Source organism: Komagataeibacter ossonobensis (assembly GCF_057359305.1).
Map to the genome: position 1 here is coordinate 1 of NZ_JBXAYQ010000005.1, position 108,516 is coordinate 108,516.

Genomic DNA, 108,516 nt, shown 5'->3' on the forward strand with positions numbered 1-108,516 from the left:
CTTCAGGGAACGCCGCCTTCTTGAAAAAAGTCGGTGCCCAAAAACCTTCATTTTTTATAATCAGGCATACTCAAACCAGTTGATCACGCTGAAAAAAGGCGCTGCCAACAGGTCCCGCTGGGACAGGACAGCCTGCATGTCCGCCACGGGCCACCCGATCCCCAGTGCTTCATCATTCCAGCGCACGGTCCGTTCATACTGCCGTTGTGGTGGAATGGTGCAGTGGTAACGGATCGCCGTCCGGTCATCCAGCGTGCATGACCCGTGCAGGAATCCCGGCGGAATCCATAACTGTCGGCCATCTCCGGCACTCAGGGTTTCCGCGACCCATTGCCCGAAGGTAGGGGAGCCAGTGCGCACATCCACCACCACGCTCCACACCGCGCCACGTTCACACTGCAAGAGTCTGCCCTGCGGGGCGGGTTCTATCTGACAGGACAGACCCCTGACGTGATTCCTGTGATGCGACAGGAGGCAGGTCTTGTATGAGAAGTCCCCTTCCATACCGATCCGGTGCAAAAGGGTGGCATCGGGATCGGCATGGTGACCTGATCGGGATGTCAGTACATACACTCCGCTAAGCGACAGTGCCGCCAGTTCAGCGTCCTGCCCCCCATACCCGGCGGACGCGACAGGCAGGACGGGATTCCTGTCCATCATCCACGGCGTGCCCGACATATGGACAGGTGGTCATGCCCCGATGCGGGCATGGATGGGTCATCATTTAAAATCTGCATCCGGATCTGCTTTTCATTCGGTCGGACGCATGCCGGACCGGTCACGCGTTTCATTCGTATGAAATGCAGTTTTAACGCAGCACGTGTTACGAACCGATTAAGGCAGCTCGGAAACAGATTTTATGCATTGGCGCAAAAGTCGTTGATAAAAAAGTAATAAAATTTTTTGGGTGCCGCTTTTTTTGAAAAAATCTTATTCAGGACATTTCAGTTCATAGACCTTTTATCAGCCTACTAGGTGACCTGTCGGATTTTGTATTTCAAGGGGGGTTACCAGATAAGGAATCTGGTGGAGCCAAGGGGAGTCGAACCCCTGACCTCCTGAATGCCATTCAGGCGCTCTCCCAACTGAGCTATGGCCCCACTGTCCTGACTGACCGGCCATTTTTCATGGCCCGCCGTGGTCTGGTTCGCGGGGTATAACCGTAAGATCCTGGCAATGCAACCCCCCGCAAACCAATTTATTGCATGATGATACGCTGTGCCCGCAACGCCTGCAGCAATGCCAGCAGGGGCAATCCCATGATGGCGGAATGTTCGCCTTTTATATGGGAAAACAGGTGAATGCCCATACCTTCCAGCCGGTAACACCCGACACAGGACAGAATCGCATCGCCCTCCATCGCCAGGTAATGCTCCAGAAAGGAATCGCTGAAGGCACGCATGTGCAGCACGGGGCAGGCAACGTGCCGCCAGACCTCGGCCCCGTCACGCAGCATCACCACCGCCGTATGCAGCATATGGGGCCTGCCGCGCAGCGTGCGTAACTGCTGTCGGGCGGCGTCCATGCTTTCCGGCTTGTCAAACCATGCCCCATCGCATGACAGCATCTGGTCCGCGCCAATCACGGCCGCGCCATTGTCCACGCTGATGGCGCGCGCCTTGGCCCGGGCCAGTTCAAGGGCTGTCTGGCCTGCTTCCATCCCGCAGGCGCGGGCACGGTCGCGAATGGCATGTTCGTCCACATCCGCCGCACGGTAATCCGCCCGAATCCCCGCTGATTCCAGCAGACTCCGCCGCGCGGCAGAGCGGCTGGCCAGTACTATCGGCGGCGACTCCGCCTGTAATGGCAGCGGCTTTAGTACTAAATTCGAGTCGTCTGGCATCACCCTCTCCGTACTGTCGAAGTGAAACACGAAATTCGGTGCGTTCGAGTACTGGGGTACATGGGGACAGTACTCCAAACAATTCTGCGCCGTACCGAGTACCGTGGACAACGGGTACACCTCCGTTCGCGGTGGGTTGTACACAGGCCCATGTCGGTACAATCTGGATAACTCCCCACGGCCACGGGAATCCTTGGAGTCGGAAACTGTACACTCTGTGGGAAAAGTGGGGTACATTTTCGGAAACGTGGGTACCCCGTCATCCACAGCACTTAAAGCACATCAAAAAATTTCTTTCTCTTTTCTTTTATTGTTTTGAAAGAGGCGCGCGCGTCTCACCTGCCCGCTATCCGTCACGACGAAAGTACGAGATAGTCCGGCCACAACGAAACAGAACGACGGATCGATGACTGAAACACGCAAACCCCTGCTCGCCACCCTGTTGGGAGAGGCGACATGGCCACCTCCGGTATGGCTGATGCGGCAGGCGGGCCGGTTCCTGCCAGAATTCCGGGCACTGCGTGAAAAGGCGGATTTCATAACCCGTTGCATGACACCGGACATGGCAGTGGATATCACGCTGCAGCCCATCCGCCGTTTTGGCATGGATGGCGCGATCCTGTTTTCCGATATCCTCATCCTGCCATGGGCAATGGGGCAGTCACTGGAATTCGTGCCGGGTCGGGGCCCTGTCCTCGGGGCGGTCCGTTCGATGGCCGACCTGGAGCGTCTGGATCCCACGCGGGTGAAAGAGGCAACGCAGCCGGTCATGGAAACGCTGTCCCGGCTGCGCAAAGCTGTTGACGGGCCGGAGGCGATCGGTCCCGCAAAACCGGGACAGGTCACGCTGATCGGCTTTGCCGGCGCCCCGTTCACGGTGGCGTGCTACATGGTGGAAGGCCATGGCTCGCGTGAGTTCGAGGAAACGCGCAGGCTGGCCTATACCGACCCGGCATTCTTTGACCGGCTGATCGACCTGCTGACCACATCCACGGCGGACATGCTGTGCGACCAGATCACGGCCGGGGCGGAAGCGGTCATGCTGTTCGACAGCTGGTCGGGGCTTCTGCCGCCGTCACAGTTCCGCAAGCATGTCATCGAACCCGCGCGCCGGATTACCGAAATCATCAATGCACGCCACCCCGATGTGCCGGTGATCGGCTTTCCGCGCCTAGCCGGGCTTATGGCGATTGAATACGGCCACGTGACGGGCGTGAACGCGATGGCGCTCGATACCGGGGCCGACATGAAGGCCGTGGCGAAAAAGGTGCCGGATACGCTGGTGCTGCAGGGCAACCTGGACCCGATCCGCGTGCTGGCCGGGGGGGAAGGCATGCGCACCGAAGCCCGCGCCATCCGTGATGCGATGAAGGGACGCCCCCACGTGTTCAACCTTGGCCACGGGGTCATTCCGACCACGCCCCCCGAACATGTGGGCGATCTGATCAAGACCATACGGGATGTATGAATGATGCTGCCTGCCGCCCTGCGTCCTGATGGCGCGCTCAAGCTGGTCATTTTTGACTGTGATGGTGTCCTGATCGACAGTGAAGGGCCGTCATGCCGCATGATTGCCCGCAACCTGCGCGAATATGGCCTTGCCATAAGCGATGAGGACGCGGTCCACCGTTTTGCGGGCCATGCCCTGACGGCGCTGAAGCATGAAATCGAGCAGGCGGAGGGCATTGCCCTACCCGATGACTGGCCTGCGCAGATGCAGCGCAATCTTGTCATTCTCATGCGGAGTGAGGCGGAAACCATAGACGGTGCCCCCGCCATGCTGCGTGGCGTGTCGGGCCTTGGGCTACCCTACCGTATCGGTTCCAATTCCTCGGTCATGGAAATGGAAGCGAAATTCGGCCGTACCGGTCTGGATGCCCTGATCGCGCCCGCGCATATCCATTCCGCGCGCGACATGGGCCAGCCCAAGCCGGACCCGGCAGTCTATCTGGCGGCGGCGAAGGCGCAGGGTGTTTCGCCTGAAAACTGCATCGTGCTGGAAGATACCGATACCGATACCGGTGCACGCGCGGCGCAGGCGGCGGGCATGGGATGTGTGCTGCTGCGGCCGGCCGAACTGCCCGCGCCATCATGGCCGGGACTGCTGCGGATCACGCATCTGAATGAATTCGTGCCGCTGCTGCGGCGTATACTGGATAGCCAGAAACAGCAGGGTGCCGCGCATGATTGACGCGCTGGCTTCCATCATGCTGTGGCTGAAGGCATTCCACATCATGTCGTTCATCGCATGGATGGCGGGGCTGTTCTATCTGCCGCGGCTGTTTGTCTACCACTGCCAGGTGGCGGCGGGCACGGCTGAATCCGAACGCTTCAAGGTGATGGAATACAAGCTGCTGCGTTTCATCATGATGCCGGCCATGATCAGCACATTCCTGTTCGGGGGCCTGCTGTCGGCCATTCCCGGGCTGATCGACTGGCATTCGGGCTGGTGGATCACCAAGCTTGCCTGTGTGCTGGCGATGGCGGGATTTAACGGCGCGTGCGGTCGCTGGCGGCGGGATTTTGCCAATGACCGCAATACGCGGCCCGAACGGTTCTATCGCATGGCGAATGAAGTGCCGACCGTTCTCATGATGATCATCGTGATCATGGTGGTTGTCCGCCCGTTTTGAACCGGGCGGACATCCGTTTGCCGGATCAGAGCAGGGACTTGCCCTGCTTCAGCACGGCGTTGCAGACCTTGGTCGTGACCTTCTGCTTCAGGTTGCCGCTGAGCGATGACAGAGAGAACGTATTGCCGTTGCCGGTATCAAGAATACCGTTCTGGCCGTTGGAATACTGGTTGCTGGAGGTATCAAGACCCGCCTTCTGTTTCAGTGATGACAGCAGGGTGGTGGGGCTGTTGCCCTGCAGGTAGTTGTTCTGCACGCAGTAGCTCAGCAGGCCCGTGACGTTGGAAGGGGCCAGCGATGAGACAGACGGCACGTTCAGGCCGCTGCCCGAAAGCAGGCTGCTCGCCTTGCCCAGTCCACCCGAACCACCGGTCAGGTCACCGAAACCCTGTGCATGCGCGGGCGCGCCGGACAGTGCGGCAGCAAGTGGCAGGGCCGCGGCGAGAGCCAGGAAACGGTTCATTTTTTTCATGTGATGATAAACTCCTGAAATCCGGGCCGAAGGAAAACCAAGGCCTGTATGACCTGTTATATCCGTCTACGGCGCACAGGGGATAGCCCGTAGCCCCGGCTTTTATGCAATACCGACCATGAGCATTCCGTAAATCTTGCCCATGACCGGCATCACCACGTACTGCAGCAGCAGCAGCAGGACGAGCGGGCTGAGGTCGATGTTGCCGATATTGGGCATGATGTTCCGGATGGGACGCAGGACCGGTTCGGTCATGCGGAACAGGAAGTTCGAGATATTCCAGACAATCTGGTTGCGCGGATCCAGGATGCCGAACCCAAGCAGGAAGCTGAACAGACAGGCCAGCATCACCACATAGTAATAAAGCTGTATGAGTTCAGCCAGCAGGTTAAAGATAATGGTGATCAACGGGTCAACCTTCATGGATGATGGGAACTGGAATTTAGTGTCCGTCACGCCCGCATACAACTGCCATGAACGCGGCGGGCAGGGAAGGAAAGCGATTGGCATACCAAAAATGGGCCTTGACTTGCGGCCCGCGCACGGTATGTATCGCGCGAGGATTGTGGGGCTGTAGCTCAGATGGGAGAGCGCCTCGTTCGCAATGAGGAGGTCAGGGGTTCGATTCCCCTCAGCTCCACCACCATCCTTCTTCCGATAAAAACCTGATCCGGTTGAACGCCAGTCCATGACTGGCGGCGTTTACGTTTCTCAATCGTCGGCAGGGGGCATGGCCACCAGTTCGATTTCAGCCAGCTGCCCCATATGTTCGAACTGTCTGACCAGTCGCAGCGTCGTTGCAGGACAGGTCCGGCCGAACAGGTCATTCAGCAGGGGAAAGCAGGCGCTGAAGCCATCGGTCTCACGCAGGGTAAAGGTGACGCGGGTCACGTTTTCCGCAGTCATGCCATGCTGGCCCAGCCGGGTCATGCCCGTGGCCAGTGCCTGCCTGATCTGGGGAAACAGCTCGGTCGGGAATTGCCCGGTCGTGGCATCGACGCCGGTCAGGCACCGGATATGTACTTCCGGCGAAGGGTGGAACGGCATGTTTTCTTCCATTGAAGCCAGAATCACAAAATGGTCATGTTTTGTCCATAAAAAATTTTCCATCCCCGAAATGACGACTTTCGGATAAACCTCCTTTCCATGAATGATCCGGTCCAGATCCATGCGTCCTGTGCGGCGCGGGGGGCACAGGGTATCGTGCTGACCGGCCCGTCGGGGGCGGGAAAGTCCGACCTGCTGCTGCGCCTGATTGACGCAGGCTATGACCTGGTGGCCGATGACCGGGTCTGCCTGCACGAAGGCTGGGCCAGCGCGCCCGTAGCCCTGTCCGGATTGCTGGAGGTGCGCGGTATCGGGATCGTGCGCATGCGCTATCGGGCGCGCGTGCGTGTTGTGGCGGTTGCAAGGCTGGTTTCCCCGGCTGACCATCCACCGCGACTCCCCCCGCCGCCACACCGTGATAAGGTCGTGGGGCAGCCGGTGTTTTTCATTGATCCGGCATGGCCTTCCGCCGTTGCCCGGATCGGGCTGGTGCTGGACTGTGTTGCCGGTCGCAGGCAACTGCTTGATGAAAGGCAGATGTGATATCGTCACCACTTTCCATTGTCGCCCGTTCAGGGAACAATGGGTTCATGAAAAGGTTTCGATCCCGCCATGATACAGCGATCTGTCATTGGCCATGGGGCTGACAGAAGTCAGGGTTTTGTGTGACTGACACCATGCATGAAGATACGCCACTTCCCCGTCGTATCCTGCTTGTCACCGGGCTGTCCGGCGCGGGCAAGTCCTCGATTCTGCGCATTCTGGAGGATCTGGGGCACGAAGTGATCGATAATCCGCCGCTGGGCATGCTGGATGAAATCGTGGCCCGTGCCGAACGTCCCGTGGCGGTGGGGGTGGATTCGCGCACGCGCGGGTTCGATGCATCTGCCGTGCTGGCTGCGCTGGCGCGGTTGCGCGTCAACCCGGGCCTGAATGCTGAACTGATTTACGCAACGGCCGAGGAAAGCGTGCTGCTGCGTCGCTATACCGCCACCCGCAGGCGTCATCCGCAGGCCGTCCATGGCACCGTAAAGGAAGGGATCGAGGCCGAAATCGCCCTGACATCCCCCCTGCGTGAAGCGGCGGATGTGGTGATCGATACCTCCGACCTGCCACCACCGGAACTGCGGCAACTGGTCGAGGCCCGTTTCGGGGAATGGACGGCGGGGGGACTCGATGGCCTGACAGTCGCCCTCATGTCATTTGCCTTTCCGGCAGGCCTCCCGCGTGAAGCGGATATGGTGTTCGATGCCCGTTTCCTGACCAATCCCTATTATGATTCCACCCTGTCCGCCATGACCGGACTGGATGCGGACGTGGCGGCCTATGTCGCCCGTGATCCCGATTATCAGGAATTCCTCGACCGTATCGTAGGGCTGCTGGAACTGGTGCTGCCGCGTTTTGTGCGCGAAGGAAAGAAATACGCCACCATCGCCATAGGCTGTTCGGGCGGGCGGCACCGTTCCGTCACATTGGTGGAGGCACTGGCCCGCAGGCTTGCGCAACGTGCGGACAATACCCATCCACATGATGCATGGCCTGTGGTTATCATGCATCGTGAACTGGCCCGTCAGGGCCGCAGCAGCTGGCGGTGGGCCAATCGGCCACGCGGGCTGTCGGAAACAACGGAGCAGACGGACCCGAAATGATCGGTCTTGTGTTCGTGATGCACGGTATCCTTGGTGAGACCCTGAAGGGGGAACTCGAACACGTGGTCGGCCCGCAGGCGCAGACCGCGGTGTTCAACGTGACCGCCACCGCTGTGCCCGGCACATGCCGCGATGCCCTGCAACGGGCCATCGACTCGGTTGATAGCGGGCAGGGCGTCATCCTGCTGACCGACATGTTCGGCAGCACGCCATCGAATGTTGCGGTCTCCGTGCTGGAAAACGACCGGGTGGAAGTGCTGGCGGGGGTAAACATGCCCATGCTGGTCAAGCTGGCGCAGATACGCGGGCAGGCGGATATGCGCGAATGCCTCAACGGCGCGGAAGCGGCGGGCAGGCGTTACATATCCGTGGCGTCCCACCTGCCGGCGGCATGCCTGTCGGGTGTGGGGGAATGCGTGGGTGAGGCGGACAGCGTGGCAGGCCACGGTGGCTGAAACAGCGACACAGCCCGTGCCGCACCGGATGGATGCGGAGATCGTGAACCAGCGCGGGTTGCATGCTAGGGCTGCTGCAAAATTTGTGACGGTCGCGGAAAAATTCGATGCGGGTGTTGATGTAACCCATGCGGGCATGACGGTTTCGGGCCATTCCATCATGGGACTCATGATGCTGGGCGCGGGCAGGGGCGAGACGATCACCATCACCACCACCGGTCCCCAGGGGCCGCAGGCGCTTGCGGCGCTGGTGCGGCTGGTCGGGGCCGGGTTTGATGAAGGCGACTGAACGCCGTCCGCAGCAGCGTCCCCGCGCGGGAGAAATCCGGCTGGAAGGCCAGCCTGTCTCCCCCGGTGTCGCGATCGGTTACGCCGCTGTCGCGCATGAACCGGTTCCCCCGCCAGTGGATATGGCGCGCCGGGACTGTAACCCGGCGCATGAACGTACCCGTCTGCATGATGCCATAAGCCGTTCCGTGGCCCAGCTTGGTCGGCTGCATGACCGTCTGGCCCTGCTGCCGGAAGACGGGCAGGTTGAAATTGGCTCCCTGCTGGAAGTCTATCGGCGCATGCTGGGACCTTCGCGCCTGCGGCGCGGGATCGAGGGGCGGCTGGAACACGGCATGCTGGCCGAAGCCGCCGTCATGCAGGAAACCGAGGCGCTGGCCGCCCACATGCTCGCACCGCCCGACCGTCCCGCGCCACAGGGCGAGGACGCGGTGGCGGCCCGCAGGCGGGCGGGCGAATTCCGTGAAATCGGGCGCAGGCTGGTCCGTAACCTCAGTGGCACGCCCTATCGTTCCTTTTCCGCCCTGCCGGACGGGGCCATTCTGGTCGCCGAGCAGTTGCGCCCCGCCGATGCCGCCCTGATCGATCCCTCCCGCATTGCCGCCGTCGTGACGGAAGAAGGCGGCAGTACCGGGCATACCGCCATCCTGCTGCGTGCGCTGGGCATTCCCGCCGTGCTGGCTGCCCATGGGTTGCTGGCGCAGGTGCGGCGGCGCACGCGCCTGGTGGTGGACGGGACAACGGGGCAGGTCATTATCCGCCCCTCCAGCCGCACGGCGGCGGCGGCACGGGTGGATGTCGCGGCCTATGCGCGTGAACGCCAGATGCTGGGCCGGCTGCGTCGGCTGCCCGCCCGCCTGTCCAGCGGGGAAGTGCTGACGCTGCAGGCCAACCTGGAAATCCCGGCCGAACTGCCGATGGTGGCGCAGTCGGGGGCGGCGGGCATTGGCCTGCTGCGCAGCGAATTCCTGTTTATGAATACCGATACCCTGCCTGATGAAGCGCGGCAGGAAGCCATCTATCTGCCCCTGATCGAGGCCATGGCGGGCGACCCGGTCACGATCCGCGTGGTGGACTGGGGCAGTGAAAAGAACAGCGATGCCCTGTCACGCGTCGTGGGTATTGGCAATGGGGGCGATGTCAATCCGGCGCTGGGCGTGCGGGGCATCCGGTTGCTGCTTCAGCATCGCGCCCTGCTGGAAACGCAGTTCGCCGCCATCCTGCGCGCGGCCCATGCGGGGCCGGTCCGGGTCCTGTTGCCCATGGTGTCCGGGGTGGGGGAAGTACGGGCCGCACGTGACATTTATGCCCGCGTCGGGCGCAGGCTGCGGCGTAAAGGGATGGAAATCCCCGAGCCGTTACCGCCACTTGGCATCATGATTGAAACGCCCGCCGCCGCCCTCATGGCCGATGTGCTGGCGCAGGAAGCCGAATTCCTGGCCATCGGTACCAATGACCTGACCATGTACGCCCTTGCCGCCGACCGGGCGGCAGCGGATGTGGCGGCCCTGTATGACCCGCTGCACCCGGCGGTGCTGCGGCTGGTGCGCATGACGGCGGATGCGGGGCTGCGCCAGCGCAGGCCGGTTTCCGTCTGTGGGGAACTGGCGTCCGACCCGCTGGCGGTGCCGTTGCTGGTGGGGCTGGGGGTGCGGTCCTTTTCCATGCATGCCTCCGCCGTGCCACGGGTGAAGCGGGCGATCCGGGCGGCCGCCATGGATGACTGCCGCCGCATGGCCTGCCGCGCGCTGGAAGCGACGGATGGGGATGAAGTCCGCACCATGCTGGCAACCTACACCCACGACCTGCGACACCCCGGGGATGGCTAGGGACGGCGTAAGCCTGCCCCTGCCCTGGCGGGATGTGGACGCCATACTGGCGGCGTGGGGACACCTGCCATGGCTTGCCTGTCTGGATAGCGGGGGCACGGTTGGTGACCGGGCGCGCTGGGTTATCATCTGCCGTGACCCGGTGCATGTGGTGGTCCAGCGTGCAGGCCGATGCTGGCTGGATGGCGTGGCGGTGGACCGTGACCTGCTGGCGGTGCTGCGGGACGCTCTGCCGGTTGGTGGCTGTCCTGCTGGTCTGCCTTTTGCCGGTGGGGCGATCGGGTTTGCCGGTTACGGCGCAGGGCTGCGCGGGACGGGGATCATGACCCGGCATAAGGATGACCCGACGCAGCCGAAGGCTGCGTTCGGTATTTATGACCATGCCTTTGTCCTTGACCGTCTGCAGGGCCGGGCGTGGCTGGCGGGTCATGACCCTGTGGCCCTGCCTGCTGATCGGGTTGCCCGTCTGGTGGCGCAGTGGGAAGCGGTTGGTCCGGCAGGGGCGATCCCCACATTGCCCGCCCTGCCTTTCAGGCCGGATCAGGATGGCGCGGCCTATCGCGCCGGTGTGGCGCAGGCGGTGGAACGGATCGCGGCGGGCGAGGTGTTTCAGGTCAACATGACCGGGCGCATGTATGCCGCCCGACCCGCCGGGCTTGGGCCGGTGGATGTCTATCGTGCGTTGCGGGCCGGATCCCCCGCGCCGTTCGGGGCTTTCCTGTCATGTGATGGGGCATTTGCCCTGCTCAGTGCCTCGCCCGAGCGGTTCATCGCCCTTGGTCCCGATGGCACGGTGCGCACCCGGCCCATAAAGGGCACCGCCCCGCGCGGCCGGTCGGCGGCGGAAGATGCGCAACTGGCCCGCCACCTGTGCCATGATGCGAAGGAACGGGCCGAAAACCTGATGATCGTGGACCTCATGCGCAATGACATCGGTCGTGTGGCCCGTATCGGCAGCGTCAGCGTGCCCGAACTGTTTGGCGTGGAACGGTTTGCCCATGTCCACCATCTGGTGTCCGAGGTCACGGGGCAACTGCGTACGGGCTGTGATGCCTTCGACCTGCTGGCCGCCACACTGCCGCCGGGTTCGGTTACGGGCGCGCCCAAGCATCGCGCCATGCAGATCATTGATGAACTGGAGGCCTCCGCCCGTGGGGCCTATTGCGGCACGGTGGCATGGATCGGGTGCGATGGGGCCATGGACAGTTCCGTCATCATCCGCGCGCTGTCCATGACGCCGGAGCGCATCATCGCGGCGGCGGGCGGGGGCATCACCTTTGAATCCGACCCGATGCGTGAATATCGTGAAATGCAGCTGAAAATCGCGGCCCTGCTGGATATTTTCCATGACAGCCCGGATGGAGGATCTCCATGACCGCACCCGTTTCCCTGCCCATATGGCTCAATGGCCGGATCCTGCCTGCGGGCGGCGCATGCGTGGACACGGCGGACCGGGGCTTCCTGCTGGGCGATGGCCTGTTCGAGACCATGCGGGTTGCGGACGGACAGGTCCGGCATTTCGATCGCCACATGAACCGTCTGGCGCAGGGGGCGGCGGCCATCAGGCTGCCATCCCCTGACCGGGCGGCCATTGCGGCGGGTATTGCGGCCCTGCTGGATGCCAGCGGGCTGCAAACGGGATCATTGCGCCTGACCTGCACCCGTGGGGTGGGACCACGCGGCCTGCTGCCGCCCGCACAGGTCTCGCCAACAGTGCTGCTGACCGCTTCATCCGGCCTGCCGCCCGCAACCCCGGTGCGTCTGGTCACCGCATCCCACCGGCGTGATGAGGGCAGCATCCTGTCACGGATAAAAAGCCTGAATTACCTGCCATCCATTCTGGCGCGGATGGAGGCGGCGGAACAGGGGGCGGATGATGCCATCCTGCTCAACCATGCGGGTTTCGTGGCTGAAACCAGCGCCAGCACGCTGGTCGCCTGCCTTGACGGGCAGCCTGTCACCCCCCCGGTCAGCGATGGCGCATTGCCCGGAACGGCCCGTGGGGTGCTGGTGGATGCAGGGATCGTGCAGGTGGGGCGTATTTCACCCGCGCGGTTGCGCCAGGCGGCGGCGGTCTTCACCCTCAACAGCCTGTCCGTGCGGGAAGTCTTGGCATGGGACGGGGTTGCATTACCACGCCGCCCCGACCTGCTGGCGACCCTCCGGGCGGCCTGTCAGGGCTGATTTCCGCCCACAATGGAGCAGTTATGGCATTTCGCTTATTGCCCCGCATCACGCGGTTGGACTAATCCACCCGGATTGGCCCATTTCCAGCTTGCGTGAAAGGTCACCTGCTGATGACCCCCCCGAAGACCGTGCCGGTTCGGCGTGCCCTGATTTCCGTTTCCGACAAGAAGGGCCTGCTTGACCTTGCCCGCGCCCTTGTCGCCCATGGCGCGGAGATCCTCTCGACGGGTGGTTCCGCCCGTACCCTGCGCGAAGCCGGCATCCCGGTGCGTGATGTGTCCGAACATACCGGTTTTCCGGAAATCCTTGATGGGCGCGTCAAGACACTAGTGCCGCAGGTGCATGGTGGCATCCTTGGCCGGCGTGACCTGCCCACGCATGTCAGCCAGATGGAAGAACACAAGATCGCCCCGATCGACCTTGTGGCCGTCAATCTGTACCCGTTCGAGGCCACGGTGGCGTCCGGCGCGGGAGCGGAGGACTGCATCGAGAACATCGACATTGGCGGTCCGGCCCTGATCCGTGCGGCGGCCAAGAACCACGCCCATGTCGCCATTGTGACCGATCCGGCGCAGTATGGTGAAATCATCACCGCGCTGGAAAATGGTGGCACCACGCTGGCGCAGCGCAAGAAGCTTGCCGGTGCGGCCTATGCCCGCACGGCCGCCTATGACGCCGCCATTGCCGCATGGTTTGCAAAGCAGGAAGGCGAGGTGCTGCCCCCGCGCATGATCGTGGCGGGTGAGAAGCGCGAAAGCCTGCGCTATGGCGAAAACCCGCACCAGAAGGCGGCTTTCTACACCGATGGCTCCACCCGCCCCGGCGTGGCCACGGCAACGCAGGTGCAGGGCAAATCCCTGTCCTACAACAACATCAATGACACCGACGCGGCATTCGAGGCCGTGGCCGAATTTGACGCCCCGGCCGTCGTGATTGTCAAGCACGCCAACCCCTGTGGCGTGGCCGTGGCGGCGACGCAGGCCGAAGCATGGGACCAGGCGCTGCGATGCGACCCGGTTTCGGCCTTTGGCGGGATCGTGGCACTCAACCGCACGCTGGAAGCCGAGGCGGCATCACGCATCGCCGCGATCTTCACGGAGGTGATCGTCGCCCCCGATGTCAGTGCCGAAGCGCGTGAGATTCTTGCGCGCAAGAAGAACCTGCGCCTGCTGCTGACCGGCGCCCTGCCTGACCCGGCGGCCGGTGGTGTGGTGGTGCGTTCGGTGGCGGGTGGCTTCCTGGCCCAGACACGCGATAACGGCCGCATCATGCCCGATGCGCTGAAGGTGGTGACGAAACGCGCGCCGACTCCGGCGGAAATGGCGGATCTGATCTTTGCCTTCCGTGTGGCCAAGCACGTCAAGTCGAACGCCATTGTCTATGCCAAGGACCAGAGCACAGTGGGAATTGGCGCGGGGCAGATGAGCCGCGTTGATTCCGCGCGCATCGCCGCCACCAAAAGCGCTGACGCCGCGAAGGCCGCGGGCATCGACCATCCGCTGACCCAGGGCAGTGTCGTGGCGTCGGATGCGTTCTTCCCCTTCGCGGACGGTCTGGAAGCCGCAATCGCCGCAGGGGCGACAGCCGTGATCCAGCCCGGTGGCTCCATCCGTGATGATGAGGTGATTGCCGCCGCCGATAAGGCCGGCATCGCCATGGTCTTCACAGGTATGCGCCATTTCCGGCACTGATCCTACAGCAAGGCCCCTTGCCTGTGCGCCGGGGATGGCATGAGATAGCACGCCCGGTGGACGACCGGGGTTAAGACAGACGAAAGACGGGTACCCGCATGGACATTCATCGACGTTCCTCCTGCCGCCTGCTTGCGGGCGTGCTTGTGGCTGGCAGTCTGGCGGCGGGCGGTGTCCATGCCGCCAGCAGGGGTGGCGCACAGCCCGCGCCGGCCGCCCCGGCTGCGGCGCAGGTAACCCCGGTGTTCGACATGACGCCGCTGCCGGTCACCACGGGACAGCTTGTGCAGTATATCCTGACCCCGGCGGGCCAGGTGTCTGGCATGCTGCTGGGGGACGGGACACAGGTTTTCTTTTCCCACGATCTGGGGGAAGAACTGTCCACCATCGCCCGGCCGGGTGAACAGGTCAGCGTCAATGGCCTGAAGGGCATAAGCCAGCCGATCGTACGTGCCTATGCCGTCAGCGGCCCGCGTGGGCGCCGTATCGCCGACGTGCATCCGCCCGCATCCGCCACGGCCCCGGTGGTTGATTCCCCCAGCATCGGCCCCGATGTGCCGGTGGACGGGACCATCCTTGCCCCCCTGTATGACATGCAGGGCAAGGCGCAGGGTGTGATCATGCGTGACCATAGCGTCGTGTATGTGGGTGAAAAGAATGCAACCCGTCTTGTCGCGTGGCTCAAGCCGGGGGCGACGCTGCACGCCATCGGCACCGGTGTGACAGGGGATCATGGAACCGCCATCAACGCACGTGAGATCGGACCTGACGTCAACCAGGCCATCCATGTCGAACCCGCCGACGCCCCGCCGCCCGGCGCGTTTCCCGGCAGCGCCGGTTATGATGTCATTCCCGGTGGTTCTTCCGGCGAATAAGGGCATATTGAACCCCCACCGGGGAAAAAAGATGCAGGGATGGCACGTTTGTTTGCCACCCCTTGCTTGACAGGTTATTGCAGCATCGTTAGCTAGCGCCTGCACCCTTGGGAGGTGCGAGAAGTGGATAAGGATAACGACCCGTCCGACGAGTCCTTTGACCGGCGACTGGAAGCAGCCCGCGAGCGTATGAACCCGCCCGCGCCCGCTGCCCGCGACACCGGTGGGACGCTGTCCGATCTGGGCCTGGTGATCAGGTCGGGAACGGAACTTGTATCGGCGCTGGTGGTCGGGGTTGCGATTGGCTGGGGGCTTGACCACTGGCTGCATACGAAGCCCTGGTTCCTGATCGTCTTTTCGCTTCTGGGTGGTGTGGCAGGTGTGCTTAATGTCTGGCGTCTTGTCAGGCCCGATGCCATAAACACTGAGGCAAAGGGGCCGGACGACGGCTCTGGACGGATATAGGGAAGAACGAAGTTGGCGGCCGGATCATCCATCGACGCGCTCGGTCAGTTCGAGCTCCATCCAGTTTTGGGTGCACTTGGCGAATCCCTGCGGTTCAGCCAGTCCCCCATGATGATGATTGTTGCCGCCATTGTGGTTCTGGCATTCCTGTACGTGGGCATGCGTCCCGCGGCGGTGGTGCCGGGCCGGCTGCAGTCCGCAGCTGAAATGTGCTACGACTTCATCCATAACATGGCGGTTGATACGATTGGTCCGGAAGGCCGTGCCTTCTTCCCGTTCGTGTTCACGCTGTTCTTCTTCATTCTGGCTGGCAACTACCTTGGCCTGCTGCCTTTTTCCTTTGCCTTCACCAGCCATATCGCCGTGACGCTGGCGCTGGCGCTGATGGTGTTCTGCCTCTCGATCATCGTGTCGCTCAAGGTGCAGGGGGCGAAGTTCTTCGCCCATTTCATGCCCGCCGGCGCCCCCAAGGCACTGGCCCCGCTGCTGATCCCGATCGAGATCCTTTCCTTTCTTTCGCGTCCCGTGAGCCTGTCGATCCGTCTGTTTGCCAACATGGTCGCCGGTCACGTGATGTTCGACATGTTTGCCGCCTTCACGATCATGCTGGCCGGTCTGGGCTTCTTCGGTGACATCATCGCCGTTGGTCCCGTGGTCATCAATATCGCGCTGATGGCACTCGAATTGCTGGTCGGTGCCTTGCAGGCCTACGTGTTTGCAATCCTTACCTGCATCTATCTGAGGGAGGCGGTGGCCCACTAAAGGCCCCAACCCCGCTTCCATCTATTTCAATCCAGAACGTCTGAAACAAGGAAAACAAGACATGGATATCGCAGCAGCCCGTGAAATTGGTGCCGGTATCGCCGTTATCGCCCTCGCTGGCGTTGGCATTGGCCTGGGTAACATCTTCTCCACGCTGGTCAGCAGCATCGCGCGCAACCCGTCCGCGCGTCCGCACGTGTTCGGTCTCGGCATGCTGGGCTTCGCCCTGACGGAAGCCGTCGCCCTGTATGCGCTTCTGATCGCGTTCCTGATCCTGTTCGTCTGATACGCTGGAGGCGAACATGGCGCGCGCCGTGATGTATGACAACATCCGAAGGGCGGGGACAGTTCTGGCCTCGTCCGCGCTGGCTCTGCCGCTGATGGCCATGGTTGCCCCTGGCGCGCGCGCCGAGGGCATGCCCCAGCTTGATTTCGGCAATCCCTATGTCATCGGACAGGTGGTATGGGGCGCTGGCATTTTCCTGGTACTTTACCTTCTGCTGAGCCGTTCGGCCCTGCCGAAGGTGGAAAAGGTCCTGTCGCTGCGTCGCCAGACGATCGAGACGGATCTCGGGATTGCGCACAAGGCCAAGACCCGCGCTGATGAAGCAGTGGCCGACCTGCATGAAGCCCGCCGCAAGGCACTGGCTGATGCACAGGCCAATGTGGACAAGGTTGTCGAGGAGGCGCGTCTTGCCGCCGCCCGGCAGACCGAGGAAATGAACGCGCGTCTGGCGACGGAAATCCAGGATGCCGAAACCCGCATTGCCCAGGCACGCGGGCAGGCGCTGGCATCCGTGCGTGAGATTTCGACAACGACGGCGGAAACGCTGATCCATCAGTTATCCGGCATTGCCGCCCCGGCCGATTTCGTGACGGCAAAGGTCGGTTCTGCTGCGGCAGCACGTGGTCTCTGACCCGCTGCCCAAGACAGACAGGTCATAATCATGTTTCATGATCCCCGTTTCTGGTCGGCTGTTGCCTTTGTCCTGTTTTTTGTCCTGTTCGGGCGTTCACTATGGAAACCCCTGGTGAGCGCGCTGGACGGACGGGCGGAGCGCATCCGTGCAGAGCTTGATGAAGCAGCGCGCCTGCGCCGTGAAGCCGAGCAGATGCTTGAGGACGCGACGCGTGACCGCGAAGCGGCATTGGCCGAAGCCAAGGAACTGGTTGAACATTCCCTGCGCGAAGCCGCCAATATCGCACTGAAGGCCCGCAAGGACGCCGAGGAAATCGCCGCACGGCGCGAACAGATGGCAAAGGACCGGATTGCTTCGGCAGAACGTTCCGCCCTGCGCGAAGTGCGTGAGACGGCTGTTGATATCGCCATTCAGGCCACGCGTGAAACGCTGGCTGCAAGCCTGCCCGCAGATACGGACGGCAAGATCATTGACAAGTCCATCGGTGACCTGCCGACGGCCCTGTCCCAGCGTGCTGCCTGATCATCATTGGTGACAACCGGCATGTCAGGTAATGGGGCGGACGACCGTCCCATTGTCTCCATTATCGCGGCAGTACTGAACGAAGGGCCGAATATTCGGCCTGTATGTCAGGAAATTTCCGATGTCCTTGGCCAGTTGCCCGGGGCTGAAGTCATTTTCGTTGATGATGGCAGCACAGACGATACGGTCGCACAGCTTGAAGCCGTAAGGCGTGACGGCATCCTGCCTGACCTGCGTATCCTTGGTCATGATACGGTTTACGGAAAATCCGCTGGCCTGCGCACCGGCATTGAAGCCGCGCGCGGTGAGTGGGTCATCCTGATGGATGGTGACGGACAGGATAATCCTGCTGATTTCGCCGCCATGCTGGAAATGTGCCGCATGGCAAAAGGGCGCGCGCCCCTGGTTGTGGGCGTGCGAACCAGACGGCGTGATACCATGTCGCGCAGGCTGGCCTCACGTTTTGCCAATGGCCTGCGCCGTCGCCTGCTTGATGATGGTTGCCCTGATACCGGGGCGTCGCTGAAGGCATTCCGGCGCGTGGATTTCCTTGGACTGCCCCAGTTTGAGGGGCTGCACCGCTTCCTGCCGTCCCTTATGGGCAGGCGGGGCGTACCGCTGGCCTGTCTTTCGGTCGATCACCGTAACCGGCTGCATGGATCTTCCAAATATACCAATCTCAAACGGGCCATTGTCGGCATCCGGGACATATTGGGTGTAATGTGGCTTAACAACCGCGCCAGGATACCGAAACGCGTTACCGAACGCTGAAGGGACCGTGCCCATGACGCGTCTGACATTGCGTCACTATATCCTTGTGGCGCTGTCCGTATTTTTCCTGTTCCTGCCGGGGCGTGCGTCGCTTCCACCGCTGGACCGTGATGAACCGCGTTACATGGAAGCCACGGCACAGATGCTGCACAGCGGCAACTATGTCGATGTCCGGTTTCTGGATCAGCCCCGCTATCTCCAGCCTGCTGGCATATACTGGCTTGAAGCCACGGCTGTCCGCCTGACGGGCATGCAGGACGCGCATGCGGTCTGGCCCTATCGTATTCCTTCGCTTCTGGCGGTGACCGGTTCCGCAGTGCTGACCGCGTGGATTGGCGCGGCCCTGTTCGGCCCCATGTGTGGCCTGCTGGGGGCGGCACTGCTGGCGGTATCGGTGCTGATGACGGCCGAAGGCCGGATGGCCACCATTGATACGACCCTGCTGCTGTTTGTGCTGCTGGCACAATGCGGGCTGCTGCGAGCATATCTGGACCGTGAACGTGACCTTGCCACCCCGCTTGCCGCGGCCCTGTTGTACTGGACCGCGCTGGGGTGCGGGCTGATGCTCAAGGGACCGGTTATCCTGATTCCGGGTTTTGGCACCCCCCTTGCGCTGGCGCTGGTGGAACGGCGTATTGACTGGTGGAAACGGCTGCGGCCGGCATGGGGCTGGCTGGTCATGCTGGCCATTGTGCTGCCATGGTGCATCGCCATCGGGGTTATCAGTCACGGCGATTTCTTTTCACGGGCGGTCGGGCGCAATTTTCTGGGCAAGGTCGCCAGCGGGCAGGAAACGCATGGCCTGCCACCCGGCTATCATCTGATTGTCTTTGCCATTGCCTTCTGGCCCGGGTCGGTTTTTGCGGCCATGAGCCTGCCTTTTGTATGGGAACGCCGGTTTCAGCCGCATGTGCGTTATCTGCTGTGCTGGATCGTGCCGCACTGGATGGTGTTCGAGGCTATTGCGACCAAGCTGCCGCATTACGTGCTGCCGACCTATCCGGCCATTGCCATCCTGACAGCGGCGGCGATTGTTTCCTTTCCGACAGACTGGGAATGGCCACGGGCGATATGGGGGCGTAGCCTGATTGCGGCTTATGGGCTGATCTGGTTTACGGTTGGGTCGGTGCTTGCGTTTGTGGGGCCGGTGCTGCTGTGGCGCATGGAAGGCATGGTTTCCCCTGCCGCCATGCTGGTGCCTGCCGGTGCGCTGCCGCTGCTAGGCCTGTCGGGTTACCTGATCCTGCACCGTGATGCGCTGCGGGCGGCCATGGCGGCCATAGCGGCTGCCGTCATCATCCATGTCGGGCTGTTCACGACCGTCATTCCCCGGTTGCAGACCATCTGGCTCAGTCCACGCCTTGCGGCGATGGTGGATGCGCACCGTCCCTGCGCGCGGACTATCGTGGCCTCGACATCAGATTCGGAACCCAGCCTTGTATTCCTGCTGGGTCAGGATACGCGCCTGATCAATGCCACGGCCGCCGCAGATTTCCTGCAGCAGAACCCCAGATGCGGCATGGCGCTGGTAGGGGCGCAGGATCTGGGCGCTTTCAGTGCCCGAATCATGGAAAATGGTCTGGATGTGCACGAACTGGGACAGCAGACGGGACTGAATTACTCGACGGGCAAGCATCTGGAAATCGGGCTGTATGCTGTCGTCCCATCGTCCGCGCCATAAGCACTGATAAAAAATAATCATTTTTCAAAAAGATGGTGTTCTTCGAAGCTTTTTGAAAAAAGCTTCACCAAAAACTTTCTGATGATTCTTTCTTTTAGGGCATTATGCCCGGCAATGATGTCCCAAAGCCTGCGGCACAACAGGAACGCTGTATTGCGACTGACGCCGATAATTTCTGGAGTAATTCATGTGTCTGCGACGAAGTACTCCAGAAGGAGATCTTGAGGCAGTAAGGGCCAGCCGGCTGCGATGATGTAATTTCATGCCGCATATCAAGCCGTTATCGGCTTACCTGTGCCAGCCCCCTGTTTCTTTTCAGGATAGGGTCAGGACTTGAACCAGACCTCGACCGGTCCCTTGACCTTCATGGCCATCGGGTTGCCGAAACGGTCAGTGCCGCGACCCACGGCCAGACGCACCCAGCCTTCGCTTATGCAGTATTCCTCGACATTATTTTTCTCGATGCCCTTGAAACGCACGCCAATGCCGCGATCAAGCAGGGACTCGTTGTAAAAGGGGCTGGCGGGATTGACGGACAGACGGTCCGGCGGGGTATCGGTCATGGTTGGTCTTTTTTCCGTATGGTGAACGTGAAACGCTGTCTGACATAGCGGCAATAGCGTTAGTCTCCAACACCCGGTGTCACGTCTTCCTCCACCGCGCGGATGGTGGCCTGCCCACGGGTGATGTCGGTGATGCGGGTACGGACCTCCGCCTCGCGTATCGCGGGCAGGGCGATCTGCATGTCGACCCCTGCGGCCCCGAAGTCTTCGCCTTTTATCTGGCAGTCCATGCTTTCCAGCCGCGCGCGCAGCAGGGCATGGTCGGAAAAACCGCAGCCAAATGTCAGGGACACCATTTCCACGATCGGGACGCGTTCCGCCGTGCGCAGGCATTCCGCAGCCGTGCCACCATAGGCACGCACCAGACCACCCGCCCCCAGCTTGGTGCCACCAAACCACCGCGTGACCACGACCACGGTGCGATCGAAACCCTGCCCCTCGATCACCTGCAGGATGGGGCGACCCGCCGTGCCACCGGGTTCACCCGCGTCATCACTGCGATAGGTCTGGCCGATCAGATAGGCCCAGCAGTTATGGGTGGCGTCAGGGTCACTGACGGATGCGATGAATTCCATGGCTTGCGCAGGGGTTGAAACGGGAGCGGCCTGTGCAAGGAAAATGCTTTTCTTTACCTCCCGCTCCAGCATCGCGGGTTCGCGCAGCATGAAGCGTTCGGGCGCACTCACGCCTCCGCCTCCTCCATTGCCCCGGTAAACAGGCTGACCAGATCGCCCAGATGGCCGATCTCCTGTATGCCCAGCCCATCGGGGGCCGTGGGCTTACGGTTGCCGCGTGCGATGCGGCGCGGCAGGAATGCATGCTCGAAACCCAGCTTATGGGCTTCCTTCAGCCGTGTGTCGGGTTGCGAGACCTGACGGATCTCGCCCGACAGGCCAACTTCGCCGAAATAGACCGAACCGGCACTGGTGGGCTGCCCGGTGGCGGCGGATACAAGGGCTGCGGCCACCGCCATGTCGGCCGCCGGTTCCCCCACCCGCAGGCCACCTGCGATATTGAGGTGTACATCCATGGCGTTGAGCTTGATGCCGCATCGCGCTTCCAGCACCGCCAGCAGCATGTTCAGCCGTCCGGTATCCCACCCCACGACCGCGCGCCGCGCGCCGCCATCACCCGCCTTGGGCGACAGCAAGGCCTGTACCTCCAGCAGGACGGGGCGCGTACCTTCCATGCCCGCGAACACGGCGGACCCCGCGATATGTCCCCGCCGTTCAGCCAGAAACAGGGCAGAGGGATTGGGCACTTCCTCCAGTCCCTGATCGGTCATGGCGAACACGCCGATTTCGTCCGTCGCGCCAAAGCGGTTCTTGGCCGCGCGCAAAATCCGGAACTGATGGCCGCGATCGCCTTCGAAATACATGACCGCATCAACCATGTGTTCCAGCACACGGGGACCGGCCAGTGCTCCTTCCTTCGTCACGTGTCCCACCAGGATCAGGCTGAAGCCACGCTGCTTGGCCAGACGGATCAGTTCAAACGCGCAGGCGCGCACCTGGCTTACGGTGCCGGGTGCGCTTTCCACCGTTTCCATCCACATGGTCTGGATCGAATCGATCACGACCAGCGCCAGGTCCTTTTCCGCCTCCAGCGTTGCGACGATATCAGCCACGTTTATGGCGGCGGCCAGTTCCAGCGTGGGCGCTTCCAGCCCCAGCCTACGCGCGCGCAGGCGGATCTGGTCCACCGCTTCCTCGCCCGATATGTACATGACCTTGCGTCCCGCCCGCGCCAGCGCACAGGCCCCCTGCAGCAGCAGCGTCGATTTGCCGATACCCGGATCACCACCAACCAGCACGACGGATGCCGGAACCAGTCCGCCCCCCAGCACGCGGTCCAGTTCACCGATCCGGGTTTCAATGCGGGGTGGCGGTGGTGTGTCGCCCGCAAGACCGACAAGGTTGATGCGGGCACCCGTGCGCCTGCGGGCGTTGGTGCCGCCGGTTGCCGTGGGTTCGACCGTTTCCTCGACAATGCTGTTCCATGCACCACAGGCGTCGCACCGGCCCGACCATTTGGGAAACACCGCCCCGCAGGACTGACAGACAAAACGGTTAGCGGGCCGACGCGCCATGATGGCTCCTTGGACAAGAACAGATCGTGTATATCATATATGGAACGACCGGCCGCGAAAGTCAGAGGGCGTGTGAAAACCCCTTTGGAAAACATGAAAAAAGTTTTTGGTGAAGCTTTTTCAGAAAGGCGACATCCAAAAACTTTTATGTTTTTTATCAATCAGTTACGAACGTCTACCTTGATCGGCCCCTCGCGGCGGCCATGGGTAAATTGGTCCACCACCGGGTTGCCACTGCTGAACAACGTTGATGGCGCCCCCTGCCAGATCAGCCTGCCTTCATACAGCATGCCCACCCGGTCCCCGATCCGCTGGGCGGACGCCATGTCATGCGTAATGGCGATGGCGGTCGATCCCAGCTTGCGCACGCAATCGGCAATCAGCCCGTCAATCACCGCGCCCATGATGGGATCAAGCCCGGTTGTCGGTTCATCAAAGAACAGGATTTCAGGGCGGGCCGCAATGGCGCGTGCCAGCCCCACACGTTTCTGCATGCCGCCCGACAGTTCGGATGGCGACAGCGCGCCCACGGCAGGGTCCATGCCCACCTGTTCCAGCAGGGCGCCCGCGCGCGTGCGGGCCTGTGCGCGGGTAATGCGCGGCCCATGGCCCGCGCGGGCGGCGGCAACAAGGCCGAAGGTCACGTTTTCCCACACGCTCAGGCTGTCAAACAGCGCGCCGTTCTGAAACAGCATGCCGATCCGCGCCATGTAGGGTTCGCGCTGCCGGGGCGAAAGGGTGGTGACATCGACGCCATCAATCTCGATGGACCCGGCGTCAGGCGTAATCAGGCCCAGGATGCAGCGCAGCAGCACCGACTTGCCGGTGCCCGAACCACCAATGACCACGAATGATGTGCCACCCATAACATCAAGGTCCACCCCATCCAGCACCACCTTGGGACCGAATGCCTTTTTCAGGCCGCGAATGCGGATCTTGGGGGTTGCGTCACTCATTGGGAAAAGAACACATCCGTCAGAAGGTAATCAAACGTCAGCAGCAGGATCGAGGCCGCGACCACGGCGGCCGTGGTGGCCGCCCCCACGCCTTCGGCCCCGCCACGGCTGTGATAGCCATGGTAGCAGCCCATGAGCGCGATCAGGAACCCGAATATGGCCGCCTTCACCAGTCCCACCGTCACGTCCATGACCTTGAGCGAGGCAATCGTGGCCGTGATATAGGCGGAAGCCGAAAAATCCAGCTTCATCACGCACACGGTAAACCCGCCCAGTACACCCAGTATGTCAGCCACCAGCACAAGGAACGGCAGCGCCAGCGTGCCCGCCACCAGCCGTGGCGTGACCAGGTACTTGATGGGGTTGGTGGACAGGGTGGACAGCGCGTCGATCTGGTCGGTCACGCGCATGGTGCCGATTTCGGCCGACATGGCGGCCCCGACCCGGCCCGCCACCATCAGTCCCGCCAGCACCGGCCCCAGTTCACGCGTGACCGCCAGGATGACAATCCCGGCAATGGCGTTCTGGGCATGGTACTGGGCAAAACCGGTATAGGACTGGAGTGCGATCACGCCGCCCGAAAACAGTGCGGTCAGCGCCACGACCGGCAGGGAGAAATAGCCGATTTCCACCAGCGTGCCCCACAGCGTGCGCCAGTAGAAGGGGGGGCGGACCACATGCGACAGGGCAACGGCGGCAAACAGCGCCACCCGCCCCGCCATGCGGACGATATCCAGAACGGCCCTGCCCAGCCCGGCAATGAAATCGAGAATGCCGTTCACAACGCCTCCCGCGCATGTGGGTGATCGCCATGCCGGACAACAGGTTCAGCAGACATGTTCCTGCCGTAGCGCGGCATGTCCCCCACGTCAAAGCGAAAGCGCGTACCCCCTGCCGTGCGTGCTGCACGATCAGGGCACGTGGGATGCATCTACCCGCCGGTTGCAGGCATGGCGCCACATGTTGCACGCCACCATGCAGCCCACGCCCCCCATGACCACCACCGCCAGCGGCGCGGGGGAATGGAAGGGCACATGCCCGAGGATGAAACCGCTGCCCGCCGCAAGGGAAAACTGGATGGTGCCCATCAACGCCGACGCACTGCCCGCCTGGTGGCCATGATGGGTAAAGGCCAGCACCGTGGCGTTTGGCCCCACAAACCCCAGACAGCCGGTAATACAGCTGATCAGCACGCATACCAGGACAGGATGCGCGGGACCGGCAATGCCCGCAAGCGACAGCACCAGGCAGGCTACTGCCGCCACCACGCTGCACGCGATGCCGCCATCCAGCAGCCGTGACAGGTCGATCCGGTGGACCAGACTGCCGTTCAGCTGCGCGCAGGCAATGAATATCCCCGCATTCATGCCGAAAAATACCCCGAACTGGGTAGGCGTGAACCCAAGCAGGTGTTCAAACACCACGGGCGCAGAGGTGATGTAGGCGAACATGACGAACGAGGAAAAACTGTTGATCAGCGCGCTGGACATGAACACCGGTTCACGCACCAGACCGGCATAGCGGGTGATCGTGCCGGTCAGCGAAAAGGCGATGCGTTTTTCCACCGGCATGGTGTCGGGCATGGTCGCCAGCACCGTCAGCAGTCCCAGCACGCCATAAATGACCGCGATCAGGAAAATCCACCGCCAGTGCCCCATCATCAGCACCAGGCTGCCCAGTGAGGGTGCAAGGATGGGCATGACCCCGAACACCAGCATGAGCTGCGACATGATGCGCGCGCCTACGGCCCCTGTCGCCACGTCGCGCACGATGGCGCGCGGCAGGACCGCGCACGCCGCCCCACCCAGCGCCGAGACGAAACGGCACAGGCAGAACAGGTCGAAGCCCGTGGCCATGGCGCATCCGGCCGATCCCACCGTAAACAGCACCAGCCCCCCCAGCAGCGGCAGCCTGCGGCCCAGCCGGTCGGAAATCGGGCCAAGGCTGAACTGTCCCACCGCCAGTCCCGCGAACCATGCCGCCAGAGTGACCTGGCTGGTGCCTGCGTGTCCCCCCGCCAGTTCCGCGTCCATGATGGGAAAGGCGGGCAGATACATGTCGGTCGCCAGCGGACCGATGGCCGTAAGCAGCCCCAGCAGGGCAATCATCCAGAATGGCAGGACGGGGGCGGGCATACGGCGCGTGGGCATGGGAATCCGGGCGGTCAGGGCGGGGCGCGGCGGATGCCGCGCTAACCCGCATATCAATTCCCGGCGGCTTGTCCATCATCCATGGCGCATGAAACACATGCATCGCCCGATGGATGGCTGAGCGCCGGAGGTGACTTCAGACCCCGAAGCTGGCCACCAGGTCCGCCAGCCCCACCTGACGGTGGCGTTCCAGCCTGGCCGCCACCAGCACGGCACGGGCTTCGGCTATGGCCTGGTCAAGGTCGGAATTGATGATGACGTGATCGAATTCATTCCAGTGCGAGATTTCGTCGCGCGCGGCCTGCATGCGGCGTGCGATCTCGTCCGCCTCATCCGACGCGCGGCCATGCAGCCTGCGTTCCAGTTCCGCGATCGAAGGCGGCAGGACGAACAGGCTGATCACATCCCCCGGCAGGGCGGCGCGGATCTGGCGGTGTCCCTGCCAGTCGATATCGAACACCATGTCGCGCCCCTCCGCCAGTGCCTGCTCCACCGGTGCGCGCGGGGTGCCGTACCCACGACCGAATACGGTCGCCCATTCCAGCATCTCACCCGCTTCGGCCATGCGGGTAAATTCTTCCATGCTCCGGAAATGATAATGAATTCCATCACTTTCGCCCGGGCGGGGCTGGCGGGTGGTAACGGACACGGAATGCAGCAGTTGGGGCTCCGACGCACGTAACGCATTCGCAATGGTTGACTTCCCCGCCCCTGATGGCGCTGAAATGACCAGACATACCCCACGGCGCCGGACCGGGGCGACTGCGGGTGTGCGGGTGGGGGTGGTTGTCTGGGTCATGCGGTTCTCCTTGGCGGTGTAAATGCGCGCCGGATGCGTAAACGGGGTAGCGCTGTTCTAACAGGGTGTATGTATTCTGCGAATATGAAACAGGATTCGATACTGATTACAGGTGCCTCGTCCGGAATTGGACGCGGGCTTGCTCTTGCCCTTGCACGACCGGGACGTACGTTGCATCTGGGTGGACGCAATGCCGGCAACCTGCGCGCCGTGGCGACAGACTGCATCGCACGCGGCGCGGATGCCCGCATACGGGTGCAGGATGTCCGTGAACAGGCGGGCATGGAAGAATGGATCACGACCGCAGGCCCGCTGGACCTGGTCTTTGCCTGCGCGGGGATTACCGCCTCCACCAGGGGTGGAGACGAAGCACCGCATGAACCCGATGCACAGGTCCGCCGCATGTTCGCGACCAACATGGATGGCGTGCTGAACACGGTGCTGCCCGCCATCCATGTCATGCGCGCGCAACCCCGTGCATGTGACGGGGTGCGGGGGCGCATCTGCGCCATGTCGTCGGTGGCGGGGCTTGTCTCCTTCCCCGGTACGCCGTCCTATTGCGCGTCAAAGGCGGCTGTGGACCGTTTCATGGTGGCGACAGGGGCCAACATGAAACGCGCGGGCATTGTCATGTCCAGCGTATGCTGTGGCTTCGTCGCCACCCCCATGACCACGCAGAACAGTTTCCACATGCCCGGCCTGACCCAGACGGGTGATGCCGTGCGCGCCATCCTGTCGGGTGTTGCGGCAGGCAGGCGGCGTATTTCGTTCCCACGGTGGCTGGTGGCGGGATCACGGTTCATGGACCTGCTGCCGATGCGGGTCGCGGAATACTATTATTATCGCCAGCCTGCGGGACAGGCGGGCACCATGGCGGAAACCGGGCTGGAAACAGACAGCCCCGCCGTTCGCAACAATCAGGAATAGCATGCATCCAGAACCCGGGAACAGGCAGTGAACCTGTGCCGTATTTTCATCCTACGCCCGGTTGCGACCACCCTGCTGGCGGCGGCCATCGTCCTTTCCGGACTTTTTGCCTACCGGATCCTTCCGGTGGGCGACCTGCCGGATATCGCGGTACCCGTCATTTACGTCGTGGCCAGCCAGCCGGGGGCATCACCGCAGCAGATGGCCAGTTCCGTCACCACCCCGCTGGAACGCAGGCTGGGGCAGATCGCGGGTATCAGCGAGATCGAATCCGATTCCAGCCAGGACAGCGCCTTCATCCTGCTGACATTCGATGATTCGACCAATATAGATTCCGCCGCCAATGACGTGGAAGCCGCCCTGCGTGCGGCCCGCGCCGACATGCCTGCAACGCTGGAATCACAGCCGGAATACTGGAAGGCCAACCCTTCCGAAAACCCGATCATGATCCTTGCCCTGACATCGGACACGCAGCCGATGTCGGAACTGTATGATATCGCCAAGACACGCCTGCAGCCCCTGCTGTCACAGGTGCAGGGTGTGGGCTGGGTCGAACTCATGGGCAGTTCCGCGCCCGCGGTCAGGGTGGAAATCAATCCGTGGCCGCTGTTCAAATACGGGCTGGGGTTCGAGGACATCCGTTCCGCCCTGGCGTCGGCCAACGCCAATACCCCCAAGGGCGTGATCGAGAACGACACCACGCGCTACACCCTGGCCACCAATGACCAGGCCCGCAGTGCGGCGCAGTACCGTGACCTTGTCATCGGCTACCGTGACAGCCGCCCCGTGCGGCTGCAGGACGTGGCCTACGTGCATAACGGGGTGGAAAACGAACGCAAGGTCGGCTTCCTGAACGGGCGCAGGGCCGCCATGGCCATTATCCTCCCGCGGGCGGGCGCCAACGTCATTCGCGTAACGGATGAAATCAAGGACCGTCTTCCCGCATTGCGTGCCGCCCTGCCGGCCGAGGTGACGCTGACCCCGGCCATGGACCGTTCCATCACCATCCGCGCGTCACTGGCCGATACGAAGTGGACGCTGCTGGCATCGGTGCTGCTGGTGGTGGCTGTCGTGCTGGTGTTCCTGCGCACGCCACGGTCCACGCTGATCCCGGCCATTACGGTGCCCATTTCGCTGGCAGGCACGCTGGCGATCATGTCGCTGTTCCATTTCTCGCTCGATATCCTGTCCCTCATGGCGCTGACCATTGCGACCGGATTCGTGGTGGATGATGCCATCGTGGTGCTGGAAAACATCGCCCGCCACATGGAAGCGGGCATGGGACGGATGGAGGCGTCGCTTAAGGGATCGCGTGAAATCGGGTTTACCGTCATGTCGATCACCATATCACTGGTGGCGGTGTTCCTGCCGCTGCTGCTGCTGGGGGGAACGCCGGGCAAGGTCTTTTTCGAATTTTCCATGACGCTGGCCATTACCGTCACCGTCTCGCTGGTGCTTGCCCTCAGCCTGACGCCGATGATGTGCAGCCTTCTGCTGGAAGTCAGCCATGACACGCCCCTGCCCCCTGGCGCGCCGTGGTGGCGGCGCTGGCCGCGGGCCGTGGGTGACTGGCTGGAAGCGGGGTACCAGCACCTGCTGCGGTTTTACGAACGCACGCTGGATGTGGCGCTGCGCCACCACGTGCTGACCGCCGTGTCCCTGCCGCTGAGCCTTGCGATCATGATCGGGGTGATCGTGCTCATGCCCAAGGGGATCCTGCCCAAGGAAGACGTGGCCATGGTCATGAGCTTCTTCCGCGCCGACCAGACCACGTCGTTTCCCGCCATGACACAAAAGATCCGCGCCATAAGCGATGCGATGACCGTCGACAGGGATGCGCAGGAAGTCATCGCCTTTTCCGGTGACACCAATATCGAAGGGCAGGCCTTTGCCCAGATGGTGGACCGCACGAAGCGCGATGATGGCCCCGATGAGATGATCGAACGCATCCATAAACGCCTGGCCAACATTCCGGGGCTTGATGTGTCCCTGTTTTCGGCTGGCGACATAAGTGGCGGTGGCGGACGGCAGAAGGAAGGCGCCTATCGCTATCTTCTGACCAGTGATGATGCGGACGCCCTTTATACATGGGTGCCAACCCTGACGGCGGCGCTGCGCACGGCCCCCGCCCTGCGCGATGTCACGACGGATGTGATGAACAATGGCGCTGCCATCCATGCCGACATCATCCGCGACCTTGCGGCGCGGTACCTGATTACGCCACAACTGGTCAGCAACACGCTGTATGACGCGTTTGGCCAGCGCATTGCCTCCAACATCTCCACATCGCTTGCCACCTACCATGTGGTGATGGAAGTGGCGGACCAGTACCGCACATCGCCCGACATCCTGCAGTCATTCCGCATTTCCACCGCCGGTGGCAGCCCCGGTGGCGGGACGGTGTCCAATACGGTCCGCGCCCGCATGGCCACCACCACGCAGGCCAGTACCAGCACGCAGTTGAGCCAGCAGTCCTTCCGCAACGAAATCGCCAACAGGCTGGCGGGCGGCACGGGTGCGTCAAACGGGTCCGCCGTGTCATCCAGCACCGAAACCATGCTGCCCCTTTCAAACGTGGCGCGGCTTGAACCACGCCCCACCGCCATTACCGTTTCGCACAAGGGCGGGTTCGTATCGGCGGCCATTTCCTTCAACCTTGCCCCCGGCATGGCGCTGAGTGACGCGGCGGCCACCATTGCCGACACCATGGTCCGGCTGCATATGCCACAGACCATCCATGGCGGCTTTACCGGGCAGGCGGCACAGTTCCAGTCCGCCATCATCAACGAAGTGCTGATCTTCATCGCGGCCCTTGTCACGATCTATGTGACGCTGGGCATCCTGTATGAAAGCTACATCCATCCGCTGACCATCATGTCCACCCTGCCTTCGGCCGGGGTGGGAGCGGTGCTGGCGCTGTGGGCGCTGGGGCAGGAGTTTTCGCTGATCACCATGATCGGGATGATCCTGCTGGTGGGAATCGTGAAGAAAAACGCCATCCTGATCGTGGATTTCGCGCTGCATGCCGAACGCGACCGGGGACTGGACGCCCGCCATGCCATTCGCGATGCGTGCATCCAGCGCTTTCGTCCCATCCTCATGACCACGCTGGCAGCGGCCCTTGGGGCCGTGCCGCTGATTACCAACGGTGGTTACGGCATGGAAATGCGCCGCCCGCTGGGCATTACGGTGGTGGGGGGCCTTATGATGAGCCAGTTGCTCACGCTTTACACCACGCCGGTCATCTACCTTTACATGGAACGTATCCGCATCTGGACCCGGCGGACCGTGGGCCGGCTGCTGTCGCGCACGAAGGAATGAAAAATTTTCGATAATTGAAAATAAGGGGTTGCGGGGTCCGGCAGGGTCAGTTAAAAGCCGCCTCACAGCGCACCCGTAGCTCAACTGGATAGAGCACCAGACTACGAATCTGGGGGTTAGAGGTTCGAGTCCTTTCGGGTGCGCCACTTTTCCTTAAAATCAGGATTACTGTTGTGGCGCAGCCCTTTCTGGTCTGTGCCCGCAGGCGTTTCCGGCGACATGGCGAAACGTGTCGCTGCATGGCGACGCCATGGTATGAAATCGTTCCTGATTCAAAAAGATGAGGTGCCTGCCGTCCGTGTGGCTGCTACACCGTTACCTGATTTTTCTTTCGTCTGAATTCAGGAAACAAGAATGAGCGGGTCCAGCCTCCCCGAAAACATTCCCCCACATGCGCCATCCGAACGCTCTGGCGGCATCCTGTCCTGGATCGACCGCAGGCTTCCAATCGTAAGCGGCTTCCGGCAGGAATATATCGACTTCCGCATGCCCCGGAACCTGAATGCGCTGTGGAATTTCGGGGCGATCCTGACGGCGGTGCTGGTGCTGATGCTGGCCACGGGCATTTTCCTGGCCATGAACTATACCCCCACCTCCGCCGGGGCCTTCATGTCGGTGGAGATGATCGAACGCCAGCTGCCGGGTGGCTGGATGCTGCGCGCGATGCACATGACCGGGGCCAGCCTGTTCATGGCGGCCCTGTACATTCACCTGTTCCGGGGGCTGTATTACGGGTCATACAAGCAGCCGCGCGAAATTCTGTGGCTGACCGGTCTGGGGCTGCTGCTGATGGTCATGGTCACGGCATTCGCGGGCTATGTACTGCCATGGGGACAGATGTCGTACTGGGGGGCCGATGTTGCCGGCAAGGCGGTGGGCGCCGTGCCGGTCATTGGCGCAACACTTGAACACATCATGGAAGGCAGCGATCAGTTGGGGGATATCTTCATCCACCGCTTTTTCGTGCTGCACTTCCTCATGGCGTTCGCCATTGTGGCTGTCGTGGCCTTCCATGTGGCGGCGCTGCATGTCAGCGGGCCGAACAACCCCGATGGCAGGCCGGTGCCCGAACGCCAGACCGTGTCCTTTCATCCCTATTACACGACCAAGGACCTGACGGGTCTTGTGCTGTTCGCGCTGGTGTTCGTGGCGCTTGCGTTCCTGTGGCCCGATCTTTTGTCCGAGCCGGAAAACTACCGCCCCGCCAACCCCATGCACACGCCTGCCGATATCGAGCCGGAATGGTATTTCCTGCCCTTTTACGGCCTGCTGCAGTCCGTGCCGTCCAAATTTGGCGGCCTGCTGGCGGCGGCGGGGTCGATCCTGATCCTGTTTGCGGTGCCATGGCTGGACCGTTCGCCCGTCCGTTCGGCGCGTTTTCGCCCGGCCTGCAGGATCGGCATGGTGGGACTGGTCATCTCGTTCGTGCTGATGGGGCTGGTGGGCCGCCACCATGCCGAAGGCGGCTGGATGATCGCGGGCCGGATCGCGGCACTGTATTATTTCGGTTATTTCCTTGTGCTGCTGCCACTATGCGCACGCCGTGAACGCCAGCAGCCCGACGCCTGATACGTCATCGGGCATGGTCCTGTATCCGTGACTTGACGGATGCAGGCCGTGCCCACACTCTTCCTGCCTGACCGGGGTGCCCATGATCCGTGGGCTGAGATCATACCCGTTGAACCTGATCTGGGTCATGCCAGCGAAGGGAGGCTGTCCCGACCGGGACATACGCACCCGTTCCCTGCCTGCCGTGGATCACGGATGTCAGGGAAAGGGAGCCTATCATCCATGCGAACCCTCATGTGCGCCCTCCGGGCAGCAGGTTTTCTGGCCTGCATGGTAATGGCCCCGCCTGCCCATGCCGCCAGCCAGCGGGTCACGGTCGTGCTGGACTGGTTCCTCAACGCCGATCACGCCGCCCTTCTGGCTGCCCAGTACAGCGGCGCGTTCGCCCGGCACGGACTGGATGTGAAGCTGGTCGCCCCGGCCGACCCCGGATCGCCCGCACGTCTGGTTGCGGCGGGGCAGGCGGACCTTGCTGTATCCTACCAGACGCAGCTTGGCATGCTGGCGGACCAGAATATTCCGCTGGTACGGGTGGGTACCCTGATTGATACCCCGCTGAATGTCCTGATCATGGGGGAAGGGGTTCACACCATCGCCGACCTGAAGGGCAGGACCATTGGCGTGTCCATGCCGGGTGTGGATGACGCGGCACTGGACGCCATGCTGCATTCGGCAGGGCTGGCAATGGGGGACGTGCATCAGGTCAATGTCAATTTCCAGCTGGAACAGGCGATCATAAGCCATGCCGTGGATGGCGTGATCGGGGCGGTGCGCACATATGAACTGATCGACCTGCAGCAGAAGGGTATAAAAGTTTCCGCGTTTTTCCCCGAGGAACACGGCGTGCCGATGTCGGATGAATTGATCTTTCTGGCCGGTCGCGACCATGCGCATGATGCGTGGATACGCCAGTTCATGGATGCGCTGGCGGAGGGGGCGAATACCCTCATCAACCATCCCGACACCATGCTGGCGCAGACGATCCATGACCACCCGGAATTCGATACGCCGCTGAACCGGGCGGCGTGGCAGGCCACCCTGCCGCGCATCTGCAAGCAGCCAGCGCTGCTGAACGTACCCCGCTATACCGCTTTTGCCACGTTCCTGCATGCCCATGGCATGATGACGCATGACATCCCGCTGGGACAATACGCCATCGATCCGTTCAACCAGACTGCGGCACCCTGACCGCCATATCAGTCAACGATATTGTTCAGCATGTCCTGCTTGTGCGGCAGGAAGGTCGTGACCCGCAGGCCATGCCACGCAACAAGGCTGTCACCAAGGAACATGGCCAGCGCGATGACAGTGCAGACCAGCGCATTGCCGAACATCAGCACCAGCCACCACGCAATGGATGCATCACGCACGCTGCCCATGAACAGCGCAAAGGCCGAACCACAGGCCGATGCCCCACCCACGCCCGCGAACAGGATGGACGCATCCAGCAGCAGGGTGCGGTAATGCAGATGCGTCAACCGGCGTAACAGCAACACGGAATCCGTGCTGTTTTTGTCATCAGCATTTTCCAGCTTGTCGCGTACCGTCTCGATATGGTCACTGACACGGGCCAGACGTGTATTGAACATGTTCAGCAATGTGCCGATACCCGACAGCATGAAAACCGGTGTCAGTGCGGTCTGGATCAGGTGGGCGACACCATCAACGGATGCATCGGGAACAAGGCCGGGGAAGGCAGACACGAAAGGCATATCCTTGGCTACGGGCAAAGCCTGCGTTTTTTGGGCTTATCACCGCCCACGTCAAGGACAGAGTCGATATTGCGAGAACGTAAGGAGATTCCATGTCACATAATTACGCAACACCGCTGACACCGGAAAAACGGCTGGCCCGCGTCCTGGCACGCATTCCGGCAGACTGGACGCTCAACCTTGACCGCCAGCCCTCATCCACCGGTACCGGGCAGTGGCGTGCGCGCCTGGGCATGCCGGGACAGGATGCGCCGGAATGGACCACACCCCACGACACGATGATCGATGCACTGGAAGCCGCATGGCGGCAGGCCCGCACGACCCTGAATGCGGGATAGGGCATAAGGGATACAGTCAATAATTAACCAGTAGAATACAAACACAGCTTTGTGATGATATATTCTGTATTCCTGAATGCGCATAACGTACTTGTGTTGGTTTTTACTGGTCACGGGTCAGAAAAAACATAAGCACACGATTGTTTGATGCATCTTTAAAAATGTTACGGTATCGATTTTTTATCCGTCCGGCTGTCCCTGCCGTACTGTGATATCGTACGCTTTCGGTCGGGAAACGCACATGTGTTCCCTACTGACCATATTTTGAACATTGTATGAAAAAGAAGGAAGGTTTGCCAACGAATCCATCCGGATACGGGAATGCATGTCCTGCTTTTATCCCTCATGGGGGGAAGAGTCCCTGTGTTATTACAGGCATTTCATGTAGCTGGACGGCACCTGTTGCGCCTGAAGGGGGCCATTGACCCGCAGGGTTTTATACAACAGGAATGCTGGCAGGGAGTTTAATACTATGTCGGCAGGAAAATTGGCGCGTATTGGCGCGGTAGTTGTTATGGCAAGCGGGAGCGCATCCCTTGCCTGCCCCGAAGATGCGTGGGCTGACGATTATAGTGAACTCCTCGACATCCTGAAGGCAAAGGGCAGCCTGACGCAGGGCGAGTACAAGGGGCTTCTGGCCCATCACATGCAGCATGTGCGCGAAGCGGCATCCGCCAGCCGCACGACGCAGTATATGCCTGCACAGCGCCATATGGCCGTCCCCACATCCGCCCACGAGCAGGTGCGCACTGCCATGGGGCACCCGATCCAGCCCCCCGGCCAGATTGATATTGGCGGTGGTGGCATGGACCCCGACTACGTTCTGGCGCAGGCGCAGCAGGCGGCAGCCAGCGCACAGGCCAGTGCGGCATCGGCTGAATCCACCTGGCTGGCGGCCCAGCATTCCATGGGCCTTGGCGGCGGCCTGTCATTCGTGCGCATGGAAAAATATCAGCCCGGCAAGGGACTGACCTTCAAGGCGGGTCCGGTCGATATCAACCTGTCGGGCTTCATCAACGGATTCTATACCTATAACAGCCCGGCGGGCGGCATGCCGGTGGCCGGTGGCGTCTCGACCGGGGCAAGCGGGTTCGATTCCTCGGCGTTGCGTAACGGCCTGCTGCCTGCGGGCCTGATCCTCAAGCTCTCGACAACGCAGAACGGCATCGACCTTGCCGCCGTCATGGGCATGTATCCCGGCATCAACAATGCCAAGAACGGCGCCTTCAATGCCAATACCGGCGGTAGCCCGGTAGGCCTTGGCACCGCCGGCATCGATTTTCGTCAGGTTTACGTGACGGCGGGCAACAAGAAATGGGGCACGTTCAAGATCGGTCGTGATCTTGGCATCTTTGGCGGTGACGCCATCCTTGATGACGCGACCCTGCTGAGTGTCGGTTCCACCGGCAGCAACTCGGCCCCGGGCAATACCTCGCTGGGCCGTATCGGCGTCGGTTACGTGTATGCCGACTGGATCCCGCAGATTTCGTATCAGTCGCCCACCATCAAGGGCTTCCAGGGCACGATCGGCATCCTGCAGCCGCTGGATGAGTTCGATTTCTCTGGCGATGACGCCAATGGCAATGCCTATTCGGCCGGATCCACCCAGCACAGTTCGCCCATGATCCAGGGAAAGGTGACATACGACTTCAAGATCGGTGGCCTGAGCGCACGCATCTGGGCCAGTTTCCTGACCCAGCACCAGCAGAACCTGACCGTCAGCAAGACGACAACGGTTTCCACCCAACTGCTTGAAGAAAATGGTGGCATTTACAACATGACCACCAGCAATACTGCAGATGTCGCCGTCATTCCGGGCCAGAAGCATGGTGTCACGGCGGAAGCGGGCGAAATTGGCACGAAGCTGACCTATGGCCCGGCACAGTTCGTGGGTTATTACTACCGTGGCAGCGGGCTGGGCACGACCGGCCTGTTCTTTGATGGCGTGGCCAGTAACGGGCGCAAGCGGTCGTCGGAAGGCTACTATGTCCAGATGATGTATAACTTCACCAAGAAGTTCAAACTGGTCGGAAGCTATGGTGTCAGTAACCTCTATCTTGCCCCGGGTGAAAGCAATCCCGACCTTGTCCGCCGCAATGAATCCGAAGTGGGCGCCGCCTACTACAAGATGACGGACTGGCTGAACCTTGTGGCCGAATACGCCCATACCAGTTCGGCTGCCCACGGCCCTTACAAGGAAAGTGACAACAGCGCATCGGGCGGTATGATCCTGCTGTTCTGATGCTACGGGCGGCATGGAGCAAAAGCTGCCTATGAAGCATATGACTGATTTTAAAAAAGTTTTTGGTGAAGCTTTTTTCAAAAAGCTTTAAAGAACACCACCTTTTTGAAAAAAGGCGGCACCCAAAAACTTTTATCAGCAGGCTGTTTTGATACTCTGCCCTTCATGTGCTGGTTTCCAGCATCATGGGAAACCATAGGGAAGGCAGACGCATGTCCACACCACCACGCTGGCCCTTACGGGTCGGCCTTGTCGGCTATGGCTTTGCCGGGCGTATTTTTCACGCTCCCCTGATCAATGCTACACCGGGGCTTGAACTGGTCGCTGTCTGTTCGCGGCAACGCGACGCGGTGCTGCATGACTGGCCCGAGGTGACGGTCACGCCAGCCCCCGATGCCCTGTTCGCCCTGCCTGATCTGGACATGGTGGTTATCGCCACGCCGAATGCGACCCATGCCGACCTTGCCATCAGGGCGTTACGCGCCGGACTGCATGTGGTGGTGGACAAGCCGTTCACCATAACGCTGGAACAGGCGCGCAGGGTCGCACAGGTTGCCCGTGAACAGGGGCGGTTCCTGTCCGTTTTCCAGAACCGGCGCTGGGACAGCGATTTCCTTGGCATCCGCAACCTGATCGCGACCGGGCAGGTCGGACGGGTAACCGAACTGGAATCGCGCATGGACCGCTTCCGTCCGCAGGTGCGTGACCGCTGGCGCGAAACGGATGCAGTGGGCGGTGGTCTGTGGTTTGACCTTGGCCCGCATCTGGCCGATCAGGCCCTGCAACTGTTTGGCCTGCCGGATCATGTGCAGGCCAGTCTGGCCCATCAGCGCGACAATGCCTGCGGCGATGACTGGGCGCAGGTACTGCTGACCTATGGGGAAAGACGGGTCAGCCTGCATTGCAGCCTGCTGTCGGCATGGGCCGGTCCACGTTTTGTCGTGCATGGGACAGGTGGCACGGTCGTGAAACGTCAGCCCGACCAGCAGGAAAACCAGCTTCGGGCCGGAATGCGTCCCGGTGATCCGGGCTGGGGCGATGACCCTGACGACATGCTTGTGTTTGACGGTGCCGCTGCACCCCGTGCGCTACCTGCACCGCCCGGTGACCAGCGGATCTATTATGCCATGCTGCGCGATGCGATCATGGGCCGGGGCCATAATCCCGTGCCCCCCATACAGGCCGTGGCGTTGATGGCGGTCCTGGAAACCTGCGTCCTGTCCAGCCATCGCCGGATGGCCCTTCCCCTGCCCCTGACGGAACAGGAAAGACAGGACTGGCTACAGGCAGGGCTGTAGGAAACTGTGCCTGGAACTGTTCATGATCCGTAGGGTGCCGGAACCCGCCCTGATCGGGGTATGTATAAAAAAAGGCCGCATCCTTTCGGGTGCGGCCTTTTTTGTTTTCCCGGCAGGATGGGATCATTCCTCGTCGATCGGGCGCTTGGGCAGGAGCGCTGGCACGAAGATCAGCGTCGCCACCAGCGTGCACGCCAGCGACAGCAGCAGTAGCCGGCCCATGCTGGCCGTGCCCGGATGGTGGGATGCCGCCAGCGAACCGAAGGCTGTGCCGGTCGTCAGCGCGGAAAACAGCACCGCGCGTGCCGTCGGGCTGGACAGGGGCAGCTTGATCCCCGCGCGCCAGTTCATGACGAAATAGATGTTGAACGACACGCCAACCCCCAGCAGCAGGGGCAGGGCGATGATGTTGGCGAAGTTCAGCTGTTCGGGCACCACGATGATCAGGATGACCGTCATCAGCGCCGAAAGCAGCAGCGGCGCCAGCACCAGCGCCGTATCCAGCAGCTTGCGCAGGGCGACGGCAAGGATAATGGCAATCATCACGATGGCGGCGGCAGCCGCCGTGACAAAGGCATGCACCATGGTCGCCGCACTCTGCACGATGTCGATGGCGGAACCCGCCGCCATGGGGGCGACTTTCTGGATTTCATCCACATAGACGTGCAGCGCCCGGTTGCCCTTCATCTCCTTGGTCGGATGAACTTCGACCAGTGCGCGACCATCAGGCAGCAGATAGTCATGCGCCAGCTGCGCGGGCACATCGGAAATCGCAACCGGCTTCACCTGCAGCATGTCGCGCAGCATGTTCAGCTGCATGGGCAAGAAGCGCACCAGTGCCTCATTGGTGGCCAGCACGCGCTGGTCGTCCGCCTGTGACAGATGGGCCAGTGCGGATTGGATGCGGCGCAGCGGGTCATTGGCGGGCAGTTTGTCCATCACGCCGCCAAGGGCCGCCGCCGTCTTGGCTGCCGCCGTCCGCAGGTCGTCCGCATTCGGCGCGGGTTTGGGGTTGGGGACCAGCAGGGTCGGCAGCATGATGTTCGCGGCATCCTGGATCAGGGGCAGCTTGGTCTTCTGGTCCGTAGGCACAAGTGACCCAAGCCATAGTGCGTCATGCACCATCGGCAGGTCCGACAGCTTGTCGGACATGGCGGCCGCCTGATCCAGGTTCGGCATCAGCACATCCACCGTATAGGGCGAATACTGCGGTTCCGACATCAGCATGCCCAGCGTGACCATGCCTTCCGATTTGGGGTTCTTGGTATGCAGCGGGTCGGCGTCGAATGTCAGGCGGGGCACAAGGGCTACGCCCACCAGCGCGATCACCACGAAGGCGCCCAGGATCGGCTTGCGGTGATGGCGGATTGCAACGTCAATCGGGCGGGCGAAGGCGAACCCGATCTTGCCATGGCCCGAAGTCGGGCGGAACAGCCGCAGCAGCGCCGGCAGTAGCGTCAGCGTGCAGATGAAGGCGAACAGCATGCCGAAACCGGCAATCAGGCCAAGCTGGGCCACGCCGACAAAGGCGGTGGGGGTAAAGGCAAGGAACCCGGCCGAGGTTGCCATGGCGGCCACAAGGATCTGGTGCCCGGTTTCATTGCCGGTCTGCTCAAGCGCGTCCAGCAGTCCCGGTGACGTGCCATCAGGCAGCGCCTGCGCACGGAACCGGACCGAGAACTGGATGGCGAAATCCACCGCGATGCCAACGAACAGAATGGCGAACGCGACCGAAATCAGGTTCAGCTTGCCTACCACGAGTGCTGCGAACCCGGTGGTCAGCAGCAGCCCGGACACCAGTGTTATGATGATCGGCACGATGATGCGCCACGTATGCACCGCCAGGATCAGCCACAGCGTGACCAGTACCAGCGACCCCAGCAATCCGGCAACCATGCCTTCGGCCACGGTGGCGAATTCCTCATCCGCGATCTGGGTATCGCCGGTAATGTGGACATGCGCCCGGCCGCTCTTGACGAAGGGCAGGGCATTGGCGGCATCACGGATGGCGTCCGACGCGGCGCCACCGGGCTGGAAGGAATCATAATCCAGCTTGGGCTGGGTCACGACAAACTGGTACTTGCCACCAAGATCAGCCAGGTCACCCGCCAGCAGGCGTTCCCATGACAGGGGTTCGGGCGTGTCCGATACCGAATGCTGCAGCGTCGTGGCAAAACCGTCCAGCGCCGCATGGAAGGGACCAAGATCGGCCTGCCCTTGGCTTATGCCCAGCGCAATCAGGTTCAGCGCGTTGAACAGGCCGCGTCCCGACGGGTCGGCGGCCAGTTCGCTCAGGAACGGCTGCGCGGTGATGGTGGTGTTGAGCACCCGCTCCAGCGCCTTGGGGTCAAGGAACATGAGGCCGTTGCGCACCAGATAGGGATCGGTCTGGGGCGTGGTGACGTAATTGAAATGGGTATGGTCGTCGCGCAGCCTGGCCGCCAGCGCCAGCGCGGTCTGTTGTGCCTCTTCAGGCAGGGCCGCGTCGATCACGGCGACAAGCTGGTCCTGTTTTTGTGGAAACAGCCGTCCCATCTCGTCCGAGCGCTTTTTCCAGTCCAGCGAGGACGAGAACATTGTCCCCGTATCCGTGGTCACGCCCAACAGCGCGTAACTGGCATAGGTCGCCCCCGCGATCAGGCAGGCAAATGCCAGTACCACCGCAATGGCACGACGGGAACAGAAAGCGACAAGGCGCCCAAGCGGTACCGATAGCATGACGAGTATTCAGCCCTTCAGAAACCTACGTCGTGCCGCATGAAGCGCGGCAGTCGGTGAAGAGGCCCGGTTTGGCCCATGATGTGGTCCCGATGCAAGGTGGTTCTTTGTCACACGATGTACCGCGCCATACCCGGACATCATGACTGACCGGGCAGGTGCATCTCCCGCGGGGGGGACGGGGTGGGGCGGATCCAGCGTATTTCCATTACCTGCCATGCCATGAGCGATGGCAGACCCCATGCAATCTCCCGCAGGCGCTTGATGAGCGACAGCGCGATCCCGACCTGTGGCGACAGCCCGAACAGGCTGCCGATGATGATATATCCCCCCTCCGACACGCCCAGCGCACCGGGTACGGCAAAACCGGCCGACTTCGCGGCCTGCCCCACGCTTTCGATCACAAAGCTGTCAGCCAGTGAAAGGGGGTGTCCCATGGCGGCCAGGACAAGAAACACCTCGAACGTGCCAAGCGACCAGCCAAGCAGTTGCAGGCCCCCCGCGCGCAGCGAATTTTCATGTGTGCGGTACAGGGCGATGATTTCGGCATGCAGCCCACGGATGTCGTCCACCCCGTCCCATCCCAGATGGGCGGCGATGCGCACCAGCAGCTTTTCCACAAGGGAAATGGCGCCCAGGTACTGGCTGCCGAAGAACACCGCACCCAGTGCTACGGCCGCCCCGGCACTTTCCATCAGTTCGTCCGTCACATGCGAACGGTTGACCAGGCAGAACAGCACCCCAAGCCCGATCAGCGTGAAGGTGACCTGACTGAGCAGTTCAATGGTCAGGTCACAGATCGTGGCAGCGGCGGCGCGCCTGATGCCAAGGTTTTCCCGCCGGGCCATGAGGCGGGTGGTAATGACCTCGCCGCCAACCTGCGCCACCGGCAGCAGGTTGTTGATCCCTTCACGCGCGCAGCGCAGGGCGAAAAAATCGGTAAAGGACAGGCGGGGGCGGCCGCTCTGGGCCAGCAGGCGCCATGCCTGCGCCGAAACACAGACCTGGCTTGCATGGAAAATGATGATGGCAGGAATGCTCCACCCCCCGGCCGCGATCAGCCGGAGGATGTCATGCAGGCCAAAACGCCCCAGCATCCATATCGTCAGACCGATACCGAATGCCCCGGCAATGAAGGTAAGCTGCCGCATTCGCCATCCCTGTCCATGTTCCCTCAAACAGGACCATTAAAAGGCTGTTTTTAGCCATTTAATGGACTGCCAGCGTATCTTAGCAGCCTCTGATTTTCTGAAGCAATGCGATACTTTCAACACAGGCGGCCACGGCTTCGCGACCCTTGTTGTGCACATCGTCACGCGAACGGACCACCGCCTGTTCGTCCGTGTAGGTGGTCAGTACGCCAAACGCGATTGGCACTTCCGTGTTCAGCGCCGCCTGCTGCAGGCCCACGGCAGTGCCCAGGCTTATGAATTCGAAATGCGCCGTATCGCCCTTGATCACGCAGCCAAGGCAGACCACGCCATCGTACCGGCCGGTGCGTGCCAGCGTCTGTGCCAGCAGCGGCAGTTCGTACGCCCCCGGCGCATACATGACATCTTCATTACGCATGGAAATGTCATGTTCCCCCAGCCATGCCAGCGCGCCATCACGCAGGCCATGGGTCACGTTTTCATTGAAGCGGCTGACCACAATGGCGACGCGCGGCGGGCGGGCGAATTCAAGCGTGGCGGGGGCGGAGGGGATGTTGGTGCTCATATCCGGGAGTTTTCCGTTTTTTGTTGTAGAAGGGGATCTGGAAACAACGTTTTGATAAAAAATGACAAAAGTTTCTGGGTGCCGCCTTTTTTCAAAAAGGCGGCATTCTTCGAAGCTTTTTGGAAAAAGCTTCACCAAAGACTTTTGTCAGTGGGCGTCCGCTGTTGCGGGTTCGCACAGGGCATGCCCCATCCGGGTACGCTTGGCTTCCAGATAGGCCCGGTTGAAGGGATTGGGTTCCACCGCAAGGGGAATGCGTTCACGCACGTCAAAGCCATGACGTTCCAGCGCACGTACCTTGTCAGGATTGTTGGTCAGCAGGTCGAGCCGGTTCACCCCCAGCGCGCGCAGGATGTCGGATGCCGCCTGCCAGTCACGCGCATCGGTCTGGAATCCCAGCCGGTGGTTGGCGTCCACCGTATCCAGTCCTTCATCCTGTAGTGCATAGGCGCGGATCTTGTTGGCCAGGCCGATGCCGCGCCCTTCATGACCACGCACATAGACCAGCACACCGGATTCCGCGCGCCCGATCTGTTCCAGCGCGCCCTGCAGCTGCGCGCCGCAGTCGCACCGCAACGATCCCAGCGCATCGCCCGTCACGCATTCCGAATGCAGGCGCACCAGTGGTACGGTGCCCGCGCGGTCAGGCTGGCCCTTGACCATGGCGACATGCTCGGTGCCATCGGGCGCGCGAAAGGCGTGGATCATCATGTCCGGCCCGCCAAAGCGGCTGGGCAGATGGGCGCGGGCGACCTGCTCGATGGCGGGTTTTGCTTCTGGCGTGGCGCCGATCGGGTTGGCTTCCAGCCATTTCGCCAGTTCAGCGATGGACAGGATCTGCAGCCCATGGCGCTTGGCATACGGACGCAGGTCGTCCATGCGGGCCATGGTGCCGTCCTCGTTCATGATCTCGCAGATCACGGCAGCCGGGATCAGCCCCGCCATGCGGGCGAGGTCGACCGAGGCCTCGGTATGGCCGGGGCGTGCCACCGTGCCGCCGGGCACCGCGCGCAGCGGGAAGATATGACCGGGTGAGACCAGATCCCCGGGCTTCGCATCGGGCGCTGCCGCCACCAGCACGGTTTCGGCGCGGTCGGCGGCCGAAATGCCGGTGGTGACACCCTCACGCGCCTCGATGGACACGGTAAACGCCGTGCCGCGCGGACAGGTGTTTACCTGCGTCATCATCGGCAGGTTCAGCTGCGCAATGCGTTCGGGCGACATGGGCATGCACACCAGTCCGCGCGCATGGGTGACCATGAAGTTCATGGCCTGTGGCGTGACCAGTTCGGCGGCCATGACCAGGTCGCCTTCGTTCTCGCGGTCCTCATCATCCACAAGGATGATCATCCCGCCCCGGCGGATGGTGGCAACGGCCTGTGCCAGTGCCGGGGGCATCAACGATACTGACATACGCTCTCCACATATTTTGCGATGACATCGACTTCGATATTCACGGGGTCCCCGGCCTTCAGGGTGCCAAGGGTGGTGTGGTCCCATGTGTGGGGGATGATCATCAGGGCGATGCGGAATTCATCCGCACCACAGCCATCTTCCCCCGGTGCGCCGACTTCGTTCAGCGTCAGGCTGATGCCGTCGATCGTGATCGACCCCTTTTCCACCAGGTAACGGCGCAGGCGGGCAGGCACGATAAAGGTGATGTGCCGGGCCTCGCCTGCCTGTTTTACCGCCGCAAGCCGTCCGGTTCCGTCCACATGCCCCTGCACGATATGACCCGACAGGCGGGTGGTGGGCGTGACGGCGCGTTCAAGGTTGACGGTATGCCCGGAGGTAAGCCGTCCCAGCGCCGTGCGGTCCAGCGATTCCGAACTGATGAAGAATGTGGCCGTTCCCGCCACATCAAATGATGTGACCGTCAGGCACACGCCATTGACGGCAATGCTTTCACCCAGTGTCAGGTCGGGAATGCCGGTGGCCACGGTTATGTCCAGGTCCCGGTCCAGCCGACGCGCGGCGGTGATGCGGCCCTGGTGTTCAATAATGCCGGAAAACATGATTACTCCTTCACGGCGGCCAGTTCGGGGAACAGGCGTAGCGGTGTCACATCCCCCTCCCGCACGCGTATGCTGTACTGGTCCGTGCCATCAGGGCGGGCGGTAATGGCCAGCCAGTCGTGCCACAGGTCACGGGTCTCGATTTCCGCCAACAGCCGGGGGCCGGCTTCCACCATCGCCCATGTCACGCCCGCCATGCCCAGCATGTCGGGCAGGGCGTTGATGTCGGTGCACACCTGCACCGCAAAGCCGCGTGCGCGCGCGGCCTGCAGGTATGCCTCGTCCACTTCCCCCGTCCGGGTGCAGATGGCCAGGACACGTGGCGCGCGACCGGGGTGATCGGCCACCCGGCGCACGTTCAGGCCCGGCCTGTCGGCGCGGATGGTGTCCCCTGTGGTAATCACCGCATCCGTGGCGCGGCGCAGGTGGTGGGCAAGGTCAAGCGACGCAGCGGAGGTAAAGGTGGTGCGCCCTGCCGGCGGCAGCATGGACCCCGTGGCGTCCAGCGCCTGCTTGACCGTGATCCACGGCTGTCCCGTGCGCATGAAATGGGCGAAGGGGGCCAGAAGGCTGCGGCACATGGCCTGTATTTCGGCCTGCGGCCCGGTGGGGTGGAGAACATGCACGCGGCAGTCATGCTGGCGCAGGTAGTCCGCCCCGCCGCCTTCGACATGGGGGTTGGGATCGCGCACGCCGATCCAGACATCACGCACCGGCGTCGCCAGCAGCGCCTGTGAACACGGGCCGGTGCGGCCGGTATGGTTGCATGGTTCAAGTGTCACGACCGCCGTGTGGGCGCGATCCAGCAACCCGCGTTCGCGGCACTGGTTTATGGCCTGTATTTCGGCATGGGGGGTGCCAGCGCGGTGGTGGCCGCCAACGGCCAGGATCGTGCCGGCAGCGTCCAGCAGGGCGCAGCCCACCGGCGGGTTGGGGGCGGTCGCCCCTACATGGCGCGCGGCTTCATCCACCGCCGCACGAAAGGCGTGCGCGATCGTGGCTGGCATGTCGGGGCCTGAAGGGGGTGTGACACCCTGTGGCAACGCGTCCAAAATACAGTACTCCATCCATCCGGACGGACCCAGGGCGCGTAAAACCATCCACCTGCCTTCACGGATGGAAGGCAGGACCATAGTTTCCGTTCTCTCTCATCCGGACTGTAACCGTCGGTTCCGGAATTGCACCGGATCTGCTTGACCCCGTCCGCATGTGCTGCGACCGGGCGCTCGCGGACTTATGTGCCCCTGTTACAGGGAACAAACACCGCCGGTGGGGAATTTCGCCCCGCCCTGAGAACGCCTGCGGACCGGGCTTGCCGCCCGATTCGCCATTCAGTGGAATGATCTTGGGAATGATTTTAACGAATTGCAAGTACCACGTTGGCTAACCACTATAATTTGTCGTGATTTCAGTCCTTCTCCCCGGCATGGCGACCGGGATGCAGAAGGGAGGGAATGCGGCCATGATGGCCGAAATTGACCAGCCGTGCTTCCTCCACCTCGATCCGGCCCAGCAGGCGGGATCGGATCAGCCATATCGCCAGCGCAGCCCCCATGAAGGGTCCCAGCGCATAGATCCAGAACGACTCCCACTGTCCCGCGACCATGGCCGGGCCGAAGCTGCGTGCAAGATTGGAACTGTTGCCCGACAGCCATGCGGACACCGGGTTGCACACAAGGAAGAACAGTCCCCCCGCCCACGGCGTCACCCATTTCAGCACGGGATGGCCCGCAAGGTAGCACAGCATCAGCACCAGCAGTGCCGTCAGTACGATTTCGGTCACCAGCGGCCACATGATGGCGACCCCTGAAAAGGGCACGGTCGCGGCATAGGCGGAAGCCTGCACCATCCGCCCCCATACGGGCAGGACATGCCCCAGGGCCGCAAGCAGCAGGGTCGCGACGTATGCCCCCGTCATCTGGGCCGCCACATACCCGCACAGGTCCACAATCCCCAGCCGTCCCGCAAGGCTGAACGCCAGCGAGACGGAGGGACTGACATGCGCCCCGCTGACCCGCCCGAACGGGGTGAACGCCGCAACCGTGCCCGACAGCCCGAAGAACAGCCCGCACAGCGCCGTCTGCACGATCGGGTGGGGGGCAAGCATTTGGCCAATGGCGGTATAGGGTGTGGTCAGTACCGTGACGGACACGATCCCGCAGATCATAAGCGCTACTGTCGCCACCAGTTCGCAGCCATACAGTTTCCAGTGAAAGGGATGATCGGGGTGCGGCGCCCCGGCGAGTGGCCGGTCCTCAATGGGGTGGGAACCGGGCAGCCGGGCTGCGGTCATGTCCATTACTCCTTCATTCAAGCATGTAGAGGTCTTGAGTTAAGGGGAGGAATGGTGTGAAATAAACGAAATCATGCGAATATATGCCGTGCATGAGAATAGTTAATGCATAGCAGTTGAACGTTTTTTCTATATAGGGTGTCGAGCCATTCCTCTATTCCATCCGGCATGTGGCGGATAAGGAAGGGATCGGTTTTTATCTGCCGTGTCCGTTTGTTACTGTATTCATCATCAGTACATGCAGCGGGTGCGTACAGGTTTTTTTATTAACCGCATGTTCAGGGGCAGACGCGCCAGACTGATGGATTACTGTTGGAAAGTGGATCGTTTTTCCTGTCATCCTGACGGAATGCGGCGCCCGCGCCTGTTGCTCGGCGGGTTGATGGTCATGCTGGGTGGCATGGCCGTGGCCGATGATGCGCGTGCGGACGACATGGCGGAAATCCGTGCCCTTCATGCCGAAATGCGGCGGCTGGAAGCCAAGGTCGAACAGCTGGAATCCCGTCATGGCATGACGCATGGCAGCCAGCATGTCCTGGCCGGGCGCACGCTGCGGTCCGGCGGCCACCCGTCGGGCGGGGGGGCATCGGGCGGCAGCACGATGGGACAGATCACGGCCATGCCCGACCTGTCGCGCCTGACCATTGGTGGCCCGACCCTGTCGGATGACGCGCAGGCGCAGGCTGCGGCTGAAAACACCATGACGGAATCCATCGTCCCCGCGCAGCCCAGGCTTGACCTTGATTCCTCCAGCCCGCTGGCCATTACCCAGACGGGCGTGGACAGCCTGCCGCCCATTTTCCGCATTGGCGGGGTGTCGGTGCGTCTGGGTGGCTTCATTGATTTTTCGAACATCTACCGCAGCAAGAACCTGACCAGCGGTCCCGCCACAAGCTGGGGCAGCTTCCCCTATGCCAACAGCCCCAATGCGCATACGGGGGAATATCGTCCCTCCGCGCAGCTGACACGTCTGAGCGTGTTGCTGCAGGGATCTCCCACCAAGGACGAGACCCTGTCAGGCTATATCGAAACCGATTTCGGGGGGGCCGCAGGCACGGCCAACAGTTACCAGACCAACAGCTACACGCCGCGAATCCGTCAGGCGTACATGACCTACAGCAACACGAAATGGGGCTTCCACGTGCTGGCGGGGCAGGCATGGAGCCTGACCACCGGCTATACGCAGGGCCTGCTGTCGCGTCATGAACAGCTGCCGCCCGTGGTCGATAACAACCAGATACCGGGTATCGTGTTCACCCGCGTGCCACAGATCCGCTTCATCAAGGATTTCGGGCGCAAATGGTGGCTGGGGCTGTCGCTGGAAGCGCCGCAGGTGGCCTATGCCGCCAATGGCGGCAGCCACGCCATGCTGACGGGGGCAAGCGATGATACGATCGCATCATCCGGCACGACCCTGCTGTACAGCAACGCAGGCTCCGGCATGCTCAACCCCAATGCCAAATACAGTATGGATGTCGCCCCTGATATCGTGCTGAAAGGCGCGCTGGACACCAAGCCCGCCCATTACGAAATCTATGGCCTTGCGCGCTGGTTCAAGGCCATGGCGCAGGCCCCGAATGGCCCGATCCGTGAACGGGTGTCCTTCGCCGGTGGCGTTGGTGGTGACGTGACGGTGCATGTCATTCCCCGCTACCTGCAGTTTACCGGTAACGTGCTGGCGGGCGAGGGGATCGGCCGCTATGGCCCCGGCATGCTGCCTGATGCCACGTTCAAGGCCAATGGCACGCCCGCGCCAATTCCCGAAATCATCGGCAGCATGGGGCTGATCGGCCATCCGACCCCCAACCTGCTGGTCTATCTGTATGGTGGCGTGGAAAGTGCCGGGCGGCGCACCTATAACGCGAATGGCTACCAGTATGGCTATGGGGTGAATGACCTCGCGCTGAGCAGCTGCAACGTGGAACAGATCAGCGGTGGCAGATGTGACGCCCAGACCCATACCCTGGCCGACCTGACGGTGGGCGGCTGGTGGCATGTGCTGCAGGGTGGCTATGGCGCGGTGATGAGCGGCGTGCAGTACACCTATCTGCGCAAACTGGCCTATAAGGGCGGTGACGGGGCATCCCCCACCACCGGGGGCAATACCATTTACGTTACGTTCCGCTATTTGCCTTTCCAGTAACCGCCGTACTGGCTGACAGCGCCGCAAGGCAGTCATTGACCTGATGGGTCAGGTGAATGTCATGTTCGGCGCTGATGGCGCGCATGCTGTCATGGGCCCAGCGTGCGGGCATGCCATGGGGCGTGCACAGCGCTCCCGCGCCCAGCAGTGGTCCATTGCCGGGGTCCAGCACCGACAGGACAGCATGCGGATTACGTGGCAGCGCCTGCCGCAGGGCCGTGCGCAGCTGGCGGGCTGTCGCGTCATCCGTATGGGCGATCAGGTCGGGCACAAGTTCAATCCATCCATCCCACCCCGCTGCCACGGCCCGGCGCAGGCGGGGCCATGCCCGGTGCGTGTCCAGTGTCCTGACGGTGGCTTCCGCGCCATCTTCATGGATCTGGCGTGACAGGGTGCGCGCGTTCAGGTCCATGCCGGTTTCGGTTGCGGAGGGACCGGACTGCGGCAGGCTGGCTGCAAGCGCTGTCAGCCCGATGGGGGGAGCAAGCAGGGCCACAAGCAGCATCAGCCGGGGAAAAGATCGTAGGCACATGGTCTTTGTTCTCCCTTCTTACTGGTGTTGCGCTATGGTCAGGAAACAGGGGAATCGTGGCGGGGACGCGGCGATGCCGGGGAAAATCATGGGCATGCGGTTGCAGGGGCGGACACATATGCCTATAGCCTGCGGCGATGCCCGCACATGTCACGGGGCAGCCGCGCGATCCTGACCGGACCTGCCACGCGCGTTGACTACCGGGCCATATCCGGCCCCGATCCTGTTTCTGGCGGGTCCTGCCATTTTGGAGAACATACGTTTCATGGCTGCCATGTCCTCTTCCGAAATTTCGCGTCTTCAGGTCTGCCTGCGTCGTCTGCTGGGTTCACCGGGGCTGACGGTCAATGCGCCGCCGCGTGCCGGTCTGTCCGTTGAACTGGCGGTCAATGGTGAAGTGGTGGGTACCGTCCACCGTGACGAGGACGAAGGTGAAGTGTCCTATGCTGTCCACATGACCGTGCTGGAAGAAGACCTGCCCGCGCCGAAGTAATCCTGTTTCTGGCCACATGGCGGGCGGGAACGCCCGCCCGTTACAGCCGTATCAGGGCTGTGTGACCGGCTGGGGCACGGGCCCGGCCGAAGCTTCGACCAGTGGCGCGTGCCGGGGGGCAGGCAGGTCTATGTGATGGATCTTCCACTGGAAGGCATGGATGCGCATCTGCAGGCGCAGTGGCGTTTCATTTTCATGCCCGGGCATGATGACGCTTGCCTCGAACACGCCCGGATGGGTGAAATGCATATGCACATGCCGCATCAGGCCAAACAGTGTCTGTGGCGTACTGGGCTGTTCCTGCGGCATCAGGTGATCCACCAGCATGCCCAGCTTGTCAGGGCGCACTTCCTCATCAATGGCGTTCGACACGGCGGAGGACGCGAAGGATGCGCCGAATTCCGGCAGTTCGTCGTCCGCATGCGGGGGGCCAATCAGGCTATCGACCGCCTGTGTCTTCAGCCCGTTGCGCACCGATTCCCATTTGAGACAGGTGTTCAGGCTGCCCATGTCATGCGTTCGGATGGCCGAGGTGATGGACCACAGCGTGAAAAATGGCGACGCCGCATAGAGTGAAGTCGCTGCCGCCAGCGTGCCGGCGCAGACCCATCGCGCCTGCTGGCGGCGCAGGGCGGCAACGCTGTCGGGAATTTCCATGCGGGAAAGATAAGACATTGATTTATACTCCCCCCATATGGTTTCGCGGCTTTCCTAGACTATACTGGAAACATATCCGGCATGCATTGGTTTCATGATTGGCTGAAGAAATTATCACGTAATCGTGATCGTATGCCCGTCGCTTCCGGCTGCATCACGCAACGGACGCGGTATATCGGCCATGGTTGCGTGACAGACCAGGCCAGGAGGCAGGGATGAATTTTTCAGAGGACGAGATCCAGCGCTACGCGCGCCACATCCTGCTGCCCGAAGTTGGCGGAACGGGGCAGGAAGCCCTGAAAAAGGCCAGTGTTCTGATTGTTGGCGCGGGCGGACTCGGTTCACCCGTTGCCCTGTATCTTGCGGCGGCGGGGGTGGGACGCATCGGGCTGGTTGATGATGACGTGGTCGAACTGTCCAACCTGCAGCGGCAGGTCGCGCATGTGACCGACCGGATCGGTCAGCCGAAAGTCGAGTCGGCCGCCCACGCCATGCATGCGATCAATCCGGGAACACAAGTGGATTGTCATAACGTCCGGCTGACCGCCGCCAATGCGCGCACGCTGGTGCGTGACTATGACCTTGTCTGTGATGGCTGCGACAATTTCGCCACCCGCTACCTGGTGGCCGATGCCTGCGCGCTGGAGGGACGGACCCTGATTTCCGCCGCCGTGCTGCGGTTTGAGGGGCAGTTGTCCACCTTCCGCCCCGGTGGCCCGTGCTATCGCTGCCTGTATCCCGAAGCACCACCCGTGGGCACGGTGCCATCCTGCGCCGAAGCGGGTGTGTTCGGCGCGGTGACGGGCGTGATGGGCACGTTGCAGGCGACCGAGGCGCTGAAGGAAATCCTCGGTATCGGTGAAAGTCTTGCCGGGCGGCTGCTGGTATGGGACGCGCTGGCCATGCGCTTCCACACCATTACCCTGCCGACTGATCCCGACTGCGCATTATGTGGCGCACACCCCACCATCCATGATCTGTCCGCCCATCGTGACGCCGCCCCCATGGCCTGTGGCGTGCCCGAAGGAGCGGCATCATGATGGGGGACGATGGAGCCATGGCCATCCTGTTATATGATGGGGCGTACGCCCGTGCGCATTATGCCTTCGTGCTGGCGGCGGGGGCGCTGGCCATTGGCCGGCCCGTCATCGTGTTTGCGGCGGGACGTGGGGTGCATGCGCTGGCGCGTGACTGGAGCGGGCTGCATGATGCGGGTGACGACGCATTGGTGCGCGCGCGTGGGGTCGCGGGCATGGATACGTTACGTGACGCGGCGATTGAACTGGATGCGACATTTATGGCCTGTGAAGCGGCGCTGAAACTGTGCGATCTTCCTGCGGACCGTCTGCTGCCCTGCGTGCAGGTGGCGGGTGTCCCGACTTTCCTTGAAGCCGCCCGGGGGCGGCAGATCATAACCCTGTAAGGACAAGAGAACACGATGGCGCAGTGCGTGCGGCATGAATTCCTTGCGCGACCGGCCAGCGTGCCGTCCCGCACCCCCGTGCGGTGGGGATATCTGGCAGCCTGTGCGGCCGTGCTGGTCATGGGTGGGGGGCATATGGACCGTGCCGTGGCACAGGCCACGACGCACCATCATGCCCACCATGCCAAAACCGCCGAGGCCACGTCCGCCCATGCCCATGCGGGCAAGGAGAAGAAAGCCCATGCGGCCGGGGCGCATCACCATCATCACGCAGCCGCTGCCGCCGGTGCGGCGGCGGGGGTTGCGGCCGGGACAGCAGGGGCTGCCGCGGTTGCCGGTAGCGCCCCGCCGCCGCCCGCGCATGCGGCCACGCCGCCGGATGCGCCCGCGGCCCTTGCCCCGGTGGACAATACGAAGGGCAGCGTGACCGGCCTGCCGCTGCCGCGCTTTGCCGCCTTCCGCGCGGATGAGGTTAACCTGCGCACCGGGCCGGGCCAGCGCTATCCCATTGACTGGGTGTACCATCGCCGTGGCCTGCCGGTGAAGATCGAGCGCGAATTCGATGTCTGGCGCCTGGTGGAGGATTCGGATGGCCAGAAGGGCTGGGTCCATCAGGCAACCCTGGTGGGAACGCGCACGTTTGTCATTCCGGGACTGCCCCCACAGGGCGATGCCCAGCAGGCAGGACAGCCTGCCGCCAAGGAAACCGACGTGATCGGCCGGGCGGATACCCGTATTGTCGGTCATGTGGCGGACGCGGCTGACGCAGCGGATATCAGGGGGGCTGTCATGCTGCGTTCGGACGCCAGCACGACATCGCCCGTCGTGGCCGTGCTGCGTCCCGGCGTGGTGGGCACGCTGCGGCAGTGCCAGGCGGGTACGTCATGGTGCAAGGTATCGGTCAAGCAGTACAGCGGATGGCTGGAACGCAGCGCCGTGTGGGGGCTGTTGCCGCAGGAGGTCATATCCCCTTCCTGACGGTTGATCGTAAACGGGCTGGAGAAGAAAATGCCGGATAAACCCTATCGCGCCATGCGCCGGACCAAGATTGTCTCGACACTGGGTCCGGCCACCACGGACCACGCGACCATTCGCGCGCTGGCGGTGGCGGGGGTTGATGTGTTCCGGCTGAATTTTTCCCATGGCACCCATGCCGACCACGCCGCCCGTCATGCCGTGATCCGCAATGTGGAGGCCGAACTGGGGCGCCCGATTGGCATTCTGGCCGATGTGCAGGGGCCAAAACTGCGCGTGGGCAATTTTTCCAATGGAAAGGTGCAGTTGAGCGCGGGCGCACGCTTCCGGCTGGATCTTGATCCCACGCCGGGGAACGAGACACGGGTCTGCCTGCCGCATCCCGAAATCATCACTGCCGCCGCCGTGGGCAGCACGCTGCTGCTGGATGATGGCAGGCTGGCGCTGCGGATATTTGACCGTGGCGATGACTTCCTTTTTACCGAGGTGGTGCTTGGTGGTCCGTTGTCGGATCACAAGGGGGTCAATGTGCCCGATGTGGTCCTGCCCATCCCCGCGCTGACAGACAAGGACCGGGCTGACATGGCCTTCGCGCTGGACCTTGGCATCGAATATGTCGGCCTGTCCTTCGTGCAGCGTCCCGAGGACGTGCGTGAGGCCCGGCAACTGGCGGCGGGCCGGGCATGGATCATGACCAAGCTGGAAAAGCCGCAGGCGATGGACAACCTGCATGAAATCGTCGCCCTGTCGGACGCGGTGATGGTGGCGCGTGGCGACCTGGGGGTCGAACTGCCGCCCGAACGCGTGCCGCTGGCGCAGAAACGCATCATCCGCATTGCCCGGCAGCTTGGTCGCCCGGTCGTGGTGGCGACCCAGATGCTGGAAAGCATGGTCCATGCCCCGACGCCCACCCGGGCGGAGGCATCGGACGTGGCGACGGCGGTGTTTGACGGGGCGGACGCCGTCATGCTGTCGGCTGAAACGGCGGTAGGGTCATACCCGCGTGAAGCGGTCGCCATCATGGACCGGATCGTGCGCCGGGTGGAGGAGGACGAGGTCTGGCGTCGCCAGATGGAAACATCCAGCCCTGATCCGGAACATGACGTGCCCGGCGCCATTGCCGCCGCCGCGCGCCAGATTTCATCCACCCTTGATGCCGCAGCCGTGGTGGCCTTTACCCTGTCGGGTCGCACCGCGCTGCGTATTGCGCGTGAACGGCCCACCTGCACCATCCTTGGCCTGACCCCGACCGATGACATTGCCCGCAGGCTGGCGGTTGCATGGGGCGTGCAGGCGGTATCCGTGGGACAGGAAACGCCGGTCCATAATATCGAAAGCGTGGTGGACCAGGCGCTGTCAGTGACAAAGGGTGATGGCTATGGCGCGGTGGGGGATGCGGTGGTGATCGTCGCGGGCCTGCCGTTCGGGGTGGCGGGCAGCACCAACACGCTGCGGATCGCCACGGTTACCTGATCAGGCATTATCAGAAGTCTTTGGATGCCGCCTTTTTCAAAAAGGCGGCGTTTCCTGAAGCTTTTTGAAAAAAGCTTCACCAAAAACTTCTGTTTTTATAAATCAGTTCTTTAAAATAATCGTTTATTCAGGCCTGCCGGTTTTCGATCAGGCTGCGCCGGATGGCGCGGCTGCGCTGGATACGGCTGACGATCACGTCCTCATTGCCCGTGCGGATGGCGTCGCCCATGGCCTGCGCATCCGCGATGAAGCGGTCGAGCATGTCCAGCAGCGCCTCGCGATTGTTCAGGAAGATGTCGCGCCACATGGTCGGATCGGACGCCGCAATGCGCGTGAAGTCGCGAAAGCCCGACGCCGCGAAATCCAGCACTTCCGACCGTGTTTCATCCGCCAGGTCATCCGCCGTGCCGCATATGGTGAAGGCCAGCAGGTGCGGCAGGTGGCTGACAATGGCGCAGACACGGTCATGATGGTCAACGGTCATGCTGCGCACGCGCGCGCCCATCATTTCCCATAATGCCGTGATGCGGGCAATGGCGGCTTCCGGTGTGTGCGTGGGCGGGGTCAGCAGGCACCAACGGTCCTCGAACAGGGTGGCGAAGCCTGCATCCGGGCCTGAAAATTCGGTGCCCGCCATGGGGTGCGCGGGCACGAAGGCAATATCGGGATACCGGGTCAGCAGCGGCTGCATCGCCTCCATCACCGTGACCTTGACCGATCCCACTTCGCTCAGGATCGCCCCCTTTTTCATGACGGGCATGACCTGGGCCGCCACCATGGCGATCGCGCCCACGGGCACGCATATGATGACACAGTCCGCATCCCGCGCGGCCGTGGCCGGATCGGATTCCACGACATCGGCAATGCCCAACTCGGCCACGCGGGCGCGGACTTCAGGGCTTATGTCACAGGCCACCAGCCGGCGCGCGATGCGTCGGTCTTCCATCCCCCGGCGCAGGATGGATGATCCGATCAGGCCAGGGCCGATAATGACCAGCGTATCGAACAGGGGTACGGTTTGGTCCGTCATGATGGGAAATGTCTGTCTGTCTGAAGGGGCACGGGACGCATGCGGGATCAATCCCGCGTGATGTCCGTGGGTGGGGTGGAATCGTGAATGGAGACGGGGGCGGCGGCCGGTGCGGTTTCCCCTTGTGTGGAGCGGCGGCGCAAGGCACGCATTTCCATCGCCTGCCACAGCAGAAGCATGGGAATCCCGATCACCAGTTCACGCCCGCGCCGCAGCAGCGACAGCCCCAGCGAGACGGAAGGCGCGATGCCAAAGGCGGAACCAAGGGCCATGTAGGCGGCTTCCTGCACACCCAGTCCCGCCGGCACCAGGAACGAGACGGACATGATGCCGCAGGCCACGCCCTCGATCGCGATGGCGCCACCGAAGCCGAGATGCGCGCCAAGGAAGTAATAGGCCACCCAGATCGTCGCCGCACTGCCCAGCCAGCCCACGTAATGCAGCAGCGCGCCCTGCACGATGCGGCTGGGATGGGACCAGATGGCGTCAAAGCGTTCCTGTATGCTGTCCGCACTGCTCAGCATCGCGTCCTGCCACTGGGCAGCCATGTTGTTGCCCAGCATCTTGCCCGCGCGCTTGAGCAGGTCACCCCCGCGGCGCTGGGTATAGATGAAGCCCGCGATGCCCATGCTCAGAAGCACGAGGCCGATCATGACCGGACGGGCAAAGGGGCTGGACTGCTGGTGGGCCACCAGGCACGCCACGGCGGTCAGGATGAACAGGATCTGGCCCATGACTTCGGTGGTGATGTCCACCAGGTTGGCGCAGGCGGCCTCGCTCCCATCCACATGGCGGCCCTTCGCCCCGGCGAACAGGTCGCTCGAACACGTGGCCCTGATCCCCAGCACCATGCCGCCCAGCTGTGAAAACGGCAGGCAGGACGCGGCGGCGTCACGAATCATGCGCGAAACCAGCAGCTGCACGAACGGAATATCCCGGCAAGCTGCGTGCCACGCAAGACCCAGTATTGCATCGACTGCAAGCTGGGCCATGACGGTCGCCATGAAACCGGTGAACCCGATGGAGACGATGGCCTTCATGACCGAACCCGCGCCAAGCCACGCAGTGCAGCCTGTAAGCAGGGCCAGGCCAAGGATGGCCAGCAGGATGGTGAGCTTTCTCAAAAAAGATCCGTCTTGGTCTGTTGGCGTGGGAACACCGGGTAAAATTCGTGCCGCACTGGCCGGTTGTGCCTGACTTACACTACAGCAGGGTCTGGCGCCACCGGGAGGTGTCGGGATAAATGGAACGCCCCCTGGTTGCGAGTCCGTAATCGCAATCGTGATTTCTGTCCCCTGACGGAGCGATCGTTCAGACCATGACTGCCCCAACCCTTGTAACCGGTGCGACCGGTTTTGTCGGCTCCGCCGTTGCCCGTAATCTGGTGGAGCGTGGCCATACACTCCGGCTCATGGTGCGCAAGGGAAGCGACCTGACCAACCTGCGTGACCTTCCCGCCGAACTGGTGGAAGGGGACCTGTCCACCCCCGACAGCTTTGACGCGGCGGTAAAGGGCTGCCGCTACGTGTTCCACGTGGCGGCGGATTACCGGCTGTGGGTGCCTGACCCGGTGCCGATGATGATCGCCAACGTCGAAGGCACGCGCGCGTTGATGCTGGCCGCACAGAAGGCCGGGGTGGAGCGGATCGTGTACTGTTCATCCGTCGCCGCCCTTGGCCTGATCGGGGATGGTACGATTTCCGATGAGGAAACGCCGGTCCATGAACATGGCGTGATCGGCATCTACAAGCGGTCCAAATACCGCGCCGAGCAGGAAGTCCTGCGCCTGGTGCATGAACGCGCGCTGCCTGCCGTGATCGTGAACCCGTCCACCCCCGTGGGCCCCCGTGACATCAAGCCCACGCCCACGGGGCAGATGATCCTGGACTGCGCGGCGGGCCGTATGCCGGCCTATGTCGATACCGGCGTGAACATCGTGCATGTGGATGACGTGGCCGAAGGGCACGCGCTGGCGCTGGAACGGGGTCGGATCGGGGAAAAATACATCCTTGGCGGCCAGAATTACCTGCTGCGCGACCTGTTTGCCATGACGGCGGAAATCGCGGGCGTGGCCCCGCCGCGCATAAGCCTGCCGCAGGCCGTGATCTGGCCCGTGGCCGTGGCCAGCGAATGGCTGTCGCGCGCCTTTGGCATCGCGCCAAGGGTCACGACCGAAATGTTGGCCATGTCACACAAGAAGATGTTCTTTTCCTCTGACAAGGCGATCCGGGAACTGGGCTATGCCCCCCGTCCCGCGCGTGAGGCGGTGAAGGACGCGATTGACTGGTTCCGACAGCATGGAATGCTGGATTGAGGACCCTGTCATGTTACTGCTTCCCCTATCCATTCTGGTGTTCGTTATCTGGATCGGGCTGATTTTCTGTCATGGCTGGTTCTGGCAGGCCGGGCCGGTCCTCTCCCCCGTGCGGGGCGCGCAGCTTGAACGCGCGGACTGCCCCGAAGTCTGCATCGTGGTGCCCGCGCGGGACGAGGCCCCGTCGGTCAAACAGTGCATCGCGTCGCTGCTGGCGCAGGATTATCCCGGCCTGCTGCACGTCATTCTGGTTGACGACAACAGCACCGATGGTACGGGGCGGCTGGCGCGATCCGTGCCCGACCCCCGGCGCCGGCTGACAGTGGTCAGCGGAAAGGCGCGGCCGGCCGGCTGGAGCGGCAAGCTGTGGGCCGTGGCGCAGGGTGTTGCCCGGGCGCGCGAGATGGTGCCCGATTCCAGTGGTTTCGTGCTGCTGACCGATGCGGACATCACCCATGACCCGCGCCATGTCTCGACACTGGTGGCCAAGGCGCAGGCGGGGAAGCTGGATCAGGTTTCGGAAATGGTGGAACTGAACTGCGCAAGCCCAGCCGAGCGCATGCTGGTCCCGGCGTTCGTGTTCTTTTTCGCGCTGCTCTATCCCTTCGCCAGCGTGAACAACCCGCGCAGCAGGGTTGCGGGGGCGGCAGGAGGCACGGTGCTGGTGCGCTGGAGCGCGCTTGCCCGCATTGGCGGGATCGAAAGCCTGCGCGGCGCGCTGATCGATGACTGCACGCTGGCCGCCCATATCAAGCACAGTGGCGGCCGGATCTATCTGGGACATAGCTGCCTGGCCCGTTCCATCAGGCCCTATCCCCATCCGTCGGATATCTGGCGCATGGTGGCGCGCACGGCCTATGTGCAGCTTGGGTATTCGCCGCTCATGCTGGTGGGGACCGTGATCGGCATGGTGCTGGTGTGGATCGTGCCGCTGCAGCTTGCGCTGTTCAGCCATGGCCTGCCGTGCCTGCTGGGGGCGGGGGCATGGGTCATGTCCATGGCGTCGTACACCCCCACCCTGCGGCGTTTCAACCAGTCGCCGTCATGGGCGCTGTTGCTGCCGGTCATTGCCGGGTTCTATACGCTGGCGACGGTGGGTTCGGCGCTGGACCACCATCGGGGGCGGGGCACGGTATGGAAAAACCGAGCCTATACCGAACCGGATGGTGCGATTTCGACACATATGCGCGGTGAGGGCACCGCAGCCGTAATGAACCGCAGCATGGGGGATGATGTAGGGTGAACACTGATGAGCGGAACGTGTGGGGCAGCGAGGATGTCTCGTCGGGCAAGGATGCCGGGGACGAGAATTTTCCCGTAGGCTCCCTGCTGATCAGCCGCAGGCTGCGTCCGCATGTCCATGCCTATTATGATTTTGCCCGCGTGATTGATGATATCGTCGATACCGACCGGCTGGATGCGGATGCCAAGATCACCCGCCTCAACGCCATGGAGGACGTGGTGCTGGGCAAACGCACCGCGCCGCAGCGGCCGGACGCACAGACGGCGGTGCGCGTGGGCCGCACGCTGGCGCAGACCGGGGTTTCCACCGATACCGCCACCGACCTGATCGTGGCCTTCCGGCAGGATGCGGTGAAGAACCGTTACGATACGTGGGAGGATCTGGAGGAATACTGCCGTTATTCCGCCAATCCCGTCGGCCGTTTCCTGCTGGAACTGCATGGGGAGAGTGCTGGCACGTTTGCTGCGTCCGACGCGCTGTGCACCGCGCTGCAGATCATCAACCACCTGCAGGACTGTGCCGATGACCTGCGTGATCTTGACCGCTGCTACCTGCCGCGCCCGTGGCTGGCGCGCGAAGGGGTCACGGTGGATGACCTGCGCCACGGCTATGCGCTGCCGGGCATGCGCCGGGTGTTCAATGCGCTGCTGGACCGGGTGGATGAACTGAACCGTCATGCATCGCTGCTGCCCGGCCTGATCCGTGACCGGCGCATGCGCATGGAGGCGGCGGTGATCGTGGGCCTGTCAAAGCGTCTGGCGCAGCGTCTACGGGTGGAAGACCCCATCGCAAGCCGGGTAAAGCTGTCGCGCATGGATGTGGTGCGCGCGGTGGCGGGGGCCGTGCGCACGCTGGTCTGAGGGGACGGGATTTTGTCCTTGGTCGTGATTGCCGCTAAGAACAGGCGGAACTGAAATTCGTAAAGTGAACGGAACACGCGGGAATGGGTTTTTTGCGCGCGCGGCATGATGAGGCACCGGTACTGGGCTGCGATCCCGCCGATCTGGCCGAGGTGGAGCAGATCGTGGTGCGGTCTGGCACCTCCTTTGGCAAGGGAATGCGTATCCTGCCGCCCGACCGGCGGTATGGCATGTATGCGGTCTATGCCTTCTGCCGCCTTGTCGATGACGTGGCCGATGATGAAGGCGAGCAGGACGACAAGTGCCGCAGGCTGGAAGAATGGCGCGCGCGCATTACCCGGCTGTATGCGGGCGAGGCGCGTGATGGCATCGACCGCGTGCTGCTGGCGACCATCCGCCGTTTCGATCTGCGCCAGCAGGACTTCAATGACGTGATCGACGGGATGGAAATGGATGCCCGTGGTCCCATCGTCGCACCGGATGAGGCGACATTCGACCTGTACTGTGACCGCGTGGCGTCTGCCGTGGGGCGGCTGTCGGTGCGGGTATTTGGCGATTCCTCGGTCCATGCGGATCAGGTTGCCTATCATCTGGGGCGTGCGCTGCAGATCACCAACATCCTGCGTGACGTGGCGGAGGATGCACGGCTGGGCCGGCTGTATCTGCCGCGCGAACTGCTGGAACGCTTTGGCATTGTGCCCGAACCCGACGCGGTGGTGCGCGCGCCCCGGCTGGAACAGGTGGGGCGTATCCTTGCCGGTCGGGCGCATGACCATTTCCGGGCGGCTTCGCGTGCCATGCGACTGTGCGACCGTACGGCCATGCGGCCCGCGCGTGTCATGGGCGCGACCTACGCCGCCATCCTGGCCGCGCAGGAACGGCAGGGATGGGGCACGCCCGAAAAGCGCGTTTCCCTTTCCCGCCCGCGCAAGGTGCTGGTCGCGCTGCGCGCACTGGTGGCCTGATCCATGTCGGGACATGTCCATATTGTTGGTGGCGGGCTGGCCGGTCTGTCGGCGGCGGTTGAACTGGCGGGCGGCAGCGAGCGTGTCAGCGTATACGAGGCCGGTCCCGCCTGTGGCGGCCGGGCACGGTCCTATCTCGACCGGCAACTGGGCTGCCGGATCGACAATGGCAACCATCTGCTGCTGTCGGGCAACCCGGCGGTATACCGCTATCTTGGCCTGATCGGGGCGCAGGATACGCTGGTGGGGCCGAAGCGACCGGTTTTCCCGTTCGTGGACCTTGCCGACCGGCTGCGCTGGACGCTGGACCTGTCACGTGGGCGGGTGCCGCTTTGGGTGCTGTCGAAGCGCAGGCGCGTGCCGGGCATGCGTCTGGCCGAACTGCGCGGCCTGCTGGCGCTGATGGAGGCAACGCCGGACATGGTGGTGTCCGACTGCCTGCAGCCCGGCAGCCTTGCGCGCCGCCTGCTTGAACCCTTTGCCATATCCGTCCTCAACACCATGCCCGACACCGGCAGCGCCGCCCTGCTGGGTGCGGTGGTGAAGGAAAGCCTTGCGCGCGGCGGACGCAACTGCCTGCCGCGCTTTCCGGCAGAAGGCCTGTCCGAAAGCTTCGTGGACCCGGCCCTTGACCACCTGTCGGTACTGAAGGCCGAAGTGCGGACCGGCAGCCGCGTCAGCGCGGTCGAGATGGCCGATGGCAGCGTCACGGCCCTGCATCTGGGGAATGAGCGGATTGCGCTGGGGCCGGAAGATACGGTCATCATGGCGGTGCCTGCCCCCGTGGCGACCAGCCTGCTTGCGGCCGACCTGCCGGGGTTCAGCGCCCCGGACCAGTTCGAGTCGATCCTGAACGCGCATTTCCTGCTGCCGCAGGCCCCTGTGCTGACCGGCGGACTGGCGCAGGCCCGCTTCATCGGGGTTGTGGGCGGCATCAGCGAATGGGTGTTCGTCAAGGACAGGATCCTGTCGGTCACGGTCAGCGCCGCCAACCGCTACGCTACGCGCGATCTGGATGAACTGGCGGCCATCATCTGGAACGAAGTCCGCGCCGCGATCGACCCGGCAGCGACAGTACCCCTTCCGGTGGCCATGCCGCCGCTGCGTATCGTGCGTGAAAAACGCGCGACCTTTGCCGCAACCGTGCCGCAGGACCGCCTGCGGCCCGGCATGCGGACCATGGCGCCCAACCTGCTGCTGGCCGGTGACTGGACGGCAACGGGATTGCCCGCCACAATCGAGGGCGCGATCAGGTCAGGCCATGCCGCGGCACAGGCTGTCCAGGCCCGTCGGGGTGCGCCCGGCCGACCGAAATGATGATGTACGGATCTGCAACAGGCCCCCGTGATGACACGGGGAACATGGAATAATGGCAAAGACAACCGAGACCCCGACCGTTACCCGTCCCCGCAGGACGACCACATCCACCCGCAGGGCGGCCACGCCCAGGGTGACGCCAGACGCGCCGCTGGATCAGGCCGAACTGGATCAGGCCGTGACCCGTGCGCATGCGGCGCTGGGCAGGCGGCAGGCGGATGACGGGCACTGGGTCTTTGATCTTGAAGCCGATGCCACCATTCCGGCGGAATACGTGCTGCTGGAACATTATCTGAACCGCATCGACCCGGACCTGGAACAGCGGATCGGCATATACCTGCGCCGTATCCAGGGGGACCATGGCGGCTGGCCGCTGTATCAGGACGGTAAGTTCGACCTGTCGGCTTCGGTCAAGGCGTATTTTGCCCTCAAGGCGATTGGCGACAGCGTGCATGCGCCGCACATGGTGCGCGCACGGCAGGCCATCCTTGACCATGGCGGGGCGGAACGGACCAATGTGTTCACCCGCATCCAGCTTGCCCTGTTTGGCGATGTGCCGTGGGAAGCCGCCCCCGTCATGCCGGTCGAGATCATGCTGCTGCCACGCCGGGCGCTGTTTTCGATGTGGAACATGTCGTACTGGTCGCGCACGGTCATAGCACCCCTGCTGGTGCTGGCGGCACTTCGTCCCACCGCAGTCAATCCGCGCCGGGTGCATGTGCACGAACTGTTCGTGACATCGCCCAAAAAGGTACGGGACTGGATTCGTGGGCCATACCGCTCCGTCTGGGGACATGTGTTCCGGTATGCGGATGCGGTGCTGCGGCCTGCTGAACGCCTGATCCCCGAAAAGACCCGCCGTCGGGCCATAAAGGCGGCGGTCGATTTCATTGAACCCCGCCTGAACGGGCTGGACGGGCTTGGGGCCATCTATCCCGCCATGGCCAATACGGTCATGATGTTCCGCGCGCTGGGGATATCGGACGAAGACCCGCGTGCGCAGACCGCGTGGGAGGCCGTAAGGCGCCTGCTGGTCAATCAGGGCAGGGAAACCTATTGCCAGCCCTGCGTCTCCCCCGTCTGGGATACCGGCCTCGCCGGTCATGCCATGATCGAGGCCGCATCCGGCCCCGGCGGCATTGCACCGGAGGAAACGAAGCAGAAGCTGGCAACCGCGGGCAAATGGCTGCGTGAACGCCAGATCCTGAACGTCAGGGGTGACTGGGCCATCAACCGTCCCGATGTCCGGCCCGGCGGGTGGGCATTCCAGTACGCCAACGACTATTACCCCGATGTGGATGACACTGCCGTTGTCGGCATGCTGCTGCACCGCGATGGTGACCCTGCCAATGCGGATGCGGTTGCCCGCGCGCGGGAATGGGTCATCGGCATGCAGAGCAGCAATGGCGGCTGGGGTGCGTTCGATGTTGATAACAGCCGCGACGTGCTCAACCACATTCCCTTTGCCGACCATGGCGCGCTGCTCGACCCGCCCACGGCGGATGTGACGGCGCGCTGCATTTCCTTTCTGGCGCAGTTGCGTCAGGTCCAGGACCATGCCGCGATCGAACGCGGTATCGCCTGTCTGCGCCGGGAGCAGGAAAAGGACGGATCGTGGTTCGGGCGCTGGGGCACCAACTACATCTATGGCACGTGGTCCGTGCTGTGTGCGCTCAATGCCGCCGGGATGCCGCATGACGATCCCATGATCATCCGCGCGGTTGACTGGCTGCGCCGCCACCAGCGCGCCGATGGTGGCTGGGGCGAGGGCTGCGACAGTTACGAAGGCGGGGTGCATGGCGATTATAAACAGAGCCTGCCATCCCAGACCGCATGGGCCGTTCTGGGCCTGATGGCGGCTGGCCTGCGTGATGATCCCGCCGTGGCGCGTGGCATTGCCTGGCTGGGCCGCACGCAGGGAAAAAATGGCGAATGGAAGGAAGAACCGTATAACGCCGTAGGTTTCCCCAGGGTGTTTTACCTGCGGTACCATGGCTACCGTCAGTTCTTCCCGCTGCTGGCCCTGTCACGGTACCGGAACATGCAGATTGGCAATACCGGCCGCGTTGGCTACGGCTTCTGATAACGGGGGAAATGCCTGCAATGTCCAACAGTGTATCTGCCGCCCCATTTTCCCGACTGGGTATTGTGGTGGGGATGGAGGCGGAAGCCGCCCTGATCCGTCCCTTCCTGCCGACGGCCCGTTTCGGGCTGAGTGGGGCGACCCTGTCCGGTGCGCGTCAGGCGGTACTTGACCTGCTGGAAGGCGGGGTGGACGCGCTGCTGTCGTTCGGGCTGGCGGCGGGGCTGGACCCGGCGCTGCAGCCTGGGGCGGTCGTCATGCCGCGTCATGTCGTGGTCAATGGGGAACGTCTGGCCGCGGCCCCCACCCTGCTGGACTGGCTGGGGGCGGACCGGGCGGATGTCATTGATGGCGACCTGCTGCATAGTGACGTGATCGTCACCGCGGCTGCACGCAAGATGGCGCTGTTCCGGCAGACCGGCTGCGTGGCGCTAGATATGGAAAGTGGCGTGGTGGCGGAAATGGCCGCGGCCCGGCAGGTGCCCTTTGCGGTCATGCGCGTGGTGTGCGATCCGGCGGACCGGACCCTGCCGCCTGCCGCGGTTGTGGCGCTGCGGCCCGATGGCAGTCTGGCGGTGGGTGCGCTGGCGCGCAGCATCCTGTGCAACTCGTTCCAGATTCCGGCGCTGATCCGGGTGGGGCGTGATGCGGGGCAGGCGCGCATGGCGGCAAAGGCCGCGCTGGAACGGCGTTTTTCCTGATGGGGCCATGCGCTTATCTGCCGGTGGCACCCATCCCATACGCGGATGTGATATGCGCTGACGTGACAATAGGCTACGCGTGTCTGGTGCGGGGCGCAAAATATTGATCGTAACTAATTGATTTAAAATGAACTTTTAGGGCGGTGCCGCGATAGGATCCTGTCTGGCGGGGACATGGCATGCGGGTCGTTATCTGTGATTGTGCTTCCCTGACTGTTATCTGTGATGCAACCAATTGATTCGCATCAATGTCAGGCACTGCAGATCGGCGTGACATACGACCGGTTGTAAAAAAACAGGGGGAAACAGGCATGACACGCGCTGTGCTGGCACTGAACGCAGGATCATCCAGCCTGAAGTTCGCCCTGTTTGCCATTGAACCGGGGGAAACCGCCGCGTCCCCCAGCCACCGCATTGCGTCGGGGGAACTGGAGGGAATCGGCATCCATCCCCATTTCGTCGCCCAGGATGCGTCGGGGCGGGTGCTGGTTGATGAAAAATGGGCTCCCGTGGCCGAGGGGGCCGGGGATACGGCGCATCACGGCCCCATGGCGACCCTTATGGAATGGGTTGGCAAACAGCTGGGCGACGTTGATCTCATGGCGGTTGGCCACCGTGTGGTGCATGGCGGCCCGGAATTCATCGCCCCCGTGCGGGTGACGCCTGACATACTGGCCCGCCTTGCGGCCCTGACCCCCTTTGCCCCCCTGCACCAGCCCGGTAGCCTTGCCCCCATCCGCGCATTGCTGGCCCAGCATCCCGACCTGCCGCAGGTCGCATGTTTCGATACCGGCTTTCACCATACCATGCCGCAGGTCGCGCAGGCGCAGGCCCTGCCGCGTGATTATGCCGCCCGTGGCGTACGCCGGTACGGGTTCCATGGGCTGTCGTATGAATACATTGCCTCCGTCCTGCGCGTGCGTGCGCCGCATCTGGGGCAGGGGCGCACCATTGTTGCGCATATCGGCAGCGGGGGCAGCCTGTGTGCCCTGCAGGCTGGCCGCAGCATTGACACCACCATGGGGTTTTCGGTGCTGGATGGCCTGGTGATGGGAACACGGTGCGGGCATCTGGACCCCGGCGTGATCCTGTACATGCTCAAGGAAGAAGGGCTGGGCGCGGCGGAGATCGAAAATATCCTCTACCACCGTTCCGGCCTGCTTGGGGTATCGGGGGTTTCGGCCGACATGCGCGACCTGCATGCCCGTGCCGTGATAAGCCCGGAGGTGACGCAGGCGCTTGACCTGTTCGTCTACCGTTTCGCCCAGCAGGCGGGGGCCATGATGGCGGCCCTGCAGGGGCTGGACGGGCTGGTGTTCACCGCGGGGATCGGCGAACATGACGCCCTGATCCGCGCTGCGATCTGCAAGCGGCTGGAATGGGCGGGTGTCCGTCTTGATGCGCAGGCGAATGCCGCGCATCGCGAAATCATAAGCATGCCGGATAGTGCCGTGGAAGTGCGGGTCATCCCCACCGATGAGGAAACAACAATCCGTCGGCATGTGCTGATGTGTCTGTCCTGAATGCAGGCCGGACAGGGATAGAATGTCTCGGAAGGAACGGAAATGAGTGAAACCGCATCCGCAACACCGCTGTCCGCAGCGGATGTCGCGCTGTTCAACAAGTGGTGGCATGCAGCAAACTACCTGTCGATTGCCCAGATCTATCTGCTGGCCAATCCGTTGCTGCGTGAACCGCTGAAGCTGGAACACACCAAGCCGCGCCTGCTGGGCCACTGGGGCACCACGCCGGGGCTGAACTTCCTGTACCTGCACCTCAACCGCATCATTCGTGAACAGGACCGCAGCATCCTGTTCGTCGCGGGGCCGGGCCACGGGGCGCCAGGTGTTGTCGCCAGCACCTATCTGGAAGGCACGTACAGCGAATATTTCCCTGCCGTGACGCAGGATGCGGACGGGCTGGCCAGGCTGGTCAAGCAGTTCTCCTTTCCCGGCGGCATTCCCAGCCATGCAGCGCCGACCACGCCGGGTTCCATCAACGAAGGTGGTGAACTGGGCTATTCGCTGTCGCATTCCTATGGCTCGGTGTTCGACAACCCTGACCTGATCGTGGCCTGCGTGGTGGGTGATGGCGAGTCTGAAACCGGCCCGCTGGCGACATCGTGGCACAGCAACAAGTTTCTGGATCCGAAAACCGATGGCGCGGTCCTGCCGATCCTGCATCTGAACGGCTACAAGATCGCGAATCCGACCGTCCTCGCCCGTATTTCGCCTGAGGAACTGCTGAGCCTGTTCCGTGGTTACGGCTACAATCCCATCGTGGTGGCAGGGGATGACCCGGACACCATGCACCAGAAAATGGCCGTGGCGATGGATACGGCCTTTGCCGCGATATCGAAGATCCAGCAGGCCGCGCGCGAACACAATGACACCACGCGCCCCATGTGGCCGATGATCATCATGCGCACGCCCAAGGGCTGGACCTGTCCCAAGACGGTTGATGGCCTGCGCACGGAAGGCTACTGGCGCGCCCATCAGGTGCCCATTACCGACCTGACCAAGCCCGAGCACCTGAAGCTGCTGGATACGTGGCTGCACAGCTACAAGCCTGAGGAGCTGTTTGACGAAAACGGCACCCTGATGCCGGAAATCGCGGCGCTGGCGCCAAAGGGCGACCGCCGGATGAGCGCAAACCCGCACGCCAATGGCGGCCTGCTGCGCCGTGACCTGCGCCTGCCGGATGTGACGGAATATGCCGTGCCCGTCTCGTCCCCGGGGCATGAACTGGGTGAGGCCACGCGCGTGCTGGGATCGTGGCTGCGCGACGTGATGAAGGAAAACCTGTCGTCACGCAATTTCCGTGTGCTGGCGCCGGACGAGAACAATTCCAACCGCCTGAACGCGGTGCTGGATGTGACCAACCGCGCATGGAATGCCGAGACGTTCGATTACGATGACCATCTGGCGGTTGATGGCCATGTGATGGAAATCCTGAGCGAACACACCTGTCAGGGCTGGCTGGAAGGTTACCTGCTGACGGGTCGCCATGGTTTCCTGTCGTGCTACGAGGCGTTCATCCACATCGTGGATTCGATGGTCAACCAGCATGCCAAATGGATCAAGCAGGCGGATGAGGTATCGTGGCGCGCGCCGATCGCATCGCTGAACTACCTGCTGACATCGCATGTATGGCGTCAGGACCATAACGGGTTCAGCCATCAGGATCCCGGCTTTATCGACCATGTGCTGAACAAGAAGGCCAAGACGGTGCGGGTGTATCTGCCGCCCGATGCCAATACCCTGCTGTGCACGGCGAAGACCTGCCTTGAAAGCCGTGACCGTGTGAACGTGATCGTGGCGGGCAAGCAGCCCGAACCGCAGTGGCTGGACATGGATTCCGCCATCGCGCATTGCGCCAAGGGCATCGGGATCTGGGAATGGGCCAGCAATGACAAGGGTGGTGAACCCGATGTGGTCATGGCCTGCGCCGGTGACGTGCCGACCATGGAAACGCTGGCAGCGGTGCAGTTGCTGAACAAGCATCTGCCAGACCTGAAGATCCGCGTGATCAATGTGGTTGACCTGCTGACCCTGGAATCGAAGTCGCAGCATCCGGACGGTCTGGAGGATTATGTATTCGACAGCCTGTTTACCACCGACAAGCCGGTGATCTTCGCATTCCATGGCTATCCCGCGCTGATTCACAAGCTGATCTACAAGCGGACCAACTGCCGCAACTTCCATGTGCACGGTTATCGTGAGGAAGGATCCACCACCACGCCGTTCGACATGACGGTGCGCAATCACCTTGACCGCTTCCACCTGATGCAGAATGTCATCCGGCGTGTGCCGGGACTGGCGAACAAGGCGGCTTACGCCAATCAGGCCATTGCTGACAAACTGGTCGAACACACGCGTTACGTGGCCCAGTATGGCAAGGACATGCCGGAAATCGAGAACTGGCGCTGGTCATAAGGCGTCGGAACCCAAGGGGTTATTAAAGGGGGGAGCATTTTTGCTTCCCCTTTTTTTTATGTCCGTATCGGGTCTGGTTGTCCTGTCCGCATATGGATGGAATTCAAAGGCTGTTTGAAAAGTCAGATCAGGCAATATCCAGCAATCATAAGAAAGTTTTTGGTGAAGCTTTTTTCAAAAAGCTTCAAAGACCGCCGATTTTTGGAAAATTCGGTAGTAAAAAATTTTGTTTTATCAATTTTTAAAATATATTACTGGTATATTTTTAAATAAATAAAATATTGCAAAATCGAATATTTTTATTTGCATGAGTATAATCAGTTGGGCCAGTCCTCAGGAGCAGGAGCAGGAGCAGGAGCAGGAGCAGGAGCAGGAGCAGGAGCAGGAGCAGGAGCAGGAGCAGGAGCAGGAGCAGGAGCAGGAGCAGGAGCAGGAGCAGGCAGCTGCACGGGCTGCGCCGGGGGTGTTGCTGCGGCAATTGCGGTTGGTGCGGATGGGCTGGATGCCTGCGCCGGGCTTGCGGGCTGCGGGGCGGTTGCGGCCAGGAACTGCGCGAAACTGTCCTGCATTTTCTGCGCCATCGCCGGATCGGACATCTGCACCCCGGGGTTGGATGAATCCACGACAATGACCCTGTCGCCTGCCAGCGCGGTGGAAATGTGGTTGCCCCCCAGCAGCGCGCGTACGGCGCGTGCTTTCTGCGGGTCATCCTGCTGGACGATCAGGTCAAGCTGCCGGTCCAGCAAACCATGACGGTCAATGAAACTGTTGACCCGTGCGGGAATGCGGATGCAGCCTTCGGAATCCGCCCGTCCAAGCCGGGATTCCAGGAACGTGGGGTCGGTTGCGTGCATCTCCAGCCGTACCACGGCCACAGCGCCCTTGCGTCGCCAGTCCTCGGTCGTCTGCCAGCCGAAATCCCATACCCGCATGCCTTTTTCGCCATTGCCACGGATACCATGTTCGTTTTTCGTGCCCTGGGCGCGGTAGCCGTATATCTGTCCGTTATTGATGAATATGCCCGCAGGTGTACGGAAATGTTCCTTGCGTCCCGGCAGTCCCGTGCTGACAGGTACCATGCCCAGTGGCGTCAGCCGGTGCGTTGCGGGTGTGGCCAGAACGATCCACATCAACTGGGCCATGGGTGCGCGGTCCACGATCAGCATGACCTGCTCATCCTGTGGCCATGCGCTGGCATGGTCCAGCATGTCATCTGCCAGTGCCATGGCACGTGCGGTCTGTTTCGGGCGTGTCAGGGCGGATTGCGCGCCCAGTTCCTGCTGCATGTCGTGCTGCAGCATGATCGCGGCATCGGGCAGGGGGGCGGCATGGGCCTGTACGGCAGCATCTGTCATGAACACGGTGATCAGGGGCAGGGTGCATAACCAGATCAGGCGTATGGGGAGCATCATGCAGGCGGCATACCTTGGTCGAAAAAATACAGGCCTGGCCTGTATATCGCATTTGGACATGCCTGCGCAGCGTAGCGGCAGTTCATCCACGGCATATCCTTTCCGCGCATCATACCGGAATCCTGATGGGGCGGCAAAAGGGGCGGGCAGGCAGGTAATGTTGGCCGGATATTAACATTTTTCCTGTCTGGTACCCTTTTTGACGTAACGGATTATCATGCGCATTCTGGTAACCGGCGGATGTGGTTTTATCGGGTCAGCGGTCATACGCCACCTGATCGCACAGACCCGCCACGAGATCCTGAATCTTGACTGCCTGACCTACGCGGCCAGTCCACATGCGGTGGGTGTTGCGGCAGCCAGTGACCGCTATACGTTCAGCCAGGTCAATATCTGCGATACCGTGGCCCTGGGCGTCGTGTTCGCGGCCTTTCGCCCCGATGCGGTGATGCATCTGGCGGCAGAAAGCCACGTTGACCGGTCCATCGACAATGCCGGTGCCTTTGTGCAGACCAACGTGACCGGCACGTTTGCCATGCTGGAGGCCGCCCGCGCGTACTGGCAGGCCCTGCCCGCAACGCGGCGCGCGGCCTTCCGCTTCCATCATATTTCGACCGATGAGGTCTTTGGTGCGCTTGGCCCGCATGATCCCCCCTTTACCGAGGTCACGCCCTATGACCCGCGTAGCCCCTATTCCGCCAGCAAGGCCGCATCCGACCATCTGGTACGGGCATGGTGGCATACCTATGGCCTGCCGACCTTCGTTACGAATACGACCAACAATTACGGAATCTGGCATTTCCCCGAAAAGCTGGTGCCGCTCATGATCATCAATGCGATCGAGGGATGCGAGCTGCCGGTCTATGGTACGGGTGAGAACATCCGCGACTGGCTGTTTGTCAGCGACCATGCCGAGGCCCTGGTCCGCGCGGTGGAACGGGGCCAGCCGGGCGAGACATACGCCATTGGCGCCCGACAGCCGCGCACCAACCTTGAAGTGGTCCATGCCATCTGCCGTATCCTTGACCGGCTGCGTCCCGATCCGGCAGGGCCACATGCACGGCTGATCCGGCACGTGCCTGACAGGCCGGGCCATGATTTCCGTTATGAAATCGACCCTTCCCATGCCGAACAGGCATTGGGGTGGAAGGCACGACATGATTTTGAAACCGGCATGGACATGACCGTTCGCTGGTACCTTGACCATGCCAGATGGTGGCAGGCCATACGGGAACGGCGCTATGACGGGCAACGACTGGGGCAGGTGGCATGACCGGCGCGCCGGGACTGAAGGGGATCGTGCTGGCGGGCGGGTCTGGCACACGGCTGTATCCCATGACGCTGGCGGCCAGCAAACAGCTGTTGCCGGTGTATGACAAACCGATGATCTATTACCCGATCTCGACACTGATGATGGCGGGTATCCGCGACATCATGATCATTGCAACACCGCAGGACATGCCCCGGTTCCAGCGCCTGCTGGGGGATGGGTCATCACTGGGCGTGTCCTTTACCTATCGTATCCAGCCCGCGCCCGAGGGGATCGCGCAGGCCTTCCGGATTGCGGGTGACTGGCTGGCGGATGCACCATGCGCGCTGATACTGGGCGATAACCTGCTTTTTGCCGATCATCTGCCCGCCATGCTGCGGGCCGCGGCACAGCGGACACATGGGGCCACGATCTTCGCCTATCAGGTGCGTGCCCCCGAACGCTACGGCGTGGTGACATTCGATGCGGACGGCAATGCGCTGGATATTCTGGAAAAGCCGGAACACGCACCGTCAAACTGGGCGGTGACAGGGCTTTATTTCTATGACGGGCGCGTGGGAGAACTGGCGGCCGGGCTGCACCCTTCCCCGCGCGGGGAACTGGAGATCACCGATCTCAACCGGATTTACCTTGAGGAAGGCAGCCTGAATGTCGAACGCCTCGGGCGTGGGTGCGCATGGCTGGATGCCGGGCTGCCCGACAGCCTGATGCTGGCGTCCTCGTTCGTGCAGACGGTGCAGTCGCGGCAGGGGATGCTGGTTGGCTCCCCCGAGGAGGCGGCCTTCCGCATGGGGTATATTGACGGAACCCAACTACGTGCCCTGGCCCAGCGCATGATAAAGACCGAACTGGGACGCACCCTTATGGCCATTGCCGGGCGGGCACCCGCGTAAATTGTGGAATCAGAAAGAAGTTTTTGGCGAAGCTTTTTTCAAAAAGCTTCAGGGAACGTCGCCTTTTTAAAAAAAGGCGACACCCAAAAACTTTTATTAATATGCTGTTCTGCATCTTTCGAATGGAATTACTTTCCAAACTTGTAATGCAGTTCATACCCGATCCGGCGTGGCGTCTGTATGTATTGCGCACGGCTGTCCTCATGCACCGTGCCGCCAGGATAGGCGCGTCCATCATGGGAAAAGCAGCCTGATGCGATGAAAACGAGCTATCTTGACGATAGTCGTATCAGTGTTGACGTAAACGCCGGTCGAAACATTCTGCTGTTCAAAATGCTGGGCGCCTATTGTGGGCGGCGTATCGGACGGGTTTGCGCCGGAATGGAAATCGACATCCTGCTGGCACCTGACGATTACAGGCAGTCATGCCAGCCTGGAAACGGGGGAAGTCCCGTCTCCAGAATATACAGGCAATTCAGGATATATAGATACTTCTCCGATAACCGACAGGTATTTCAGAAGTTGTAATGCAGTTCACAGCCGACCCAGCGCGGTGTCTGGATGTACTGGGCACGGTTGTTATCACTTCCGGTAAAGGAATAGGTCGTGCCTTTGTTGTTCTGCAGGTTGTCAACATACACGGCGGCAGTCCATTTGCCTGTCTTGGGGCCAACTTCCATGCGCAGGCCAAGGGAACTGATCTTGCTGGTCTGGGCATTAGGGTCACCCAATGCCGCCCACATGTTGTCTTTCCATGTGTAACTGGCCTGCAGGGTAACGCGATAACGGTCTATATCGATATTGTAGCGTGCAACGCCACTCCACGAAAAGCGGGGGGAAAAGGGTAGCGGGGAGTTGTGCGCGACTGCCGGGTCAAGGGAAAGTCCGTTGATATAGTTGACCGGGCTTTTGACCTGCGCATCAAGATAGGCAAAGGAACCACGGATATCGAGGTTGGGCACCAGGTTATGCAGTGTGGCGGACAGTTCACCACCACGGGTGCGCGCACGCGGGATCGTGCCAAGCGTAAGCGAGTTCTCGGTTGTCGTTATCGGTGCGAAGAACAGGGTCTGACGATTGTGATATTCATAGTCGAACAGGGAGCCTTCCACCTCAATCTTGTTATGCAGGAGGGAAGACTTGATGCCGACTTCATATGCAATCAGGTTTTCCGGCTTGACATAATCAAGCGCCCCGGCCGCCAGCACGGGTGCGGCAAAATATGAACCCGCCTTATAGCCATTTGAAATCGTGCCGTATGCGTAAGTGCCCGGCACAATCTGGTAGCGCAGGCCCACACGCCCGGTAAAGCGATGATAGTCATGGCGCTGGTTGATGCCAGTTAACGCATCGCCTACCTGGGCATTATACGGGGGTAAAAGCCGCGGGCTATTGGCGCCAATTTCCGAATATCTTGACCCCCCGTCAAAACCACGTTCGTCATATGAAAAACGGCCCGATGCAATGAAATCCAGTTTTTTTGTAATATTGGTAACCGTGTTTACATAAATCCCCGTGGACAGGTTCTGCTGGGAAAAGTGGTTGTCCAGGGAGAGCGCGCTGCTGGACTGCATGCGGTCACTGGTGTAGTCGCCATCGATCTTGTCATATGATTCGAAAACGCCAACCGTCAGGTGGAAGATTTTTGCCGGGTTCATACGCAGGTGCATGTCATGCGACTGCGCTATGGCCGTATCATTCCATCTGTAGTCAGCAACATGAACGGCGGAGCCGTCATAGTTGTCGGTATCATCGCGACGATAGAAATCGATCGCTGTCGTGGATGAGAAGTCACCAAAGTCAAACGCCTTGGTATAATTGACGGACAGGCCCCCGCCATTCTCGTTTCGCTGAGGGACGGCGTTGCCCACGCTGACCGCATTGGCTGAAGGGTTCATGCCAGTGTCACCGCCGGAAACCGGCCCGATATCCTGTGGTGAAGTGGAGGTGCCCTTGTCGCGTGTGTAATGGAGGTTCAGCAGCAGGGAAGACGTATCATCAATCGTAAACCTGGTCAGGTTACGAATAGCCAGCAGGTCCTGCGAACCATAGCGCGCGCCCGTTGATATGTCCTTCTGCCAGCCATCGCCCTTGACATAATTGAAGGCAAGACGGTTGGAGATCCGGCTGGTGATGGGTGTATTGATGGCAAAGCGGCCACGGTTGGTATTGTAACTGCTGTAACCCCATTCCGCATAACCACCGAATTTGTCGGATGGTTTTACAGACTGGATATTGATGCTGCCACCGGTGGTGCTGCGGCCCATGTCAAAGCCCTGCGGACCTTTTTCCGTGGCGACGCTTTCGATATCAAGCATCTGGCCGGTGTAGAAGACGGGGAAGGGGGCGAACACGCCATCGAGGTAAATACCAATTCCGCCCATGTTGGTGCCGACATAGTCATCCAGACCAACACCACGGATGGAGAAAATGGGTGCCGAACCAGACACGGCGTTCGTTGCCGTCACACCTGGCGTAAACGCTGCAATATCCTTCGGGCTTTCAAGGTGAAGCGAGCGCAGTTCCTTCCCGCTGATCGTGTTGACCGTACCGGGCGTGGCCAGATAACGCTGCGCATGTGACCGGGTTACTGTTATCTGCTCGGGCGATGCCTTGGGCATCGCCGCACCCTGATGGCGTGGCGTGGAATGGTGTGCGGCGGCATGTTTCGTATCAACCGACTGGGCGCTGGCAGGTGCCGTTGCGGCAACTGCCAGTGGTGATGTCGATGCCAGTAGCAGGCAGGGCAGGGCCGGCAGGCTGACATATGCGGGAACTGCAGCCAGAAGACGGAAGGAATGACGTAAAAAATATAGTTTCATGCCGATATTCCTGTTTCATTCCCGTTAGAACCGATCTCTAGGGCGCAAAAAAACCCGTTTATCTTGCTTTGATTCTTACAATAAGGCGTCTTGTGTATTGGTTTATAAGAAGCCAAATCATACTTTCATTATCTGTAGCCAATGGATCGAAAGCCCAATAATCTGGCGCTTTCAAACGTAAAAATTTTCATAACGCATTGATAATTATAAGAATTTAATTTCACATCATGCGCCGGATGCTGCTGTGCGAAGGGGCGGAAAACGGCTTGGTTTTTTTTTGATGTTGCTTGGCTACAACATCTTGTGAGACGCGAAGACATATCTGGTGTTTAGATCCTGTTATGGTCTGATCCAGTCTGCTGCCGTGATGTGGATGATGACGAGGAACGAAGTGGCTGCTTTCTCGTATCTGGTGGCGATAGCGCACCATTCTATCTATCTATCGTGCGCCGCAGATCATGTTCATGTGGCGGTGTCTTGCCCCGAGGACGAACCGCCTCAATCAGGGGAGGGGCCGGAACGTCCATGTCTCTCATCAGTGAAAGTGTTTGTTCCATTTCCGTCTCTCTACAGGACGGATTTCAGGTCATGACAGACCTTGTCCTGCAAGATGTGAGGCGTGCCCCTCAGTAGGAAATCATCTGGTCAAGGAAATCCCGCGCGCGCTGTGTCTTGGGGGTTGTAAAGAATTCGGCCGGTGGCGTGATTTCCAGGATACGGCCCTTGTCCATGAAGATGATGCGGTCGGCGATATGCCGCGCAAATCCCATTTCATGGGTGACACACAGCGTCGTAATCCCCTGCTGCGCCAGGTCATTCATGATCCCGACCACGCCCGAAATCGCTTCGGGGTCCAGGGCTGCGGTCGGTTCGTCAAACAGCATGACCTCGGGCTGCATGCACAATGCGCGCGCGATCGCCACGCGCTGCTGCTGCCCGCCCGATAGCTGGATGGGGTATTTGTTGGCCTGCTCGGCAATATTGACCTGCTGCAGGAAGCGCATGGCCATTTCCGCCGCATCGGCGCGCGGGGTTTTCTTTACCAGGCGGGGGGCCAGCGTGCAGTTGTCCAGCACGCTCAGATGCGGGAACAGGTTGTAATTCTGGAACACCAGACCAACTGTTGCACGCAGTTGCGTAAGGTCGGTCTGCGCATTGATGATCTTGCCATCAATGCTCAGAATGCCGCTGTCATGGGGTTCGATGCGGTTGAAGCAGCGGATCAGCGTTGACTTGCCTGAACCTGACGGGCCCAGCACGACAATCTTTTCCCCACGCTGCACATCGAAGCTGATCCGGTCGAGTGCTATGAAGTCCTTGTACAGCTTGCTCAGGTTACGCACCGAAATCATGGCCGACGGGTCCGGCATGGTCTTGGGATCAGGATTCATTTGCGGTTGCCTTGTGACGGTCAGCCCATGCAAAGCGTCGTTCAACGCGTTTTTGCAGGAACAGGAAGAAGAAAACCATGGCGAGGTAATAGACCAGTGCGGCGGCGTAATATTCCGTGAATTCGAACGTACGCGCCACCTGGATCTGGGTCACCGCCAGCAGTTCCTGAAGCGAGATGACGGATGCCAGCGACGTGGTTTTCAGCAGGCTTATGAATTCATTGATCGTGGGCGGCAGCGCAATGCGCAGCGCCTGCGGGAAGATGACATGGCGGTACACCTGCCGCCGGGACATGGCCAGCGCGTCGCCCGCCAGTTCCTGCCCCTTGTCCACCGCGCCCAGCGCGGCGCGGTTGATTTCGACCTGATAGGCGGATTCGTTGATCGACAGCGACAGCCATGTGGCCAGGAAGGGGGTAAACCATGCCTCGCGGAAGATCGGCAGGAACTGCGGCAGCGCATTCCATATGAACAGCAGCTGCAGCAGCGTCGGCGCGCCACGGAATACCGATACATATCCCTTCAGCGCCATCTTGAGCAGCGAATCCCGCCCGTTCAGCGCCAGTGCCATCGGGATCGAGATCATGATGGCGGTAAAATGCGACAGGACGGCCACCGCCAGCGTGATGAAGGCACCGCGCATGAAGGCGGTCGATGTCAGCGCGGAAAAGAACGTGTCCCACCGGAACATCGGGGCCGGGGACGTGTTGGCCAGCGCCTTTGCCACATCGGGGGAAATGGCCCATTTTTTCTGGATCGCGGCCATCTGCCCGTTCTGGCCCATGGTGGCGATAGCCTGGTCCAGCAGTTCGCGGTCATGCGCGTTCTTGCGGATATACAGCGCGAAATGCCCGTATTCGGGATAGGGCGGTACAAGGATGACGCTGACCTTCCCGTGCAGCTGTTCCTGCCGGTAGTACAGTTCCACATCCTGGCTGGCGAAGGCGAAAACGCGGCCGATCAGCACCTGCTGCACCACCTGGTCCTCGGTCGGGTACTGCTGGATGATGATGGGCGCGCGACCGGCCTGGACCAGTGTTTCATTTTCCTTTGCCAGCCGTGCGCTGTAGCTGGTGCCCGACTGTACAGCCACTGTCTTGCCCGACAGGTCGGCCATGCTGGATAGGGGCGGGGTACCGGCGCGCGCCACGACCACCAGCGCTGTATCCTGATAGGAGACGGCATCGAAATTCTTCTCGCGCTCCGGCAGCTTGATGATGCCACTGGCCACCATCGAACACCGCTGCGCCGCAAGGCTGGGGAACAGGCCGGTAAAGTCCATGGTCGTGACAACCATGGACACATGCCAGTAATCCGCCAGCCGGTGGGCGATGTCCATGTCGATCCCGTCCACGGCGTTGACGTCGTTACCGTTCACGAATGTCATCGGTGGCAGGGTGGGATTGGTACAGATGGTCAGCGTACCGTCATGGATGAAGCCGGGCAGATCGGGTTCTGCGGCCTGTGCGCTTCCCGCAATGGCCAGCACCCCGGCAAGGGCGGCTGCCAGCACACGGGGGCGGAAGCGGGAAGAACAGCGGCGCATGAACTGCGCCATGGAATGGGTCATACGGTGTGCTCCACGGGGGTATGGGGCAGGTGTCGGGGGTGGAAAACCATCTGTGTGGCGCCCGCGCTAGCAGGCTTCTTCCAGAATGCGGCGGAATATATCGACCATCAGCCCGGTTTCGGGTGAAGGCCGGGCAATGAAGTGGAAACCCGTAACCAGTTGCAGCCCCCCCAGCATGATGCGGCGCAGCAGGCCAGCACGCAGCAGGGGCTGGGCAAAGGGTTCAGGCAGGAAACCAACATAACTGCCCGACAGGATCAGCAGCGCGCGCGAATCAACGTTTTCGGCCGCGGCCGAAAAGGTCAGGCGCGGGCGTATCCCTTCCCACATGGACGACGACGCGGCGCCCGATACCTCGATCATGCGATGCCGGGACAGTATTTCGGGGGTGATCGTATCTTCGGGCATGGTGAACAGTGGATGGCGCATGCCGCAGAACAGGTGCAGTTCCTCCTGGAACAGGGGGATCGCCTCCATGTTGGGCAGGTGGCGCGGGTTCAGCGTGATCCCGGCGGAAGCCTGTCCGTTCAGCACCGCGAATTCCACCTCCCGCGGGGACGCGGAACGGATGTCGAGGAACACCCCCGGATGACGGGTGGTGAAGATTTCAATCGCGCGTACCAGCGCCGTTTCGCCATGGATCTGGATATTGTCGGGTACATACAGGCAGAACCGCCCCGACAGGGTGCCGCTGGCTTCGTTGATGCGCTGCTGGAAGCGTGCGATGTCGGAAAACAGGGTGTTGGTGGCTTCCATCACCATCCGGCCTTCCGCTGTCAGCGCAAACCCGCTGCGCCCGCGCATGCACAGACGCAGGCCAAGCCGGTTTTCCAGCGCCGAGATGTCGATGCTGATGGAAGACTTGCTTTTGCCCAGCGCCACTTCGGCGGCGGCGAAACCGCCATGTTCGGCCACCGTGCGGAACACGCGCAGCAGGCGCAGGTCCACCTCGGCGATCTGGCCGTGAAAACCGGCAGCCTTGCGGTGTGACGCCTTGCGGCGCGAGGGCGCGCTGTTGCCCGGACTTGATGTATGTTCTCGCGTCATGCAGGACCGATCCACCAGGTATCAGACATGGAACATGCCGTGCCGCCATGCTGGCAACCGGAATTATTCCTGTATGGGAACATAGGCGGGCATCTGTCGCTTCTCATTGTCGGAAATGGCCAATTCGTTGACAGGATTATCCATAAACCGCAACGAAGGGCAGGGGGAATGATTATGTGTGGCTGCCGGGTGGAAAAGCGTAAAAATACCGATCCGGGAATGAAAAAACGTCCGGCCAGCGCGCGGTTGCCGCATCCGTGCATGCCTGAGGGTCGCGCACTGGTAACGGAGGTGGGCATTGCATATGTCAAGATTAATGAAAATACAAAGTAAACTATGAACCATTGATATTTGAACGTCCGCACCCCCCGTTATCTTTCGGGAAATACCCTAGTGTATTCAGTTATGTGACAAGGATTAAGGCAATGGTCGCAAACCGCTGGTTTATTGACAGTGAAACCGGGGATCTGGCGGATGTGCTGCTATGTCCCCCTGACTATTATTCCTGGATTCCCAGTAATGATATCGCCATCCAGAGCATGGCCAACGGTGCGAAGATCGACCGTGCCGCGCTGAATGCGCAGTTCCGGGAACTTGTCGCCACGCTGGAAGGTGAGCAGGTCAGCTGCCATTTCCTGACCCCGCACAAGGACATGCCGTACGAGGTGTACACCCGCGACAGTTCCCAGACCACGCCGTTCGGCACTGTCGTCACCAACCTTGCCCGTCCCGAGCGCACGGCGGAAATCACGCCGATCCATGAATTCTATGGCAAGGACGAAATCTGGAAGACCTGCACGAAGGGCCATATCGAAGGCGGTGACATCCACATCATCCGTCCCGGCCTGCTGGCGGTTGGCGTCAGTGGTGGCCGCACGGACGAGGCGGGCGCCGCCGAGTTCATCAGCTGGTTCGAGGAAGCAGGCTGGACCTGCCGCATGATCCGCTTCCCCGAGCATTTCCTGCACCTGGACGTGATCTTCACCATGGTGGCGGAAGACCTGGCCATCGCTGCCGTGGACGTGATCGCCGATGAGGATCTGGACTGGTTCCGCGCACAGGGCATCCGCCTGCTGCCGGTCAGCTACAAGGAAGCCATGCGGGACATGGGCTGCAACGTCCTGTCGCTGGGCCGCGAACGCGTGGTCAGCCCCCATCACTGCACGCGCATCAACCAGATGCTGCGCGCGGAAGGCCTGACGGTGCTGGACCCGGAACTCAACCAGTTCTCGCAGGGTGGCGGCAGCATCCACTGCATGACCATGCCGCTGCGCCGCAAATCCCTGAAAAAGGACTGAACAACCGTGTAAGGGCAGGCATGGCGTGACCGTGCCTGCCCGTGCCATGCGGCATTGCCCGCATGGCCCCGTCGCGCGGTAAGGCATGGCACACCCTGGCGACCTGATGCATCCTTTGTCAATTCCGCATCGTCCGGCGTCATTCAACGGAGAGACAGAGACCCATGGGTATGGAAAACAGCATTTCGATCGATGGTTCGCAGCTATGGTCCGACCTGATGGAAACGGCCCGTTTTGGCGCGACCGCGCGTGGCGGGCTGCATCGTCTGGCGCTTGGCGCGGACGACCTGAAGGTGCGTGAATGGTTTGCCAGTACATGCCGGGCGCTGGGGTGTGAAGTCATCCATGATTCCATGGGCAACCAGTTCGCGCGCCGTCCCGGCACGCAGCCCGGCCTGAAGCCGATCATGATTGGCAGCCATCTGGACACGCAGCCGACCGGTGGCCGTTTTGACGGTATCCTGGGCGTGCTGGGTGGTGTCGCGGTGCTGCGTGCGCTGGAAAATGGCAAGGTCCAGACCCGTCACCCGATCGAGGTCGTCAACTGGACGAATGAGGAAGGCGCGCGCTTTACCCCTCCCATGCTGGCATCCGGTGTATTTGCCGGTGTCTTTACCGAAGAATATGCCCGCAGCCGTCCCGACCGTGACAACATCACCCTGGGTGACGCCCTGACACAGGGCGGGCAGGCAGGTACGCAGCCCTGTGGCGAGCATCCCGCCGCCGCGTATTTTGAACTGCATATCGAACAGGGTCCCGTGCTGGAGGCCGAAGAAAAGACGATCGGCGTGGTGCAGGGCATCCAGGGCATGCGCTGGTACGAAGTGCGCGTCATGGGGCGTGATTCCCACGCGGGCACAACCCCCATGACCATGCGCGCTGATGCCATGTGGGCCGCTGCCCGCATGATCGATGCGGTGCATGGCGTGGCGATGTCCCATAAGGACGGCCTGGGCACGGTCGGTATTGTCGACTGCCAGCCCGCCAGCAGCAATGTCATTCCCGGCAATGTCATGTTTACCGTTGACCTGCGCAATCCGTCCGACACGGTTCTGGAGGCGATGGAGCAGGATTTCCGCGCCCGGATCGCGGCCCTGGCCGAGGATTGCGGGGTTGAAGCCGTAGTGTCGCCGGTATGGAATTCAGCCGCCGTGCATTTTGATCCCACCTGCATCGCCTGCGTGCGGGAGGCGGCGGAGGAGGAACGCTATTCCATGCGCGATATCGTCTCCGGCGCCGGGCATGACGCCGCCTACATGGCGCAGGTGGCGCCGACAGCCATGGTGTTCGTCCCCTGCCTGAATGGTATCAGCCATAATGAGGCCGAAAGCGCCGAGCCGACGGATGCAACGGCGGGCGCCAATGTCCTGCTGCATGCCGTAATGCTGGCCGATACGCGGATTGACGCGGCATAGGATTCAAGGTGCGGCGGGATTATTTCTTCAGCCGCACCATGACCACCTTGGGGTGGTGGCCGACCCATTCGACATCGACAATGCCGGAATCGGTTATCAGGTCGCTCAGGCGCGCGTAGCCGAAGTTGCGGGCGTTGAAATCCGATGCCTGCTTGGCCAGATGGGCACCGACCGAGGCGAGGTTGGCCCATCCGTCCTCGTTCGAGGACGCGTTGATGGCGTTGCGCAGCTTGTCCAGATCCTGTTCATCAAGGGTCTGCACCGGCTGGCCGAAGGGTAGGCCACGGGACGTGGTCCGGTCTGTCCGGTGCCTGTGTGTTTCCACATCATGCGCGGCGTGGTGATTGAGGACATCGAAATAGACGAATTTGTCGCATGCCGTAATGAAGGGGCGTGGCGTCTTGCGTTCCCCGAACCCATAGACCGTCACCCCCTGTTCACGGATGCGGGCGGCAAGACGGGCGAAATCGCTGTCACTCGATACAATGCAGAACCCTGCGAACCGCCCGGTATACAGCAGGTCCATCGCATCAATGATCATCGCGCCATCGGTGGCGTTCTTCCCGGTTGTATAGGCAAATTGCTGCACGGGCTGGATTGCGTGTTCCAGCAGGCATTCCTTCCAGCCATTCAGGTTGGGCTTTGTCCAGTCGCCATAGATGCGCTTGACGCTGGCGACCCCGTAACTGGCGATTTCTTCCAGCAGGCCAATGATGATCCTGGGGGATGCATTATCCCCATCAATCAGTAAAGCGAGCGCCTTGTCAGCATTTGCCTGCATCATGTCCTCCATGGAATGCCGTGTCCCGTCGCTGGTCAGATACAGGCTGCCGGGCGATCGGACAAATGACGCAATCCCGCTTTTTGCCAGTCCTGTCTTTGGTGCCGTGCGTGCCTAAGTGTACTTTGGAAAATTCCTATTTACACATATGACCGCAACGGTTGATCGTCGTTGCATAAATACATCGTTCCGCGTCTATCGAAGGGGTAGCTGCATTATATGGTCCGTGCCCTGATCCCGTTCGGTTTTCCCATCCGTTCCACGCTGGAGGACGCCAACTGATGCAACTGGACATATTCAAGACGTTGTGGGGCGATACCCGTCCATGGGACCAGCCTGTTGCCGATATGCGGGCAGCGGGTTTTGACGGGATCGAGGCACGCATTCCACCCACCGTGGCGCAGGCGAGCGAATGCGCGCGGATCCTGCACGGCGAAGGCGTGCCCTATATCGGCATCGCCATGACCGGTGGTGGCGTATTACCCCGCCAGGCGGCCAGCGTGGATGATCATGTCACCGATCTGCGCGCCATACTGGAACGCGCAGTACCCATGTCACCACGTTTCATAAACGTACTGGGCGGCAATGATCGGTGGAATGCGGCCCAGCAGGTCGAATTCATTGCGCGGGCACAGGACGTGGCACGCGATACCGGGTTGCTGTGCAGTTTCGAAACCCATCGCGCGCGCATCCTGTCCAGCCCGTGGATGACGCTGGATGTCATCCGCCAGCATCCTGACGTGCTGTTCACGACTGATATCAGCCACTGGGTCGTGACCTGTGAACGGCTGCTGGATGACCCGCTGGATGATTTCAGCGCCTTTATCAGCCGGGTCCATCATGTACAGGCCCGCGTGGGGTATGACCAGGGACCGCAGGTACCCCATCCGGCCGCCCCTGAATACCAGCCTGCCCTGCGGTTTCATCAGCAGTTCTGGGAAAAGGTCTGGCTGTCCCAGATGGCGCGGGGCTACGCCACCACCACCCTGACCCCCGAATGCGGGCCAGATGGCTATCTGCACACGCTTCCATTCACCAATGCGCCGGTGGCCGACCTATGGGGGCTGAATGTGTGGATGGGACAGACGGAACGCCACCATTTTCTGGATTTCATCGCGACCAAGCAACAGGATCATGCGTCATGACGTCTACCAAACAGGATACGGTAATGCCCGGTCACGTCGAGACCTTTACTTCCATTCCCGTTGTCAATATCGCGGGGCTGTACAGTCCTGATCTTGCCGCGCGTCAGGCCGTGGCGGAGGAACTCGGGGCTGCGGCGCGCAATGTCGGCTTCCTTTATATTTCCGGCCATCAGGTGCCGGATGCCGAGATCGCGGGCGTGCGCAAGGCGGCGCGGGATTTCTTCGCGCTGCCTTACGAAGAAAAGATGAAATACTACATCGGCACGTCCGCCACGCATAAGGGCTACGTGCCGGAAGGCGAGGAAGTGTACAGCAAGGGCCGTCCCGATCATAAGGAAGCCTTTGACATCGGTTTCGAGGTCCCTGCCGATAATCCGCTGGTCAAGGCGGGCACGCCGCTGCTGGGGCCGAACAACTGGCCCACGGTGCCCGGCTTCCGTGCGGAGGCCGAAGCGTATTACAAATCCGTTTTCGCGCTGGGGCGCACGCTGTTCCGTGGCTTTGCCCTCGCCCTTGGGCTGCCGGAAACGTATTTTGATGACCACGCCAATTTTCCGCCATCCAAACTGCGCATGATCCATTATCCGTACGATGCGGATGTAAAGGATGCGCCCGGTATTGGCGCGCATACCGATTATGAATGCTTTACCATCCTGCTGGCGGACCAGCCGGGGCTGGAAGTCATGAATGGTAATGGCGACTGGATTGACGCGCCGCCGGTACCGGGCGCCTTTGTGGTCAACATTGGTGACATGCTGGAAGTCATGACCGCAGGGGCCTTTGTCGCGACCGCGCATCGCGTCCGCAGCGTCCCGGCAGAACGATATTCCTTTCCCCTGTTCTATGCCTGTGACTATCATACCAAGATCCAGCCGCTGCCAGCCTTTGCCAATGGCGCGCAGGATTATGAGACCATTACCATCGGGGAACACATGTGGGCGCAGGCGCTGCAGACCTATCAGTACCTTGTCCGTCGCGTGGCGGACGGGACGCTGTCGCTGCCCACCGGCGCGCGCAAGGTGGCCACATTTGGGCACTTCAAGCGTGCAAAAAACGATAAGGCCTGATTCCGCCACGGCGGCCAGGCATTTGCTACAGGATGGGATTTTCCAACATCATGTCTACTGCACCGGCTACATCATCTGCCATGACAGAGCAGGCCCTGCGTGAGGATCTGGCAGCAGCCTATCGCCTGATCGCGCATTTCGGCATGACCGACCTTGTCTATACGCATCTGTCCGTGCGTCTGCCGGGGCCAAGTCATGCCTATCTGGTCAATCCCTACGGCCTTCTGTTCGAGGAAATTACCGCCAGTTCCCTGGTCGTGGTGGATGCGGACGGCCTGCCCAGACAGGAAACGTCGTGGCCGATCAACCCGGCGGGGTTTGTCATCCATTCTGCCATCCACCGCAGCAGGCCCGATGCCGCCTGCGTCATGCATACCCATACCATTCCCGGCATGGTGGTGGCGGCACAGGACCAGAACGTCCTGCCGCTGAACCAGATCAATATGGAATTCTACGGCAGCGTCGCCTTTCACCCCTACGAGGGGATTGCAGCGGATGATAACCTGAGCGAGCGCGAACGTCTGGTGCGCGACCTTGGTGACCGCAATGCGCTGATTCTGCAGAACCATGGACTGCTGACCGTTGGTACGACCGTCGCGCATACATTCTATCGCATGTATTACCTGAATCAGGCCTGCAGCATCCAGATCGCGGCGCAGGCGACGGGGGTGCCGCTGCACATTCCGTCCGAGGCGCAGATCCTGCGCGCGAAAAAGCAGTTTGATGATGATCCCGATCAGGGCCGCCTGATCTGGCAGGCCCTGCGCCGCAAGCTTGATCGTGAACAGCCGGATTACAAGGACTGATACGGCCTGAGGTTGTGCGTTCTGACAGGCCTGCAGGTATTCATGCCTGCGGGCCTGTTTGCATGATGTCCGTTTTCAGGAGGAATGAATAAGGCGATTAGGTCGCACCTTTTCAAAAGCCGCCAGGCCAGTCTGCGGAACGAACGTTCCTGCACATGGTCATAATGTCCGTAGGATCTGCGAGCTGCGGGACTCGAACCCGCACGCCCTGTTGCGGGCGCAAGATTTTAAGTCTCGTGCGTCTACCATTCCGCCAAGCTCGCATATACGGACCTGTTTAGCATATGCAGGGCGCAGGACAATCATTGGCCATGATTTTATTGAATTAAATTGTCAGTACCCTATTCGTAAATCGCGGCAGCCTGGATCAGTTTATAAAGATCGGACCATGTAATATGATGGGGATCAGGCTGATAAAACAGGGTATCGCGGCCTTCGAATGCAGTCAGCCACGCCTGTATTGCTTTCAGAAAATTTCTGGTACGTTCATTTTCTTCGGGGAAATGGGATCTTTCAGCAAAATATCCCGTAATCATAAGAAAGTTTTTGATAAAGCTTTTTTCAAAAAGCTTTGAAGAACGTCGCGTTTTTGAAAAAAGGCGACACTCAAAAACCTTTACTGTTTTTCATCAATGAGTTGTTTTTAAATAACCTCTTAATCCACACCATAGGCGGATTCCTTCGCAGGCAGACCATCTGCCCTGCTGGCCCACCATTGCGGCGGCGGTCAGCGGGGCAGCGGCTGTATTACTGCTGGAAAGCGCGGGCCAGAATATTCTGTTTTTCCAGTGATACCGGCAGGGTGGTATTGGTCAGGGCAATCCCCTGCCAGCCTGCGCCCAGCGCCGTGTAAAGGTTGATCGCGTCCTGCAGGCGTTCCAGCCGTGCCATGGCCTCGGCATTCTGGGCGTTCAGGGTCGTGCGTTCGGTTGTCAGCACTTCCAGGAACCCGACCAGACCGGCGGCATACAGCTTGCGTGCGCGCTCACTGGCCAGTGCGCTGTCTTCCGCGGCCTTGGACAGCAGTTCGGTGTGTTCTTCATCATCATGCCACGCGGCCATCGCGTCTTCGACTTCCTTGAAGCCGTTGAGGACGGACTGGCGATAGGCAAGCCTGCTGGCTTCGGCCGCAGCCTGCGCCATACGGATCTGGGAAGTATATTTCCCGCCATGCATCAGCGGCAGGGACGCCATCATCAGGAACTGCCAGCTCATGCCGCCCATCTGGAACACCTGATACAGGGCCGATGCATTGGGGTTGAAGTTCAGCGGAATGGTGAAGTTCGGGTAAAGCTGGGCAACGGCCACGCCAATGCGTGCTGTCGCTTCGGCATAGGTGCGTTCCGCCTTGCGGATATCGGGACGGTTGGCGATCACCATGGACGGCAGGGTGGACGGGAATTCCGGAACTGGTGGCAGCGGCTTGGCCACCTTCAGTTCCAGTTCCGATGTGCCGGGCATTTGCCCCATAAGCACGTCAATCGCATGCGTGATCTGGGAAATATGGGTTTTCAGCGGTTCACGTGCCGCCGTCTGCGAATCCAGTTCCGCCTTGGCCTGCGCGATCTGCATGGTGTTACCCACGCCTTCCAGATACAGGCGGTTGGTCAGGTCATAGGCATCCTGTGCGACATGGATATTGTTGTTGGCGATTTCCAGCCGCAACTGCTGGTCGCGCAGCATCATGTAGTCACCGGCCAGTTCGGACAGCATCATGACCATGACGGCGCGACGGTCCTCGATCGATTCCTCGACCGCGCGGTTTTCGGCTTCCACGCTGCGGCGGATGCGACCGAACACGTCAATCTGCCAGCTGGCGCTGAACCCATAGCCCAAATACGATGCCTGCGGGTGGTTGACCGGGTTGCCGGGCCGCAGCGGCCAGTTATCGATATTGATCGAATACCGCACATCACCCGCGGATGCCTGCGTATCCACCTGCGGATACCACTGCGATGCCTGCACGTCACGGATGGCGCGTTCGGACATGATACGCTGGCCCGCGACCTGCAGGTTATAGTTCCCCGCAATCGCCTTATCGACCAGCTTGTCGAGTTCAGGATCCTTGAACAGGTGCCACCACTGTTTCAGTTCCTTGTTGGTTTCCTCGATTTCCTCAGGGGTGGCGGCGTGGTCATCCTCGGTAAACTTGGCCGGGGGTTTCATCCGGTCGGGCTGGTAACGGGGGCCTACCGTACAACCGGCCAGGAAAATGGCCGATGTCAGGAACAGGCCGGTCCGGCGGGTAACTGCGTTGATGTTCATGATCGTGCCCGGCGCCTTACAGATGGTCTTGCAGCCATGTCGTCAGACGGCCGCGTTGGGTACGGGACTGGGGACCGACGCTGATCGTGGCGGTCATGCCGGCCGCCAGTGTCACGCTGTCAGGCACATGGTCCAGATGGATACGGACCGGGATACGCTGCGCCAGCCGCACCCATGTGAAGATCGGGCTGACATCCTGCAGCCCCAGGCCGTCGGGCCTGCCGTTCTGGTCATTGATACCGCGGGCGATACTGACCACATGACCGGGCAGGATGTCCTTGTAACCCATCAGCTTGACACGCGCATCGTCACCCACATGCACGCCCCACATCTTCGTTTCCTCGAAATAGCCGTTGACCCAGTAGGAATCGGCGTCAATCACCGCCAGCCGCGCATGGCCCGCCGTGACATAATCACCCACCCGCAGGTTAAGGTTGGTGATGTTGCCGTTAACCGGGGAATACAGGATGGAGCGCTGCAGGTTCAGCTTGGCCAGGTCAAGGGCCGCGCGCGCCGCATCAACCGACGCGATCTGCGTTGCCACGTTCGAGTTGAAGACTTCCTGTTCTTCCGCCGACACGATACCGCCCAGTCCCATACGGCGGCGCGCATCATTCTGCTTGAGCTTCAGGTCTTCCAGCGCACCGTCCAGCCGGGCCTGTGCTTCGCGTATGGCAAGGCGGAAACGTACGGGGTCAAGCACGAACAGGGGGTCGCCCCGGTGCACGAACTGGTTGTCGACCACGGGCAGTTGCACCACGGTTCCCGACACTTCCGGCGCCACGTCCACGACATAGACGCGAACACGTCCGTCACGTGTCCAGGGGGCAATCATGTAGGTGTCCCATAAGGTGACGCCCATGACGATGGCCATCGTCACGACCGCCAGGGTCAGGACCACACGGATCAGGGTGCGCAGGAGGGGCATGGGGATTTCTCGAACCTTCTTGGGACAGTCAGATGTACAGGATCATCAGGCAGAGGACGCAAGTGTATAGCGCAACCTCGAACAGGGCGAGATGCCAGAACCATTTCATTATGCCGCACCACCATAACAGCGATCGCAGCAGCATGGTGACAGGCAGGGCAGCCACGGCATAGACGACAATCGGTGCCATGAAGACACCGAATAGGTTGAATTCGCTCAGCATCAGGCGGTTCTCATTCCGAACGGTCCCGTTGAAGGAGGAGCAGGCACGGACAAGCCATGACGGACTGTATCCCTGCCCGTCGCTATCTGTAGCCGACCAGACGCATGGAAGAAACCGGCAATGGAGACAAACTGCATGGATGGGACATTCCGTCGTGGCATCGGGTGCCGCCATGCAGGCAGTGCCGGGGCATGGGCACGCAATGGGACGGACAGCAAAACGGGGGTCATGCCTGTCCGCCGCCCGGGGCGCCGGTCCGGGTGCACAGATTGGCCTCGATCCGTTCAAAGACGGAATAGCAGGCCTGCAGTTCAGGGGTGGAAATGCCATGCAGCAGGCGGTTGGACACGGCTTCCACCGCATGGCGGACCTGGCGTGCGGTGCGTTCGCCCTTTTCCGTCAGGCTGACCAGTTTGGAGCGTTTATCGTCACGGTCGGGGGAACGGAACACCAGATCACGGCGTTCCAGTACATCAAGCAGGCGGGCAACGGACGGGGCTTCGATTTCAAGGGCGCGCACAAGGTCGGTCTGGCGCACGGGGGGCGGCAGCAGGCCAAGGTACAGCACTGGCCGCCATGTCGCTTCCGTCAGGCCGTATTCCTGCAGGTCGCGGTCAACCTGCCTGCGCCATGCGGCACCAAGCCGGGCGAGACGGCGACCAAACGACAGTTCCTTCTCGTTGCGCTCCAGATCGGGCATTCTGTTCCGCCAGCTTGGACATACAATTATTAAGCATGCAAACCATTTGCGTGCTTAGTATATCCAGAAGCTGCACGTTTCCAGAAAACGACAAAGTGAGCCAATGCAATTTCAGCATGGATACTATCTGGCAATGACGTGGATCATTGCCAGACTGTGCGGGCCGGTGGCCTGGGGGGTTATTTTCCGCGCCCCGTCATGACCTTGAACAGGTTCCATACCGCCCGGCCGGTATGGCGGGTCAGCGGACCGGCAACCGTCGTGGCCACGGCGGACAGGGCAACGGTCTGCCGCAGTTCGTTCAGGGCGTGTTCACGCGCGAATCGTACACGGATTTCTTCCGGTGTCATGTAGGAACGCCGGCCCATGACCAGCCCCATGACAACCACCAGAAGATCGGCCCCGAATACGGCCGCAGCCGAACCAAGGGCGCTGAAGCCCAGTGTCTGGTAACAGAAGGCCCACAGCAGCCCATGGCCCGAAATGACTGCGAAAAAAGCAAAGATAGCCGCCACAACCAGGAATGCAGCCTGACGACCAAGACGGATCGCCATCAGCTTGCGTAGGGTCAGTTCCCCTTCAATGATGGTTTTACCGATTTCGCCTATTCTCATGATGCTCGCGTATCCTCTGGTTGCAGCAGGCTAGAAAGCCTTATTTCGTTGCGCGGCCAAGAAAATAGCCGATCACCGAGAAAATGGCGATAGCAACAAGCGAACGAGCGCGTGAGCCACCCTTCTTGGGTGCGTGTTCCGCCAGGTTTTCGCGTGCCTGGCCCGCCAGATGTTCCGCCTTGCTGGCAACATCATGCAGGGCCTGCTTGCCGTGCGTGTGCAGCAGGTTCTCGATGTGGCCCTTCAGGGCCTGCAGGTCTTCGTGTGTGACGTGCTTGATGGTTTCGGTCTTGCTCATGATCGTTTCCTTTGTGACGAGTGAAGCCAACAATCCTCTGGTAAGGAGGTAACCATTGCTTATAACGCGTTATCTCCCCAGTCAGGTTTCTGTTATCGCATGTCTCCTTTCTCCATTCGGCTGGTTGTCAACGCGCTCCGGGCCTTTTCCGGTGCGCCGGGCCTGTCTTTTTCTGCCGCGGCGGGCCAGTGCCTGACGGTTGTCAATGACAGGACCGACTGCCTGTGCGTGCTGGCGGACCTGCTGGCGGGCCATGTGTCCACCTGCGCGGGACAGGTCATGGTTGACGGGGTTGACGTGACCGGCCTGCCACCCGACCGGCGGCCATGCGCGCTGGTGGGATGGCGCGATCCGCTGTTCGCCCACATGACGGTTCAGGCCAACCTGGCCTTCGCGTTGCGGGCACGCGGGGAGGAATCGCATGCCGTGGCGGCACGGGTGCGCGCCGTGCTGGCGCTGCTGGGGCTGGATGGGCTGGAACATGCCCGTCCCGCCACCTTTTCACCCGAACAGGCGCTGCGTGTCATGATTGGCCGCGCCCTGGTGTTCGAACCCCCCGTTCTGGTGCTGGATGATCCCTTTACGCCGCTGCCGCCTGCGGCCCGCGTGGCCATGCGGCGTCTGGTCGGCCGGCTGGTGCGCGCGCGTGGCCTGTGTGTGGTGCTGCTGACGCGGGAGCGCGAGGATGCGCTGCTGCTGGGGGATACGATTGCCTATATGGATGGCATGGAGATCGTGCAGCTTGGCACGGCGCTGGACCTGTTCGACCGCCCCGCGTGTGACCGGGTGGCGACCGGGTTCGGCCATGCCAACAGCCTGACGGTCCGCGTGGCCAGTGTCGAGGATGATGTGGCCCTTGCGCACCTGCCCGGTGGCCTGCCGGTCGAAGCCATGGCCGCCCCGGGCGTGGAGGCGGATCAACTGGCCATGCTGTGCATCCGGCCGGACCGGATCGCGGTCATGTTCCCCTCGCGCCCCGGCATGGCGGGGGGCGCTGACCCCGACGGGCCGCCGGTGCTGGAGGCGACCCTGACGGACATGCGGCAGATGGGCGATCATGTGCTGCTGCGCTTCAGGCTGGCGAATGGGGAGGAACTGCTGGCGCGCCGTCCGCCCACCCTCGCCCTGCAGCGTGTGGCGGCGGGGCAGGTGGCCATACTGGCGTGGCAGCCGGGGCAGGCAATTGCCTTTCCGTTCCGGGGTGAAATGGGGTAGCGTCCGGCATTCTTCGCCCCTGCCTGAAAGATTGTTTCCTGTCCGTGTTCCAGTTTGCGTCCCGTCCCCGCGTCCGTATCGGCCTGTTGAGCCTGCTGGTGGCGTCCTTCGCCCCGTCCGTCCGGTCTGTTTCGGCTGTTGCTGCGACCCCCGTACGGCATAAGGCCGCCCTTGTGGTCGCCAGCACGGAGTCGCAAATGACACAGGCGCAGAATGCCGCCTTCCTCCAGCCTTTCGCGCGGGCGTCCCACCAGCCGGTGGCGCAGCAGGCATGGAACGGCACCCTGACGGAACTGGAAAGGCATGGCCTGCATGCGGGACGCGCGGGTACATGGTCACTGGTCTTTGCCGAGGACAGCACCATCCGCGCCGCCTGCGTGCGTGAACTGGTCATTCACCTGGCCGGTAGCGCCACCAACCCCGACGGGTGCGGTGTGCCGGGCATGACAACCCAGATCGTGGTGGCATGGGACCAGACACGGCGCAGACTTGCGCCACGCTGGGTTGATTTCTGGGATATCGTGCGTTTTCCCGGCAAGCGTGGCCTGCGGCGTGACCCGCGTACCACGCTGGAAATCGCGCTCATGGCCGATGGCGTGGCGCCGGGCGATGTGTATGGCCAGCTTGCCACACCGCAGGGTGTTGATCGCGCCTTTCGCAAGCTGAGCCAGCTTCGCCCCTATATCACGTGGTGGTCCACCCCGGCGGATGCCACCAGTATTCTTGAACATGGACAGGTGCTGATGGGCAGCGCGCCCGGTGACGCGGTGCGCAGCATTGCTACGCGCTACAGGGACAGGATCGGCATCAATACGGACATGGCGCTGTCCTATGGCCTGTCATGGGGCGTGGTGGCCGGGCAGTCGGCCTTCCGGCTGGGGCAGGCGCGCAACCTGCTGCACTTTATCATCCAACCTGACCAGCAGGCCGCGTTCCTTGCCCGCTATCCTGCCGCGACGACACCCGATACGGCGCATGCGCCCGTGGCGTTGCCGGTGGATGTGCAGTTCTGGCAGGCACATTACCCCGACCTGTCACGCCGCTTTGAGACATGGTTGCGGGATGCGGGCTGATGCTGCCTGACCTTGCTGCCCGTCCGGCCGGGCTACTGGGGCTGGATGGGACCTGTATCGCGCTGGGTCTTGTGGTGGCGTGCGGGCTGGTGCTGGCGGTGCATGTCGTGCTGTACCGGGCATGGCCCGCGTGGTGCGTGCTGCTGCGCGGCATGCTGCTTTGTCTTGTGCTGCCGGGACTGGGTCTGGCGGTATGGTGGCCGGACCTTGCGCATGGGAACGGAATGGCCAGATGTATCGTGCAGGGGCTGTGCCTTGCCCCTGCCGCGATGTGGCCCCTGCTGCGGGTGCTGGACCGGATTCCGCCGGGCCTGTCGCGCACTGCCTGTGGGTTGGGAGCGGATGCGAAAATGCGTTTCCGGCTGCTCTGGCTGCCGCTGCTGGGCCTGCCGGTGGCGGGGGTGGTGGCGTTTTCGTTCGGTATGATCGTGCTATGCGCCATGGCGGCGGTGGCCGGGCATTGAAGATTTTATGGATTTGATACGGCAGGACCACGACCATGACAGATGACACCCCGCCATTCTGGGAAACGACACCCCTTGAGCAGATGTCTTCCACGCAGTGGGAGTCGCTGTGTGACGGGTGTGGCCGGTGCTGCCTGCACAAGCTGCGTGAGGACGAGACGGATGAAGTCCTGTTTACCGATGTCGCCTGTCGCCTGCTGGATACCACGTCGTGCCTGTGTACCGATTATGAACACCGTCAGCGCCGGGTACAGGACTGTATCAGCCTGACGCCAGAAATGCTGGCGGATATCGACTGGCTGCCGCCAACCTGTGGGTATGTGCTGGTACGTGACGGGGAACCGTTGCCATGGTGGCACCCACTGGTGTCCGGCACCCGTGATACGGTGCATGAGGCAGGCATATCCGTAAGTGGCAGGGTCATCAGTGAACGCAAGGCGGGCATGCTGGAGGACCATGTGGTTGACTGGCCCGGCGAAGCCCCACGGAATGCATTCTGCCGCACGCGCCCATCCCGGCCGCTGATAAAAGGGTAATAAAAGTTTTTGGCTGCTGCCTTTTTTCAAAAAGACGATGTCTTGTCGAAGCTTTTTGAAAAAAGCTTCACCAAAAACGCCTTCATGAATTTACAGGATGTTTCATGGCAGGAATACTGTGACGACCGGGACGGAGGTCGTGCCCATCGCGTCCGGTCAGGTCACGGTATGCTGGCGGGCATCGCGTCAGGCGCGGCGTATTTCCATGCGGATCGATCCCCGTAGCGGGCATGTCGTCATTACCCTGCCGCGTGGCGCGCGCAAATCGGATGGGCTGGCGCTGCTGCGCGCGCATTCCGCATGGGTGGCGGCGGGGCTGTCACGCCTGCCACCGCCTGTTGACCTGTGCCATGGCGGCCATGTCGTGCTGGATGGGCGGCGCCATGAAATCCGCCACTGTCCCGACGCACGGCGTGGCGTATGGCTGGAAGACGGGGTGCTGCATGTCAGCGGTGCGGAAGAATTCGTCCCCCGCCGTGTCAGCGCCTATCTACGCGCACAGGCGCAGGTCCGTCTGCCCGCCCGCCTGCGCGCGCAGGCTGAAGCCTGCGGCCTGAAACCGATACAGGTCAGGCTGCGCGATACGAAAAGCCGGTGGGGCAGCTGTTCATCCGATGGGTCGATCATGCTGTGCTGGCGGCTGGTCATGGCGCCGCTGGAGGTTCAGCATTACATCATTGCCCATGAACTCGCGCATCTGCGGCACATGAATCACGGGCCGGATTTCTGGTTATTGGTGGACAGCCTGACCCCGCACCGGCGTCAGGCCGAAAAATGGCTGCATGACCATGGCGCCAGCCTGCACCGGATCGCCCCGGTCTGAGCGTGTCTGATAAAAGAGCAGCAAAAGTTCCTGGTGAAGCTTTTTCCCAAAAAGCTTTTAAAAGACACCACCTTTTTGAAAAAAGGCGTCAGCCAAAAACTTTTATTACCTTTCGAGGGATATCTTATGCAGTGAACTGTTCGGTTATAATCCGTTCCGACAGGCTCTGCCCCGGATCGAACAGCACGGTAGTCTGCAATTCCCGCGCCTCGCTGATTTCGACGGAAATGACATCGCGCACTTCGGTAAAGTCGGCCACGGCGGCCACGGGGCGCTTGTCGGTTTCCAGAATGTCGAAACGCACCTGCGCCGTGGAAGGCAGCAGCGCGCCGCGCCACCGGCGCGGGCGAAACGCACTGATGGGCGTAAGCGGCAGCAGGTTGGCCGATAGCGGCACGATTGGCCCGTGTGCGGACAGGTTGTAGGCGGTTGACCCTGCCGGTGTTGAAATCAGCACCCCATCACATATCAGTTCGGGCATGCGCACGCGTCCGTCCACCCCGATGCGGATTTTCGCCGCCTGCCGTGTCTGGCGGAACAGGAATACATCATTCAGCGCAAGGGCATGGATGCATTTGCCCTCGACCGTCGTGGCCTTCATGCGTAGCGGGTGCAGGATGGCAGCCTGTGCCGTGGCAAGGCGGGCGGGCAGGTCATCGGGCACGGCGGGGTTCATCAGGAACCCCACCGTCCCGCAATTGACGCCATATACCGGCAGTTTGCGCCCCAGCGTCGTATGCAGCATTTCCAGCATGAAGCCGTCGCCACCAAGGCAGACCAGTGCGTCCGCTTCATCCGGGGGGCATTGCCCGTACTGCCCGACCAGACGTTCCAGCCACAGCTGCGCGCTTTCGTTCGGGGCCGCGGCAAAGCTCAGTTTCGTGGGAAGGTACCCATCGGTCCAGCCGGGGTACGACATGTCATTCATGGGGTGTGGATGGACAGGCGGTGATGCGCCATGACCGGCATGCGTTCGCGTATGCTGTCGGTTACCGTGCGGTCCAGGCGCGCGGTACTCCACCCCGGTCCGTCCGAAACCTGGGCCACGACGGTGCCCCATGGGTCGATGATCATGGAATGGCCGTACGTGCGGCGCTTCTGGCCATTTTCGTCCGTATGGGTGCCGGTGGTGCCACAGGCGACCATCCAGCACTGCGTTTCGATCGCGCGGGCACGCAGCAGCGTTTCCCAATGCGCCAGCCCCGTTTCCACCGTAAAGGCGGCAGGCACCAGCAGCACGTTCGCCCCCCGCGCCCGCAGCGCGTGGAACAGCGCGGGAAAGCGGATATCGTAACAGATGGCCAGTCCCGCCGTAAGGCCAGCAGAAAGCGGCGCGGTCACAATGTCCGAACCGGGTTCGTACGTATCGCTTTCGCGGTAGCCTTCGCCGCCGGGGGTGGTGACGTCAAACAGGTGGATCTTGCGATAGCGCGCGCGCTCACGCCCCTTTGCATCAAACAGCACGGACGTATTGAACAGCCTGTCACCATGCCGTTCCCCGATGGACCCGCCATGGATGATGACGCCATGTTCGCGCGCCATGTCCGACAGGAACCGGTACAGCGGCCCGGCTTCCCCCGTGCCATCGGGGGCGGGCAGGGTCTCGGCCGCCGCGAACTTCATGTCCCGGGTGCCACCAAGGCAGCTCCACATTTCCGGCAGCATGACAAGGTCGGGCTTGTCCGCCGTGATGGCGGCGGTAATCAGTGCGCGGGCGTGTTCGATATTATCGGGCGCGGATGCGCCGGGCGCCATCTGGATGACAGTGGTGCGCATCAGGATACGTACTCCGTGGGCATTGGCCCCCGACCATAGGACAGGCAGCCCCGCGCCCGCAACCGGTATGGCCTGATCGTGCGCCCTGTTAAAAGCCGTGGCGGCGCGATAGGATGTGGCCGTACTTCATATTGAAAAATCAATGGCGCATTCCTCATCTTCCCGAACTGTCATCTTCGCCGCCCTTGGTGGCAACCTGCTGGTGGCGGCAACCAAGTTTGCCGCCGCTTTCATGACCGGCAGCGCCTCCATGCTGAGCGAGGCCATCCATTCCCTGATCGATACCGGCAACCAGGGACTGCTGCTGGTCGGCATGCGGCGTGCGACGCGGCCGGCTACGGCCATGCATCCGTTCGGCTACGGGCTGGAACTGTATTTCTGGACCTTTGTTGTGGCGCTGCTGATCTTCGGGCTGGGGGCCGGTGTGTCCCTGTATGAAGGGATCATCCACATCATCCATCCGCAGCCCGTCGCGCATGTGCTGGTCAATTACGTCGTGCTGCTGGCCAGCATCGTGTTTGAAGGCTCGGTCTGGCTGATGGCGCTGCGGACTTTCCGCAAGGAAGGCAAGGGCCGTCGCGGCTGGGTCGAGGCCGTGCAGATGAGCAAGGACCCCACCGTATTCACCGTCCTGTTCGAGGATACGGCAGCACTCAGCGGTCTTGGTGTCGCGCTTCTGGGCAATATCCTGGCCGAGTGGCTGGACATGCCGGTGCTGGATGGCGTGGCGTCCATCATCATCGCGTGCATTCTTGCGGTGACGGCGGCGTTCCTTGCGCGGGAATCGCAGTCACTGCTGACCGGCGAAGGCGTGGCGCCGGAGGTGCTGGTGGCCCTGCGCCGCATGGCGCTGGCGGCCAGCGGGGTGGAGCGGCTGAATGAAATCCGCTCCCTGCATTTTGGCCCACGTGACGTGCTGGTGGTGATCAGCCTTGATTTCCGCAACGACATGACGGCAGGGCAAGTGGAAATCGTGGTCAGCGCGCTGGAACACCAGATCAAGCAGGCCTACCCCGAGGTGACCCGTGTTTTCATCGAGGCACAGGACAGCCGCACCCAGCCCCCGGGCACGGCCGCCAGCGGCAGCGTGCCTACGCCGTAACGAATTCGGTCGCCCGGTAACCCTGCGCGAACAGCAGGGTGCGCAGGGTGGTATGATTGACCTGGCTGGTGATTTCGCGCCGGACAGCGGGCTTGGCATGGAAGGCGATGCCCGCACCGGCCACGCGCAGCATGGCAAGGTCGTTCGCGCCATCGCCCGTCGCCATGGCGTCACGCATGTCCAGACCGCCCGCCGCCACCAGGCGGCGCAGGTGCGCAAGCTTCGCATCCGGGCCAAGGATGGGCTGCCCCACCGTGCCCGTCAGCGTGCCGTCCGCATCCAGCAGGGTATTGGCGTGGTTTTCATCAAAACCGCATAGCGCCGCCACCTTGCTGGTAAAGAAGGTGAACCCGCCCGACACCAGCGCCGTGCGTGCGCCGTTCGCGCGCATGGTGCGTACCAGTTCCACGGCACCGGTATTGAGCTTCACATCCTGCCATGCCCGTTCCAGCAGGCTGACCGGCAGGCCGCGCAGCAGGGCGACACGTTCACGCAGGGCGGATTCGAATTCGATTTCCCCATTCATGGACCGCCGGGTGATGTCGGCAATCTTTTCCCCGATCCCGGCATGGGTCGCGATGTCATCCAGCGTTTCGCAACTGACGATGGTGCTGTCCATGTCGGCCACCAGCAACCGCTTGCGGCGGTTGTCGCGCGGCGTTACCAGCACGTCCATCCCGCGCCCGGCAAACACATCCCGCATGGCCCCGATATCCGGCTGTTCCCATGTCGCGGGGGCATTGCAGTCGATTTCAACCGCTTCCCCTTCCGACAGGGTGACGGGAGCATTGCCGCGCACCAGGTCACGCGCGGTCTGGATATCAACCGGCGTGAGGGATGTGGCGCCACGGTTGGCCACCAGTACAAGGGTATGGGAAAAAGAAGAGGAATCAGCCATGGGGTCCGGGTATATGACAGGTGAGAGACAATGACACGCCCCCCTGCCGGGCGGGCGCGCGTGGCGGTGATCGTGGCGGGTCCGACCTGTTCGGGCAAGTCCGCACTTGCGCTGGCCCTTGCACGGCAGGTGAACGGTACCATCATCAATGCCGATTCGATGCAGGTATATCGTGACCTGCGTGTCCTGACAGCCCGGCCTGACGCCGCCGATGAAGCCAGCGTGCCCCATGCATTGTACGGTGTGTTGCCAGCAGCGGAATCCGGCAGTGTTGCATGGTGGCGCACGCAGGCTATCGCTGCGGCCCGTACCGCATGGGATGCCGGCCGGGTGCCGGTGTTCTGTGGCGGCACGGGCATGTATTTCCGCGCGCTGACTGATGGGCTGGCGGATATACCCCAGCCGCCCGACGCCATCCGTGCGCAGGCACGCGACATGGTGGACCGCCTTGGGCCAGCGGCAGTGCATGACATGTTGCGCCAGCGCGACCCTGAAACCGCCGCAACCCTGCGCCCGACCGATGGACAACGCATTGCCCGTGCATGGGAAGTGCATGCGGCCACCGGCCATGGGCTGGCCTGGTGGCGGCGTGAAGCCATGCTGCCCCCGCTGCCCGCGCGTTTTGTCGCCATACGTCTGCATCCCCCGCGTGACGTGCTGCGCGCGGCCATAGCCCGCCGGTTCCATGCCATGCTCGACCTTGGCGCGATGGATGAGGTCGCCCGCCTGCTGGCGCAGGACCTGTCCCCGGCCCTGCCAGCCATGCGCGCCCATGGCGTGCCCGAACTGGCCGCTGTGCTGCGGGGCGAAATGGATATGGCGGCAGCGACCCAGCAGGCCATCCGCCTGACCGGGCAATACACGAAACGACAGGCGACATGGTTCGCCCATCACGCGCTGGCGGCGGAGATGGACACATTTTTATATGAAAAACGGTTTGAAAAATGCGAAACCGCGCAACAAATGGAAAGGTGGAGCAATAAAATCATTTCTTTTGTTATTAACCGCATTGACGCGGGCCAAGGGTTTCCGTAAACCCGGCCCCGGGATTTCGCCCCCGAGGGCTGGCCGGATTGTTCCGGTGGCTTTGGGCGAAGGAGCAGGAACATGAACGCAGCATCGCACCAGACAGACCTGAAGCCTCAAACCGCTGGCACGGATACGACCGTACTCAGCGGTGCGGAAGTGCTTCTGCGCGTATTGGTCGAACAGGGGGTCGAAGTCATTTTCGGCTATCCCGGCGGCGCGGTCCTGCCGATTTATGATGCCATTTTCCGTCAGAACGCGATTCGCCACGTGCTGGTCCGTCATGAACAGGCGGCGGTGCATGCGGCCGAAGCCTATGCCCGGTCCACCGGCAAGGTCGGCGTGGTGCTGGTGACCAGCGGCCCCGGTGCGACCAACACCGTGACCGGCCTGCTGGATGCCATGCTGGATTCGATTCCGGTTGTGTGTTTTTCTGGTCAGGTGGGCGTGCCGCTGATCGGCACCGACGCCTTTCAGGAAGCCGACACCACGGGCATCACCCGCCCTGCCACCAAGTACAATTACCTTGTGCGCCGCGCGGACGAGATTGCGCCCAGCGTGCATGAAGCCTTCCATATCGCGCGCAGTGGCCGCCCCGGACCGGTGCTGGTTGATCTGCCGAAAAACCTCATGGTTGGTCCCGCGCCCTACGTGGCGCCGCCGCGCACGCCGCACCCGTCCTACCGCCCGCAAACCGAACCGGGGCGGGATGTGATCGCTCGCGCCGTGGCTGCCATGAAAGGCGCGCGCCGCCCGCTGTTCTATACCGGTGGTGGCATCATCAATGCCGGACCCGGGGCCTCCACGGCCCTGCGCCGTCTGGTGGAAAAGACGGGGTTCCCCTGCACGTCCACGCTTATGGGGCTGGGGGCGATGCCTGCGGGGGACCGTCGCTTCCTGGGCATGCTTGGCATGCACGGCACGTACGAAGCCAACATGGCCACCCATGACTGTGACGTGCTGATTGCACTCGGTTCGCGCTTTGATGACCGCGTGACCGGGCGGCTGGATGCGTTCTCGCCCGGTTCGTTCAAGATCCATGCGGATATCGACCCCAGCCAGATCAACAAGATCGTGCGGGTGGATGTTGGCGTTGTGGGGGACGCACGGCGCGTGATCGAAATGATGCTGGAGGAATGGGACTGCACCCCCGCCAATACCCGCCAGCCGATCGATGTCGCGCAGTGGTGGCACCAGATCAATGAATGGCGGAAGATCGACAGTCTCGGCTTTTCGCAGGACATGGCGCCCGATGCGATCATCCGCCCGCAATACGCCATCCGTCGCCTGCATGAGATGGCGACTGCCACGGGGCGCGATACATATGTCTCGACCGAGGTGGGGCAGCACCAGATGTGGGCGGCCCAGCATTTCGGTTTTGACAAGCCCAACCGCTGGCTGACCTCGGGCGGGCTTGGCACCATGGGCTATGGCCTGCCGGCCGCTGTTGGCGCGCAGGTCGCCCACCCCGATGCGCTGGTGATCGACATTGCGGGGGAAGCGTCCACGCTCATGAATATTCAGGAACTGTCCACCATCGCGCAGTATCGCCTGCCGGTTAAGGTGTTCATTCTGAACAACCAGTATATGGGCATGGTGCGGCAGTGGCAGGAACTGCTGCATGAATCGCGGTATTCCGAAAGCTACAGCGCGGCGCTGCCCGATTTCGTGCGGCTTGCGGAAAGCTTCCACGGGCGCGGTCTGCGGGCGACATGCGTGGGTGAACTGGATGGCGTGATTGCCGAAATGCTGGCCCATCCGGGTCCGGTGGTGGCCGATATCTGTGTTGCACAGGATGAAAACTGCTACCCCATGATCCCGTCGGGCGCGGCGCATAACCAGATGCTGCTCGGTCCCGATCAGGATGACGAGATCAGCGCCGAAGGCCGCATGCTGGTCTGATCGCCCGTCAGTCCCGGCGGCCTTTCCCGCCGGGTGCTTTTCGTCCTTATCCTGCTGGCATGCAGCCTGCGTGCCAGCACCTTCAGCAGTCAGGAAACACCATCATGACCACGCAGCAGGAGAGCCCGGTCTCCGCGGTCATTTCCATTCAGGTCGAAAACGAAAGCGGCGCGCTGGCACGTGTCATCGGCCTGTTTTCCGGTCGTGGATACAATATCGAAAGCCTGACCGTGGCCCCGGTTGATGAAACCGGCCGCCAGTCGCGCATCAATATCGTTACCACCGCCACCCCGCGCGTGCTGGAACAGATCCGCGCGCAGGTGGAACGCCTGGTGCCGGTGTACCGCGTGTCGGTCATGACGGCGGCGGACCCCCACGTCGCGCGTGAAATGGCGCTGGTCAAGGTGATCGCCAGTGGCGAACGCCGCGCCGACGCCCTGCGCATCGCGCAGGCGTTCCGCGCCCATCCTGTTGATGCCTCGGCCACTTCGTTCGTCTTTGAGCTGACGGGTGCGACCGACAAGCTCGATGCCTTTATCGACCTCATGCGTCCCCTTGGCCTGGCCGAGGTGTCGCGCACGGGTGTCGCCGCCATCGCCCGTGGCGCGGCAATCCTGTAAGGGTCGCGTTTTTACCTGATCGATTCGTTTTTCATTCCCAAGGAGTAAGATCATGCGCGTCTATTACGATCGCGATGCCGATGTGAACCTGATCAAGAGCAAGAAGGTCGCCATCATCGGTTACGGCAGCCAGGGCCATGCCCATGCCAACAACCTCAAGGATTCGGGCGTGACCGACATCGTTGTCGGCCTGCGTCCCGAATCCAAGGCCGTCGCCAAGGCCGAAGCCGCAGGCTTCAAGGTCATGACCCCCGCCGATGCCGCCAAGTGGGCCGACGTGGTGATGGTGCTGACCCCCGATGAAGGTCAGGGCGCGCTGTACAAGGAATCGCTGGAAAAGAACCTCAAGCAGGGTGCGGCGCTGGCCTTCGCCCATGGTCTGGCGATCCACTTCCGCATCATCGAAGCCCGTCCCGACCTGGACGTGTTCCTGATCGCGCCGAAGGGTCCGGGCCACACCGTGCGTTCCGAATACCAGAAGGGTGGTGGCGTGCCGTCGCTGGTGGCCGTGGCACAGAATGCTTCGGGCAATGCGCTTGAAATCGCGCTGTCCTATGCTTCCGCCAATGGCGGTGGCCGTGCGGGCATCATCGAGACGACCTTCAAGGAAGAGGTCGAAACCGATCTGTTCGGTGAGCAGGCCGTGCTGTGTGGTGGCCTGGTTGAACTGATCCGCGCCGGGTTCGAGACGCTGGTCGAAGCAGGCTACGCGCCGGAAATGGCATATTTCGAGTGTCTGCATGAAATGAAGCTGATCGTGGACCTGATCTACGAAGGCGGCATTGCGAACATGAACTACTCCATCTCCAACACGGCGGAGTATGGTGAATACGTGTCCGGCCCGCGCGTGATCACGCCGGAAACCAAGGTCGAGATGAAGAAGATCCTGACCGACATTCAGGACGGCACCTTCGTGCGCAACTTTATCCTGGAAAACCAGTCCGGCAACATCGGCTTCAAGGCTACCCGTGCCCGCAACAACGAACACCAGATCGAAAAGGTGGGCGAGAAGCTGCGCGCCATGATGTCGTGGATCGGCAAGAACAAGCTGGTCGACAAGGCCCGCAACTGATTATTGCACGACCGGGATCGGGGATGGTGCGCCATCCCTTTTTCCAGACGCCAGCCGGGCTGTCCCGGCTGGCGTTTTTTTTATGTCGGCTTTTCCAGTTGTTGCCAGCATTTGCCGTGACACGGACCGGGGCGCGGTGCCACCATGCGCGCCGGATATGAACAGCAGGAGCACCGTACCGTGACGGATTACGTGATTCCCCCCTACACCCTTCCCGTTGTGCCAGTGGAGGGGCGTGCGGGTGTCTTTCCCGTCCGGCGGATATGGTGCGTGGGGCAGAACTACGCTGCCCACGCGCGTGAAATGGGCAGCAATCCCGAACGTTCCGAACCCTTCTTCTTTTCCAAGCCGGGTGACGCGGTGGTGCCGGGTGGCGGCCTGCTACCGTTTCCGGTCAGTACGTCCGACCTGCATCATGAGGTGGAACTGGTAGCGGCCATCGCGCGTGAGGGGGAGAACATCCCCGTGGAAAAGGCGCTGTCGCATATCTATGGCTATGCCGTAGGGCTGGACATGACCCGGCGTGACCTGCAGGCCGCCGCCAAGAAGGCGGGACGGCCATGGTCGCTGGCCAAGGGGTTTGACCAGTCCTGTCCCATTTCATCCATTGTTCCCGCATCGGTCTGTGGCCACCCCGCAGGGGGCGCCATTACGCTGAGCGTGAATGGTGAATCCCGGCAGAAGGGCGATCTGGTGGAAATGATCTGGTCCGTGGCCGAGATCATCTCCTCCCTCAGCCGTTTTGTCGCCCTTGCCCCCGGTGACCTGATCATGACCGGCACCCCGTCGGGCGTGGGGCCGGTCCGGCGTGGCGATGTGCTGCATGCCACCTGCGCCGGTGTGGGGGAACTGAACGTGACCTATACCGCCTGAATACATGCGGTGCGGGCTGTCATGCCGTGCGCCAGTCATTGAGAGGCTGTTTGGAAACAGAAATTTTTTGGGTGCTGCTTTTTCAGCAAGGACGGCGTTCTTTGAAGCTTTTTTCAAAAAGCTTCACCAAAAACTCTTAACAATTTTCACGATGTTTCACGGACAGTCTCCAAATCTCTTCATGCAGAAGGATTGAAAAGACATGCAATACCGTCAGTTGGGCCGTTCCGGCCTGCGGATTTCCGCCTTTACGCTGGGTACGATGACATTTGGCGGCAAGGGTGACTTTGCCAAGACAGGTGATACCGACCTTGCCGGTGCGCGTCGGCAGATCGATCTGTGCATTGATGCCGGGGTCAACATGTTCGACACGGCCGATATCTATTCCACCGGCGTGTCGGAAGAAATCCTTGGCGCAGCACTCAGGGGCCGCAGCGACGATATCATGGTGACCACCAAGGCCCGTTTCCGCATGGGCAAGGGGGCGAATGATGCGGGCCTGTCACGCTATCACCTGGTCAGCGCATGCGAGGCCAGCCTGAAGCGGCTGGGACGTGACCATATCGACCTGTATTACCTGCACGAATGGGATGGTCAGACCCCGCTGGATGAAACGCTGGAGGCGCTGGATACCCTGACCCGGTCAGGCAAGATCCGCTATGCGGGGGTTTCCAATTTCTCGGCGTGGCACATCATGAAGGCGCTGGCTACGGCGGAACGCAACCGCCTGATCGCGCCAGTGTCACAGCAGATCTATTATTCCCTGCAGGCGCGGGATGCGGAATACGAACTCCTGCCCGTGGCGGTGGATCAGGGGATCGGTGTGCAGGTCTGGAGTCCCATGGCGGGTGGCCTGCTGTCGGGCAAATACCGGCGCGGCAAGCCCCAGCCACAGGGCACGCGGCAGATCGAGAACTGGGGCGAGCCACCGGTCCATGATATCGAGAAGCTGTATGATGTGGTGGAAGTGCTGGTCAGCATTGCCGAATCTCGTGACATTTCGGCGGCACAGGTGGCGCTGGCATGGGTGGCGCAGCGTCCGGCGGTGACCTCCATCGTGATCGGCGCGCGGACGGAGGCACAACTGATCGATAACCTCAAGGCCGCTGATCTCAGCCTGACGGCTCAGGAAATCAGCCGTCTGGATGACGCCAGCGCGCCGCCGCTGCTCTATCCCTTCTGGCATCAGGCCAGCACGGCATCGGACCGGCTTTCACCCGCCGACCTGCTGCTGCTTGGCCCGACGGTTGCCAGAAAAGGCAAGTAAGACAGATGTTTCCTTCCCCGCCCTGTCAGGGTGGGGAACCCTGTCGGTTTCATGCGGTGTTGCCGCTGGGTGAATGGCCGTTACGTTGATAAGGCACGGCAATCTTGACATGGATCAAGGTTGCAGGGGCGGCGGCAATGGTCAGCTATCCCCCATGGAAATCCGGGCTGCCCGATGCGGTATGACAGGAAACAGGGGAAGGAAATCCACGCCCGATATCTTGTAATAACATCCAGTTGATCCCATCTGGAATCCAGCGCCATGCCGTTGCCTGTTGAGGGACGGCGCAGTGGCACAACCTGTTATGTCGCCTGATTGAAAGGGACGAGGGAATAAATGAACATCGAGAAGTTTACAGAACGGTCGCGCGGCTTCCTGCAGGCGGCACAGACCATTGCCATGCGGGATTACAACCAGCAGCTGACGCCGGAGCACCTGCTCAAGGCCCTGCTGGATGACGATCAGGGGGCGGCGGCCGCCCTGATCCGCGCAGCCGGCGGGCAGGTTCCAGCCATTACGGCGGCGAATGAAGCCGCCCTTGCCAAACTGCCGAAAGTACAGGGCGGCGGCGCGGGCCAGCCCAGTGCAACGGGCGAACTGGTGCGCGTGCTGGATGCGGCCGAACAGGCCGCGCAGAAGGCGGGCGATGAATACGTGGCCCAAGACCGCCTGCTGGCTGCCATCGCCGCATCCGAGACCCCGGCCGGTCAGGCCCTGCGCGGAGGGGGTGCGACGCCACAGGCGCTGGAAAAAGCCATTGCCACCATCCGCAAGGGACGCACCGTGGATAGCGAAAACGCAGAAGCCAATTTTGACGCGCTGAAGAAATATGCCCGCGACGTGACCGAGGTTGCGCTGCAGGGCAAGCTGGACCCCGTGATCGGTCGTGACGAGGAAATCCGCCGCGCCATTCAGGTCCTTGCACGCCGCAGCAAGAACAACCCCGTCCTGATCGGTGAGCCGGGCGTGGGCAAGACCGCCATCGTCGAAGGACTGGCGCAGCGTATCGTCAATGGTGATGTGCCCGAGGCGCTGAAGAACAAGAAGCTGCTCTCGCTCGACATGGGCGCGCTGGTCGCCGGTGCGAAGTTCCGTGGTGAGTTCGAGGAACGCCTGAAGGCGGTCCTGAAGGAAATCGAGTCGGCTGAAGGCCAGATCATCCTGTTCATCGACGAAATGCATACCCTGGTGGGTGCAGGTCGCAGCGATGGCGCGATGGATGCCTCCAACCTGATCAAGCCGGAACTGGCCCGTGGCGTGCTGCACTGTATTGGTGCGACGACGCTGGATGAATATCGCAAGTATATTGAAAAAGACGCGGCCCTCGCCCGCCGGTTCCAGCCGGTCTATGTGGGTGAGCCGACGGTGGCCGACACAATTTCCATCCTGCGCGGGATCAAGGAAAAATACGAACTCCATCACGGGATCCGTATCTCCGATGGTGCGCTGGTGGCGGCGGCAACGTTGTCCAACCGCTACATCACCGACCGCTTCCTGCCCGATAAGGCCATCGACCTTGTGGATGAGGCCGCCAGTCGCCTGCGCATGCAGATCGACAGCAAGCCCGAGGAACTTGATGAACTCGATCGTCGTCTGATCCAGCTCAAGATCGAACGCGAAGCCATTCGCAAGGAAGATGACGCAGCCAGCAAGGAACGTCTGGTCAAGCTGGAAGCCGAACTGTCGGAACTGCAGGAAAAGTCTGATGCCCTGACCGCCGCCTGGCATGCTGAAAAGGATCGCGTTAACGCGGTGCAGAAGCTGCAGGAGGAAATGGATCAGGTCCGTTCGGACATCGAGATCGCCCAGCGCAAGGGGGATCTGGGGCGTGCGTCGGAACTGATGTACAGCCGCCTGCCGCAGCTTCAGGCCCAGATTGCCAAGGCGCAGGAAGAAGCTGACCAGATCAGCAAGGGCGACGGCATGGTCAGCGATACCGTGACCGATCAGGGCATTGCCGCTGTCGTATCGCGCTGGACCGGCGTGCCGGTGGACCGGATGCTGGAAGGCGAGCGCGCCAAGCTGCTGCGCATGGAAGATGAACTGCGCAAAAGCGTGGTGGGTCAGGAACCGGCCCTCAAGGCGGTGTCGAACGCGGTGCGCCGTGCCCGTGCCGGTCTGCAGGATCCCAACCGTCCCATCGGTTCGTTCCTGTTCCTTGGCCCGACGGGTGTGGGCAAGACGGAACTGTGCAAGGCGCTGGCCCGCTTCCTGTTCGATGACGAGAAGGCCCTGCTGCGTATCGACATGAGTGAGTTCATGGAGAAGCATGCAGTCGCCCGTCTGGTTGGTGCCCCTCCCGGTTATGTCGGGTATGAGGAAGGTGGCGTGCTGACCGAGGCCGTCCGTCGCCGTCCCTATCAGGTCATCTTGTTCGATGAAGTCGAAAAAGCGCATGAGGATGTGTTCAACATCCTGCTGCAGGTGCTTGATGATGGCCGCCTGACCGATGGGCAGGGCCGCACGGTTGATTTCCGCAACACCCTGATCGTGCTGACCAGTAACCTTGGTTCCGAAGTGCTGGCCCATCTGCCGGATGGGGAATCGGTCGAAAGCGTGCGGCCGGAAGTCATGCAGGTCGTGCGCAACCACTTCCGGCCCGAGTTCCTCAACCGTCTGGATGAAATCATCCTGTTCTCCCGTCTGCAGAAGGCGGATATGGGCAAGATCGTGGAAATCCAGATCGGTCGCCTGCGCAAGCTGCTGGATGAGCGCAACATTCAGTTGCGTCTGGACAAGCGCGGTGAGGCATGGCTGGCGAACGAAGGCTATGACCCCGTGTATGGTGCGCGTCCGCTCAAGCGCGTGATCCAGCGTGCATTGCAGAACCCGCTGGCGGGCCTGCTGCTGGAAGGCACCATCCATGATGGTGAAACCGTCACCGTTGATGCAAAGGATGACCACCTGACCATCAATGGGAACGAGGTGGATGCCGACTGATATCGGCACGCCACACCGGACTTGGAGAAAGGAGGGGCTTGCCT

The 108,516-nt window shown here is 61.8% G+C and carries 101 protein-coding genes, 4 tRNA genes and 2 riboswitches; of the genes, 64 read left to right on the top strand and 41 right to left on the bottom strand.

Annotated features, from left to right (window positions below):
- Positions 1–60: 60 nt before the first annotated feature.
- The 3 genes from AC1RQ9_RS05745 to AC1RQ9_RS05755 form a co-directional block, all read right to left on the bottom strand.
- Complete coding sequence (locus AC1RQ9_RS05745) at positions 61–678, bottom strand: dTDP-4-dehydrorhamnose 3,5-epimerase family protein (protein ID WP_485985965.1); 618 nt, start codon at positions 676–678, stop codon at positions 61–63.
- 346 nt (positions 679–1,024) lie between these two features.
- Positions 1,025–1,100 (bottom strand) — tRNA-Ala (locus tag AC1RQ9_RS05750).
- Positions 1,101–1,198: 98 nt separating this feature from the next.
- Complete coding sequence (locus AC1RQ9_RS05755) at positions 1,199–1,843, bottom strand: Maf family protein (RefSeq protein ID WP_485985966.1); 645 nt, start codon at positions 1,841–1,843, stop codon at positions 1,199–1,201.
- A 406-nt stretch (positions 1,844–2,249) separates the two neighbouring features.
- Here AC1RQ9_RS05755 and hemE point away from each other — a divergent pair, with 406 nt between their 5' ends.
- From hemE to hemJ, 3 genes are read left to right on the top strand one after another with little or no spacing between them, the layout of a single operon-like run.
- Positions 2,250–3,311, top strand: coding sequence for a uroporphyrinogen decarboxylase (hemE, locus tag AC1RQ9_RS05760; protein WP_485985967.1), 1,062 nt, complete (start codon positions 2,250–2,252; stop codon positions 3,309–3,311).
- A gap of 3 nt (positions 3,312–3,314) precedes the next feature.
- Positions 3,315–4,034 (top strand): HAD family hydrolase, encoded by a 720-nt coding sequence (locus tag AC1RQ9_RS05765; RefSeq protein WP_485986031.1) that lies wholly within the window; start codon positions 3,315–3,317, stop codon positions 4,032–4,034.
- A complete protein-coding gene (gene hemJ / locus AC1RQ9_RS05770) occupies positions 4,027–4,476 on the top strand; it encodes a protoporphyrinogen oxidase HemJ (protein WP_193733104.1) in 450 nt (149 codons plus the stop codon). The genes AC1RQ9_RS05765 and hemJ overlap by 8 nt, the downstream gene beginning before the upstream one ends.
- A gap of 25 nt (positions 4,477–4,501) precedes the next feature.
- On the opposite strand, the gene AC1RQ9_RS05775 is transcribed toward hemJ, so the two are convergent.
- Complete coding sequence (locus AC1RQ9_RS05775; protein WP_485985968.1) at positions 4,502–4,948, bottom strand: YjjA family protein; 447 nt, start codon at positions 4,946–4,948, stop codon at positions 4,502–4,504.
- A 102-nt stretch (positions 4,949–5,050) separates the two neighbouring features.
- Positions 5,051–5,458, bottom strand: a complete 408-nt coding sequence (locus AC1RQ9_RS05780) for a YggT family protein (protein ID WP_485985969.1) — start codon at positions 5,456–5,458, stop codon at positions 5,051–5,053.
- Between the two features lie 57 nt (positions 5,459–5,515).
- Between AC1RQ9_RS05780 and AC1RQ9_RS05785 the strand changes: the two genes are divergently transcribed.
- A tRNA-Ala gene (locus AC1RQ9_RS05785) sits at positions 5,516–5,591 on the top strand.
- A gap of 68 nt (positions 5,592–5,659) precedes the next feature.
- On the opposite strand, the gene AC1RQ9_RS05790 is transcribed toward AC1RQ9_RS05785, so the two are convergent.
- Positions 5,660–5,995, bottom strand: a complete 336-nt coding sequence (locus AC1RQ9_RS05790; protein WP_227672678.1) for a RidA family protein — start codon at positions 5,993–5,995, stop codon at positions 5,660–5,662.
- A 99-nt stretch (positions 5,996–6,094) separates the two neighbouring features.
- Between AC1RQ9_RS05790 and AC1RQ9_RS05795 the strand changes: the two genes are divergently transcribed.
- From AC1RQ9_RS05795 to AC1RQ9_RS05870, 16 genes are all read left to right on the top strand, one after another.
- Complete coding sequence (locus tag AC1RQ9_RS05795) at positions 6,095–6,538, top strand: HPr kinase/phosphorylase (protein ID WP_485985970.1); 444 nt, start codon at positions 6,095–6,097, stop codon at positions 6,536–6,538.
- A 134-nt stretch (positions 6,539–6,672) separates the two neighbouring features.
- Positions 6,673–7,644 (top strand): RNase adapter RapZ, encoded by a 972-nt coding sequence (rapZ, locus tag AC1RQ9_RS05800; RefSeq protein WP_193733159.1) that lies wholly within the window; start codon positions 6,673–6,675, stop codon positions 7,642–7,644.
- Positions 7,641–8,099: a PTS sugar transporter subunit IIA gene (locus AC1RQ9_RS05805; RefSeq protein WP_485985971.1), complete on the top strand. Its 459-nt coding sequence runs from the start codon at positions 7,641–7,643 to the stop codon at positions 8,097–8,099. Before rapZ ends, AC1RQ9_RS05805 begins: the two co-directional genes overlap by 4 nt.
- A complete protein-coding gene (locus AC1RQ9_RS05810) occupies positions 8,092–8,388 on the top strand; it encodes an HPr family phosphocarrier protein (protein ID WP_408886253.1) in 297 nt (98 codons plus the stop codon). Before AC1RQ9_RS05805 ends, AC1RQ9_RS05810 begins: the two co-directional genes overlap by 8 nt.
- Entirely contained in the window at positions 8,375–10,216 is a 1,842-nt protein-coding gene (ptsP, locus tag AC1RQ9_RS05815) for a phosphoenolpyruvate--protein phosphotransferase (protein WP_485985972.1), read from the top strand. Before AC1RQ9_RS05810 ends, ptsP begins: the two co-directional genes overlap by 14 nt.
- A complete protein-coding gene (locus tag AC1RQ9_RS05820; protein ID WP_485985973.1) occupies positions 10,209–11,591 on the top strand; it encodes an anthranilate synthase component I family protein in 1,383 nt (460 codons plus the stop codon). The genes ptsP and AC1RQ9_RS05820 overlap by 8 nt, the downstream gene beginning before the upstream one ends.
- Positions 11,588–12,400, top strand: coding sequence for an aminotransferase class IV (locus AC1RQ9_RS05825; RefSeq protein WP_485985974.1), 813 nt, complete (start codon positions 11,588–11,590; stop codon positions 12,398–12,400). The genes AC1RQ9_RS05820 and AC1RQ9_RS05825 overlap by 4 nt, the downstream gene beginning before the upstream one ends.
- Positions 12,401–12,513: 113 nt before the next feature.
- Entirely contained in the window at positions 12,514–14,094 is a 1,581-nt protein-coding gene (gene purH / locus AC1RQ9_RS05830; protein WP_485985976.1) for a bifunctional phosphoribosylaminoimidazolecarboxamide formyltransferase/IMP cyclohydrolase, read from the top strand.
- A gap of 98 nt (positions 14,095–14,192) precedes the next feature.
- A complete protein-coding gene (locus AC1RQ9_RS05835; protein ID WP_485985977.1) occupies positions 14,193–14,969 on the top strand; it encodes a hypothetical protein in 777 nt (258 codons plus the stop codon).
- Between the two features lie 123 nt (positions 14,970–15,092).
- The gene (locus AC1RQ9_RS05840; RefSeq protein WP_193733093.1) at positions 15,093–15,434 is read left to right on the top strand and encodes an AtpZ/AtpI family protein; all 342 of its coding nucleotides are present in this window, start codon (positions 15,093–15,095) and stop codon (positions 15,432–15,434) included.
- Between the two features lie 12 nt (positions 15,435–15,446).
- Entirely contained in the window at positions 15,447–16,196 is a 750-nt protein-coding gene (locus tag AC1RQ9_RS05845; RefSeq protein WP_019090713.1) for a F0F1 ATP synthase subunit A, read from the top strand.
- A 61-nt stretch (positions 16,197–16,257) separates the two neighbouring features.
- On the top strand, positions 16,258–16,482 hold the full coding sequence (locus AC1RQ9_RS05850) for an ATP synthase subunit C family protein (RefSeq protein ID WP_003616715.1): 225 nt from the start codon (positions 16,258–16,260) through the stop codon (positions 16,480–16,482).
- A 16-nt stretch (positions 16,483–16,498) separates the two neighbouring features.
- Entirely contained in the window at positions 16,499–17,113 is a 615-nt protein-coding gene (locus AC1RQ9_RS05855) for a F0F1 ATP synthase subunit B (protein WP_010509507.1), read from the top strand.
- Positions 17,114–17,143: 30 nt separating this feature from the next.
- Positions 17,144–17,638, top strand: a complete 495-nt coding sequence (locus AC1RQ9_RS05860) for a F0F1 ATP synthase subunit B family protein (RefSeq protein WP_193733091.1) — start codon at positions 17,144–17,146, stop codon at positions 17,636–17,638.
- Positions 17,639–17,659: 21 nt separating this feature from the next.
- Entirely contained in the window at positions 17,660–18,409 is a 750-nt protein-coding gene (locus AC1RQ9_RS05865) for a glycosyltransferase family 2 protein (protein ID WP_193733090.1), read from the top strand.
- Between the two features lie 13 nt (positions 18,410–18,422).
- Positions 18,423–20,090, top strand: a complete 1,668-nt coding sequence (locus AC1RQ9_RS05870; RefSeq protein WP_485985979.1) for an ArnT family glycosyltransferase — start codon at positions 18,423–18,425, stop codon at positions 20,088–20,090.
- 326 nt (positions 20,091–20,416) lie between these two features.
- Here the strand turns inward: AC1RQ9_RS05870 and AC1RQ9_RS05875 are convergent, their stop codons facing one another.
- The 7 genes from AC1RQ9_RS05875 to gmk all read right to left on the bottom strand — a co-directional run bounded on the left by AC1RQ9_RS05875 (position 20,417) and on the right by gmk (position 26,647).
- Positions 20,417–20,653, bottom strand: a complete 237-nt coding sequence (locus AC1RQ9_RS05875; RefSeq protein WP_010509497.1) for a DUF3297 family protein — start codon at positions 20,651–20,653, stop codon at positions 20,417–20,419.
- Between the two features lie 59 nt (positions 20,654–20,712).
- On the bottom strand, positions 20,713–21,339 hold the full coding sequence (locus tag AC1RQ9_RS05880) for an IMPACT family protein (RefSeq protein WP_485985980.1): 627 nt from the start codon (positions 21,337–21,339) through the stop codon (positions 20,713–20,715).
- Positions 21,336–22,742: a DNA repair protein RadA gene (radA, locus tag AC1RQ9_RS05885; protein WP_193733087.1), complete on the bottom strand. Its 1,407-nt coding sequence runs from the start codon at positions 22,740–22,742 to the stop codon at positions 21,336–21,338. The genes AC1RQ9_RS05880 and radA overlap by 4 nt, the downstream gene beginning before the upstream one ends.
- 161 nt (positions 22,743–22,903) lie before the next feature.
- Complete coding sequence (locus AC1RQ9_RS05890; RefSeq protein WP_485985982.1) at positions 22,904–23,698, bottom strand: ABC transporter ATP-binding protein; 795 nt, start codon at positions 23,696–23,698, stop codon at positions 22,904–22,906.
- Positions 23,695–24,480, bottom strand: a complete 786-nt coding sequence (locus tag AC1RQ9_RS05895) for an MlaE family ABC transporter permease (RefSeq protein ID WP_141261484.1) — start codon at positions 24,478–24,480, stop codon at positions 23,695–23,697. The genes AC1RQ9_RS05890 and AC1RQ9_RS05895 overlap by 4 nt, the downstream gene beginning before the upstream one ends.
- A 129-nt stretch (positions 24,481–24,609) precedes the next feature.
- Entirely contained in the window at positions 24,610–25,848 is a 1,239-nt protein-coding gene (locus AC1RQ9_RS05900) for a multidrug effflux MFS transporter (protein WP_485985984.1), read from the bottom strand.
- 136 nt (positions 25,849–25,984) lie between these two features.
- Complete coding sequence (gene gmk, locus AC1RQ9_RS05905) at positions 25,985–26,647, bottom strand: guanylate kinase (protein WP_193733083.1); 663 nt, start codon at positions 26,645–26,647, stop codon at positions 25,985–25,987.
- Positions 26,648–26,731: 84 nt separating this feature from the next.
- On the opposite strand from gmk, the gene AC1RQ9_RS05910 reads away from it, so the two are divergent.
- The 5 genes from AC1RQ9_RS05910 to AC1RQ9_RS05930 all read left to right on the top strand — a co-directional run bounded on the left by AC1RQ9_RS05910 (position 26,732) and on the right by AC1RQ9_RS05930 (position 33,652).
- Positions 26,732–27,574, top strand: a complete 843-nt coding sequence (locus AC1RQ9_RS05910; protein WP_485985985.1) for an SDR family NAD(P)-dependent oxidoreductase — start codon at positions 26,732–26,734, stop codon at positions 27,572–27,574.
- 27 nt (positions 27,575–27,601) lie between these two features.
- A complete protein-coding gene (locus AC1RQ9_RS05915) occupies positions 27,602–30,895 on the top strand; it encodes an efflux RND transporter permease subunit (protein WP_485985986.1) in 3,294 nt (1,097 codons plus the stop codon).
- Positions 30,896–30,964: 69 nt separating this feature from the next.
- Positions 30,965–31,041, top strand: a tRNA-Arg gene (locus AC1RQ9_RS05920).
- A gap of 208 nt (positions 31,042–31,249) precedes the next feature.
- Entirely contained in the window at positions 31,250–32,464 is a 1,215-nt protein-coding gene (locus AC1RQ9_RS05925; RefSeq protein ID WP_485985987.1) for a cytochrome b, read from the top strand.
- A gap of 62 nt (positions 32,465–32,526) precedes the next feature.
- Positions 32,527–32,623, top strand: a riboswitch (TPP riboswitch).
- 75 nt (positions 32,624–32,698) lie between these two features.
- The gene (locus AC1RQ9_RS05930; protein ID WP_193733157.1) at positions 32,699–33,652 is read left to right on the top strand and encodes an ABC transporter substrate-binding protein; all 954 of its coding nucleotides are present in this window, start codon (positions 32,699–32,701) and stop codon (positions 33,650–33,652) included.
- A gap of 8 nt (positions 33,653–33,660) precedes the next feature.
- Here the strand turns inward: AC1RQ9_RS05930 and AC1RQ9_RS05935 are convergent, their stop codons facing one another.
- Positions 33,661–34,176, bottom strand: a complete 516-nt coding sequence (locus tag AC1RQ9_RS05935) for a DUF2721 domain-containing protein (protein WP_029335482.1) — start codon at positions 34,174–34,176, stop codon at positions 33,661–33,663.
- Positions 34,177–34,268: 92 nt separating this feature from the next.
- On the opposite strand from AC1RQ9_RS05935, the gene AC1RQ9_RS05940 reads away from it, so the two are divergent.
- The 3 genes from AC1RQ9_RS05940 to AC1RQ9_RS05950 all read left to right on the top strand — a co-directional run bounded on the left by AC1RQ9_RS05940 (position 34,269) and on the right by AC1RQ9_RS05950 (position 38,054).
- Entirely contained in the window at positions 34,269–34,514 is a 246-nt protein-coding gene (locus AC1RQ9_RS05940; protein ID WP_485985988.1) for a hypothetical protein, read from the top strand.
- Positions 34,515–34,986: 472 nt separating this feature from the next.
- A complete protein-coding gene (locus tag AC1RQ9_RS05945) occupies positions 34,987–36,756 on the top strand; it encodes a porin (RefSeq protein WP_485985989.1) in 1,770 nt (589 codons plus the stop codon).
- A 212-nt stretch (positions 36,757–36,968) separates the two neighbouring features.
- On the top strand, positions 36,969–38,054 hold the full coding sequence (locus AC1RQ9_RS05950) for an oxidoreductase (RefSeq protein ID WP_485985990.1): 1,086 nt from the start codon (positions 36,969–36,971) through the stop codon (positions 38,052–38,054).
- Between the two features lie 123 nt (positions 38,055–38,177).
- Here AC1RQ9_RS05950 and AC1RQ9_RS05955 read toward each other — a convergent pair whose 3' ends face one another.
- The 7 genes from AC1RQ9_RS05955 to AC1RQ9_RS05985 all read right to left on the bottom strand — a co-directional run bounded on the left by AC1RQ9_RS05955 (position 38,178) and on the right by AC1RQ9_RS05985 (position 46,802).
- Positions 38,178–40,772, bottom strand: coding sequence for an MMPL family transporter (locus AC1RQ9_RS05955; RefSeq protein ID WP_485985991.1), 2,595 nt, complete (start codon positions 40,770–40,772; stop codon positions 38,178–38,180).
- Between the two features lie 140 nt (positions 40,773–40,912).
- Positions 40,913–41,923 (bottom strand): lysylphosphatidylglycerol synthase domain-containing protein, encoded by a 1,011-nt coding sequence (locus AC1RQ9_RS05960; protein ID WP_485985992.1) that lies wholly within the window; start codon positions 41,921–41,923, stop codon positions 40,913–40,915.
- A gap of 79 nt (positions 41,924–42,002) precedes the next feature.
- Positions 42,003–42,488, bottom strand: coding sequence for a 6,7-dimethyl-8-ribityllumazine synthase (gene ribH, locus AC1RQ9_RS05965; protein WP_485985993.1), 486 nt, complete (start codon positions 42,486–42,488; stop codon positions 42,003–42,005).
- Positions 42,489–42,635: 147 nt separating this feature from the next.
- The gene (ribB, locus tag AC1RQ9_RS05970) at positions 42,636–43,886 is read right to left on the bottom strand and encodes a 3,4-dihydroxy-2-butanone-4-phosphate synthase (protein WP_485986033.1); all 1,251 of its coding nucleotides are present in this window, start codon (positions 43,884–43,886) and stop codon (positions 42,636–42,638) included.
- Positions 43,886–44,503: a riboflavin synthase gene (locus AC1RQ9_RS05975; protein ID WP_485985994.1), complete on the bottom strand. Its 618-nt coding sequence runs from the start codon at positions 44,501–44,503 to the stop codon at positions 43,886–43,888. Before AC1RQ9_RS05975 ends, ribB begins: the two co-directional genes overlap by 1 nt.
- A 2-nt stretch (positions 44,504–44,505) precedes the next feature.
- A complete protein-coding gene (gene ribD / locus AC1RQ9_RS05980) occupies positions 44,506–45,510 on the bottom strand; it encodes a bifunctional diaminohydroxyphosphoribosylaminopyrimidine deaminase/5-amino-6-(5-phosphoribosylamino)uracil reductase RibD (protein WP_485985995.1) in 1,005 nt (334 codons plus the stop codon).
- 129 nt (positions 45,511–45,639) lie between these two features.
- Positions 45,640–45,804, bottom strand: a riboswitch (FMN riboswitch).
- A 107-nt stretch (positions 45,805–45,911) separates the two neighbouring features.
- Entirely contained in the window at positions 45,912–46,802 is an 891-nt protein-coding gene (locus tag AC1RQ9_RS05985) for an MIP/aquaporin family protein (protein ID WP_485985996.1), read from the bottom strand.
- Positions 46,803–47,145: 343 nt separating this feature from the next.
- On the opposite strand from AC1RQ9_RS05985, the gene AC1RQ9_RS05990 reads away from it, so the two are divergent.
- Positions 47,146–48,939, top strand: coding sequence for a hypothetical protein (locus AC1RQ9_RS05990; protein WP_485986034.1), 1,794 nt, complete (start codon positions 47,146–47,148; stop codon positions 48,937–48,939).
- Here AC1RQ9_RS05990 and AC1RQ9_RS05995 read toward each other — a convergent pair.
- Entirely contained in the window at positions 48,911–49,444 is a 534-nt protein-coding gene (locus AC1RQ9_RS05995; RefSeq protein WP_485986035.1) for a hypothetical protein, read from the bottom strand. The genes AC1RQ9_RS05990 and AC1RQ9_RS05995 overlap by 29 nt on opposite strands.
- 292 nt (positions 49,445–49,736) lie before the next feature.
- Between AC1RQ9_RS05995 and AC1RQ9_RS06000 the strand changes: the two genes are divergently transcribed.
- Entirely contained in the window at positions 49,737–49,964 is a 228-nt protein-coding gene (locus AC1RQ9_RS06000) for a DUF3126 family protein (RefSeq protein ID WP_010513711.1), read from the top strand.
- 51 nt (positions 49,965–50,015) lie between these two features.
- Here the strand turns inward: AC1RQ9_RS06000 and AC1RQ9_RS06005 are convergent, their stop codons facing one another.
- Positions 50,016–50,639 carry a DUF2939 domain-containing protein gene (locus tag AC1RQ9_RS06005; protein WP_485985997.1) on the bottom strand — a complete coding sequence of 208 codons (624 nt, stop codon included), beginning with the start codon at positions 50,637–50,639 and terminating at the stop codon, positions 50,016–50,018.
- Positions 50,640–50,836: 197 nt separating this feature from the next.
- On the opposite strand from AC1RQ9_RS06005, the gene AC1RQ9_RS06010 reads away from it, so the two are divergent.
- Genes AC1RQ9_RS06010 through pyk form a run of 4 tightly spaced genes read left to right on the top strand, consistent with a single transcriptional unit; the run spans position 50,837 to position 54,492 of the window.
- On the top strand, positions 50,837–51,661 hold the full coding sequence (locus AC1RQ9_RS06010; RefSeq protein WP_485985998.1) for a HesA/MoeB/ThiF family protein: 825 nt from the start codon (positions 50,837–50,839) through the stop codon (positions 51,659–51,661).
- A complete protein-coding gene (locus AC1RQ9_RS06015; RefSeq protein ID WP_193733067.1) occupies positions 51,658–52,044 on the top strand; it encodes a DsrE family protein in 387 nt (128 codons plus the stop codon). The genes AC1RQ9_RS06010 and AC1RQ9_RS06015 overlap by 4 nt, the downstream gene beginning before the upstream one ends.
- 15 nt (positions 52,045–52,059) lie before the next feature.
- Positions 52,060–53,022 carry an SH3 domain-containing protein gene (locus tag AC1RQ9_RS06020; protein ID WP_485986000.1) on the top strand — a complete coding sequence of 321 codons (963 nt, stop codon included), beginning with the start codon at positions 52,060–52,062 and terminating at the stop codon, positions 53,020–53,022.
- Positions 53,023–53,052: 30 nt separating this feature from the next.
- Positions 53,053–54,492, top strand: a complete 1,440-nt coding sequence (pyk, locus tag AC1RQ9_RS06025; protein WP_485986001.1) for a pyruvate kinase — start codon at positions 53,053–53,055, stop codon at positions 54,490–54,492.
- A 127-nt stretch (positions 54,493–54,619) separates the two neighbouring features.
- Here pyk and AC1RQ9_RS06030 read toward each other — a convergent pair whose 3' ends face one another.
- Together AC1RQ9_RS06030 and AC1RQ9_RS06035 are read right to left on the bottom strand one after the other, a co-directional pair.
- Positions 54,620–55,522 carry a prephenate dehydrogenase/arogenate dehydrogenase family protein gene (locus AC1RQ9_RS06030; protein ID WP_193733062.1) on the bottom strand — a complete coding sequence of 301 codons (903 nt, stop codon included), beginning with the start codon at positions 55,520–55,522 and terminating at the stop codon, positions 54,620–54,622.
- A 47-nt stretch (positions 55,523–55,569) separates the two neighbouring features.
- Complete coding sequence (locus AC1RQ9_RS06035) at positions 55,570–56,646, bottom strand: lysylphosphatidylglycerol synthase domain-containing protein (protein ID WP_193733061.1); 1,077 nt, start codon at positions 56,644–56,646, stop codon at positions 55,570–55,572.
- A 194-nt stretch (positions 56,647–56,840) separates the two neighbouring features.
- Between AC1RQ9_RS06035 and hpnA the strand changes: the two genes are divergently transcribed.
- From hpnA to AC1RQ9_RS06080, 9 genes are all read left to right on the top strand, one after another.
- Positions 56,841–57,836, top strand: a complete 996-nt coding sequence (gene hpnA / locus AC1RQ9_RS06040) for a hopanoid-associated sugar epimerase (protein WP_010511505.1) — start codon at positions 56,841–56,843, stop codon at positions 57,834–57,836.
- A gap of 10 nt (positions 57,837–57,846) precedes the next feature.
- Complete coding sequence (locus AC1RQ9_RS06045) at positions 57,847–59,079, top strand: glycosyltransferase (protein ID WP_485986003.1); 1,233 nt, start codon at positions 57,847–57,849, stop codon at positions 59,077–59,079.
- Positions 59,076–59,939: a squalene synthase HpnC gene (gene hpnC / locus AC1RQ9_RS06050; RefSeq protein ID WP_485986004.1), complete on the top strand. Its 864-nt coding sequence runs from the start codon at positions 59,076–59,078 to the stop codon at positions 59,937–59,939. Before AC1RQ9_RS06045 ends, hpnC begins: the two co-directional genes overlap by 4 nt.
- Before the next feature lie 83 nt (positions 59,940–60,022).
- Positions 60,023–60,904 carry a presqualene diphosphate synthase HpnD gene (gene hpnD, locus AC1RQ9_RS06055; RefSeq protein WP_193733058.1) on the top strand — a complete coding sequence of 294 codons (882 nt, stop codon included), beginning with the start codon at positions 60,023–60,025 and terminating at the stop codon, positions 60,902–60,904.
- Positions 60,905–60,907: 3 nt separating this feature from the next.
- Positions 60,908–62,221, top strand: coding sequence for a hydroxysqualene dehydroxylase HpnE (gene hpnE / locus AC1RQ9_RS06060; RefSeq protein ID WP_485986005.1), 1,314 nt, complete (start codon positions 60,908–60,910; stop codon positions 62,219–62,221).
- 52 nt (positions 62,222–62,273) lie between these two features.
- Positions 62,274–64,304 (top strand): squalene--hopene cyclase, encoded by a 2,031-nt coding sequence (gene shc / locus AC1RQ9_RS06065; protein ID WP_485986006.1) that lies wholly within the window; start codon positions 62,274–62,276, stop codon positions 64,302–64,304.
- 20 nt (positions 64,305–64,324) lie between these two features.
- Positions 64,325–65,005: a phosphorylase family protein gene (locus tag AC1RQ9_RS06070; RefSeq protein WP_485986008.1), complete on the top strand. Its 681-nt coding sequence runs from the start codon at positions 64,325–64,327 to the stop codon at positions 65,003–65,005.
- Between the two features lie 311 nt (positions 65,006–65,316).
- A complete protein-coding gene (locus AC1RQ9_RS06075) occupies positions 65,317–66,528 on the top strand; it encodes an acetate/propionate family kinase (protein WP_485986009.1) in 1,212 nt (403 codons plus the stop codon).
- Between the two features lie 42 nt (positions 66,529–66,570).
- Positions 66,571–68,940 (top strand): phosphoketolase family protein, encoded by a 2,370-nt coding sequence (locus AC1RQ9_RS06080; RefSeq protein WP_485986010.1) that lies wholly within the window; start codon positions 66,571–66,573, stop codon positions 68,938–68,940.
- Between the two features lie 317 nt (positions 68,941–69,257).
- Here AC1RQ9_RS06080 and AC1RQ9_RS06085 read toward each other — a convergent pair whose 3' ends face one another.
- Positions 69,258–70,352, bottom strand: a complete 1,095-nt coding sequence (locus tag AC1RQ9_RS06085; protein WP_485986011.1) for a L,D-transpeptidase — start codon at positions 70,350–70,352, stop codon at positions 69,258–69,260.
- Between the two features lie 217 nt (positions 70,353–70,569).
- Here AC1RQ9_RS06085 and rfbB point away from each other — a divergent pair, with 217 nt between their 5' ends.
- Together rfbB and rfbA are read left to right on the top strand one after the other, a co-directional pair.
- Entirely contained in the window at positions 70,570–71,625 is a 1,056-nt protein-coding gene (gene rfbB, locus AC1RQ9_RS06090) for a dTDP-glucose 4,6-dehydratase (protein WP_485986012.1), read from the top strand.
- Positions 71,622–72,515, top strand: coding sequence for a glucose-1-phosphate thymidylyltransferase RfbA (gene rfbA, locus AC1RQ9_RS06095; RefSeq protein WP_485986013.1), 894 nt, complete (start codon positions 71,622–71,624; stop codon positions 72,513–72,515). The genes rfbB and rfbA overlap by 4 nt, the downstream gene beginning before the upstream one ends.
- Positions 72,516–73,030: 515 nt before the next feature.
- Here the strand turns inward: rfbA and AC1RQ9_RS06100 are convergent.
- The 4 genes from AC1RQ9_RS06100 to AC1RQ9_RS06115 all read right to left on the bottom strand — a co-directional run bounded on the left by AC1RQ9_RS06100 (position 73,031) and on the right by AC1RQ9_RS06115 (position 79,345).
- On the bottom strand, positions 73,031–75,337 hold the full coding sequence (locus AC1RQ9_RS06100; RefSeq protein ID WP_485986014.1) for a TonB-dependent receptor: 2,307 nt from the start codon (positions 75,335–75,337) through the stop codon (positions 73,031–73,033).
- Positions 75,338–75,963: 626 nt separating this feature from the next.
- Positions 75,964–76,728, bottom strand: coding sequence for an amino acid ABC transporter ATP-binding protein (locus AC1RQ9_RS06105; protein WP_275944690.1), 765 nt, complete (start codon positions 76,726–76,728; stop codon positions 75,964–75,966).
- Positions 76,718–78,298 carry an ABC transporter substrate-binding protein/permease gene (locus AC1RQ9_RS06110; RefSeq protein WP_193733043.1) on the bottom strand — a complete coding sequence of 527 codons (1,581 nt, stop codon included), beginning with the start codon at positions 78,296–78,298 and terminating at the stop codon, positions 76,718–76,720. The genes AC1RQ9_RS06105 and AC1RQ9_RS06110 overlap by 11 nt, the downstream gene beginning before the upstream one ends.
- A 66-nt stretch (positions 78,299–78,364) precedes the next feature.
- On the bottom strand, positions 78,365–79,345 hold the full coding sequence (locus AC1RQ9_RS06115) for a LysR family transcriptional regulator (protein WP_485986015.1): 981 nt from the start codon (positions 79,343–79,345) through the stop codon (positions 78,365–78,367).
- Positions 79,346–79,372: 27 nt separating this feature from the next.
- Here AC1RQ9_RS06115 and AC1RQ9_RS06120 point away from each other — a divergent pair, with 27 nt between their 5' ends.
- From AC1RQ9_RS06120 to AC1RQ9_RS06130, 3 genes are all read left to right on the top strand, one after another.
- Positions 79,373–79,678 carry a hypothetical protein gene (locus AC1RQ9_RS06120; RefSeq protein WP_193733041.1) on the top strand — a complete coding sequence of 102 codons (306 nt, stop codon included), beginning with the start codon at positions 79,373–79,375 and terminating at the stop codon, positions 79,676–79,678.
- Between the two features lie 92 nt (positions 79,679–79,770).
- Positions 79,771–80,643 (top strand): dimethylarginine dimethylaminohydrolase family protein, encoded by an 873-nt coding sequence (locus AC1RQ9_RS06125; protein ID WP_193733040.1) that lies wholly within the window; start codon positions 79,771–79,773, stop codon positions 80,641–80,643.
- A 164-nt stretch (positions 80,644–80,807) separates the two neighbouring features.
- Positions 80,808–82,058, top strand: a complete 1,251-nt coding sequence (locus AC1RQ9_RS06130; protein ID WP_193733039.1) for a M20 family metallo-hydrolase — start codon at positions 80,808–80,810, stop codon at positions 82,056–82,058.
- A 19-nt stretch (positions 82,059–82,077) separates the two neighbouring features.
- On the opposite strand, the gene AC1RQ9_RS06135 is transcribed toward AC1RQ9_RS06130, so the two are convergent.
- A complete protein-coding gene (locus AC1RQ9_RS06135; RefSeq protein ID WP_193733044.1) occupies positions 82,078–82,842 on the bottom strand; it encodes an NYN domain-containing protein in 765 nt (254 codons plus the stop codon).
- A 278-nt stretch (positions 82,843–83,120) separates the two neighbouring features.
- Between AC1RQ9_RS06135 and AC1RQ9_RS06140 the strand changes: the two genes are divergently transcribed.
- The 3 genes from AC1RQ9_RS06140 (at position 83,121) to AC1RQ9_RS06150 (ending at position 85,857) form a co-directional block, all read left to right on the top strand.
- Complete coding sequence (locus AC1RQ9_RS06140) at positions 83,121–83,984, top strand: sugar phosphate isomerase/epimerase family protein (RefSeq protein WP_485986016.1); 864 nt, start codon at positions 83,121–83,123, stop codon at positions 83,982–83,984.
- Entirely contained in the window at positions 83,981–85,051 is a 1,071-nt protein-coding gene (locus AC1RQ9_RS06145) for an isopenicillin N synthase family dioxygenase (RefSeq protein WP_193733037.1), read from the top strand. The genes AC1RQ9_RS06140 and AC1RQ9_RS06145 overlap by 4 nt, the downstream gene beginning before the upstream one ends.
- An 80-nt stretch (positions 85,052–85,131) precedes the next feature.
- A complete protein-coding gene (locus AC1RQ9_RS06150) occupies positions 85,132–85,857 on the top strand; it encodes a class II aldolase/adducin family protein (protein WP_253073260.1) in 726 nt (241 codons plus the stop codon).
- Between the two features lie 178 nt (positions 85,858–86,035).
- On the opposite strand, the gene AC1RQ9_RS06155 is transcribed toward AC1RQ9_RS06150, so the two are convergent.
- The 7 genes from AC1RQ9_RS06155 to AC1RQ9_RS06185 all read right to left on the bottom strand — a co-directional run bounded on the left by AC1RQ9_RS06155 (position 86,036) and on the right by AC1RQ9_RS06185 (position 90,885).
- Positions 86,036–86,120 (bottom strand) — tRNA-Leu (locus AC1RQ9_RS06155).
- A gap of 484 nt (positions 86,121–86,604) precedes the next feature.
- Positions 86,605–88,122 (bottom strand): efflux transporter outer membrane subunit, encoded by a 1,518-nt coding sequence (locus AC1RQ9_RS06160; RefSeq protein WP_485986017.1) that lies wholly within the window; start codon positions 88,120–88,122, stop codon positions 86,605–86,607.
- 16 nt (positions 88,123–88,138) lie between these two features.
- The gene (locus tag AC1RQ9_RS06165; protein ID WP_010510089.1) at positions 88,139–89,050 is read right to left on the bottom strand and encodes an HlyD family secretion protein; all 912 of its coding nucleotides are present in this window, start codon (positions 89,048–89,050) and stop codon (positions 88,139–88,141) included.
- Positions 89,051–89,078: 28 nt separating this feature from the next.
- Positions 89,079–89,273 carry a DUF1656 domain-containing protein gene (locus tag AC1RQ9_RS06170; protein ID WP_010510087.1) on the bottom strand — a complete coding sequence of 65 codons (195 nt, stop codon included), beginning with the start codon at positions 89,271–89,273 and terminating at the stop codon, positions 89,079–89,081.
- A 226-nt stretch (positions 89,274–89,499) separates the two neighbouring features.
- Positions 89,500–89,973, bottom strand: coding sequence for a MarR family winged helix-turn-helix transcriptional regulator (locus AC1RQ9_RS06175; protein ID WP_193733034.1), 474 nt, complete (start codon positions 89,971–89,973; stop codon positions 89,500–89,502).
- Between the two features lie 179 nt (positions 89,974–90,152).
- Positions 90,153–90,587 (bottom strand): hypothetical protein, encoded by a 435-nt coding sequence (locus AC1RQ9_RS06180; RefSeq protein WP_193733033.1) that lies wholly within the window; start codon positions 90,585–90,587, stop codon positions 90,153–90,155.
- A gap of 40 nt (positions 90,588–90,627) precedes the next feature.
- The gene (locus tag AC1RQ9_RS06185) at positions 90,628–90,885 is read right to left on the bottom strand and encodes a hypothetical protein (protein ID WP_193733032.1); all 258 of its coding nucleotides are present in this window, start codon (positions 90,883–90,885) and stop codon (positions 90,628–90,630) included.
- 99 nt (positions 90,886–90,984) lie between these two features.
- Here AC1RQ9_RS06185 and AC1RQ9_RS06190 point away from each other — a divergent pair, with 99 nt between their 5' ends.
- The 5 genes from AC1RQ9_RS06190 (at position 90,985) to AC1RQ9_RS06210 (ending at position 94,996) form a co-directional block, all read left to right on the top strand.
- The gene (locus tag AC1RQ9_RS06190; protein ID WP_485986018.1) at positions 90,985–92,100 is read left to right on the top strand and encodes an ABC transporter ATP-binding protein; all 1,116 of its coding nucleotides are present in this window, start codon (positions 90,985–90,987) and stop codon (positions 92,098–92,100) included.
- Positions 92,101–92,144: 44 nt separating this feature from the next.
- Entirely contained in the window at positions 92,145–93,173 is a 1,029-nt protein-coding gene (locus tag AC1RQ9_RS06195; protein ID WP_485986019.1) for an extracellular solute-binding protein, read from the top strand.
- On the top strand, positions 93,173–93,637 hold the full coding sequence (locus AC1RQ9_RS06200) for a hypothetical protein (RefSeq protein WP_485986020.1): 465 nt from the start codon (positions 93,173–93,175) through the stop codon (positions 93,635–93,637). Before AC1RQ9_RS06195 ends, AC1RQ9_RS06200 begins: the two co-directional genes overlap by 1 nt.
- Positions 93,638–93,672: 35 nt before the next feature.
- Complete coding sequence (locus AC1RQ9_RS06205) at positions 93,673–94,173, top strand: YcgN family cysteine cluster protein (protein ID WP_193733028.1); 501 nt, start codon at positions 93,673–93,675, stop codon at positions 94,171–94,173.
- A gap of 118 nt (positions 94,174–94,291) precedes the next feature.
- Positions 94,292–94,996: a M48 family metallopeptidase gene (locus tag AC1RQ9_RS06210; protein WP_485986021.1), complete on the top strand. Its 705-nt coding sequence runs from the start codon at positions 94,292–94,294 to the stop codon at positions 94,994–94,996.
- 124 nt (positions 94,997–95,120) lie between these two features.
- On the opposite strand, the gene AC1RQ9_RS06215 is transcribed toward AC1RQ9_RS06210, so the two are convergent.
- Positions 95,121–95,924: an NAD kinase gene (locus AC1RQ9_RS06215; protein ID WP_485986023.1), complete on the bottom strand. Its 804-nt coding sequence runs from the start codon at positions 95,922–95,924 to the stop codon at positions 95,121–95,123.
- On the bottom strand, positions 95,921–96,772 hold the full coding sequence (locus AC1RQ9_RS06220; RefSeq protein ID WP_485986024.1) for a carbon-nitrogen hydrolase family protein: 852 nt from the start codon (positions 96,770–96,772) through the stop codon (positions 95,921–95,923). The genes AC1RQ9_RS06215 and AC1RQ9_RS06220 overlap by 4 nt, the downstream gene beginning before the upstream one ends.
- A 142-nt stretch (positions 96,773–96,914) precedes the next feature.
- On the opposite strand from AC1RQ9_RS06220, the gene AC1RQ9_RS06225 reads away from it, so the two are divergent.
- Complete coding sequence (locus AC1RQ9_RS06225; protein WP_193733024.1) at positions 96,915–97,874, top strand: cation diffusion facilitator family transporter; 960 nt, start codon at positions 96,915–96,917, stop codon at positions 97,872–97,874.
- On the opposite strand, the gene serB is transcribed toward AC1RQ9_RS06225, so the two are convergent.
- Positions 97,864–98,772 carry a phosphoserine phosphatase SerB gene (serB, locus tag AC1RQ9_RS06230; protein WP_485986025.1) on the bottom strand — a complete coding sequence of 303 codons (909 nt, stop codon included), beginning with the start codon at positions 98,770–98,772 and terminating at the stop codon, positions 97,864–97,866. The two genes, AC1RQ9_RS06225 and serB, sit on opposite strands and share 11 nt — an antisense overlap.
- A gap of 30 nt (positions 98,773–98,802) precedes the next feature.
- Here serB and miaA point away from each other — a divergent pair, with 30 nt between their 5' ends.
- The 7 genes from miaA to clpB all read left to right on the top strand — a co-directional run bounded on the left by miaA (position 98,803) and on the right by clpB (position 108,472).
- Complete coding sequence (gene miaA / locus AC1RQ9_RS06235; protein ID WP_485986026.1) at positions 98,803–99,807, top strand: tRNA (adenosine(37)-N6)-dimethylallyltransferase MiaA; 1,005 nt, start codon at positions 98,803–98,805, stop codon at positions 99,805–99,807.
- A gap of 72 nt (positions 99,808–99,879) precedes the next feature.
- Entirely contained in the window at positions 99,880–101,700 is a 1,821-nt protein-coding gene (gene ilvB / locus AC1RQ9_RS06240) for a biosynthetic-type acetolactate synthase large subunit (protein WP_485986027.1), read from the top strand.
- Between the two features lie 104 nt (positions 101,701–101,804).
- The gene (ilvN, locus tag AC1RQ9_RS06245; protein WP_193733020.1) at positions 101,805–102,320 is read left to right on the top strand and encodes an acetolactate synthase small subunit; all 516 of its coding nucleotides are present in this window, start codon (positions 101,805–101,807) and stop codon (positions 102,318–102,320) included.
- 52 nt (positions 102,321–102,372) lie between these two features.
- Entirely contained in the window at positions 102,373–103,392 is a 1,020-nt protein-coding gene (ilvC, locus tag AC1RQ9_RS06250) for a ketol-acid reductoisomerase (RefSeq protein ID WP_010515698.1), read from the top strand.
- 144 nt (positions 103,393–103,536) lie between these two features.
- Complete coding sequence (locus tag AC1RQ9_RS06255) at positions 103,537–104,265, top strand: fumarylacetoacetate hydrolase family protein (protein WP_193733018.1); 729 nt, start codon at positions 103,537–103,539, stop codon at positions 104,263–104,265.
- A 202-nt stretch (positions 104,266–104,467) separates the two neighbouring features.
- The gene (locus AC1RQ9_RS06260; RefSeq protein WP_485986029.1) at positions 104,468–105,532 is read left to right on the top strand and encodes an aldo/keto reductase; all 1,065 of its coding nucleotides are present in this window, start codon (positions 104,468–104,470) and stop codon (positions 105,530–105,532) included.
- 336 nt (positions 105,533–105,868) lie between these two features.
- Positions 105,869–108,472: an ATP-dependent chaperone ClpB gene (gene clpB / locus AC1RQ9_RS06265; RefSeq protein ID WP_485986030.1), complete on the top strand. Its 2,604-nt coding sequence runs from the start codon at positions 105,869–105,871 to the stop codon at positions 108,470–108,472.
- Positions 108,473–108,516: the final 44 nt, after the last annotated feature.

Coding starts and splice junctions, on each gene's coding strand:
- AC1RQ9_RS05745 (WP_485985965.1), bottom strand. CDS start 678: ATGTCGGGCACGCCGTGGATGATGGACAGGAATCCCGTCCTGCCTGTC.
- AC1RQ9_RS05755 (WP_485985966.1), bottom strand. CDS start 1,843: ATGCCAGACGACTCGAATTTAGTACTAAAGCCGCTGCCATTACAGGCG.
- hemE (WP_485985967.1), top strand. CDS start 2,250: ATGACTGAAACACGCAAACCCCTGCTCGCCACCCTGTTGGGAGAGGCG.
- AC1RQ9_RS05765 (WP_485986031.1), top strand. CDS start 3,315: ATGCTGCCTGCCGCCCTGCGTCCTGATGGCGCGCTCAAGCTGGTCATT.
- hemJ (WP_193733104.1), top strand. CDS start 4,027: ATGATTGACGCGCTGGCTTCCATCATGCTGTGGCTGAAGGCATTCCAC.
- AC1RQ9_RS05775 (WP_485985968.1), bottom strand. CDS start 4,948: ATGAAAAAAATGAACCGTTTCCTGGCTCTCGCCGCGGCCCTGCCACTT.
- AC1RQ9_RS05780 (WP_485985969.1), bottom strand. CDS start 5,458: ATGCCAATCGCTTTCCTTCCCTGCCCGCCGCGTTCATGGCAGTTGTAT.
- AC1RQ9_RS05790 (WP_227672678.1), bottom strand. CDS start 5,995: ATGCCGTTCCACCCTTCGCCGGAAGTACATATCCGGTGCCTGACCGGC.
- AC1RQ9_RS05795 (WP_485985970.1), top strand. CDS start 6,095: ATGAATGATCCGGTCCAGATCCATGCGTCCTGTGCGGCGCGGGGGGCA.
- rapZ (WP_193733159.1), top strand. CDS start 6,673: ATGCATGAAGATACGCCACTTCCCCGTCGTATCCTGCTTGTCACCGGG.
- AC1RQ9_RS05805 (WP_485985971.1), top strand. CDS start 7,641: ATGATCGGTCTTGTGTTCGTGATGCACGGTATCCTTGGTGAGACCCTG.
- ptsP (WP_485985972.1), top strand. CDS start 8,375: ATGAAGGCGACTGAACGCCGTCCGCAGCAGCGTCCCCGCGCGGGAGAA.
- AC1RQ9_RS05820 (WP_485985973.1), top strand. CDS start 10,209: ATGGCTAGGGACGGCGTAAGCCTGCCCCTGCCCTGGCGGGATGTGGAC.
- AC1RQ9_RS05825 (WP_485985974.1), top strand. CDS start 11,588: ATGACCGCACCCGTTTCCCTGCCCATATGGCTCAATGGCCGGATCCTG.
- purH (WP_485985976.1), top strand. CDS start 12,514: ATGACCCCCCCGAAGACCGTGCCGGTTCGGCGTGCCCTGATTTCCGTT.
- AC1RQ9_RS05835 (WP_485985977.1), top strand. CDS start 14,193: ATGGACATTCATCGACGTTCCTCCTGCCGCCTGCTTGCGGGCGTGCTT.
- AC1RQ9_RS05850 (WP_003616715.1), top strand. CDS start 16,258: ATGGATATCGCAGCAGCCCGTGAAATTGGTGCCGGTATCGCCGTTATC.
- AC1RQ9_RS05855 (WP_010509507.1), top strand. CDS start 16,499: ATGGCGCGCGCCGTGATGTATGACAACATCCGAAGGGCGGGGACAGTT.
- AC1RQ9_RS05860 (WP_193733091.1), top strand. CDS start 17,144: ATGTTTCATGATCCCCGTTTCTGGTCGGCTGTTGCCTTTGTCCTGTTT.
- AC1RQ9_RS05865 (WP_193733090.1), top strand. CDS start 17,660: ATGTCAGGTAATGGGGCGGACGACCGTCCCATTGTCTCCATTATCGCG.
- AC1RQ9_RS05870 (WP_485985979.1), top strand. CDS start 18,423: ATGACGCGTCTGACATTGCGTCACTATATCCTTGTGGCGCTGTCCGTA.
- AC1RQ9_RS05875 (WP_010509497.1), bottom strand. CDS start 20,653: ATGACCGATACCCCGCCGGACCGTCTGTCCGTCAATCCCGCCAGCCCC.
- radA (WP_193733087.1), bottom strand. CDS start 22,742: ATGGCGCGTCGGCCCGCTAACCGTTTTGTCTGTCAGTCCTGCGGGGCG.
- AC1RQ9_RS05890 (WP_485985982.1), bottom strand. CDS start 23,698: ATGAGTGACGCAACCCCCAAGATCCGCATTCGCGGCCTGAAAAAGGCA.
- AC1RQ9_RS05900 (WP_485985984.1), bottom strand. CDS start 25,848: ATGCCCACGCGCCGTATGCCCGCCCCCGTCCTGCCATTCTGGATGATT.
- gmk (WP_193733083.1), bottom strand. CDS start 26,647: ATGACCCAGACAACCACCCCCACCCGCACACCCGCAGTCGCCCCGGTC.
- AC1RQ9_RS05910 (WP_485985985.1), top strand. CDS start 26,732: ATGAAACAGGATTCGATACTGATTACAGGTGCCTCGTCCGGAATTGGA.
- AC1RQ9_RS05925 (WP_485985987.1), top strand. CDS start 31,250: ATGAGCGGGTCCAGCCTCCCCGAAAACATTCCCCCACATGCGCCATCC.
- AC1RQ9_RS05930 (WP_193733157.1), top strand. CDS start 32,699: ATGTGCGCCCTCCGGGCAGCAGGTTTTCTGGCCTGCATGGTAATGGCC.
- AC1RQ9_RS05935 (WP_029335482.1), bottom strand. CDS start 34,176: ATGCCTTTCGTGTCTGCCTTCCCCGGCCTTGTTCCCGATGCATCCGTT.
- AC1RQ9_RS05940 (WP_485985988.1), top strand. CDS start 34,269: ATGTCACATAATTACGCAACACCGCTGACACCGGAAAAACGGCTGGCC.
- AC1RQ9_RS05945 (WP_485985989.1), top strand. CDS start 34,987: ATGTCGGCAGGAAAATTGGCGCGTATTGGCGCGGTAGTTGTTATGGCA.
- AC1RQ9_RS05950 (WP_485985990.1), top strand. CDS start 36,969: ATGTCCACACCACCACGCTGGCCCTTACGGGTCGGCCTTGTCGGCTAT.
- AC1RQ9_RS05955 (WP_485985991.1), bottom strand. CDS start 40,772: ATGCTATCGGTACCGCTTGGGCGCCTTGTCGCTTTCTGTTCCCGTCGT.
- AC1RQ9_RS05960 (WP_485985992.1), bottom strand. CDS start 41,923: ATGCGGCAGCTTACCTTCATTGCCGGGGCATTCGGTATCGGTCTGACG.
- ribH (WP_485985993.1), bottom strand. CDS start 42,488: ATGAGCACCAACATCCCCTCCGCCCCCGCCACGCTTGAATTCGCCCGC.
- ribB (WP_485986033.1), bottom strand. CDS start 43,886: ATGCCCCCGGCACTGGCACAGGCCGTTGCCACCATCCGCCGGGGCGGG.
- AC1RQ9_RS05975 (WP_485985994.1), bottom strand. CDS start 44,503: ATGTTTTCCGGCATTATTGAACACCAGGGCCGCATCACCGCCGCGCGT.
- ribD (WP_485985995.1), bottom strand. CDS start 45,510: ATGCCAGCCACGATCGCGCACGCCTTTCGTGCGGCGGTGGATGAAGCC.
- AC1RQ9_RS05985 (WP_485985996.1), bottom strand. CDS start 46,802: ATGGACATGACCGCAGCCCGGCTGCCCGGTTCCCACCCCATTGAGGAC.
- AC1RQ9_RS05990 (WP_485986034.1), top strand. CDS start 47,146: ATGCGGCGCCCGCGCCTGTTGCTCGGCGGGTTGATGGTCATGCTGGGT.
- AC1RQ9_RS05995 (WP_485986035.1), bottom strand. CDS start 49,444: ATGCTGCTTGTGGCCCTGCTTGCTCCCCCCATCGGGCTGACAGCGCTT.
- AC1RQ9_RS06000 (WP_010513711.1), top strand. CDS start 49,737: ATGGCTGCCATGTCCTCTTCCGAAATTTCGCGTCTTCAGGTCTGCCTG.
- AC1RQ9_RS06005 (WP_485985997.1), bottom strand. CDS start 50,639: ATGTCTTATCTTTCCCGCATGGAAATTCCCGACAGCGTTGCCGCCCTG.
- AC1RQ9_RS06010 (WP_485985998.1), top strand. CDS start 50,837: ATGAATTTTTCAGAGGACGAGATCCAGCGCTACGCGCGCCACATCCTG.
- AC1RQ9_RS06015 (WP_193733067.1), top strand. CDS start 51,658: ATGATGGGGGACGATGGAGCCATGGCCATCCTGTTATATGATGGGGCG.
- AC1RQ9_RS06020 (WP_485986000.1), top strand. CDS start 52,060: ATGGCGCAGTGCGTGCGGCATGAATTCCTTGCGCGACCGGCCAGCGTG.
- pyk (WP_485986001.1), top strand. CDS start 53,053: ATGCCGGATAAACCCTATCGCGCCATGCGCCGGACCAAGATTGTCTCG.
- AC1RQ9_RS06030 (WP_193733062.1), bottom strand. CDS start 55,522: ATGACGGACCAAACCGTACCCCTGTTCGATACGCTGGTCATTATCGGC.
- hpnA (WP_010511505.1), top strand. CDS start 56,841: ATGACTGCCCCAACCCTTGTAACCGGTGCGACCGGTTTTGTCGGCTCC.
- AC1RQ9_RS06045 (WP_485986003.1), top strand. CDS start 57,847: ATGTTACTGCTTCCCCTATCCATTCTGGTGTTCGTTATCTGGATCGGG.
- hpnD (WP_193733058.1), top strand. CDS start 60,023: ATGGGTTTTTTGCGCGCGCGGCATGATGAGGCACCGGTACTGGGCTGC.
- hpnE (WP_485986005.1), top strand. CDS start 60,908: ATGTCGGGACATGTCCATATTGTTGGTGGCGGGCTGGCCGGTCTGTCG.
- shc (WP_485986006.1), top strand. CDS start 62,274: ATGGCAAAGACAACCGAGACCCCGACCGTTACCCGTCCCCGCAGGACG.
- AC1RQ9_RS06070 (WP_485986008.1), top strand. CDS start 64,325: ATGTCCAACAGTGTATCTGCCGCCCCATTTTCCCGACTGGGTATTGTG.
- AC1RQ9_RS06075 (WP_485986009.1), top strand. CDS start 65,317: ATGACACGCGCTGTGCTGGCACTGAACGCAGGATCATCCAGCCTGAAG.
- AC1RQ9_RS06080 (WP_485986010.1), top strand. CDS start 66,571: ATGAGTGAAACCGCATCCGCAACACCGCTGTCCGCAGCGGATGTCGCG.
- AC1RQ9_RS06085 (WP_485986011.1), bottom strand. CDS start 70,352: ATGATGCTCCCCATACGCCTGATCTGGTTATGCACCCTGCCCCTGATC.
- rfbB (WP_485986012.1), top strand. CDS start 70,570: ATGCGCATTCTGGTAACCGGCGGATGTGGTTTTATCGGGTCAGCGGTC.
- rfbA (WP_485986013.1), top strand. CDS start 71,622: ATGACCGGCGCGCCGGGACTGAAGGGGATCGTGCTGGCGGGCGGGTCT.
- AC1RQ9_RS06100 (WP_485986014.1), bottom strand. CDS start 75,337: ATGAAACTATATTTTTTACGTCATTCCTTCCGTCTTCTGGCTGCAGTT.
- AC1RQ9_RS06105 (WP_275944690.1), bottom strand. CDS start 76,728: ATGAATCCTGATCCCAAGACCATGCCGGACCCGTCGGCCATGATTTCG.
- AC1RQ9_RS06110 (WP_193733043.1), bottom strand. CDS start 78,298: ATGACCCATTCCATGGCGCAGTTCATGCGCCGCTGTTCTTCCCGCTTC.
- AC1RQ9_RS06115 (WP_485986015.1), bottom strand. CDS start 79,345: ATGACGCGAGAACATACATCAAGTCCGGGCAACAGCGCGCCCTCGCGC.
- AC1RQ9_RS06120 (WP_193733041.1), top strand. CDS start 79,373: ATGGAACATGCCGTGCCGCCATGCTGGCAACCGGAATTATTCCTGTAT.
- AC1RQ9_RS06125 (WP_193733040.1), top strand. CDS start 79,771: ATGGTCGCAAACCGCTGGTTTATTGACAGTGAAACCGGGGATCTGGCG.
- AC1RQ9_RS06130 (WP_193733039.1), top strand. CDS start 80,808: ATGGGTATGGAAAACAGCATTTCGATCGATGGTTCGCAGCTATGGTCC.
- AC1RQ9_RS06135 (WP_193733044.1), bottom strand. CDS start 82,842: ATGATGCAGGCAAATGCTGACAAGGCGCTCGCTTTACTGATTGATGGG.
- AC1RQ9_RS06140 (WP_485986016.1), top strand. CDS start 83,121: ATGCAACTGGACATATTCAAGACGTTGTGGGGCGATACCCGTCCATGG.
- AC1RQ9_RS06145 (WP_193733037.1), top strand. CDS start 83,981: ATGACGTCTACCAAACAGGATACGGTAATGCCCGGTCACGTCGAGACC.
- AC1RQ9_RS06150 (WP_253073260.1), top strand. CDS start 85,132: ATGACAGAGCAGGCCCTGCGTGAGGATCTGGCAGCAGCCTATCGCCTG.
- AC1RQ9_RS06160 (WP_485986017.1), bottom strand. CDS start 88,122: ATGAACATCAACGCAGTTACCCGCCGGACCGGCCTGTTCCTGACATCG.
- AC1RQ9_RS06165 (WP_010510089.1), bottom strand. CDS start 89,050: ATGCCCCTCCTGCGCACCCTGATCCGTGTGGTCCTGACCCTGGCGGTC.
- AC1RQ9_RS06170 (WP_010510087.1), bottom strand. CDS start 89,273: ATGCTGAGCGAATTCAACCTATTCGGTGTCTTCATGGCACCGATTGTC.
- AC1RQ9_RS06175 (WP_193733034.1), bottom strand. CDS start 89,973: ATGCCCGATCTGGAGCGCAACGAGAAGGAACTGTCGTTTGGTCGCCGT.
- AC1RQ9_RS06180 (WP_193733033.1), bottom strand. CDS start 90,587: ATGAGAATAGGCGAAATCGGTAAAACCATCATTGAAGGGGAACTGACC.
- AC1RQ9_RS06185 (WP_193733032.1), bottom strand. CDS start 90,885: ATGAGCAAGACCGAAACCATCAAGCACGTCACACACGAAGACCTGCAG.
- AC1RQ9_RS06190 (WP_485986018.1), top strand. CDS start 90,985: ATGTCTCCTTTCTCCATTCGGCTGGTTGTCAACGCGCTCCGGGCCTTT.
- AC1RQ9_RS06200 (WP_485986020.1), top strand. CDS start 93,173: ATGCTGCCTGACCTTGCTGCCCGTCCGGCCGGGCTACTGGGGCTGGAT.
- AC1RQ9_RS06205 (WP_193733028.1), top strand. CDS start 93,673: ATGACAGATGACACCCCGCCATTCTGGGAAACGACACCCCTTGAGCAG.
- AC1RQ9_RS06215 (WP_485986023.1), bottom strand. CDS start 95,924: ATGAATGACATGTCGTACCCCGGCTGGACCGATGGGTACCTTCCCACG.
- AC1RQ9_RS06220 (WP_485986024.1), bottom strand. CDS start 96,772: ATGCGCACCACTGTCATCCAGATGGCGCCCGGCGCATCCGCGCCCGAT.
- AC1RQ9_RS06225 (WP_193733024.1), top strand. CDS start 96,915: ATGGCGCATTCCTCATCTTCCCGAACTGTCATCTTCGCCGCCCTTGGT.
- serB (WP_485986025.1), bottom strand. CDS start 98,772: ATGGCTGATTCCTCTTCTTTTTCCCATACCCTTGTACTGGTGGCCAAC.
- miaA (WP_485986026.1), top strand. CDS start 98,803: ATGACACGCCCCCCTGCCGGGCGGGCGCGCGTGGCGGTGATCGTGGCG.
- ilvB (WP_485986027.1), top strand. CDS start 99,880: ATGAACGCAGCATCGCACCAGACAGACCTGAAGCCTCAAACCGCTGGC.
- ilvN (WP_193733020.1), top strand. CDS start 101,805: ATGACCACGCAGCAGGAGAGCCCGGTCTCCGCGGTCATTTCCATTCAG.
- ilvC (WP_010515698.1), top strand. CDS start 102,373: ATGCGCGTCTATTACGATCGCGATGCCGATGTGAACCTGATCAAGAGC.
- AC1RQ9_RS06255 (WP_193733018.1), top strand. CDS start 103,537: ATGCGCGCCGGATATGAACAGCAGGAGCACCGTACCGTGACGGATTAC.
- AC1RQ9_RS06260 (WP_485986029.1), top strand. CDS start 104,468: ATGCAATACCGTCAGTTGGGCCGTTCCGGCCTGCGGATTTCCGCCTTT.
- clpB (WP_485986030.1), top strand. CDS start 105,869: ATGAACATCGAGAAGTTTACAGAACGGTCGCGCGGCTTCCTGCAGGCG.